The 115,343-nt window shown below is 39.9% G+C and carries 90 protein-coding genes (2 of these 90 only partly in view); 61 read left to right on the forward strand and 29 right to left on the reverse strand.

Annotated features, from left to right (window positions below; all coding sequences use genetic code 11):
• The 3 genes from CRO15_RS17065 to CRO15_RS17075 all read right to left on the reverse strand — a co-directional run.
• Nucleotides 1-1,508 carry the 5' portion of a TonB-dependent receptor gene (locus tag CRO15_RS17065; RefSeq protein WP_097047061.1) on the reverse strand. Its footprint begins 1,060 nt before the window's first position, so only the first 1,508 of its 2,568 coding nucleotides appear in the window; it begins with the start codon at nt 1,506-1,508; its stop codon lies off the left edge, out of view.
• Nucleotides 1,489-2,400 (reverse strand): FecR family protein, encoded by a 912-nt coding sequence (locus tag CRO15_RS17070; protein WP_097047062.1) that lies wholly within the window; start codon nt 2,398-2,400, stop codon nt 1,489-1,491. The genes CRO15_RS17065 and CRO15_RS17070 overlap by 20 nt, the downstream gene beginning before the upstream one ends.
• 145 nt (nt 2,401-2,545) lie before the next feature.
• Nucleotides 2,546-3,043, reverse strand: a complete 498-nt coding sequence (locus CRO15_RS17075; RefSeq protein WP_097047063.1) for an RNA polymerase sigma factor — start codon at nt 3,041-3,043, stop codon at nt 2,546-2,548.
• A 115-nt stretch (nt 3,044-3,158) separates the two neighbouring features.
• On the opposite strand from CRO15_RS17075, the gene CRO15_RS17080 reads away from it, so the two are divergent.
• The 3 genes from CRO15_RS17080 (at nt 3,159) to CRO15_RS17090 (ending at nt 7,271) form a co-directional block, all read left to right on the forward strand.
• Entirely contained in the window at nt 3,159-4,913 is a 1,755-nt protein-coding gene (locus tag CRO15_RS17080) for a hypothetical protein (protein WP_097047064.1), read from the forward strand.
• A gap of 99 nt (nt 4,914-5,012) precedes the next feature.
• Nucleotides 5,013-6,341 (forward strand): signal recognition particle protein, encoded by a 1,329-nt coding sequence (ffh, locus tag CRO15_RS17085; protein ID WP_097047065.1) that lies wholly within the window; start codon nt 5,013-5,015, stop codon nt 6,339-6,341.
• Between the two features lie 42 nt (nt 6,342-6,383).
• Nucleotides 6,384-7,271 (forward strand): bifunctional 5,10-methylenetetrahydrofolate dehydrogenase/5,10-methenyltetrahydrofolate cyclohydrolase, encoded by an 888-nt coding sequence (locus tag CRO15_RS17090; protein WP_097047066.1) that lies wholly within the window; start codon nt 6,384-6,386, stop codon nt 7,269-7,271.
• On the opposite strand, the gene CRO15_RS19795 is transcribed toward CRO15_RS17090, so the two are convergent.
• Nucleotides 7,268-7,420, reverse strand: a complete 153-nt coding sequence (locus CRO15_RS19795) for a hypothetical protein (RefSeq protein ID WP_165769987.1) — start codon at nt 7,418-7,420, stop codon at nt 7,268-7,270. The two genes, CRO15_RS17090 and CRO15_RS19795, sit on opposite strands and share 4 nt — an antisense overlap.
• A 121-nt stretch (nt 7,421-7,541) precedes the next feature.
• Here CRO15_RS19795 and CRO15_RS17100 point away from each other — a divergent pair, with 121 nt between their 5' ends.
• Nucleotides 7,542-8,159, forward strand: a complete 618-nt coding sequence (locus CRO15_RS17100; RefSeq protein ID WP_097047068.1) for a DUF2306 domain-containing protein — start codon at nt 7,542-7,544, stop codon at nt 8,157-8,159.
• 147 nt (nt 8,160-8,306) lie between these two features.
• A complete protein-coding gene (locus CRO15_RS17105; protein WP_097047069.1) occupies nt 8,307-10,322 on the forward strand; it encodes a GAF domain-containing hybrid sensor histidine kinase/response regulator in 2,016 nt (671 codons plus the stop codon).
• 37 nt (nt 10,323-10,359) lie between these two features.
• Here the strand turns inward: CRO15_RS17105 and CRO15_RS17110 are convergent, their stop codons facing one another.
• Together CRO15_RS17110 and CRO15_RS19800 are read right to left on the reverse strand one after the other, a co-directional pair.
• On the reverse strand, nt 10,360-11,151 hold the full coding sequence (locus CRO15_RS17110) for a 3-keto-disaccharide hydrolase (protein ID WP_097047070.1): 792 nt from the start codon (nt 11,149-11,151) through the stop codon (nt 10,360-10,362).
• A 27-nt stretch (nt 11,152-11,178) separates the two neighbouring features.
• Nucleotides 11,179-11,601, reverse strand: coding sequence for a VOC family protein (locus CRO15_RS19800; protein ID WP_097047071.1), 423 nt, complete (start codon nt 11,599-11,601; stop codon nt 11,179-11,181).
• A gap of 193 nt (nt 11,602-11,794) precedes the next feature.
• Here CRO15_RS19800 and CRO15_RS17120 point away from each other — a divergent pair, with 193 nt between their 5' ends.
• The 3 genes from CRO15_RS17120 (at nt 11,795) to CRO15_RS17130 (ending at nt 14,731) form a co-directional block, all read left to right on the forward strand.
• Nucleotides 11,795-12,583, forward strand: coding sequence for a 3-keto-disaccharide hydrolase (locus CRO15_RS17120; protein ID WP_097047072.1), 789 nt, complete (start codon nt 11,795-11,797; stop codon nt 12,581-12,583).
• Nucleotides 12,584-12,666: 83 nt separating this feature from the next.
• Complete coding sequence (locus tag CRO15_RS17125) at nt 12,667-13,269, forward strand: 3-keto-disaccharide hydrolase (protein WP_207763937.1); 603 nt, start codon at nt 12,667-12,669, stop codon at nt 13,267-13,269.
• Nucleotides 13,270-13,285: 16 nt separating this feature from the next.
• Complete coding sequence (locus tag CRO15_RS17130) at nt 13,286-14,731, forward strand: Gfo/Idh/MocA family protein (protein ID WP_097047073.1); 1,446 nt, start codon at nt 13,286-13,288, stop codon at nt 14,729-14,731.
• A 77-nt stretch (nt 14,732-14,808) separates the two neighbouring features.
• Here the strand turns inward: CRO15_RS17130 and CRO15_RS17135 are convergent, their stop codons facing one another.
• Nucleotides 14,809-15,648 (reverse strand): alpha/beta hydrolase, encoded by an 840-nt coding sequence (locus CRO15_RS17135; RefSeq protein WP_097047074.1) that lies wholly within the window; start codon nt 15,646-15,648, stop codon nt 14,809-14,811.
• A gap of 97 nt (nt 15,649-15,745) precedes the next feature.
• On the opposite strand from CRO15_RS17135, the gene CRO15_RS17140 reads away from it, so the two are divergent.
• Nucleotides 15,746-16,168 carry a winged helix-turn-helix transcriptional regulator gene (locus tag CRO15_RS17140; RefSeq protein WP_097047075.1) on the forward strand — a complete coding sequence of 141 codons (423 nt, stop codon included), beginning with the start codon at nt 15,746-15,748 and terminating at the stop codon, nt 16,166-16,168.
• Between the two features lie 205 nt (nt 16,169-16,373).
• On the forward strand, nt 16,374-16,784 hold the full coding sequence (locus tag CRO15_RS17145; RefSeq protein ID WP_097047076.1) for a hypothetical protein: 411 nt from the start codon (nt 16,374-16,376) through the stop codon (nt 16,782-16,784).
• Between the two features lie 110 nt (nt 16,785-16,894).
• Here CRO15_RS17145 and CRO15_RS17150 read toward each other — a convergent pair whose 3' ends face one another.
• Nucleotides 16,895-17,425 carry a hypothetical protein gene (locus tag CRO15_RS17150; RefSeq protein WP_097047161.1) on the reverse strand — a complete coding sequence of 177 codons (531 nt, stop codon included), beginning with the start codon at nt 17,423-17,425 and terminating at the stop codon, nt 16,895-16,897.
• A 13-nt stretch (nt 17,426-17,438) separates the two neighbouring features.
• Nucleotides 17,439-18,962, reverse strand: a complete 1,524-nt coding sequence (locus tag CRO15_RS17155; protein ID WP_097047077.1) for a helicase HerA-like domain-containing protein — start codon at nt 18,960-18,962, stop codon at nt 17,439-17,441.
• A 113-nt stretch (nt 18,963-19,075) separates the two neighbouring features.
• On the opposite strand from CRO15_RS17155, the gene CRO15_RS17160 reads away from it, so the two are divergent.
• On the forward strand, nt 19,076-19,708 hold the full coding sequence (locus CRO15_RS17160; RefSeq protein WP_097047078.1) for a 7-carboxy-7-deazaguanine synthase QueE: 633 nt from the start codon (nt 19,076-19,078) through the stop codon (nt 19,706-19,708).
• Nucleotides 19,709-19,715: 7 nt separating this feature from the next.
• Here the strand turns inward: CRO15_RS17160 and CRO15_RS17165 are convergent, their stop codons facing one another.
• Both CRO15_RS17165 and CRO15_RS17170 read right to left on the reverse strand, forming a co-directional pair.
• Nucleotides 19,716-20,612 carry a hypothetical protein gene (locus tag CRO15_RS17165; RefSeq protein WP_097047079.1) on the reverse strand — a complete coding sequence of 299 codons (897 nt, stop codon included), beginning with the start codon at nt 20,610-20,612 and terminating at the stop codon, nt 19,716-19,718.
• Nucleotides 20,613-20,653: 41 nt separating this feature from the next.
• Nucleotides 20,654-21,364 (reverse strand): class I SAM-dependent methyltransferase, encoded by a 711-nt coding sequence (locus CRO15_RS17170; protein ID WP_097047080.1) that lies wholly within the window; start codon nt 21,362-21,364, stop codon nt 20,654-20,656.
• A gap of 83 nt (nt 21,365-21,447) precedes the next feature.
• On the opposite strand from CRO15_RS17170, the gene CRO15_RS17175 reads away from it, so the two are divergent.
• Genes CRO15_RS17175 through CRO15_RS17185 form a run of 3 tightly spaced genes read left to right on the forward strand, consistent with a single transcriptional unit; the run spans nt 21,448 to nt 23,679 of the window.
• Entirely contained in the window at nt 21,448-21,942 is a 495-nt protein-coding gene (locus CRO15_RS17175; RefSeq protein WP_097047081.1) for a YkgJ family cysteine cluster protein, read from the forward strand.
• A 21-nt stretch (nt 21,943-21,963) separates the two neighbouring features.
• Entirely contained in the window at nt 21,964-22,803 is an 840-nt protein-coding gene (locus CRO15_RS17180; RefSeq protein WP_097047082.1) for a sterol desaturase family protein, read from the forward strand.
• Between the two features lie 18 nt (nt 22,804-22,821).
• A complete protein-coding gene (locus CRO15_RS17185; protein WP_097047083.1) occupies nt 22,822-23,679 on the forward strand; it encodes an alpha/beta hydrolase family protein in 858 nt (285 codons plus the stop codon).
• Nucleotides 23,680-23,687: 8 nt separating this feature from the next.
• On the opposite strand, the gene CRO15_RS17190 is transcribed toward CRO15_RS17185, so the two are convergent.
• The gene (locus tag CRO15_RS17190; protein ID WP_097047084.1) at nt 23,688-24,914 is read right to left on the reverse strand and encodes an exo-beta-N-acetylmuramidase NamZ family protein; all 1,227 of its coding nucleotides are present in this window, start codon (nt 24,912-24,914) and stop codon (nt 23,688-23,690) included.
• A 3-nt stretch (nt 24,915-24,917) separates the two neighbouring features.
• Between CRO15_RS17190 and CRO15_RS17195 the strand changes: the two genes are divergently transcribed.
• From CRO15_RS17195 to CRO15_RS17210, 4 genes are all read left to right on the forward strand, one after another.
• Entirely contained in the window at nt 24,918-26,159 is a 1,242-nt protein-coding gene (locus CRO15_RS17195) for an ABC transporter permease (protein WP_097047085.1), read from the forward strand.
• Nucleotides 26,160-26,263: 104 nt separating this feature from the next.
• On the forward strand, nt 26,264-27,244 hold the full coding sequence (locus tag CRO15_RS17200) for a PLP-dependent cysteine synthase family protein (protein ID WP_097047086.1): 981 nt from the start codon (nt 26,264-26,266) through the stop codon (nt 27,242-27,244).
• A gap of 34 nt (nt 27,245-27,278) precedes the next feature.
• Nucleotides 27,279-28,580, forward strand: coding sequence for a M20/M25/M40 family metallo-hydrolase (locus CRO15_RS17205; protein ID WP_097047087.1), 1,302 nt, complete (start codon nt 27,279-27,281; stop codon nt 28,578-28,580).
• A complete protein-coding gene (locus tag CRO15_RS17210) occupies nt 28,577-29,353 on the forward strand; it encodes an aldose 1-epimerase (RefSeq protein WP_097047088.1) in 777 nt (258 codons plus the stop codon). The genes CRO15_RS17205 and CRO15_RS17210 overlap by 4 nt, the downstream gene beginning before the upstream one ends.
• 2 nt (nt 29,354-29,355) lie before the next feature.
• Here CRO15_RS17210 and CRO15_RS17215 read toward each other — a convergent pair whose 3' ends face one another.
• The 10 genes from CRO15_RS17215 to CRO15_RS20025 all read right to left on the reverse strand — a co-directional run bounded on the left by CRO15_RS17215 (nt 29,356) and on the right by CRO15_RS20025 (nt 42,920).
• A complete protein-coding gene (locus CRO15_RS17215; RefSeq protein WP_097047089.1) occupies nt 29,356-30,717 on the reverse strand; it encodes an exonuclease domain-containing protein in 1,362 nt (453 codons plus the stop codon).
• An 85-nt stretch (nt 30,718-30,802) separates the two neighbouring features.
• Nucleotides 30,803-32,452, reverse strand: a complete 1,650-nt coding sequence (pafA, locus tag CRO15_RS17220; protein WP_097047090.1) for an alkaline phosphatase PafA — start codon at nt 32,450-32,452, stop codon at nt 30,803-30,805.
• The gene (locus CRO15_RS17225) at nt 32,430-33,686 is read right to left on the reverse strand and encodes a ComEC/Rec2 family competence protein (protein WP_165769988.1); all 1,257 of its coding nucleotides are present in this window, start codon (nt 33,684-33,686) and stop codon (nt 32,430-32,432) included. Before CRO15_RS17225 ends, pafA begins: the two co-directional genes overlap by 23 nt.
• Nucleotides 33,679-34,554 carry a nucleoside phosphorylase gene (locus tag CRO15_RS17230; protein ID WP_097047092.1) on the reverse strand — a complete coding sequence of 292 codons (876 nt, stop codon included), beginning with the start codon at nt 34,552-34,554 and terminating at the stop codon, nt 33,679-33,681. Before CRO15_RS17230 ends, CRO15_RS17225 begins: the two co-directional genes overlap by 8 nt.
• A 7-nt stretch (nt 34,555-34,561) precedes the next feature.
• The gene (locus CRO15_RS17235; RefSeq protein WP_097047162.1) at nt 34,562-35,491 is read right to left on the reverse strand and encodes a glycerophosphodiester phosphodiesterase family protein; all 930 of its coding nucleotides are present in this window, start codon (nt 35,489-35,491) and stop codon (nt 34,562-34,564) included.
• Between the two features lie 127 nt (nt 35,492-35,618).
• Nucleotides 35,619-37,034, reverse strand: a complete 1,416-nt coding sequence (locus tag CRO15_RS17240; protein ID WP_097047093.1) for a RagB/SusD family nutrient uptake outer membrane protein — start codon at nt 37,032-37,034, stop codon at nt 35,619-35,621.
• Between the two features lie 17 nt (nt 37,035-37,051).
• A complete protein-coding gene (locus CRO15_RS17245) occupies nt 37,052-40,573 on the reverse strand; it encodes a TonB-dependent receptor (RefSeq protein WP_097047094.1) in 3,522 nt (1,173 codons plus the stop codon).
• A 192-nt stretch (nt 40,574-40,765) separates the two neighbouring features.
• Nucleotides 40,766-41,890: a FecR family protein gene (locus tag CRO15_RS17250; protein ID WP_097047095.1), complete on the reverse strand. Its 1,125-nt coding sequence runs from the start codon at nt 41,888-41,890 to the stop codon at nt 40,766-40,768.
• Nucleotides 41,891-42,019: 129 nt separating this feature from the next.
• Nucleotides 42,020-42,610 carry an RNA polymerase sigma-70 factor gene (locus CRO15_RS17255; RefSeq protein WP_097047096.1) on the reverse strand — a complete coding sequence of 197 codons (591 nt, stop codon included), beginning with the start codon at nt 42,608-42,610 and terminating at the stop codon, nt 42,020-42,022.
• A 175-nt stretch (nt 42,611-42,785) separates the two neighbouring features.
• Entirely contained in the window at nt 42,786-42,920 is a 135-nt protein-coding gene (locus tag CRO15_RS20025) for a hypothetical protein (RefSeq protein ID WP_280950983.1), read from the reverse strand.
• Nucleotides 42,921-43,383: 463 nt separating this feature from the next.
• On the opposite strand from CRO15_RS20025, the gene CRO15_RS17260 reads away from it, so the two are divergent.
• The 11 genes from CRO15_RS17260 to CRO15_RS17310 all read left to right on the forward strand — a co-directional run bounded on the left by CRO15_RS17260 (nt 43,384) and on the right by CRO15_RS17310 (nt 55,684).
• Entirely contained in the window at nt 43,384-44,952 is a 1,569-nt protein-coding gene (locus tag CRO15_RS17260) for a hypothetical protein (protein WP_097047097.1), read from the forward strand.
• Between the two features lie 106 nt (nt 44,953-45,058).
• On the forward strand, nt 45,059-45,688 hold the full coding sequence (locus CRO15_RS17265; RefSeq protein WP_133067274.1) for a hypothetical protein: 630 nt from the start codon (nt 45,059-45,061) through the stop codon (nt 45,686-45,688).
• Nucleotides 45,689-45,700: 12 nt separating this feature from the next.
• The gene (locus tag CRO15_RS17270; protein WP_097047099.1) at nt 45,701-45,910 is read left to right on the forward strand and encodes a hypothetical protein; all 210 of its coding nucleotides are present in this window, start codon (nt 45,701-45,703) and stop codon (nt 45,908-45,910) included.
• A 610-nt stretch (nt 45,911-46,520) separates the two neighbouring features.
• Nucleotides 46,521-46,916: a hypothetical protein gene (locus CRO15_RS17275; protein WP_097047100.1), complete on the forward strand. Its 396-nt coding sequence runs from the start codon at nt 46,521-46,523 to the stop codon at nt 46,914-46,916.
• A 67-nt stretch (nt 46,917-46,983) separates the two neighbouring features.
• Nucleotides 46,984-48,486: a tyrosinase family protein gene (locus CRO15_RS17280; protein ID WP_097047101.1), complete on the forward strand. Its 1,503-nt coding sequence runs from the start codon at nt 46,984-46,986 to the stop codon at nt 48,484-48,486.
• A 104-nt stretch (nt 48,487-48,590) separates the two neighbouring features.
• A complete protein-coding gene (locus tag CRO15_RS17285; RefSeq protein ID WP_133067275.1) occupies nt 48,591-49,070 on the forward strand; it encodes a DUF7868 domain-containing protein in 480 nt (159 codons plus the stop codon).
• Nucleotides 49,067-49,795, forward strand: coding sequence for a copper chaperone (locus CRO15_RS17290; RefSeq protein WP_097047103.1), 729 nt, complete (start codon nt 49,067-49,069; stop codon nt 49,793-49,795). Before CRO15_RS17285 ends, CRO15_RS17290 begins: the two co-directional genes overlap by 4 nt.
• Nucleotides 49,796-49,832: 37 nt before the next feature.
• The gene (locus tag CRO15_RS17295) at nt 49,833-50,672 is read left to right on the forward strand and encodes a DUF2971 domain-containing protein (RefSeq protein ID WP_133067276.1); all 840 of its coding nucleotides are present in this window, start codon (nt 49,833-49,835) and stop codon (nt 50,670-50,672) included.
• A gap of 204 nt (nt 50,673-50,876) precedes the next feature.
• Nucleotides 50,877-53,567, forward strand: a complete 2,691-nt coding sequence (locus CRO15_RS17300) for a hypothetical protein (RefSeq protein WP_097047105.1) — start codon at nt 50,877-50,879, stop codon at nt 53,565-53,567.
• The gene (locus CRO15_RS17305; protein ID WP_097047106.1) at nt 53,564-55,213 is read left to right on the forward strand and encodes a metallophosphoesterase family protein; all 1,650 of its coding nucleotides are present in this window, start codon (nt 53,564-53,566) and stop codon (nt 55,211-55,213) included. The genes CRO15_RS17300 and CRO15_RS17305 overlap by 4 nt, the downstream gene beginning before the upstream one ends.
• Before the next feature lie 54 nt (nt 55,214-55,267).
• Nucleotides 55,268-55,684, forward strand: coding sequence for a hypothetical protein (locus tag CRO15_RS17310; RefSeq protein WP_097047107.1), 417 nt, complete (start codon nt 55,268-55,270; stop codon nt 55,682-55,684).
• A gap of 405 nt (nt 55,685-56,089) precedes the next feature.
• Here the strand turns inward: CRO15_RS17310 and CRO15_RS17315 are convergent, their stop codons facing one another.
• Nucleotides 56,090-56,746, reverse strand: coding sequence for a response regulator (locus CRO15_RS17315; RefSeq protein ID WP_165769989.1), 657 nt, complete (start codon nt 56,744-56,746; stop codon nt 56,090-56,092).
• Nucleotides 56,747-57,284: 538 nt separating this feature from the next.
• Between CRO15_RS17315 and CRO15_RS17320 the strand changes: the two genes are divergently transcribed.
• The 30 genes from CRO15_RS17320 (at nt 57,285) to CRO15_RS17460 (ending at nt 102,730) form a co-directional block, all read left to right on the forward strand.
• Nucleotides 57,285-58,760 carry a hypothetical protein gene (locus CRO15_RS17320; RefSeq protein WP_133067277.1) on the forward strand — a complete coding sequence of 492 codons (1,476 nt, stop codon included), beginning with the start codon at nt 57,285-57,287 and terminating at the stop codon, nt 58,758-58,760.
• Nucleotides 58,761-58,763: 3 nt separating this feature from the next.
• Complete coding sequence (locus CRO15_RS17325) at nt 58,764-59,309, forward strand: OmpH/Skp family outer membrane protein (RefSeq protein WP_097047110.1); 546 nt, start codon at nt 58,764-58,766, stop codon at nt 59,307-59,309.
• A gap of 13 nt (nt 59,310-59,322) precedes the next feature.
• On the forward strand, nt 59,323-59,919 hold the full coding sequence (locus CRO15_RS17330) for a hypothetical protein (RefSeq protein WP_097047111.1): 597 nt from the start codon (nt 59,323-59,325) through the stop codon (nt 59,917-59,919).
• 6 nt (nt 59,920-59,925) lie between these two features.
• Nucleotides 59,926-65,742, forward strand: coding sequence for a hypothetical protein (locus tag CRO15_RS17335; protein ID WP_133067278.1), 5,817 nt, complete (start codon nt 59,926-59,928; stop codon nt 65,740-65,742).
• Nucleotides 65,720-66,460 (forward strand): hypothetical protein, encoded by a 741-nt coding sequence (locus CRO15_RS17340; RefSeq protein ID WP_133067279.1) that lies wholly within the window; start codon nt 65,720-65,722, stop codon nt 66,458-66,460. The genes CRO15_RS17335 and CRO15_RS17340 overlap by 23 nt, the downstream gene beginning before the upstream one ends.
• A 4-nt stretch (nt 66,461-66,464) precedes the next feature.
• Entirely contained in the window at nt 66,465-71,456 is a 4,992-nt protein-coding gene (locus CRO15_RS17345) for a hypothetical protein (RefSeq protein ID WP_133067280.1), read from the forward strand.
• A gap of 10 nt (nt 71,457-71,466) precedes the next feature.
• Complete coding sequence (locus tag CRO15_RS17350; RefSeq protein ID WP_133067281.1) at nt 71,467-71,865, forward strand: hypothetical protein; 399 nt, start codon at nt 71,467-71,469, stop codon at nt 71,863-71,865.
• 11 nt (nt 71,866-71,876) lie between these two features.
• Nucleotides 71,877-82,520, forward strand: a complete 10,644-nt coding sequence (locus tag CRO15_RS17355) for a hypothetical protein (protein WP_097047116.1) — start codon at nt 71,877-71,879, stop codon at nt 82,518-82,520.
• Nucleotides 82,521-82,596: 76 nt separating this feature from the next.
• Entirely contained in the window at nt 82,597-83,001 is a 405-nt protein-coding gene (locus CRO15_RS17360; protein ID WP_097047117.1) for a hypothetical protein, read from the forward strand.
• Nucleotides 83,002-83,351: 350 nt separating this feature from the next.
• Nucleotides 83,352-83,762: a hypothetical protein gene (locus tag CRO15_RS17365; protein WP_097047118.1), complete on the forward strand. Its 411-nt coding sequence runs from the start codon at nt 83,352-83,354 to the stop codon at nt 83,760-83,762.
• A gap of 257 nt (nt 83,763-84,019) precedes the next feature.
• Entirely contained in the window at nt 84,020-85,480 is a 1,461-nt protein-coding gene (locus CRO15_RS17370; protein WP_097047119.1) for a hypothetical protein, read from the forward strand.
• A gap of 432 nt (nt 85,481-85,912) precedes the next feature.
• Complete coding sequence (locus tag CRO15_RS17375) at nt 85,913-86,761, forward strand: toxin-antitoxin system YwqK family antitoxin (protein ID WP_097047120.1); 849 nt, start codon at nt 85,913-85,915, stop codon at nt 86,759-86,761.
• Entirely contained in the window at nt 86,754-87,971 is a 1,218-nt protein-coding gene (locus CRO15_RS17380; RefSeq protein WP_133067282.1) for a hypothetical protein, read from the forward strand. The genes CRO15_RS17375 and CRO15_RS17380 overlap by 8 nt, the downstream gene beginning before the upstream one ends.
• On the forward strand, nt 87,949-88,293 hold the full coding sequence (locus CRO15_RS17385) for a hypothetical protein (protein ID WP_133067283.1): 345 nt from the start codon (nt 87,949-87,951) through the stop codon (nt 88,291-88,293). Before CRO15_RS17380 ends, CRO15_RS17385 begins: the two co-directional genes overlap by 23 nt.
• Nucleotides 88,256-88,762 (forward strand): PilW family protein, encoded by a 507-nt coding sequence (locus tag CRO15_RS17390; RefSeq protein WP_133067284.1) that lies wholly within the window; start codon nt 88,256-88,258, stop codon nt 88,760-88,762. The genes CRO15_RS17385 and CRO15_RS17390 overlap by 38 nt, the downstream gene beginning before the upstream one ends.
• Nucleotides 88,762-89,892, forward strand: coding sequence for a type II secretion system F family protein (locus CRO15_RS17395; RefSeq protein WP_097047124.1), 1,131 nt, complete (start codon nt 88,762-88,764; stop codon nt 89,890-89,892). The genes CRO15_RS17390 and CRO15_RS17395 overlap by 1 nt, the downstream gene beginning before the upstream one ends.
• Before the next feature lie 4 nt (nt 89,893-89,896).
• Entirely contained in the window at nt 89,897-90,340 is a 444-nt protein-coding gene (locus tag CRO15_RS17400) for a type II secretion system protein (RefSeq protein ID WP_243397010.1), read from the forward strand.
• The gene (locus CRO15_RS17405) at nt 90,292-90,822 is read left to right on the forward strand and encodes a hypothetical protein (RefSeq protein WP_165769990.1); all 531 of its coding nucleotides are present in this window, start codon (nt 90,292-90,294) and stop codon (nt 90,820-90,822) included. The genes CRO15_RS17400 and CRO15_RS17405 overlap by 49 nt, the downstream gene beginning before the upstream one ends.
• A 10-nt stretch (nt 90,823-90,832) precedes the next feature.
• Complete coding sequence (locus tag CRO15_RS17410; RefSeq protein ID WP_313788993.1) at nt 90,833-92,251, forward strand: GspE/PulE family protein; 1,419 nt, start codon at nt 90,833-90,835, stop codon at nt 92,249-92,251.
• A gap of 1 nt (nt 92,252) precedes the next feature.
• Entirely contained in the window at nt 92,253-94,145 is a 1,893-nt protein-coding gene (locus tag CRO15_RS17415; protein ID WP_165769991.1) for a type II secretion system protein GspD, read from the forward strand.
• Nucleotides 94,145-95,332 carry a PilN domain-containing protein gene (locus tag CRO15_RS17420; protein ID WP_097047127.1) on the forward strand — a complete coding sequence of 396 codons (1,188 nt, stop codon included), beginning with the start codon at nt 94,145-94,147 and terminating at the stop codon, nt 95,330-95,332. Before CRO15_RS17415 ends, CRO15_RS17420 begins: the two co-directional genes overlap by 1 nt.
• Nucleotides 95,333-95,857, forward strand: coding sequence for a hypothetical protein (locus CRO15_RS17425; protein ID WP_097047128.1), 525 nt, complete (start codon nt 95,333-95,335; stop codon nt 95,855-95,857). It begins immediately after the preceding gene.
• Nucleotides 95,841-96,806 carry a phage tail protein gene (locus CRO15_RS17430; protein WP_097047129.1) on the forward strand — a complete coding sequence of 322 codons (966 nt, stop codon included), beginning with the start codon at nt 95,841-95,843 and terminating at the stop codon, nt 96,804-96,806. Before CRO15_RS17425 ends, CRO15_RS17430 begins: the two co-directional genes overlap by 17 nt.
• Nucleotides 96,803-97,294: a hypothetical protein gene (locus tag CRO15_RS17435; RefSeq protein ID WP_097047130.1), complete on the forward strand. Its 492-nt coding sequence runs from the start codon at nt 96,803-96,805 to the stop codon at nt 97,292-97,294. The genes CRO15_RS17430 and CRO15_RS17435 overlap by 4 nt, the downstream gene beginning before the upstream one ends.
• 660 nt (nt 97,295-97,954) lie before the next feature.
• Nucleotides 97,955-98,293, forward strand: a complete 339-nt coding sequence (locus tag CRO15_RS17440; RefSeq protein ID WP_097047131.1) for a single-stranded DNA-binding protein — start codon at nt 97,955-97,957, stop codon at nt 98,291-98,293.
• Between the two features lie 68 nt (nt 98,294-98,361).
• On the forward strand, nt 98,362-98,811 hold the full coding sequence (locus tag CRO15_RS17445; RefSeq protein WP_097047165.1) for a JAB domain-containing protein: 450 nt from the start codon (nt 98,362-98,364) through the stop codon (nt 98,809-98,811).
• Between the two features lie 57 nt (nt 98,812-98,868).
• Complete coding sequence (locus tag CRO15_RS19805; RefSeq protein WP_165769992.1) at nt 98,869-99,036, forward strand: hypothetical protein; 168 nt, start codon at nt 98,869-98,871, stop codon at nt 99,034-99,036.
• A 491-nt stretch (nt 99,037-99,527) separates the two neighbouring features.
• The gene (locus CRO15_RS17450; protein ID WP_097047132.1) at nt 99,528-100,115 is read left to right on the forward strand and encodes a BfmA/BtgA family mobilization protein; all 588 of its coding nucleotides are present in this window, start codon (nt 99,528-99,530) and stop codon (nt 100,113-100,115) included.
• 2 nt (nt 100,116-100,117) lie between these two features.
• The gene (mobB, locus tag CRO15_RS17455) at nt 100,118-101,137 is read left to right on the forward strand and encodes a MobB family relaxase (RefSeq protein WP_097047133.1); all 1,020 of its coding nucleotides are present in this window, start codon (nt 100,118-100,120) and stop codon (nt 101,135-101,137) included.
• Between the two features lie 36 nt (nt 101,138-101,173).
• A complete protein-coding gene (locus tag CRO15_RS17460) occupies nt 101,174-102,730 on the forward strand; it encodes a type IV secretory system conjugative DNA transfer family protein (RefSeq protein ID WP_243397011.1) in 1,557 nt (518 codons plus the stop codon).
• Nucleotides 102,731-102,865: 135 nt separating this feature from the next.
• Here CRO15_RS17460 and CRO15_RS17465 read toward each other — a convergent pair whose 3' ends face one another.
• Nucleotides 102,866-104,479 (reverse strand): hypothetical protein, encoded by a 1,614-nt coding sequence (locus tag CRO15_RS17465; RefSeq protein ID WP_097047135.1) that lies wholly within the window; start codon nt 104,477-104,479, stop codon nt 102,866-102,868.
• Nucleotides 104,476-104,757 (reverse strand): helix-turn-helix domain-containing protein, encoded by a 282-nt coding sequence (locus tag CRO15_RS17470; protein WP_097047136.1) that lies wholly within the window; start codon nt 104,755-104,757, stop codon nt 104,476-104,478. Before CRO15_RS17470 ends, CRO15_RS17465 begins: the two co-directional genes overlap by 4 nt.
• A gap of 52 nt (nt 104,758-104,809) precedes the next feature.
• On the opposite strand from CRO15_RS17470, the gene CRO15_RS17475 reads away from it, so the two are divergent.
• Nucleotides 104,810-105,886: a DNA cytosine methyltransferase gene (locus CRO15_RS17475; protein ID WP_207763939.1), complete on the forward strand. Its 1,077-nt coding sequence runs from the start codon at nt 104,810-104,812 to the stop codon at nt 105,884-105,886.
• 127 nt (nt 105,887-106,013) lie between these two features.
• On the opposite strand, the gene CRO15_RS17480 is transcribed toward CRO15_RS17475, so the two are convergent.
• Nucleotides 106,014-106,223, reverse strand: coding sequence for a hypothetical protein (locus tag CRO15_RS17480; protein WP_097047138.1), 210 nt, complete (start codon nt 106,221-106,223; stop codon nt 106,014-106,016).
• 375 nt (nt 106,224-106,598) lie between these two features.
• On the opposite strand from CRO15_RS17480, the gene CRO15_RS17485 reads away from it, so the two are divergent.
• Nucleotides 106,599-111,407 carry a RecQ family ATP-dependent DNA helicase gene (locus CRO15_RS17485; protein ID WP_097047139.1) on the forward strand — a complete coding sequence of 1,603 codons (4,809 nt, stop codon included), beginning with the start codon at nt 106,599-106,601 and terminating at the stop codon, nt 111,405-111,407.
• 319 nt (nt 111,408-111,726) lie between these two features.
• Here CRO15_RS17485 and herA read toward each other — a convergent pair whose 3' ends face one another.
• From herA to CRO15_RS17500, 3 genes are all read right to left on the reverse strand, one after another.
• A complete protein-coding gene (gene herA / locus CRO15_RS17490; RefSeq protein ID WP_097047140.1) occupies nt 111,727-113,469 on the reverse strand; it encodes an anti-phage-associated helicase HerA in 1,743 nt (580 codons plus the stop codon).
• Nucleotides 113,469-114,704, reverse strand: coding sequence for a DUF4297 family anti-phage-associated protein (locus tag CRO15_RS17495; protein WP_097047141.1), 1,236 nt, complete (start codon nt 114,702-114,704; stop codon nt 113,469-113,471). Before CRO15_RS17495 ends, herA begins: the two co-directional genes overlap by 1 nt.
• Nucleotides 114,705-114,924: 220 nt before the next feature.
• Nucleotides 114,925-115,343 carry the 3' portion of a zinc dependent phospholipase C family protein gene (locus tag CRO15_RS17500; RefSeq protein WP_097047142.1) on the reverse strand. It continues 2,179 nt past the right edge of the window, so 419 of the gene's 2,598 nt are visible here — the last part of the coding sequence; the start codon falls outside the window, past its right edge; it ends in the stop codon at nt 114,925-114,927.

The following is a 115,343-nucleotide window of genomic DNA, read 5'->3' on the forward strand; positions in this document are numbered from 1 at the left end:
TTATCGGAAATAGTATAGTCAGTGTTCAATTTGATTGCATTTTCCAGTACTTGATTATTCTGAAAAAGTAATTGTATTTGGTTATTGAACAAACTTTGGGCATCCAAGTTGTATCGGGAATAATACACGTTCAAATTAGAAGAAAGCCTATCGGTCCATTGACTTTGCAGCTGTCCGCCCACTGATAAATTGGTCTGAAAGAGGAGACTGTTAGTGGTTTCCATGTCGGTCAGATTGTTTTCGGTATAATCAAGATTGTTGGTGATATTGATGAAACTCAACCGTAATTGATGTTGGTCATTGATGTCGTACAACAATTTTCCTGTAAAGTCATAAAAAAAGAAGCTCTCATTCCTTAAAATTTCATCATCTACAGCAACGTTATTTTGATTGGTAACCTTGCTGTCCTGGAATGCCCTATCAAAGAATTTACTGTATGTTGGGGTGTTTAAAAAATCGGTAGTGGAACGTCTGGCAGAAAATTGTAGTTCTATCTTATCTGTAACGGGAATCTGCCCATAAACATCACCACTTATAAAGTTAAAACCAGCTCCTCCGGTAAAATGTGTTGAGAGCTCATTATCCGTTTCCATCTGAATTACACTGCTTACTCCATCGCCAAAGACTGCCGGGGTACCATTTTTGATTACTGTTATCTTATCTGTTAAATATGGGTTAAATGCTGAAATCAACCCGAAGAAATGCCCGGATTGGTACATTTTTATGCCGTTCCATAAAATAAGGTTCTGATCATTGGTGCCTCCTCTTACATTGATATCGGATACGGTTTCATCTATGCTTTTGATTCCTGGAAGTGCTTGCACTGTTTGTAAAATATCTGGCTCAATGAGTCCGGGTAAGATGCCAAACTCAGCTGTATTTAAGGTAATACTGGCATCGGTTTCTTTGATAATCCCGTTTGTTAGAAATTTGTAGACAATAACCTCTTCTAGCTGTTCATAATGTTGAGCCATCAAGATTTTTGGACACCCTCCTTTTTCTATTAGATTTTCTACCGCAATGTACTTTGTATTGTATCCCAGATACCTAACTTTTAATGTGGCATTTCTGGGAATATCGTTCAGTGAAAAAGTGCCGTCTGCAGCTGTGGTGACAGCTACTTCTGTGCCAAATACCTCAATGGTTGCCCCGGGAATGTTATTCTCCGCAAAGTTGTCCAGTATCTTTCCGCAGATGGTGACCAAGGTTTTTTTGGTCAAGGTGTAGTAACGATCACTTAGTTTTTGAGTTTTTATCTGAAATTGTACTTCAATGTACGATAGGATGTCGTCAAGAGCTACTAGGTTTTCAGGAACAGTGATATTAATAGCTTCCAAATCCTCATTAATGAATGAAAATTTGATATCAAACTTGTTTTCAAGAGTTTTGATATATGAAATAAGGGAAGCAGGTGTTTTTTGCTCATCCTGACCTTGTGTTTTGCATGGCAAGAGAACTAAAAACCCTAGAAAGAGACCAAAAAGACTGCTACGGAGTTTTTTCAGCATAGAAAAGCACATTATCACCCTCAATTTTGTAATTCATTCTAGATGGGGTGCTTATACTTTTTAACGCCATTTTCAAGTCTGTGTTGCTAAAAGTTCCGGTAAATAATAGATTTTTATCAACATTCTCTGTATTTACCACAATATTATATTGTCTTTCGAGTTCGCCAAGAACATAACCAAGGGGGATACGTTCAAATGAGCTCTCGTTGTCCACCCAGGAAGGCTGAGTAGTATTTGGTGCTGAAGAGGCCATAACTTCCCCATTGATGGCTAAAAAAGAAGCGCCAGCGGGCAATTTAGTCTCATTACCGTTAAAGATTACACTTACCAATCCTTCAAAACAGGTAACTTCAAAAAATCCTTCACGGTTTTCTACGTTAAATTGGGTTCCTAACACAGCAACTGTACCATGGGTTGTGGATACGGTGAACTTTTTACCTTTGGCAACCTTAAAGAAAGCCTCACCTTTTAGGGTGATATTTCGTTTTTTGTCCCAATTTTTTTCACTGTACGAAACTTTTGAACCTGCATTTAATATAATTTCCGAATTATCTGGAAGAATTACTTCTGAACGTTCAGCAAATTGTGTGCTAATGGATTCATCCAAGCTATTTACATAGAAATAAGAACCAGTAATAAGTAGGGCAACAACGGCCGCAACACGCAAGAATTTCTTGAACGGATTCAGGGCGACCACCTTTGGTGCATTGCCTGTGCGCTCTTCTTTTAATCTTGATAAAGCTTGGTCAACGTCAAACTCAGGAGCTTTCAAGGAACTTGAAGCCTCTATTATTTTCTGATAGGAAGCATATTCGGCGGACTTTTTAAATTCCGCTAGCTCTTGCTCAGAAAGCTCTCCGCTAAGCCATTTTGCCAAATAATTTTCTTGCATGATTTCTATGCTTTACAATTTAATAACAACTATGTCTATAAAAACCCTACTTTTTAGGAATCTACAATTTCATAACTGACAATGAGCAATAATCTCGATACAATTAATAATTCATTGTTTATTGGTAATTGTATATTGATTATTGTCAGATACCGTCAATTTGTTCTCTAAGTGTTTTTAGTGCCAAATGCATCCTTTTTTCAATCGCTTTTACACTAACCCCTTCCATTTCTGCAATTTCCGCATATTTCTTACCATCAATTCTATTCAATAAGAAGGTTGTTCTTTGGTTTTCAGGAAGATTGTTCAGCACTTTGTCCAGTTTTTGTTGGTATTCTTTTTCTTCCAATAAGAATTCTGGGGATTCATTTGAAATTTCCAAAGTGGGCTTTGCATACTTCAACCTAACCTTTTCTGCTTTGATCACATTAAGATATAGATTGTTGGCCACCGTATATAAATAGGATTTCGCTTTTTCCGGCATTACGTTGGCGCAGTTTTCCCAAAGCTTAACAAAAGCCTCTTGCACGGCGTCATGGGCCTTTTCTTCGTTTCCAAACTTATAATATATATAGTTGAAAACCGTTTTGGAATTAGTTTTGAATATGGAGCTAAAAACCTGCTCTTCACAAACATTCTTCATTTAAGAGGGTTTGTCAGTTGCCCAAAGATATTTGAAAAAAATTAACAAAAGGGTAGGGTTTTTTCTTTGAGAGTTGTTTTAGGATTGAATTGTAACCCAAAAAATCCAAATCGTTATGAAAAAGTTGATAAATGGCTTAATGTACATGGCGCTTTTTGCTATGGCCCTTAACTTTACTTCCTGTCAAGAAGAATTTGAGGAAGTTAATGGGGGTGATGCCCAAGAGACCATTAAAGCCAATTCCACTACAGCTGCATTGATAGAGAAAACCTCTTCCAATGACGGTTCTTTTGATAATATTGTGGACAGTGCTAGCTGTTTTGCATTAAAATTCCCTTATACCGTTGAGGTTAATGGAGTTCAGATTACTATAGATTCCAAAGAAGACCTAGAAACCATTGAAGATATTTTTGATGAAGTTGACGTGGATGATGATATCCTAGAGATTCTTTTCCCTATAACCATTACCCTTGCTGATTTTACCGAAATCGTGATTGAAAACAAGGAGCAATTAATAGAAAAGGCAGAAGCATGTTTGGAAGGTGGAGATGATGACGATATTGAGTGTATCGATTTTGTTTACCCTATAACACTATTTACGTTTGATATTAACAACCAGAAAACAGGAGAAGTTAAGGTAAATAGCGATAAAGAATTAAGAAAGTTCTTTGATGGATTGGAAGATAATGATTTAGTTAGTATTCAGTTTCCATTGACTTTGAAGAAATTCGATGGCACAGAGATAACTGTCAATAGTAACACGGAATTGGCTAGTGCCCTTGAAACGGCAAAGGATGAATGTGATGAGGATGACGATGATGATTTTAATGATGATGATTTTGACGAAGAAAGATTTGATTTTTGTTTAACCCAGTGCCCATGGCAAGTACGGGAGGTAATAAGGGATGAAACAAATCATACCGAACAATACTTAGAGTACCTAATGAACTTCACCGAGGACGGAAAAGTTACCGTGAAAGACAGAGAAGGTAACATTCTTAATGGTACTTGGAGTTCTAGTTTTACAGATCGTGGCCCGCTATTGACCTTGGAATTTGAGACACTTGTTGACTTTAACCTTCAATGGTTGGTATACGAAATAGGAGATCATACCATTAAGTTATATGCAGAAAACGGAAACAAAATAATCCTTAAACAACTTTGTGAAGATGATATTCCTGAGCCAGATACATTAAGGGAGATTTTGAAAGAATGTGAATGGATCATTAAAAAGGTCAAAAACCAAGGTGAGGAAATTGATAGACTTCTTGGGTTTGAATTCAAGTTTTTGCCAGAAGGTGTAGTTACTTTAAGTAACGGAACTTCAACTTCCGAAGGTACTTGGGAGATTGGATATAATAATGATCAAGTATTGTCAATGTTGATTACCATGGGAGATGAGCCTGGTGTTAGTTTTGAGTGGCCTTTGAGAGATTTGGACGATTCTAGATTAAAGTTCTATGTAGATGAAGCGCGTTATGAACTGATCTTGTTGAGGGTATGTGATGACAGTAGCAACGATGGTGATGTTGTTGAAATCAGGACCGCTTTGATGGATGGTACTTGGAATGTGGCCCAGTACAAAGAAGGCGATGAAGATATGACGGCAGAATTTACTGGATTGGATTTCAATTTTAATGAAATGCACAGCGTAGAGGTAAGTGAAAACAATGATCCAATTATAACTGGTCTATGGAGAGTATTAAGAAACCGTGATAACAAATTGAAATTCTATTTGAACTTTGCCAATGATGCTAAATTTGGTAAGATTACAGATGACTGGTATATAGAATCTATAACTGAAAACCGAATTGAACTGGTTCATGAGGATGAAAATTCCACTGAAACCTTGGTTTTTGAAAAACCATAAACGATTTTCCCTATCTTTTTTGAAAAGGACGGCTCTCCCCAAAGCCGTCCTTTTCTTTTTATTCTTAAATTTGTCCCTCTTTTAAAATGACATAAACAGATGTTTGATAATTTAAGTGAAAAGCTCGATAAAGCACTACACGTCCTTAAGGGACATGGGCAAATAACTGAGATTAATGTTGCAGAAACCCTTAAAGAAATTAGAAGGGCATTATTGGATGCCGATGTCAATTTTAAGATAGCTAAGGAATTTACCAATAAAGTCAAGGAAAAAGCGCTAGGTCAGAATGTATTGACCAGTTTGCAACCTGGCCAATTGATGGTCAAGATTGTAAAGGACGAATTGACCCAATTGATGGGTGGCGATGCGGAAGGAATTGACCTTTCCGGTAACCCTTCAGTTATTCTGATGTCTGGCCTGCAAGGTTCAGGTAAGACTACTTTTTCGGGAAAATTAGCTAATTACCTTCAAAGCAAGAAGGCAAAGAAACCTCTTTTGGTAGCCTGTGATGTCTACCGTCCTGCAGCCATAGATCAATTGCATGTGGTAGGGGAGCAAATCGGTGTTGAAGTTTACTCAGATCGTGAAAATAATGACCCGGTCAAGATTGCAAAAGCTGGTGTAGCCCATGCAAAAGCCAATGGATGCAATGTAGTTATTATAGATACAGCAGGTCGTTTGGCGGTAGATGAGCAAATGATGACCGAAATTGCCAACATCCACAAGGCCATTGCGCCTCAAGAAACCTTATTTGTGGTAGATTCCATGACAGGACAGGATGCGGTAAACACGGCCAAGGCCTTTAACGATGTCTTGAATTTTGATGGGGTTATCCTAACTAAGTTAGATGGTGATACCAGAGGTGGTGCGGCAATATCTATTAAATCGGTAGTAGACAAACCTATAAAGTTTATTGGTACCGGTGAAAAAATGGAGGCCATCGACGTTTTCTATCCTTCAAGGATGGCAGATAGGATTCTGGGAATGGGAGATGTGGTTTCCCTTGTGGAGCGTGCCCAAGAGCAATTTGACGAAGAACAGGCCAGAAAAATCCAAAAGAAGATTGCTAAAAACCGCTTTGGTTTTGATGATTTCTTGAGTCAGATTCAGCAAATTAAGAAAATGGGGAACATGAAAGACCTCATGGGGATGATACCAGGTGCTGGAAAAGCGTTAAAAGGACTTGATATTGACGATGATGCCTTTAAACATATTGAGGCCATTATCCACTCTATGACCCCAGATGAGCGCTCAACTCCATCAAAATTGAACGCCAGTCGTAAAAAACGTATCGCGACGGGAAGTGGTCGTACCATCCAAGAAGTCAATCAACTGTTGAAACAATTTGAGCAGATGAGCAAAATGATGAAGATGATGCAAGGCGGAGGCGGTAAAAAAATGATGCAGATGATGCAAAATATGAGATAACCCGGATTAACCATCAACCCAGTAAATAACAACCAACCAAAAATGGAGATTCTCGACGGAAAAAAAGTATCGAACCAAATTAAAGACGAAATAGCCGTTGAGGTGGCCCAAATGAAAGATAGAGGTGAAAAAGTCCCCCATTTGGCAGCTGTTTTGGTAGGAAATGATGGGGCTAGTCTTACCTATGTAGGCAGTAAGGTGCGTTCCTGTAAAAAAATTGGTTTCGAATCAACACTGATTCATTTACCTGCAGATACCACAGAGGAAGAACTTCTTGGACAAGTAGCTGACCTCAATGCAAATCCAGATATTGACGGCTATATTGTGCAGCTTCCATTGCCCAAACACATAGATGAATTGAAAGTGTTGATGGCAGTTGATTCTGACAAGGATGTAGATGGTTTTCACCCTACAAACTTTGGTAAGATGGCTTTGGATATGGAGTCCTTTATTTCTGCGACACCATTTGGCATTATGGAATTACTTCGTAGGTATAATGTTGAAACGGCAGGAAAACATACGGTGGTCATTGGCCGTAGCAATATTGTTGGAAGACCTATCAGTATTTTGATGAGTCAAAAAGGAGAAGCTGCTAATTCAACCGTGACCTTGGCTCATAGCAGAACTAAGAATATTAAGGAATTGACACTTCAGGCGGATATTATTGTATCAGCATTAGGGGTTCCCAATTTTCTTAAAGCAGATATGGTAAAGGATAATGTAGTGGTCATCGATGTAGGGATTACCCGTGTGGCAGATGAGACCCGTGAAAGAGGGTATTACATTACAGGAGACGTTGATTTTGAGAGCGTTAGTAAAAAGTCATCATATATTACTCCAGTGCCAGGTGGCGTGGGTCCTATGACCATAGCGATGCTGCTTAAAAATACATTGTTGGCTAGAGAAAGGCACAAAGTAAAAATTGACTAATTTTTCTCCTCGTTTAAAACCGCTAAATTGCTTTTTTCTTCCTCATTTGGATTTATAAAATCCAAATCATTTTCACCTTCTTCATTGGTGCAGCCAGATAGTGCTAAAGAAGAAAAACATATCATAATAAATAAAAGAACAGTTTTCATCACAGAATAGATTTGGGGGCTATATTGCCTGTTCAACTGAATATATAACGATTTCAATTTTTGATTCTTGTTTTTTCCACCAATTATTCGATAACTTGTTGCTGGATTTTGAAAGAATAACATGGTTAGGAATAAAATTGCATGGTTTGTATTTGCATTTTTGGCAATAATGGTCGGATTTTATCCTCTGATGTATGTATTTGCTGCAGAACAATCTGGCCTATTACAAGGTAAAGCAGCCGAGTTATTGGCAAGTAAAATCTGGAACATTGGATTTTATGGACATATAAGTTTTGGAGGTCTTGCACTACTTACTGGGTGGTCACAATTCAGTAAAAAACTTAGGAGCAGAAGACTAAATCTGCACAGGAACTTGGGTAAAATCTATATTTTATCTGTTTTGGTAAGTGGGGTAAGTGGGATTTACATAGGATTTTTTGCCACAGGTGGAATTATTCCTGCTGCTGGATTCATAAGCTTAGGTACGATTTGGCTGTATACCACTTTAAGAGCCTATAAGGCCATTCGTTCCAAAGATTTACAGTTACATCAAGGAATGATGATATACAGTTATGCAGCCTGTTTTGCAGCGGTGACCCTGCGTATTTGGCTGCCTTTTTTGACCATCGCTTTTGGAGAATTTTTAGTTGCTTACAAAATAGTGGCTTGGCTATGCTGGGTGCCCAACATCATTTTTGCCTATTTCTGGGTAAAACGCAAGGGTATTGCCTTGGTTTGATTGGGTTTAATACAAGGGCAAAGATTTAACTGGATACTTTCGGAGTATTATCCGCAGTTGGAATAGGAAAAATGACCTTATTAACCAGTGCAATAACAAAACTATTTTTTCGTTGAATGTAAGTAAAAACCTACATAATCTTTTTGTATGGCCAATGTACTTCCAATTCCAACAAATGAAAAAGAACGTTTGGACAAGCTTCAATACTATCAAATTTTGGATACTGAGGCAGAAGAAATGTTTGACGATCTTACTAAACTTACGGCTAAAATACTTGATGTGCCGACATGTTTGATAAGTTTGGTAGATGAAGACAGACAGTGGTTCAAGTCACGGTATGGAATGGATGATGAGCAAACTGCTAGGGATATCTCTTTTTGCCAATATACAATAATGGAAACGGAGATATTGGAAGTGAAAAATGCAATTGAAGATGAACGGTTTATGGACAGTCCTTTGGTAAAGGGAGGACCCAAAATAAGATTTTATGCCGGTGCACCTTTGGTTGACGATGACGGCCTAGCTATAGGAGCTCTATGTGCCAAAGATTATGTGCCAAGGGAACTGGACCAAGAAAAAAGAGATTTTCTAGAGTTGATATCCAAAACCGCCATGAAGCTTATAAAGTTGAGAAGGGAAAAACTTGAGGCCGAAAAACTGTCTCAGGTCAAGGACGAATTTCTTTCCAATATGAGTCATGAGATTAGAACTCCGTTGAATGCAATTATTGGATTCAATGACCTCTTGCAGAAAACCCCTCTCAATAAGCAGCAAAAGGCATTTTTGGATACTCTGCATATTTCGTCTCAAAACCTTAAGGTCATCATCAATGACATATTGGACTTTTCAAAATTGGAAAATGGAAAAATTACACTTGAAGAGCGACCTATTTCCATTGCTCGACTTGTAGATCATGTGATCAAACTTCAAACCCATGTAGCTAGGGAAAAAGGATTGAAATTATTCTCAAATATAGACTATGACCTCCCCCCTTTGGTTATGGGAGATGAGACACGATTGATTCAAATTTTTATAAATCTGGTAGGAAATGCGATTAAGTTTACCGACGAGGGTTTTGTAGAACTGAAAGTGATTTCGCAAGCGGATAAAGATGATAGGGTACTTATAACATTTTCCATAAAGGATACCGGGATAGGAATACCAAAAGAAAAACTCCAAGCCATTTTTGAAAGGTTTTCACAGGCCGAGAACAGTACTACAAGACTTTATGGAGGTACAGGTTTAGGGCTTAACATTGTGGAGATGCTGGTTACACTACAAAATGGTGAAATATCGGTAAACAGCGAATATGGCAAAGGGTCTGAATTTGTGGTGAACATCCCGTTTGTGATCACTGAAGATACTGAGACAAGAACTTTAATAGCTTCGGAGTATCACGAACCAGATGCAGAGCTATTTAGGGAAGCGCGAATTCTTTTGGTCGAAGACAATGTGCATAATCAATTTTTGGCAGAAACTTATTTTAATCGATGGGGTGGGGATATTGAAATAGCCGCTAACGGACAAAAAGCGTTAGATCTTATCGAAAAAAATAAGTATGACGTCATTTTAATGGATTTACAGATGCCGGTGATGAACGGTTTTGATGCAACTTATCAAATTCGTAAGGAGAAGGGATTAAAGATTCCTATAATTGGATGTTCTGCACATTCATTGAATAGTGATAAAGAACAATGTCTTGAAGCGGGAATGGATGATTACATCGCAAAACCATATACCGAAGAAGAGCTTATTCAGACCACACTCAAATACTATGAGAAAGTAAAGCTCAATACTAAAAATAATGGGGTTGAACATACCAATAACACCGTATTTGATGATGTTGAAGGTATTATTGGAAAAATGAAGAATGAATATGGAGAGAATATCATTGACGAGCTTGTAGAGTTATTTTTGAACAACATCCCCGCAAAAAACAAACTATTAAAGCAGGCGATTGTCGAGGAAAATTTAAACGAAATATTTGAAAATGCCCATTATTTATCCGGCTCTTTGGGTTCGTTAGGTTTTACCAAAGGAAATGAATTGTGCAGAAAAGTGGAAACGACAGCCAAGGAAGGCAAATCCAACGAGGCTATTAAAGGAGCGAGACAAATAGTTGAATATCTTGGAAAAACGATTGAAAAACTACAAAAACTATGAACTTTTAGTGTATAAATGACATCAACCTATTAGTCTCTCAATCCTCAAGGAGTTTTAACTCCACTTTTCTAAAGTCTATGGGTTGCCCCTCACTTTGCAGGGCAATAAATCCCTCTTTCAAAGGCTTGCCATCTATTTTTACACTTTCATCGTATCGATTGGCAACACCTCCACCAATTTGTGGTTTACTGTACTCCAAAACCTTTTTTCCATTAATGATATGGGTAATTAAGGAATCTCCACGAACAATAAGCTCTGCCTTCACCCATTCGTCTGGCGGATAAGTATCACTAGTGGAAGAAATACAATGGCGAGGGTCTATTTTTCCTTCAAACACTACATCTGTTCCAGGTGAGCACATATTTCCGGTCGGTCTGGATTCTCCTTCCTTGACTTCGGCCAAAAACTGCATTTCTACAGAAATGGGCCAATCTTGTTCCTTGGGCATGGTCCTGGGGTCTTGCGAATGGAACATGACCCCGCTGTTCATTACGGTGTAGCCCGGAGCCGTATCATACCACGGATTTGCAAAACGGTATTCAATCACCAAATGATAATTTTTGTACGGAGTATCGTAGTACAAATGGCCATATCGCTCATTGAAATCACCTTTGTAATTGTCATATCTTATTTTTATAATTCCATCTTCGACCCTAAAGGTATCGCCAAAATTGTCACCAACCTCATAATGATGGATTTTAACTGTCCAATGTTCAAGATTCTCTCCATTGAACAACTGAATCCACTCGCTTTTGGGTTTACAGTTAAAAAAGAGTGTGCACAAGATTAGGAAAACAAGAGCTAAGAATTGTTTGTGATGGTTTTTCATATAGGTGGTTTATCAAAGTCGGTCTTTTTATTTGGCAAATAGTTGTGTCATATCCTTAAATGCTTTGAATTCCAATGCATTTCCAGCGGGATCCAAAAAAAACATGGTGGCCTGTTCACCTACTTCTCCTTCAAACCGAATATAAGGTTCAATAATGAAATCAACTCCCTGTGCCTTTAGCCCTTTGGAAAACGATTGAAAGGTTTCCCAAGGCAAAACCACTCCATAATGCGGGACGGGTACACTTTTCCCGTCCACAGGATTGGTGTGGAGTTTTTCTTCTGACCTAGGTTTATAGTGAATGACCAATTGGTGTCCAAAAAGATTAAAGTCAACCCAATGATTGCTGCTTCGACCTTCTTCACAACCTAAAATATTCTTATAAAAAATTCGACACTCCTCTAAATTATGGACTGGAATGGCAACATGGAAGGGAGTAATTTTCTGCATAATAAATAAAAGTAAACCCTCAGTGTCAATATTACAAGGGGTGATAGGGTAATTTATGTGTTATATGTTGGTTGTTTCCAATAAAATAACATTCATGGTTTATGTTGTGTTGATGGTATAAAAAAATTTCCTTTACTAAAGAATGTAATTATCTTTAGTAGCTGTCATTTTAACTTATTGAATAACAGGCATTATGAAAAAAATCGCGATTCTTATATCGTTTGTAATTATGGCTTCATGTAAAAAAGTACAAAAAGCCGATACTGAAAAAACAAGTGTTGAAGACCCAAAACCGCAATCCAACGAGTGGATATATCTTTTTGATGGAACCAGCACCGAAGGTTGGAGAGCTTATGGTGGAGAAACTTTACCTCCTGGATGGACCATAAAGGATGGCACATTGACCTTTGACACCGAATTGGGGTTGGAACAAGATTACAAAGGAGGAACGGACATTATTTATGGAGCTGAGGAGTTTGATAATTTTGAGCTGTACTTAGAGTGGAAAATACCTGAAGGTGGCAACAGTGGTATCTTTTACCATGTGAAGGAAGGATATAGTGGACCTCCGATTGTATCACCTGAATATCAGCTCATAGATGATGAGAATTATGAGAAAATACATGATTTGACCGAGTACAACTCTCAGTTTGGAGCCGAACACCCAGAGTTGTTGCAGGATTGGCAAAAAACCGGGGCTGATTATGCCATGCATGTTGCCGATGAATCCCAAAAAGTACTAAATCCCGTTGGAGAATGGAATTCTTCAAAGATTGTCTTTACCCCCGAAAAAGTGGAACATTGGCTCAATGGTAAAAAGTTGTTGGAGTTTCAACCATGGTCCGAGGAATGGAACGAAAAGAAAAATTCTGGAAAGTGGGACAATGCCCCGGATTACGGAAAATACAAAAAGGGCTTTATAGCGCTGCAAGATCACTCAAGTCCAATATGGTTCAAAAACATAAAAATCAAAAAACTGTAAAAGCTTTGTCGGGAAATATTAAGCTGTTTTTCTTTCTTACCTGTTTTGCGGTATTTGCGATGCCTTGTGTTGGCCAAAATCAAATGTCTGGAGAGGATGGATTTATAAAGCTTTTTAATGATGAAAATCTGGATGGTTGGATTGGGAACAAAGAATCGTATCGCGCAGAAAATGGATGTATAGTTGTAGATCCAAATGGAGGAGGTAGTGGAGGTAATCTGTTTACTGAAGACCAGTATAGCGACTTTATTCTTAAGTTTGAGTTTCAGTTGACCCCTGGAGCAAACAACGGATTGGGTATACATGCTCCCTTAGATGGCGATGTGGCATATGTGGGTAAGGAGCTTCAGATATTGGACAATTCTGCGGAAAAATACTCAAAGCTAAAACCCTATCAATATCATGGATCGGTTTATGGTGTTATTCCTGCCAAGCGGGGTTTTTTGAGGCCGGTTGGTCAGTGGAACATGCAAATGGTTACCGTTCAAGGTTCAAAAATCAAAGTTGTCCTTAATGGAAACATCATTGTTGATGGAGATTTTTTGGAAGCATCAAAAAATGGTGCTATGGACAAGAATGAGCATCCAGGGTTACAACGAACAGTAGGTCATATTGGCTTTTTAGGACACGGGGATGTTGTTCGTTTTAAAAATATTAAGATCAAAGAGTTACCGTCAAAAAAATAATTTATAAGATAGTAGTATGAGTAAAAAGATTTCAAATCAAGATAGGAGGGATTTTTTGAAGAAAAGTGGTGTGGGCGCCCTCGGTTTGTTGGCTGCACCTTCAGTTCTTAGTGCCAATGAAAAGTTGAGAGCAATTAAGCCAGATGGCAGGATAAGGACAGCGCATATTGGAGTAGCCAATATGGGAGCCGCTGATCTTAATGATATTTCATCGCACCCGCAGGTTGATGTAGTGGCACTTTGTGATGTTGATGCAATTAACTTATCGACTGCACGCAAGAAACATCCCAAGGCCCGAGTGTTTTTTGATTACCGCGTGATGTTGGATAAAATGGCCGATGAGATTGATGCGGTCGTTGTTTCCACACCTGACCATACCCATGCCCCTGCTTCGTTAATGGCGATGGAAAAGAATAAGCATGTGTATTGCCAAAAACCATTGACCCACTATGTCTCTGAATCCAGGGCTATGAAGAAAATGGCACAGGATAAAGGCTTGGTTACCCAAATGGGCATACAAGTACACTCATTCTATGATTATAAATTGGCCACCTTGTTGATACAAGATGGTATTATTGGAAAAGTACACACCGTGCATGCATGGAGTCCTAAATCGTGGGGCTACAATGGCGCCGAGCCAGAAGGGGAAGACCCAGTACCTGCACAGTTGGACTGGAACCTTTGGTTGGGCACCTCTGCAGAGCGCCCCTACAAGGAAGGATACTACCATCCAGGGAATTGGAGAAAACTAATGGATTATGGATGCGGTACTTTGGGCGACATGGGTGTTCATATTTTTGATACACCATACAATGCACTCAACCTAGATGTCCCTAGGACCATTAAAAATGAATGCCGTGAACCAAATGGTTATGGGTATCCAGAAAACAATACGGTTACATACGAATTTCCTGGTACCGAATACACAGGTAAATCATTAAAGTGGATTTGGTATGATGGCCCTGGAATGCCCCCTGCCCATGAAGATTTAGTGCTTCCTGGGGCCAAAAGCGCCGCCAAGAACAAAAAATCCGCAGCCAAAACCGATATTTCCTTGGATGCTGGCGTAGCTGCAGAGGGCCAATTACCAGAACAGGGAGCAATGTTCATTGGGACAAAGGGACGCCTGCTCTTGCCACATTTTATGCAGTTGCCAAGAAAAATTGTACGTGGCAAATATGTGGACATTTCCAAAGATATTGCCAAGCACAATCTGGGAGAACCTGTTAGAAATTATAATAGCGAGGGACCCAAGCACTATCACCAATTTATTGATGCCTGTTTGGGCAAGGACAAATGTACAGCTCCTTTTGAATATGCCGCACGTTTGACCGAAACCATTCTATTGGGCGTTATAGCGGGTCGTTTTCCCAATCAAACCCTACATTGGGATAGTGAAAAGGCAAGATTTGCCGAAGAAGAAGCTAATCAATATTTGGAGGGGGAATATAGAAAGTTCTAGTTCATCCTTCTTAATGGATAATTTGAAAATCCCAACTACTTTTGGTAGTTGGGATTTTTTATAAGTGTGTATAAAGCTTAAGCTCGCAAAAATGAAATGATTTGGTCGTTGACCTCTTCTTGATGCATGGAATGTCCTAATCCTTCAGTGGTGAACAGTTGACTTCCCTTCCAATTAGCATGAACTTGTTCAGATGCATGGTATGGGGCAACTATATCCAATTTATCATGAAACAACAGTCCTTTTTTAGTATTTGATTTTACAAATTTTGAAGTTGAAAATTCATGAATTTTGAACCCAAATCTATTAAGGATATAATCGTCTAGAATATCCATAAACCGATTATTGAACTTTAAAAGGTCTTGGTAATGGTTCATAAGCTCATAAAATTCCGAAGGAGCACCAATAACTACCATTTTATCCACCCCTGGATTCGGATTTTTATATTCGTTATAAAGCAATGTCATTCCACCTACCGAATGACCTACCAGATATTTTGGGTTGTATTTTTTAATCATATGGTGCAGGGCTTCTTCATATAGCGGCACATACAAAAGTTTTCCAGTGGAATGGCCATGTGATGGGGCATCAAAGGCAACAATATTGAAATCTGCCTCTTGGAGTTTCTTAATCAAGTTTCGCCAACGGAAAGTATTACTCTCCCAGCCATGGACCAAAAGCACGGTTTCCTTTTTGCCCGGCCAATGGTAAGATTGCAGTTCATGCCCGGCAACATGTTCTACATCGTTCTTGCCTTGCTCTAGAAAATTGACCTGTTGTGGTTTTACTTTACCTCTCCTAACTGTACAAAACAAATTAAAGGCCTTATGGGCAGCTTTCTTTGGTGCAAAAAGAGAATAGAGGTTAAAGTGTTGACCGTAAGCAAGCGGGAGGATTTTGGTGAGCAGTTTTTTCATATGGTTACTTTTTGTAACTTACTCTTTATTTGAAACCAAAATTACACATTCATTTTAGAAGAAAAAAGAGGTCACTTTATCAAAACCAAGTATAAATATGGAAACTATTACTGATAATCAGCAAGTTAGAACGGCAAAAAAGTTGCAAAAAATGTTTGGGCATATTGATTATAAGAACCCTCCAGAGTTATGTCCTGTTCGGGATGTGATGTCCGTTGCTTCTGATCAATGGAGCACATTGATTATCCTCTGGCTGGGCTTTTTTCCTGTACTACGTTTCAATAAATTGAAAAAATTTGTTTACGGTATTTCAAATAAGGTGTTGAGCCAGCGCTTAAAGGTTTTGGAAGCAGATGGGTATATCACTAGAACAGCCTATCCTGAGGTACCAATTAGAGTGGAGTACAGTCTTACCGATTTTGGGCAATCATACGTTGAACGACTTTTAGAATTGACGGAATGGATGCAGACAAATAGCCCAAAAGTTTTAGCAAATCGAGAAAAGTATGGATTGCTTTAAATTCTAGGCTTAGTTAGGGACGTTTAACATTTTTTTTTGATGTAAACGATATACCGTTCTTGATTTTTGTTCAATTAACCCAATGGAACAATGAAATCAGGTTTAATTGTTAAGCTTTCTTTAAAAACATATAGACTCATTTTTTTGATTGTCAGTTTCTATAATTTTAAGGAAAATTCTTACAAATTTATTAAATCAAAAACTTATGAAAACAATTAAAAAAGTAATGACAGTAGCGATAGTGCTATCTTTATCGCTGGTTATCTATGCTCAAGACATGGCAAAGAGCAAGTTGGATTTGAAGAGTGATATTGAGTATTCAGAAAACACCAAGAATGCTGAGATAGAGTCTAATGTTGCTATGGGGCCATTTCGTATGACGTGGTGTGGGACCGGGCCTTCTGGTCAGATTGAAGCCGGAGCTCAGTTTGGCTCTCCTCCTTATACTTGGACTATACCAAGTAATTGGAGTATGCAATCAACCTTCGGTGGATTTGTTAACATTACAACTGATTGTAGTTCTGGAACCATAACTGTTACCGATTCAAATGGAGCTTCGCTTTCTGCTTTAGTGCCAGCTGGTTGTAGTGATCATGGTTGTGGTGATGGTTCTTAGTACAATATTCTGAATTGAACTTTTTAAGATTGAAAAACACTACCAGGATGCACTGTTGTATCCTGGTCTTTTTTAATCAGGAAGGCTCAATTATATGATTAAAACAAAGATTACTCCCACCCTAACATTAAATACTTGATTTTGGCCGTTGGAGGTATTTGAACGGCCTCAATTTTAGAGGAAGTATACCGCAAATTGGATGGCAATTCTTCTTTGTCAATAGTAAAATAAAGATTGCTCTGTTTTGGAAATATCACAACACTGTTAAGCGTAGTCACTATTTTCTTGATTGAATAGTTTTCTTGTACATCCCTAAAAGTACTGTACAAACTAATTCCTGTGCTGGTTTTGTAACGAGGATCAAACACTCGAATGTTTCCAATAGTTGGAATACTATCAGAACCAGGAGTGAATGTCAACAAGTGTTTTCCGCCTTTTTCGTAAACCTGTATTTTTCCTGTTTTAAAATTGACCGAATCCATTACAATGGAATCTTGGGTAAAAATTGTTTCTAAATCTGCTACAGTGGTGGTTTCCAAAAGAGGGCCAACAGAATTTTCGGTAATTAAAAATGTGGTGTCTTTTTTTGCGCAACCTATAATAAGTATACAAACACTAAGGGCAAAACCTATCTTCTTCATAAACATATAACTATTATCTAATAACCTTTTTTAATACGCCAAGTACCCCGCGAATGAATGTGGCACTTGTCAATACCTTTACTACGGGATTCATACGAGTGCTTCGTCTGGAAGAAGAGCTTCTTCTTGATGATGTTTTACGTTTCTGTTCTCGCTCTTTTTCTTTTTCTGCTTCTTTTTCTGCTTTTTCAATTTTTTCGTTCAAGATTTCATAGGCACTTTCACGGTCTATTTCATCGTTGTATTTTTTTATGAGTTTTGATTTACCCAATGCTTCGTTAAGCTCAGTATCTGTCAAAACATCCATACGACTCATAGGTGCCCGAAGTAAGGTGGCGGCCAAAGGGGTAGGCCTTCCTTTTTCATCCAAAGCAGAGATCAAAGCCTCACCAATACCTAATGATGTGAGTACTTCCTTGGTATCATAAAATTCAGAATCCGGATAGTTTTCTGCTGTCAATTTTATGGCTTTTCTGTCTTTTGCGGTAAATGCCCTTAGGGCATGTTGTACTTTTAAACCCAATTGTGCCAATACATCATCTGGAACATCTGTTGGGTTCTGGGTCACAAAATAGAGTCCAATACCCTTGGAACGAATCAATTTTACAATACTTTCTATCTGATCTAGTAAAGCTTTGGATGCTTCTTTGAAAATCAAATGGGCCTCATCAATAAACAGAATCAATTCTGGTCTGTCACTATCACCCTGTTCAGGAAATGTAGCATATATTTCTGCCAAAAGGCTCAACATAAAAGTAGAAAACAACTTTGGACGGTCCTGAATATCGGTCAATCTAATAATATTGATATAACCCCTTCCGTTTTCATCAATTCTGACCAAATCATCAACTTCAAAAGACTTTTCACCAAAAAAAAGATCTGCGCCCTGTTGTTCCAATTCAATAATTTTCCTCAATATAGTTCCCGTAGAACTAGTAGAAATTCGACCATATTCCTCCTGAAACTCTTTTTTGCCCTCTCCGGTCGCATATTGCAATACTTTTTTGAAGTCTTTTAAATCCAGCAAAGGAAGTTTGTTATCATCACAATATTTGAACACTACGGCAACAATGCCCTCTTGGGTAACTGAAAGGTCTAATATTCTTGACAGCAAAACAGGTCCAAATTCTGAAACAGTTGCTCTCAATCGCACCCCATCTTGTTCCGAAAGCGATAAGATCTCCACAGGAAAACCTTTTGCTTCAAAGGGCAACCCAATTTTTTCGTGGCGCTCATCAATTTTGGCATGCCCAGGACTGGGTTGTGCAATGCCACTAAGGTCACCTTTGAGGTCCATAAGCAAAACAGGAATACCTTTATCCGAAAGATTCTCAGCTATAACCTGGAGTGTCTTGGTTTTTCCTGTACCTGTGGCACCTGCAATAAGCCCATGTCTGTTAAGTGTTTTTAAAGGAACCTTAACAAACGCATTGGTCACAGCCTCTCCATTAAACATTCCGGCGCCCATGGTAATGTAATCACCTTTGGTGGTATAGCCTTTTTCAATATTTTCAAAGAATTTTTCGGTAGTGCTCATGAAATTCAATTTCGGATAAAAATAGGGTAATTTTAAGCAATTCTGAAAACTGTATCAAGAAACAAGAGGTGAACCTTGTGAGGTAATCCAACCATCCAACGTATCTTTGCGTCATGGTTTTAGAACAGGTCAAAGATTTGGTAGAAAAAGGACAGATGCTTCCTTTAATGGAGGAGTTTTATACCATTCAAGGAGAAGGTTACCATAAAGGAACTGCTGCCTATTTTGTTCGTATTGGTGGGTGCGATGTGGGATGTCATTGGTGTGATGTGAAAGAAAGTTGGGATGCAGAAACACATCCACCTACAGATATTAAAAAGATTGTTGCCAATGCCGCCAAGTATTCCAACACCATTGTAATTACAGGTGGTGAGCCGCTAATGTGGGACATGGCCCCCCTTACTTCGGGTTTAAAGACTAAAAATCTGCATACCCATATTGAAACTTCAGGAGCGTACCCTTTAACTGGAACCTGGGATTGGATTTGTTTGTCGCCAAAGAAAAATAAACTTCCAACGGAAGAAATCTATGATGTAGCAAGTGAATTAAAGGTAATCGTATATAACAAACATGATTTTGTCTTTGCAGAGGAACAAGCGGCCAAAGTCAATGAAAATTGTATTCTATATCTACAACCTGAATGGAGTGTTCGGGAAAAAATGATTCCTTTAATTGTGGATTATGTGATGCAGAATCCCAAATGGATCGTGTCTTTACAAACTCATAAATATTTGAATATTCCCTAATAAGAGGTTAACGCCCACCATTGCTCTGTAAGTCTAAAACGCATTCTGCATCCAAAGCAGGCATTGCGGAAAGCCCTTTTGAGGTTTTTTGTTCCAGTAATTTCATAATGCCCATTCCAGGTAAGTTACATGCGGATTGTAGTACACTTTTTGAGGCCACCCTTGAATTCTTGTTTGTTCCCCCAAATTGTAACTCGGCCCTCATTAGACAGCCTTGAACATTACAATGGTTATTGCCAACTTCTTCATCATTTTCATTTGTTGTAGTGCCTTCATGATCATTAACAGATTGGGTACCTAAGTTGACCAATCCAAACAAATGCCCAAATTCATGGTGCAGTGTAGCTGATTCTACATCTGTAATAGATATGGAAGTACTTCTGTTTGCCAATAACCTAACTGTAGATTCATAGATAACCATAGAGGTGTTTCTATATACTGCCCCCAATGTTACCAAACCTTCTTCTATGTTTTCTATATCGTCACCATCAGATGGAGCATCAGCGAAATAGATATAGATGGCCAAGGTCTTTCCGTCATTGTAGGCAGTTCTATTTTCTTTTTCCAGTTCGTCAATCTCATCCAAGATTAAGGTTTCTTCATTTGGAGAAGACAGTTCTTTATAGGTAAATTCTATACTTTCCTTAAAAGTTCGCGCCTTAAGATAGTTCTCAAGGTTTGATATGGAAGTAGGAGTAGGTCTAAAGCCCGAAACATACGCTATTTCAATCAATAATTTATCAAAACTGGTATTTGAGAGTATGTCATTTGCTGAGGCACCTGTTGCAAGTAAGTTTGCAGATTTGTCTACATTTTGTGTGAGTGGTGCATCGTCAGAATCTTTAGAGCAGGCTAAAATCAGACCAAGACCAAGTAGTGAATAAAATATGATTTTCTTTTTCATGATAAAATCTATTTAATGAGAACGATCAATACAATGTTCTATTATTCTTTTACCGAAAGTTTGGCCAAATAGTCGTAATGTTCCCCTGACATTACAAGGTCACACTGTAAATTATTAGCTAAACAAGCATTTTGTAAGGTATTAAAATCTAAATAAAGCCAGTTGAAAGATTGACTTTTTTGTTGCTTGTATTCCATGATGAAACTTACTTCTCCATAATAATTTCCATCGTTTGGAATCCAATACCCACCATCATCATCTTGATCAAACATGTAAATAATATCACTTGAATCCAATAAAATTTGACCATTTGGGTTCAATAATGACTTTAAATGGTTTAGAAAAGCGTCCAAATTGATAAGTTTTCCAGCTAAGCCAATTCCATTCATTAATAAGAGAATAGTATCAAATTTTGAGGTGTCATAATCAAGAATAGGGCTATGCACTGTAGATTTAACGCCTCTTTCTTTACAAACTTCTATCGCCCCTTTAGAACTATCCAATGCGGTTACCTTAAATTCTTTTTGTTGAAGATATAAGGAGTGGTTTCCGGTTCCACAACCTATATCCAAAACTTTTCCTTTGGTCAACTCCAAGGCTTTTTGCTCTAAAAGAGGCATATCATCAAAATTTCGGAACAAATAGGGAAGTGGGATGGTATCTTCTTCATCCAATGAAGAATAGGTTTTAATGTCCTCGGTATAATTTCCCGAGTTATAATCTAATAAGGCGTTTCCAAAAATATCCGACATATGTTTAACTAGATAGTGCAAAAATGGGACTTTAATTACGTATTAAGGTTTAAATGGAAACAGTTTTTTATGTTTGTTCATGTATGGAAGAGGAATTAAAGGGGTTGCCCAAAAAAGCAAAGGAAAAGCATACAGAGAACAAGAAGTTTTTTGCGAAGCTCAAAAAAAGGCCACCAAAGAAATTGGATTATGTAATGCAGGAATTACACAAGGTGGAGTTTGAACAAACAGATTGTTTAACTTGTGCAAACTGTTGCAAAACTACGGGGCCACTTTTTACCAATGCGGATGTTGAGCGTATTGCCAAACACTTTAGGTTGAAGCCCTCACAATTCATCGATGAATATTTAAGGGTTGATGAAGAGAATGATTATGTTTTGCAACAAGTGCCATGTACTTTTTTAGGAAGTGATAATTACTGCTCTATTTATGAGGTCAGGCCAAAAGCTTGTCGTGAATTTCCTCATACGGACCGAAAAAAGTTCCATCAAATTAGTAACCTTACCCTTAAAAATGTGGCTGTTTGCCCTGCCGCCTATAATATTGTAGAAGAGATGAAAAAGAAAATAAAGCTATGATGATTTCTTATATTTGAGAGTATGGAGCAGCTCGTTACATATTTTGAGAACATTCCTACCTTGCATAGAAGCCTTATTCTTGTAGGAGGAATTACCTTTTTTTGGATTTTGGAAGGTATTGTACCATTGTTTAATGTTCCCTATAGAAAGTGGCACCACTCTGTTCCTAATTTTTTCTTCACACTTACCACTATTATTGTCAATTTTCCATTGGCGTTTTTATTATTGAAAACCTCGGATTGGGCTATGAGTAATGATTTTGGCATCATTAATTGGTTACCTGAAATGCCTTTATGGTTATATGTGTTCTTGGGCGTAATGCTTTTAGACCTAATAGGTGCATATACTGCCCATTGGGTAGAACACAAAGTAAAACCACTTTGGATGGTACACCTTGTGCATCATTCAGACCATAATGTGGATACCACTACTGCCAATAGGCACCATCCTTTGGAAAGTTTGATTAGATATACATTTACCTTAATAGGAGTTTTTGTTGTGGGAGCTCCCATTGGGATTATTATGTTGTACCAAAGCCTCTCCGTGGTACTTTCCCAATTCAACCATGCCAATATTAGATTACCTAAAACTGTTGATAATGCCATTAGTTGGATTATAGTCAGTCCAGATATGCATAAAGTGCACCATCACTATAAATTACCCTATACTGATTCAAACTATGGAAATATATTTTCTATTTGGGATAGACTGTTTGGTACGTATATGACAATGGATATGACTAAAATAGTTTATGGCGTGGACACATTTCCCGACGAAAAAGAAAACAGCAGTATTGTTGGATTGTTAAAACAACCTTTTCATAAATACCGTAAACCCACTACTGAAAAAAACGAAACTTAACCTATTAATTTATCTATTTTGACTGGAAAGGAAATAGGTGTCAAATGTTTGGACAACTTCATTTTAAGTGCAATAATCTATACCCCAAATGAAGTCAATGCAAAAAAGAAATTCTTAATTATTAACTCGGCAACGGCTGTAGCCCAGAGGCTGTATAGGAACTATGCCCTTTTTATGGCGGAAAAAGGGTTTCATGTCCTAACGTATGATTACCGGGGAATTGCTGCTTCCCGCCCCTCAAAACTCAGGGGGTTTCAAGCTTCTTTTACGGAATGGGGAGAAAAGGACGTAAGCTCGGTACTTCACTATGTGAAATTAAATTATCCCGATTTCTCCATTGGGGTGTTGGGACATAGCATAGGAGGGACGCTCATTGGAATGACACCCTATGCAGATCATATTGCCACGGTGATAAACATAGGAGCACAAACAGCATATTATAAGGATTGGAAAAAAGACAAGCTAAAATTATATTTTATGTGGCATTTGTTTTTTCCTGCTATAACAAGATTAGTTGGATATTTTCCGGGAAAAAAACTCAGGCTTTTAGAAGATATCCCTAAAGGGGTAGTTGAACAATGGCATGCGCGTAGAAAGAAGCCAGATATGGTTAAACAATATACTGGCAGTGGGATAGATTTATATTATAGCCAGTTTATGGGGAAACTACTAACCTTGGCTATTGCTGATGATCCAATTGGAACAAAACCCGCATTGTTGCGAATACACAATTTGTTCCAAAATGCCGATAGAACTTTTGAAACTGTGCATCCAAAAGATATTGGAGCGAACAAGATAGGGCATTTTGGTTTTTTTAGCAGAAAGTTTAGGGATACGCTCTGGGAGCAAACCTTTCAATGGTTTGATGAGGTCTAAACGCCTGCTTAATCATAAATCAAATACTTCTTCCTGATTTTTTTAAAGGCACTCAACTCATCTTGCCATGAATCCTTGATTTCTTGTTCTGTTAATCCTGCTTCAATCTGCTTTTGCAACTCTGAAGTACCTGCATGTTTGGTAAAGGAGTCTGTCTTGAAAAATTTAGATTTTTCCAAAGTATTCGTATACGCATCAATCAACCATTGGAGTGAAACAGAATCCATTCGTTTTGTTTTTGATAAATCTTTTCCAAAACACTTTTTGTCTTCTTCTTTTGGATGTTTAGACCCAAAATTAGGTTTGGGCACATAGCTAAAATTATAATTTGTACTGTCCAAAAAAGAAGCACCGTACCTTTGAAATTGGAACTCCGTTCCTCTACCGGCATTCACATTTGTCCCTTCAAAAAGCCCTAAACTGGGATAAAGATTAATAGAAACATCATTAGGTATATTTGGAGAGGGTCTAATGGGCAAATGATACGAAATGTTATGCGTATAGTTTTGAAGCTTTATCACGGTCAAATCGGCTTTCTTTCCACTTTCAAGCCATCCCTCGCCATTGATCATTTGGGCATATTCACCAATGGTCATTCCATAAACCAGTGGAATTTCGGTCATACCCAAAAAACCGGCATGTTCCTTTTTCATGGTAGGGCCATCTACATAATGCCCGTTAGGGTTTGGCCGATCCAAAACTAGAATGGGAATATTGTTCTCAGCACAAGCTTGCATTACCAATTGTAAGGTGGCAATATAGGTGTAGAACCTAACACCAACATCTTGAATGTCAAAAACGATGATATCCAACCCTTTTAATTGTTTATTTGAAGGTTTTCTGTTTTTTCCATAAAGAGAAACAATGGGAAGGCCCGTTTTAGTGTCTATTCCATCTTTAAAATGTTCACCAGCATCCGCCTTACCTCGAAAACCATGCTCTGGAGCAAAAACTTTTTCCACTTTTACTTTTAGGGAGAGTAAGGAATCCACCAAATGGGTATATCCATCCTCTTTGAAAACCACACTGGTTTGATTGGCAACAATCCCAATGCTTTTTCCCTTAAACAAGGGCAGATACTGAGAAGTTCTATTGGCTGCGACTTCAATAGGAAGTACCGCGTTGGTTCTTATATTTTCCGCTATAGGATTGTTGGACTTTTCTTGTCCTCTACAAGATGAAAACAGTAAAACCAACAATAAAACTGTACTTTTGAAAATAGATAAAATGGACATTCGTTGAATTTAGAATTGTTTATTGCCAAGCGCCTGATTACAGGAAAGGAGCATAAAATTAGCATTTCCGCACCTATAATAAAAATTGCCATTGCTGCAATTGCTATCAGCATGGTTGTAATGTTGATCGCTTTGATTACCGGTTTAGGGTTTAAAAAAAGCATACGGGAAAAAGTGGCCATTTTTAATGGGCATATTCAAATATCCAATTATGATAACAATACTTCCCAAGTATCAGTTGTCCCAATTTCTAAAGAGCAAGATTTTTATCCTGAATTCAAAAAAGTAAATGGGGTAGCCCATGTTCAGGCTGTTGCCACCAAAGGAGGTATAATTAGAACTGAGGATACCTTTGAAGGTATGTTGGCCAAAGGAGTGGGAGTTGATTACAACTGGGAAATGTTTAAAGAGTTTCTTGTGGATGGTAGATTACCAGATTATTCTGGAAAACTCAATGATGAGGTGTTGATTTCACGAATTAAAGCCAACCTTTTGAGCTTAAAGGTTGATGATACTTTCTTTTCCATTTTCCTAAAGGAAAATGACCCATCAAGAGCTCCTAATAATCGAAAATTTAAGGTGGTCGGTATCTATGATAGCGGGTTTGAGGATTTTGATCGGGATATTATTTTTGTGGACATTCGTCATATCCAGCGTATGAACAGATGGAAAGACAATGAAATTGGCAATTTTGAGGTGTTTCTGGAAGATTTTGACCAAATGGAAAACAAGAGCAAGGAGATTTATGATAAAACTCCATCTGAGTTGGATACCATGGATATCAGGTATAAATACAATAACATATTCCAATGGATAGACCTTCTTGATTTTAATATAATCCTGTTAATTGGAATCATGATTTTGGTTGGGGGTATCAATATGATTACCGCTTTATTGGTGTTGATTCTGGAACGAACCCAAATGATCGGTATACTCAAAGCATTAGGTTCTGAAAATTGGAGCGTACGAAAAGTATTTTTGTACAATGCCTCCTATTTGATTGGCATTGGCTTATTATGGGGTAATGGGATAGGTTTGGGGCTATTGTACCTTCAAAAGAAATTCAGGGTTTTTAAATTTCCCAACCCAGAAGAATATTATATTAAGTATATTCCAGTACATATTGACCTTCCCTTAATTTTATTATTAAATCTAGGAGTGATGATTTTATGCCTACTAATGCTTTTACTTCCATCATACATCATCACTAAAATTACCCCAGTGAAGGCTATTAAATTTGAGTAGTACTTACCGCGATACAACTAGGGCCACTATTATTTGCACTTCCTTTATTGGTTAGTTAATTGAATTTAATCCGACCTTTCAAAAAAGTTACCTTTGCAGCGACTATGAAATACGCTAACAATATTCTTGAAACCATTGGCAATACCCCTTTGGTAAAACTCAACACACTTACGGCTGAATTACCTTGTTTGGTATTGTCCAAGTATGAAACATTTAACCCCGGAAACTCTGTAAAGGATCGGATGGCTCTTCAAATGATTGAAGATGCCGAAGCATCTGGTATACTAAAACCAGGAGGAACAATTATTGAAGGAACTTCGGGCAATACCGGTATGGGACTTGCATTGGCGGCAGTGGTAAAAGGTTACCGAATGATTTGTGTAATCAGCGACAAACAGTCCAAAGAAAAAGTGGACATTCTAAAAGCGGTTGGGAGTGAGGTGCATGTTTGCCCTACTGATGTGGCACCAAATGACCCTCGAAGCTATTATTCAACCGCAAGACGTTTGGCAACTGAAATTCCAAATTCATGGTATGTGAACCAATATGACAATCCTAGCAACACTAAAGCCCATTATTTAAGTACTGGACCGGAAATTTGGAAACAAACCGATGGAAAAGTTACCCATTTTGTAGTGGGGGTGGGGACCGGGGGTACAATTTCAGGTGTTGGGACATATTTGAAAGAGCAAAACCCCAATATCAAAGTATGGGGAATCGACACCTATGGTTCAGTGTTCAAAAAGTACCATGAAACTGGTATTTTTGATGAAAATGAAATCTATCCCTACGTAACGGAGGGAATAGGAGAAGATATTCTTCCAAAGAATGTCAATTTTGACATTATTGATGGCTTTACCAAGGTGACCGATAAAGATGCCGCTGTGTATACGCAACGTTTGGCCAAAGAAGAAGGTATGTTTTTGGGGAATTCGGCAGGAGCGGCTATAAAAGGTTTGTTGCAGTTGAAAGAACATTTTACCAAAGACGATGTGGTCGTGGTATTGTTCCATGATCATGGCAGTCGTTATGTGGGCAAAATGTTCAATGATGACTGGATGCGGGGGAAAGGCTATATAGATTAAATATGCTTAAATTAGAATTGTAAAATCCATCCGTATGAAACACAGAGCCATTTTTATTATCGCCTGCCTTTTAATCTCAATTTCCTTGTCCGGCCAAAAGCTTTCTCGAGTAGAAAAAAAGATTGTGGCATCCATTGAAAGTAATAATTCAGAAGCCATTGATTTTTTGGAAAAAGTGGTTAACATCAATAGTGGTACTTTAAATGCTAAAGGAGTCCAGGAGGTAGGGATGGTCTTTAAAGATGCATTTGAAAGCATCAACTTCGACATAAAATGGATTGAAATGCCCCAAGAAATGAACAGGGCCGGTCACTTGTTTGCCGAAACCACAGGAAATAAAGGAAAAAAATTGCTGCTAATAGGCCATTTGGATACAGTTTTTGAGGAAGATAGTCCCTTTCAAAAATTTACAATGGTCAATGACAGCATTGCCCATGCACCGGGAGGGAACGATATGAAAGGCGGTGATGTAATTGTCCTTTATGCGTTAAAGGCGCTGCACGAGCATGGTCTTTTAAAAAACGCACAAATTGTGGTAGCATTTACGGGGGATGAGGAAAGTACGGGAAAACCATTGGATATTAGCAGAAAAGATTTGATTGAGGTTGCCAAAAGAAGTGACATTGCATTGGGTTTTGAAAACTCAACCGGATTTAATTATGCAACTGTTGCCCGAAGGGGAGCATCGGGATGGGCGTTGGAAGTTGAAGGAAAGCGAGCCCATTCCTCAGGAATTTTTAGCGAGCGTACCGGAGCAGGTGCAATTTTTGAAATTTCAAGGATTCTACATCAATTTTATACCGAGGTAAAAGGAGAGGAGTTATTGACCTTTAATCCAGGCACTTTGTTGGGAGGCACTTTTGTGAATTTTGACACTACAACCAGTAAGGGAGATGTATTTGGAAAAGGAAATGTAGTTGCCCAAAAAGCTGTTGCTAGAGGAGGTCTTCGGTTTATTTCAGAAGAACAAAAACAACGGGCCAGAACTAAAATGAAAGAAGTGGTGCACAATAATCTTCCCAAAACTTCTGCCAGCATTACTTTTACAGATAGTTATCCGGCAATGCAACCCACTGAGGGAAATACAGCATTGTTGAATGTGTTGAACGAAGTAAGCTTGGATTTGAACCAAGGTGATGTATTGGCCTATGACCCTGGAAAAAGAGGGGCGGCAGATGTTTCTTTTGTTGCGCAATATGTAGATTGTTTGGATGGGCTTGGTACCATGGGCACAGGTGCCCATACTCCTCAGGAAACCGTAAATCTTAATACCATTGAAGCATTGACCAAACGAACGGCAATCTTAATTTATAGGCTGATTAATTCTAAAAAATGACGCAATTAGAGTGTGGAAACAGCAATGTGAGAATTGACGAGGGAGAATTGGTGAGTTTCAAAAATGAAGGGCATGAATTTATCCATCAAAAAGGAAACCCGGGTTGGAGGAATGCAGATACCGAAATGTTTCCCATAATTGGTCCAACAAACGAAGCTGGATTTAACGTTCAGACGCCCAAGGGAAATGCCATTCAAGATCAACATGGATTGCTTCGAGAACTAGACTATCAATTGGCTTCAAAAACGGATACCTCGGCAAGCTTCAAAAAGATGTACAAAGCAGGGGCTCCAGTTAAAAATTCAAAATTCCCTGAAAAATCAACACAGCAATGGTTGCTGTGGCCCTATAGTTTTGAGTTTGAAAAATGCTTTGAATTAAAGGAAGATCAACTGGAGATAACTTTTAAGATTTCTGGAGAACAGGATATGCCCTTTATGTTGGGCTATCACCCAGCATTCAAACTCCATATCGGTAATCCAATTATCACTGCCAATGCAAAGGATATTACTTTGGATGAGGTCCTGGAGGTGGGTAACAGAGCTTTTGAGATTGAAAATTGTGAATCCATTACTTTGAATGACAAACGAAAGATAACCATAGATACCCAAGGTTTTGGTCATTTTATGTGCTGGACAGAAGTAACAAATATGGTTTGTATTGAACCTATTTCATTCTACCCCTATTCCGTAAAACAGACCGAACTATATAAAGGCTTTCAGTTTTTGGGCGATACCGATGCTATTTTCAAAGTAAACCTGAAGGTAGATTAATTTTAGAGCACAAACGATTCCAGTTTCGGCAATAATGCTTCCACAATACGTTGGGTTTCCAAAGTGTTTTTTTGAGGAATAATGTGCGCTTCAATGTCTTCAAGATTGGTGATATCTTGTTCGTTATTAATAAATCCGTAACCTCTGTACATGCCCTCATCAATAAGCACAAAGGCATTTTCATTGGTTTCCCTACCTTTTTCCTTAATGATTCTAACACCTTCTTGTTCAGATTTCAGTTGTAATATGGCATCCTGAACCTTTTGATTGTAGTCTTCTACTGATTCAGTTGAAGTGCAAATGCCCTCACAAGAACTAATTTCATGATGCGAACACGAAGTGTTGACCTGCTGCAGATGACAGTATTTGGGGCAAAGCGAAAAGTTTTTGCACATTTCCTCCAAAAAAGCCCTGCAATCCGTTTGGTTGTAGAACACCTTTAACGGATTGGGAACAGCTTTCATAACATTATAGGCTAGGTGAACAATACCTTTTCTATCCTCATATTGAAAGAGGGCATACCTTTTTACAATTCTTTTTTGAGCACTATTGTAAGATGGAAAGAGTCGTTTTATTTCTGCAGATTCCATGAGTAAAGCTACCAGTTCGCTACCTGAAAGTTTGAAATCGATGGATGCGGTTTCACTGCACATTCTAATTTCCTTGGTGCTTTTATCATAAAAATGTCCAAGTACCCTTTTTTTGAGGTTGATGGCCTTCCCTACATAAATTATCTGTCCTTTTTGGTTTTTGAAGTAGTAGATGCCAGGTTTTTGCGGAATATTATCAAAAATGGATTTGGGTAAATGTGGTGGTAAGGTAGCCTCTTGGCTCCGTGCGTTCAAAAACTTTTGGATAATAGTTTCTGAGTTGGGAGTATTCAATAACTTTTGAAACAACAATACGGTGGCATGTGCATCACCACGTGCCCTATGCCGATCTGTAAGCGGAATACTCACAGCAGAACACAACTTCCCCAAACTGTAGGATTGTAGGCCGGGAATCAATTTACGTGAAAGGCGTACCGTGCATAACTTTTTTCGGATAAAGTCCATGCCAATTTGCCGAAATTCCTCTTTAATGACCCCATAATCAAAATTGACGGCATGTGCTATGAAAATGCAGTCTTTGGTAATTTCTAGTATGGTATCTGAAATTTCGGAGAAGGTTGGAGCGTTTTGCACCATTTGATTGTCAATGCCGGTCAGACCAGTGATAAAATAGGGAATAGGGCATTTGGGATTTACCAAAGAGGTGAATTCGTCCACAATTTGATGCCCGTCATACTTAAAAATGGAGATTTCGGTAATCTTGTTGCCCTTGATTCCGTTGCCAGTGGTTTCTATGTCTATAATGGTGTACAAATCCAGTAAAACAAATTTAGATTGAATTTATGGATAATGTAAAAAGCCACCAAACGGTGGCCGTTGAATGAATGATAAATGTAGACTATTCTCCGATAAAGATTTCGGTAATAGGTTCTTTGCTGGAAAGGCTGGGCAATGGAATATTCAACAAAAATGAAAGGGTAGGAGCTATCTGGTCAATTGTTTTTTTCTTTACTGTCGCTCCTTGTTTTATTTGCCATCCAAACCACAGCATGGGAACATGAGTATCATTGTTGTAAAGGGCGCCATGGGTTGTTCCTTCCATTCTTTTGGGCATCCAACCCGGTTTAAAATGCAATAAAATATCTCCAGAATTATCTAGGTTATGGCTTTTTCTGAAAAAATCATCAATAGCAAGATTCCTGTTTGAATGAAGACTGGACACATATATTTCTTGTATTCCATCTACGGTTTTTAAAATTGCCGCGGCAGCTTTGAGCACTTCTTCTCTTGAAGTTTTTACTGGATTGAGATAAACCTGTGTTTTGTCAATGTACGCAATATAGTCTTCGTTTCCATAAAGTTTGGAAAGCTTTGAATTCAACAGCTGTTTTATGGAGTCTTCCTCAAAATATTTCCCCGGCAACTTGGAAGTTCTAAGAAAATCAGGATGATCGCTTGCAGCGTGATCTGCGGTCATGAACAGCAGATAATTATCCTTGCCAATCTCTGAATCAAGAAAGGATAAGAGCTCAGCAATTTCCTGGTCCATACGGACGTAGGTATCTTCCAGCTCTTTTGACCTTATACCAAAACCATGACCAACATAATCCGTGCTGGAATAGCTAATGGTCAAAAAATCGGTTTCGTCTTTTTGTCCCAAACCTTCCCCTTGAATTGTCGCTTTGGCCAATTGGGTCAAAATGGTATTCCCGAACGGAACATTTGGAATCATGGCAAAATTTCCATTCGCTTTTCTGAGTTTTTTCAAATTGTATGGAAATTTGGCATCCGTCCGGCCATTGAATATTTTTTCCATCGGGGCGTGATCCGGCCCACTGTTTTTGTATGTTTCAATCGGTTTTAAGGTACCCCAAGTGAGATTGAGCAAAGAATCGGCAAGTTTTCTGTTGTTGAATTTCAATAACCAATCCGGGAGATTTTCATGGTAATATGAACTGGTAATAAAATTTCCGGTCTGGTCATGGTACCAAAAAGCATAATCGGCCAAACGTCCGGCCGGGAAAATAGCACCTCTGTCTTTTAGCGATATCCCAACAACCTTGGAACGGTCATTGGTGAAGAGTTTTAGCTCATCCGTAATTGTGGAGCCCAGCAGGTTTTTAGGCGAACGGGAGTATTTGTCAATTTTTTTCGGTGATGCTTTACGGCCATCTGTCAAAAACACAGTTTCATCCGCCGCGCAGTACATTTTCGCTTTTTTGGCTTTGCTGTACCAGTCATTGGCCACTATTCCATGGTTAGCGGGGGTGGTACCCGTATAGATGGAAGCATGGCCCGGACCTGTCGCAGTTGGCATATAGTTGTAATGCATATTCTTTACATTAAATCCTTCATGCATTAACCTTTTAAAACCATTTTGGGTATAGTTGTCCTGAAAGCGGTACAAATACTCCGCCCGCATCTGATCTATCACTATACCCACAATCAATTTTGGTTTATCGTTGATCTGTCCAAAAGCCAATTGGACAAAAAAAATAGTTGCAATCAATACTCTAAGCTTCATCTTATCTGCTTTTATAGGAACCATGTTCTTCTTTTATATTCATAGTGGCTTCATCCAAGATGTAGATGGTATAATTGTTCCCTTTGGGAGCGACCCGTACCACAATATGACCTTGTAGGCTTTTATAGTTATCCTTGAACCAGGGTCCATAGGTAACCAAGGTTTCAGGATGCATGTTGGTAGAGAAGATATCCCGCTCTATGGTTTCTTCATCTTGATGGATAAGGCGTTGATATACTTCTTGCCCAGGATGGTCAGAACACCATAGTTGCTGAATAACCACATTAGGGTTTAGGGCTTGGACAAAGAATTCGTTGGTAGCATCACGGTTTCCATGGTGGTTTAAGATTGTAACTTCTACTTGTCCAACAACTTTGGCCATGGGAGTTTCCACATCAAACCATTTAGGCAGGCCAAAACCTTGCAATCCGGTATTGTCACCTCCGGTGAAGTAGTCAAAATTCCCGTAGGATATTTTCAAGGCCAAACTCAGTGGGTTTTCATTATAACCTCCTTTGTAAAAGGCAGTCATGTCTTCTGCGGAAAAATGCTCTTTCGTGTTGTTATCGATACCTGTCCACAGGGTTGCGTTGGATTTAATATTCCGAATGGAAAAATTGGGATAGTCGTTTTGATTGTTTACCAGCTGTATTTGTGTGATACTGCCTACTTCCAGCGCTTCGGCTGGGACTTTCTCCTCTGAGATAAATGAGAGGTATTCCTGAAAAATCTTATCATCCTTTAAATATGTTTTAAGATCGAACGGAAAATCCAGTTTTGGGGAATTCCGATCAATGATCTTGCCCAATGGAATTTCTTTTCCCAAATCCATCAAACTCCCGTAATGATCTGAGTGAAAATGGGAGATCAAAGCATAGTCTATTGTATCTTGATGTTTTTTAGGGGTAACATTTTTGATGTAGGCCGCTATCCATTCCCCAGTTGATTTGCTATCATCCGGAACAGGAGATGTGGCTTTTAAAGGGGCATATTTTTCTTCAAAACCTTCTTTGTCCATGCTCCCAGCATCAAAAAGCATAGTGGTGCCATCGGGTAAAACAAAAAAAGTCGCATCACCGCTACCGGTGTTGATATGGTGAATGTCCAAATAGCCTTTCTGCCAATCCTTCAGTTTGTTTTGAGATTGGGTCAATTCTGTCTTTTGTTGTTCGGTATTGGTGTTTTCAGGTTTGGAATTACAACCTACCTGAAATAAAAGGATTGTAATTGCAAGAATTTGGTTGATTTTACTAGTCATGGTTGGTAATTTTATGTAAGACATATGCGATAAGTTCTTTCACATTGTCTCGATAATTTTCGTTGGCTTGGTTATTGAGTCTGTTTGCTATAACCAAACAGATGGCAATAGCTTCATGCCCTAACATTTTTGCCAGACCATAAAGGGCAGAACTTTCCATTTCATAGTTGGTGATTTTATAACCGTGATACTCAAAGTCGGAGAGTTTTTGGTTGATATCTTTTAGTTTTTTTGAAAGACGCAGTTCCCTGCCTTGGGGAACATAAAAACCAGGGGAGGTAATGGTAATTCCTGAAAAGGCTTCTTTGCTTTTTAACTGGTCCAATAGTTTTTCGGAAGCATCAACCACATAGGGGTTTAAGAATATGGAATGTCCTCCTATCAAAATCCGAAGCAACCTGCGGAACTCTTCATTGACCACCTTTCCTTCATCTTCATAGAAATACAAAAGATTATCAAACCCAGCAGATTTCTCAGAAATGACATAGGAGTTAACGGGAATATCCTTTTGAAGACTTCCTGAGGTGCCAATTCTTATAAACTCCAATTTTTTCTTTTCCTTTTTTATTTCTCTTGATTCAAAGTCGATGTTGACCAAGGCGTCCAATTCATTCATTACAATATCGATGTTGCCAATACCCACACCCGTAGAAACTACGGTGATTCTTGTATCATTGAATTTTCCAGTAGTACTCACGTATTCCCTATTAGCAATTTGGTATTCAATATCTGTAAACATTGATTTAATGACATCTACCCTGTTGGGGTCTCCCACTAGAATGATGGTATTGGCAATTTGACCCGGTTTAAGATGAAGATGGAAAACACTTCCGTCTGGATTTAAAATTAGTTCGGAATCTGAAATCATGGTGTTTTCAATTGTGTAGGTTTTTGCTTCGTAAAAATTCCAGTAACAGTTCAGGGCGATCAGTTTGGATGATATCTACATTATTGTCCACATACCATTGATAGGTATTGATATCAATTGCCGCTTTTTCATCATCATGACCACCACTGAGGCGGGGCCAAAGTGAGTTTACCCATACGCCGGCTCCTTTGGTTCTGATTTCATGGAAATATGTATTTAATCCAGCGGTATCATTGGGTACAATGAATTCGAATGCAACAGGCTTACGATTGTTAATGTAATCATCGACAATAAGATTACTGCTAGGACCAAGTCGAACGATGGGCATAAAGTGAACTTTGTCCAAATACGTCCCGAATTCTCGCTCTACTTGTTCTCTTGTTTTAGTTCCTTTGATGATGACCTGATCCAAAGTTCCTGTCAACCTTACAATTTGAAAACACTTGTCAAAAATGTTATAACTTTTGTCCAGATTTACCAAAATCTTGTCCTTGGTGGTCAAAAGGGCTTCTTCTAGGGTTGGAATTTTATGGGGAGTTGGAACCCCCAGTCCATCTTTTAATTGTAATGTTCTTAAAGAATCCAAGGTCCAGTCTTTTACAAACCCTTTTCCATTGGTGGTTCGATCAATGGTTTCATCGTGCATAAGCACCAAATGACTGTCTTTGGTTTCTCGGATATCTATTTCTACCATATCAACCCCCATATCAATGCAGTTTTGAATGGCTTGCAATGAATTTTCAGGTGCATTCCGCCAGTCTCCCCTATGTGCGACTACAATAACATCGTTATTTTCCGAATCCTTGAGATTGGCGATTTTGTCCTGTATGGAAGATATATGGGGCTTTGCCTCACGTTGTTGAGTTTCATTGATTGTTTTATGGTCTTTGCAACTTCCCCATATCAGTAGGATTGCAAGAAAGAAAAAGCGTTTCATATAATAATTTTTAGAAGAAATAAGGGGGGACATAATCCCCCCGAATTAAAATAACTAAACTAACTCAAACTAACTATTGCCATTTTTGAAATAAGAGTATGATTCTTATCCCATATTTGGTTTTTGTTTAATATCCTGGATTTTGTGTTATGGATGAATCGGTATCCAATTGACTTTGCGGTATTGGAAGTACCAGCTTGTTCTCATCAATGGTGACGTTAGAACCAGCACTATTAAAGAAAGCATTCATAACAGAAACGGCAGTGCCATATCTTTTTAGGTCAAACCAACGGTGGCCTTCACCCATAAGTTCAAAACGTCTCTCTAGACGGATTGCAGCTCTTACCTCTGTCTGTGATGAAGCAGTAGTAGCACCCAAGCCAGCCCTAGCCCGCACGGTATTTAGTTGTGTAATGGCATCTGCTGTTTGGTTATTTTCATTTAGCGACTCTGCATATTTAAGCACAACATCTGCATATCTGATGATAAGATGGTCGCTACCGCCGTCATCTGCTCCAGTAGGTGAAATCTCATACTTTGTGGAAAAGTAGAATGGATTTGCAACAGGGTCCACATCAACATAATCATCAAGTCTGGTATCGCCAGCTTCAAAAGAATCTATAAATGCCTGTGTGGGTAAATTATGTCCTTTTGCGCTTGCTGTTGTGCCTGAAGGACGGAACTGAGACCCTGCCAGGCTACCTTCTTTTTTTCCATCAACCAAGAAACCACTGGCATATTGTATCTCAAATAAAGTTTCGGAATTTCCTTCGTTGGCCACACCAAAAATTTCGGAAGTGGAAGGCATTAATGAGTAAGTGTTTGAACTAACCACAGCTTCAAAGCTTGTCAATGCCCCACTGAAATTTCCTTGGGTAAGCAATACATCGCCCAAGAGTGCCTGCGCAGCGCCTTTTGCTGGCCTTCCTGCAGTTTTATCACTGGGTAAATCTTGGATAGCATCATTTAAATCAGTTTCAATTTGTGTATAAACTTCGGCTGATGATGTGCGTCCTTGACCAAAGAAGTCAAATGGACTCTCTGTTTCTGAAGTAACCAAGGGTACATCACCGTATAATCTTACCAAATTGAAGTACAACAATGCACGAATGAACTTCATTTCGCCAATTCTGGTAGTTTTAAGTACACTGGTCTCATATTCAATATCTGTTATTCGGTTTAAAACCGTGTTGGCCCGTTGAATACCTTTATAGGATTCTTCCCAAATTTTACCTACCAAATCATTTCCGGCATTTGTTGAAAAATCATCCAACTGACCAAACCGACCACCATCATTTGCTGCAATTTCTTCAAAGGAATCTTCTCCAGAGATTTCGCCAACACCAATTAAATCCAAACCATAAAGACCTCTATCTTGCAATTGGGCATAAACCCCTGCTATGGCACTTTCCAATTCTTGTTCGTTGGAGTAAAAGCTATTGGATGCCTTTTCCGTAATTGGTACAATATCCAACTCGTCCTCACAGGAAAACAATCCAAGAAAGGCAACAACTATTAAAAATGTATATTTATTAAGGTTCATTTTCTTCAATTTTTGGTTTAAAATTTAACGTTTAATCCAAGCGCAACGAAGCGAGTCAAAGGGCTTGCTGACTGAATCCAACCCCTGGTCAAGGTCTGTTGGTTGTTGTTGGTTCTAGTGTCCAGGGCATCAGGATTGTATCCTCTGAATTTGGTGCTATTGAAAATATTATTTCCAGTGAGGTAAATTCTAAGGAAATCAACGCCTAAATACTCCGTGACACTTTCATGGAAGTTGTATCCTAATTGTAAACTTCTTAAACGAAAGTAATCTGCATCATATACTGAAAGACTTGATGATCTGGTGAGCCTTCCCGCAGACGAAAAACTAGAAAAATCTGGTCTTCTGAAAAAGCCTTCAGCATTCCGGTCTGAGAAATAATTATCGAAATAATGCTGTGATGGAACAAAGAATCCTTCACCACTTTCTGCATAGTAAACCATACGGTCAGAAACCTTTCTGCCTTCAATTCCCGTAAATTGAGCGCTTAGATCAAAACCGTTATAATTTAGGTTAAAGCCAAAACCATAGGTGAAATCTGGGTTATAATCACCCAAGGTAACTCTGTCATCTGGTGTTATTTGACCATCACCATTGGCATCTCGCACAACATAATCACCAATTTCTGTGCCTGCTAAAGGGGTAACTGCCGCTGCGTCTATTTCTGCCTGGGTTCTAAAAACTCCTTCAATATCGTAGGCATAGAACTCCGCGATACTTCCGCCCACTTTAGTAAGGAAGCCCATGCCTCCATTACTCTGAATAATCTGTTCTTGACCTTCTCCTAGAGCCAATACTTCATTTTGGCTGGCAGAAATGTTGGCATTGAAGCCTAATCTTAAATCCCCAACCTCAAAACCATTTCCGCGAATTTCAAATTCAAATCCTTTGTTTTCTAATTCACCAATATTCTGCAGTGATTCAGAAAAACCTGATTGTTGTGGTACAGGCACTTTTAACAAAAGATCTGTGGTATTGGATTTATAGTATTCAGCAGTTAACAATAACTTATTATCTAAAAGACCTAAATCTAAACCAACATTAAGGGCAGTATTGGTTTCCCAAGATAGGTCTGGGTTAGGAGAGGTGTCTGTGTAAGAACCAGGAATGAGTTGTCCATCTATAACGTAATTATCGGATTCAATTAGGGCAATGGAACCAAAGTCACCAATCTGATTGTTACCTGTTTGACCCCAACTTGCTCTTATTTTGGAAAAACTAACTAAACCATCTTCTGGAAAAAACTCTTCGTTACTCAACGTCCATCCTGCAGAAACTGACGCGAAGTTTCCGTATTTGGTATTGGCTCCGAAACGTGAGGAACCATCTCTCCTGAATGAACCTGAAAGTGCATATCGGCCATCATAATCGTACTGCAAACGCGTAAAATAAGATTCAAGTGCCCATTTGCTTCGCCCTACTATTGCTGATGGATTTGTCGCTCCAGCAATATTTCGTAGATTATCATCTGCAAAATTGTTGCTCTCCAGTCTTGTGTTGAAACGACTTTCTTCTTGATAGCTAAAACCTAACAATGCGTCAAAAGTGTGCTTGTCCAAAGTTTTGGAGTAGGTCAAAAGGTTTTCTGTGATAAAGTTTTCCCTTCTTGCGTTGTTTTCAAAAGCCTGTGTTCGGTTGTTCGCAACCGGAGTTCTATAATTTCCAATGTTGGACGGAGCAAAGAATTCCGTAAAAGTGGAATTGAAATCGCCTCCAAGAGAAGTTTTAAATTTTAAACCATTCCAAGGTTCAACTTCTACATATGCATTTCCAAAAACACGGAGGCGACGTTCAAAAAAGTCGGTCAATTCTGTTTGGGCCACTGTATTCTCTGAGATGGGTCCATCCCAATTATCGTTATTGTCATCTATTTGATTGGCAATGGCAAAAGTTCCATCTGAATTGTGAATAGGGTAGTAGGGTTGCATCAATATAATTGAAAAACTAGGGTCTGGCTGTGCACCTGGACTTAATCTATAGTTAGACCAGCCAGCTTCTCCGGTAGGGTTGGAATTTACCAAAGAAACATTTGAGGTAATCCCGAAACGGATATGGTCATTGATCTCTGAATTCAGTTGTACATTAGCGGTGTAACGCTTGTAGTCAGAATCCATGATGATATTTTCTTGGTTCAAATACCCAAAGGAAACGGAATAATCTGTTTTTTCAGTTCCTCCACTAAGGTTCAGGTAGTGGTTTTGTTGCGAAGCTGTCCTAAACACAGCATCTGTCCAATTGGTATTGGTCAAACCGGCCTGTCCATCCAAGTATCCTTGCAAATATCCTGGAACTCTACTTCTTTTGCCTCCGCCATTGGCATCACGAGTGGCATTGTCATCAGAGATACTTCTTCCTGGACCTCCTGAAACGTATCCAAAATTTCTGGAATCCGAATCAAATAGGGCAGCGTCATAGGCATCAACCAATTCAAAATTGTCTATTCGGTCTTGAAAACCGTAGTAGGTATCATAGGTAACCTTTAAGCTTCCTTGTCTTCCTTTTTTTGTGGTAATCAAAATTACCCCATTGGAAGCTCTTGACCCATAAATTGCTGCCGATGCTGCATCTTTTAGAATGTTGATGGATTCAATATCCTGGGTGTTGATGGAACTGAAGGAAGAACCTTCTGACAATGGATTTCCATCGATAACAATCAAAGGATTTGTTCCCGCGGTTAAAGTATTGAGTCCACGAATTTGAATAACGGAATTCTCACCTGGGTTTTTTCCATTTCCAAGAATTTGGATTCCTGAAACATTACCAGAAAGGGCCTGTTCAAAATTGGCAGAGGAATAATTGTTCAGTTCTTCACTGTCAACTTTAGAAACGGCTCCGTTGAATTTTTCTTTGGTAGTAGAACCGTAACCGATGATTACTACTTCTTCCAACTTCCCGGTATCTGGTTGCAACTGCACATTGATGGTACTTTGCCCGCTAACTGCTATTTCTTGGGATGAATATCCCAAATAGGAAACCTGCAATATGGCATCGGAATTTGAAACTTCTATGGAATAGTTACCATCAAAGTCCGAACTGATTCCGTTTGAGGTTCCCTTTTCAATGATGCTGGCACCGGGTAGTGGTTGTCCATTTTCATCTGTAACCGCACCACTAACGGAAAACTGCATATCATTTTCCTTTATGTATTTTTCCGGTTGTGGGGAAACATCTGGTTTATAGCGCTTTACTAAATAGATTCTACGATTATTAAGATTGAATGTGGTTCTTGTGTTTTGAAAAACTTGGTTTAACACATTGGCTATCCGTTCTCTGTTTACTTTTACAGAAACGGTTCTGTTTAAATCTACGTCCTTGATCTTGTATACAAACTCGAATTCGGTTTTGCTTTCAATTTCATCTATCAATTGCCCAATGGAGACGTTGTTCAAGTCTAGTGTAACCTTTGTGCGTTGTCCGTAGGCATCATTGGCCTGCATAGAAAATAGAGCGGCTAAGATGAACAACGTACTGAGTTTCATTTTTAAATCATATTTAAATACTGGAAATGGGCTTCTTTTAAGCTTAAGAAGTTTTTTCATACTTTTATAGTGTTAATTGTGGTTAATCTTTTTAGTTTAATCACTTCGACTAATCGGAGAATGTTCGCAGCATTTTCCGATTTTTTTATGATCTTTTTTGACCCTAATAAGAAGTAATCATTTTGGTAATTGGTTACATCCTTGTTTAGTTTATATCATACGCAGTATTGTTTAGTTTTTGCTGTTTGGTTATTATTCAATGATTATCTTATCACCTAGAATTTTGTATTCAATTCCATAATTGGATTTTAGTTCCCTGAGGACATTTTCTATAGGTTCGTTTCCAAAATTGGCATTGAATTCCTCATGGGTCAAGTCTGAGTTGTTATTGGTTATGGTTACATTATAGTGTCGTTCAAGTTTCTTCAATATATTGTTGAAAGTCATGTTCCTGAATACCAGTTTGCCATTGATCCAAGAAGTATATAGACCAGTAATTACTTTAGAGGTGTCGATGTTGTTTTTCGTTTTATCAAAACTTCCTTTGAACCCAGGTTCCAGATATACTCTTTTATTGGCGTCATACCCTTCAGTTTCTGTATATAAACTTACAGAACCTTCTACCAGTACAACTTCTGTAGTTTCATCTTCTGGATAAGCTGAAACGTTGAATTGGGTACCTAAAACTTGAACATTGAGTCCGTTTGTATTAACGATAAACGGATGCTCAGGATCTTTGGCCACATCCAAATAGGTTTCTCCGGTCACGAATATTTGCCTGTTGGTGCCTTTGATGAACTGTACTGGATATTTGATTGAAGATCCAGCATTAAGGTGTGCAATTGTACCATCTGAAAGCCGAAGTTGAAAGGTTTTTCCATTGGGAACGTTCAAGGTATTGTACACAAGTTCCTTTTTAGCAATTGTGTTTGCATACTTCAAACTTTTTCCTTCCTGCTGCCCAATTATGTTACCTCTGTCATCAAAAATTTCTACTTGACCATCTTCATCAATAATTTTCATTTCCCCATTTTCCAATTGAAGGGTAATGACATTTTCTGGTATCATGAAATCAGTATTAGATTTGGTATTTTGCAGATAGAAATACCCTGTAGCCAGTAATCCAATGAATACTGCAGCGGCAGCGGATACTTTCCAAACAAGGGACTTCTTCTTTTTGGAAGTTCGGGTTTGGGTATTTATTGAAGTCCACAAAGACTCCTTTATGGCATTTTTATGATCTTCATTGGTAAAATGAGATTCTTTGTTGGCCAATCGTAGTTCCTCCTTGAACTTTACTAAAATTTCTAGTTCATGATCAGAAATGGACCCGTTCAGGTATTTGTCCAACAGTTTTTTGAATTCTTGCTCTTGCATATATTTGGTACACTATATATTTATGAACCACAAAGCGATGGAAACTCACATAGGTTTTTGTAAATTAACATTTTATTAACATTTATGGAAACAAATACGGTACCAGCTAACTGTTAATGAGGGAAAAAATTAAAGGAGTGTTATAAAAATAAAAAGGGAGGTTAGGGAGCTTTGGGCAAGTCTTAAATTTTGTTTAATAGACTTTAGTGCAATTGACATTTGATTCTCTACCGATCGTTTTGAAATCCCTAAACGCTGGGCTATTTCTTCGTTACTTGCCGCTTCCATACGACTAAGTCTAAAAATCTGTTGACATCTTGGTGGTAATTCGGTCAAAGATTTTTCTATGATAAACTGGGCCTGGTCTAAATTATGCTGGTCTTCAACGGAGGATTCAGTTGTTAATTCTAGGGATTCTATAATTTGAAGATGACCCGACTTTAGCTTATTGTCCCGTAAATACTTAAAACAGCCATAGTTTATCGATTTGAAAATATAGGCCTCAAAATTTTTGATGTTATTGTTCTCTCTTTTTTGCCAAAGACTCAACCAAATATCTTGGACAATATCCTTAGCGATATCTTCATCAAGAACTATGTATTTGGCCTTAACGAACATGGGTTCCCAAAAAAGTTCAAATAGCTTCTTAAAAGCCTTTTTATTGCCCTTTTGGAATTCTGTTAAGAGTAGCTTGTTTGTTTTCGGTTTTGTGACTGACATTTCAATCTAATGCTTCATTAAATGAAAATTGCATATGATAAATGTATAAAAAATGTCATTATCATCGAAAAATGACAAATATCCTAACTGATTAATAAGGATAATTTAATATTCTTCCAAGAAGACGGATGGGTTGAAAAACTTAGTGATTATTACTTAAATAGTTCGTTGATAATTATAAAAGAACTTCTCTATTAATAACGCCCATAATGAAGAAAATAGCTATGGAAAGTATTAAACAGCAAACAGCTGCTGTTACGTTTTCTGGAATTGAAAACTCTTTTCTAATGTTATATACAATTGTTTTCATGGGGAATTTGTTTGGTACAAAGTTTTGAAAACTTGGAGCTTTCACATAAATCAATCGATAAATGCAAAAAAGGCCAGATAAATGGTAAGTGAAGTTGTTTTTGTCGAAAAATGGAGTTTTTTATCTATTTTTTAATTAACCAATTGGGTGGTTTAAACGGCGGGGCCGGAGGGACTAGAACTTACCTGTCAAAACACTAACAAATAAGGGCTTTTCAGCTTGTGAAGAATTTATGCTCACCGAATAGGTGACTTTACAAAAACTTAACCTGTTTTTGCAGAAAAACCCCAGTTTTTCTAAGGCTTTTGTGTAATGGATTGATAACATAAATTATTAATTTTCGAGAGCCTTTCAAAGTCTTCACAATAACTTCTCCCACGTTTATGGTTCATGCAACAAAATCCCTAGAATAAGTTCGGGAGATTATTGCGTTAATTATTGTTTTATAAAAATCAGCTGGACCATGAAGGGTTATATCATCGCAATACTATTAGTTGTCTGTCCAAATTCTGTTTTTTCTCAGAAGATTCCAACAAGAATTTACGATAATAAAACGAAAAGTTTTGACACGGTAATCCCAGTTTATCGAGAAGTAAATTTGAGATTTGAGGACCCTGGAAATGTTCAATTGATTCTTCTTGTTGAACACTGCAGAAAAAAAGATCTTGACAGTACATTGATGGGTGAGAAAACTTGTAGGTCCACACGAGAACTAAAAGAGATTTCTAGTTTTTGGACTGATACAATTGATGAGAAAAAATATCTTTTCGTAAGACTTCATCAAAGTGAAGATGGTGAAGAGGATACTTTTCTAAGGCCTATGAAAAACTATAGTTTGCTTTTTTTCAAATCCAGCTCTAGACTTACTACACTAAGAAGAGCATATGCAAAGGCGTTTGTTGAAGTGAACTTAGTTGAAATGAAAGATTTAAGAAAGCAATACGAAGAATACGAAAATGGTCTAAGCACTATAGAAACTCTTTTCTCGCAATTTCCAGATGTTTTTTTTGATAATATCCATTTGTTTTTATCGGATGCTAATAATCGAAAAAAAATAAAATCAAAGCTTTATGAAAAGGAATGTTTGTTAAAAAAAGTAGTGTCCCAAGGCGTTATGAATTTGAATGAGGTTCATAACGAATATAATTATAAGTACTTAAAGCAATTTCTCTTTTCCATTGATTCTATTCAGGCTAAAAATTTGGATATAGACGTAAAGGTTGCTAATCAGATAATACAATGGCTTCCAGAACTAAATTTGAAAAAAATTAATCAACTATTAGTTGGTGAGTTAAGTCTTGCGAATAAAACGGATAAAATGGAAAATCTAGAGGATAATGTTGAGAATATAAATCTTCTAAGAAAACTAGTTTTTAACGAGCAAACCCTTAAAGACGATTTGACGTCCAAAGCACTAAAGTTAGCACTTAATGATTTGCATGCTAAGATGGAAGGAAATCTGGAAATACTAAAGAAGGTAAGAAATATTGACCAAGATATTGATCAGCTCATTCCTAAACCCAATGGTGAAATTAGCAATATCGAATTTGGATTAAACCCTATAGTTACAAAAACTAGTATAAATTCTTTTGACGAAAGAATCAAGTTGAAATTTACTCCAGATATAGGTCTTATAAATTATGGTTTCCAATCGGACTTTAACGAAATCTCTCCTTATCTAGGGTTTCATTTCAATTTGAGTTATTTAGATAAGGATATACCATTTAAAAAGCTAAGAAACAAAACAGTGTGGGACCGACTTTCGATTAATCTAGGGTGGGCTCTCAATTCAATAGAAAAAAGTGATAGAAGAGAAGGGTTAATTGACGATGGCAGTTTGTTAGTGGGATTAGGTTTTAGGATAGATCATACCTTCAGGCTTACGTTTGGTGGTAATGTATTTTATAAGCTTGACGAAAGCCCAATTTCTAATCAAAGAGAGTTGGCTGTGACACCCTATGTAGGACTTTCAGTTGATTTTGAGGTAAAAGAATTATTAAACGGATTTTCAAGCATTTTTAAAAATGATTAAAACGAAAAATATCTTGTTAGGTCTAATACTGGTTTTGATTTCCTCTTGCTATGAGGAGTCAGATTTCAATCGGGTCAACTTCACGTTCGATTCGTTAATAAAATCAATGGACATTGAAAAAACCATGTTACTAGCGGATGGCAAAGATGAATCTGAGATAATCATATTGTTTGATTCCAATTCTGAAAACGACACCATAGATTTTAAAGCGACATTGACTTCAGGCCTTTTTAAAGAGAACCAAAACGATTCTATAAGTCTAGAACCAATTCTGGAAACTAGTATTACGGGTACTCGAAGAAAATTAGTAAGATTTTCGATAGTCTCTCCAACAAAAGTGGAAGAAGCTGAATTAAATATGGATTTAAATGGCTTTACTAAAATGGTCGATTTACAGTTTGATCGAAGTTTTCCAGAGAGTATTGAAGTTATTGCCAGTCCACGGGTGTTTAGTAGAAAACGAGTAGAAAATGTAGAGTTAAAAACAACTATTGCACGGAATGAAGGTGAGCCCTCTTTAGGTACTGAATTAAGTATGACAGCTTTAGATTTAGATGGTAATAGTATAGGAGAGATGGTAGCGGCTTGCAACTTTAATAGTGATAATAAAACCTGCACAACTCTTTTTAATATTTGGCCAGACACTGCTTATTTAGGGCCGATTAGAATTAGGACGGAGGTTCTCGGAGCTCCATCAGACATTACTAACGAAATCACAATATTCACAACTGATTAAAACTTAAAAATTATGGAAAACACGTTAAAGTCATTTGATGATAACAAGGACATTGTAATAGCTAAAATTCAAAAACTCGTTGCTGATAATTTGGATCTTGAGGCATTTGATATTGATCAAATCAGATTTTCAGTAAAGGCAACTCGCAACTGCAAATGGGTAAGAAAAAAATATACCAGAAATGGTAAGGTGTATATTAAATATGAGTGTGTGCGCGATTAATCGATTTTATTCATAGTGGAAGTTGTTGAATAGATTTATAACAGAAAAAACTGGACTTTCCACTAAAAATCAGATATACACGCAAGACTTAGAGCTTTTATAGGATAAAGAATTTGAGAAAGGATTGTATCATTTAACAAAGAATCAACCCAAGGGGTTTCCGTCCTGAGGTCGGGTTCCAACTAATCTAGTTCCGAATTGACATTATCCTTATGTATACTTATTTGGTTTTACCTTGATAAATTGTCCACATTGTTGTGACAAATCTACATATTGATCTTGTCTGTTACATTTTTGAGACAGCAATTATCATAAAAATGCGTTTAGATGGATTAAAAAAAAACAATTTTCATGGAGGTCAAGGGAATCCTAAGGGGAACTGGTTTTAGAAAATACTGACATATCCTTCATTTAATGATGAAAATTGGACAAAAACCCTATTTTTTTTAAGGATTGCCTGCAACCCAAAACAAATGGAATTGTTTAATTTTCAAGTCTCCCCCAAAATCTTGTTTCAAATTGATTTGGATTCTATAAATCCCGGTTCGGATTTATGGAAACCATGTCATTTTTTGATATGGTCATTTACAATTAGCATCTCAGTTTCAGAATGAAAGCCAATATTTTTATAGTCGCCTCATTGCTGTTCAGCTTGGATATGAGCGCCCAAGTTTTTAACGGGAATTCATGTTCTTCAAACCTTCAGGTTACCTTTTTGGATACCGCTAGGGCTGAAACCGCTTTTAAAAATCACAGAAACTGGAAGGAAGGTGTCAACCTCGTTCTTACCGAAAACGGGGTAAAGTACAAAGGGGAGTACGTAAGGGAAATAGATGCTGTCGGGGATGCCATTTTTCAAACAGAGAATTTGCCCATGATATTTGAGGTGGTGATAGGGATGCGATTGGATTCCCCCGCTGAAAATCTTGCTGAGTTATTATTTGCGATTAATGAAATAGGGACAAGCAGGTTAGATTCGGTATACATATATTTCTACACCCTGTAAGGTTTAGTGAATGAAAATGTCAATGGACAAACATCAAATAGTACTGAATAACCATTAAAACAATAGTATGGACTACACAAGAAAAAATGCTTGGAACAATGGGGGCACATTTGACAACCCTGATCTTTTATGGTATGCCAAGGGCGTAGGCTCCTTGCAGTCCCGAGGATTGAACGAGAAAAATAGTTGGTGGTTTTTTGCGGCAATTCATGGGGAATACATACGCTTTGGTCAATACCCGGGCTGGAATCATATACCGGCTCCCCCTTCAGTTCCCACCACCCCATTACCGTCTAGAGCGACAATCCAGAGATTTTGGAACCAATGTCAACATCAAAGCTGGTATTTTCCGCCTTGGCACCGTGGGTACCTGATTGCTTTCGAAGCCCATATAAGGAAGGCGGTTGTCTCTTTGGGTGGCCCACAGGATTGGGCTCTCCCGTATTGGAATTATCTGGGCCCGGATGATCAATACAAGATGCCACCCGCTTTTGCCGAAAGCACGTTGCCCGATGGAACTTCAAATCCGCTATTTGTAGATGCTAGATATGGGCCCAACCTTGACCGAAACATATTTATTCCTCAGGGTGAGATATCCGATGAGTGCCAAAATGAAGATAAGTATACAGGTAATACAAGTAGAACAAATGCTGGCTACGGTGGTTATCAAACTGGATTTAACCATGGTGGTGGCAGTAACGGTAAACTCGAAGCGAATCCACACAACAACGTACATTCCTTAGTAGGTGGGAGAGGTTTAATGTCATATCCGGGAACAGCTGCGCTAGATCCTATATTTTACCTCCACCACTGTAACATCGACCGTATGTGGGCTGAATGGAATGAAGTAGATGGTCATGCCAACCCTGTGGATCTAAACTGGCTGAAAGGACCCGTTTCCATCGGAGAAAGGGAATTTGTAATGCCAATGCCTGATAATGTAGAGTGGGTATTCACTCCTGAACACGTCACCGATATGGATGTATTGAATTACCAATACGATCCTGGTGATCGTCCCCCAGTCATTCCGTCAATGAATACAATGGTGGCACGAATGAATAAATTGGGGATACCCATGGAAGAAGTCAAGTTTTCAAATTTGGAATCCTTTGGTAAGACCGCCTCAGAGTTGGTCGGTGCTTCCGAAGGCAATCATCAATTGGTCGGTGCGGACCTGGCAACGACCGTTAAACTGGACGATAGATCATGGCAAAAGGTACCCATGAGTTTTTTGAAGGAAAGTTCTGCAAATGTCCCCGACCAGGTTTTTGTTGAACTGGAGAATGTAAAGGGGACCATGGACGGCAACATTCTCAATATTTCAGTTAACGGAAGAAAAGCCGGATCGGTTTCACTCTTTGGTTTGCTTGATGCCTCTGCAAAAGATGGTCATAAAGGAGGAAGTGGTTTGTCCTTTACATTGGAAATTACCGATATTGTTGACGATTTGCACTTGAGTAACAATCTTGATATTGGGTCACTTGATATAGAAGTCACCCCAAGACATTCAATTGATGAAAAAGATAAAATCGATATTGGCAGAATAAGTATTCACCGAGAACAAATATAGGAGGACTTAGGAGCATGTCAATTCTTACAAGTGTTTTGATTGTTTGTACAAGTGTGTTGATTTTAAATAAATGCAACCATTCTGCAAGAGTAAAGGACTATCAAATGGCGGAACAGGAAGAACATATGAATTCTGACGCTATTGTCGACAAAATTGGCAATAGTGAAGGGGGGTATTCTATGGAAACTTTTGGGTTAAAAGTCCATATTCCCATAAAATCGGGAGAAATAAAGGCCGCGATAAAGAATTTGGACCCAATTCCAAATACTGGTCTTAATGACCAAGTGCTGTTGGTAATTGAAAATGTAAGGGGAAATGAAGATGCCCTGATGTTAAAAGTCTCGGTAGATCAGAAAAATGCAGGGAATTTTTCTTTGTACGGTATTGGTAATGCTTCGGGTCCGGCAGGAGAGGGCCTTTCCTTCACATTGGATATTACGGATATAATTCTGGACATTGATTCAGAAGAGACGAAGGATTGGGGGACTTTGGATGTCGATATATCTCCACATAGAAACCCAAAGGGTATTAAGGATATCACGATTGGAAACATAAGTGTTTATTTGGTAAGACAACAGAGATGAAAAATATTATTACAAATACTTCTTCAGTAACCATTGTTTTGATTGTACTGAGCTTCTTTTTTTGGATAATACTTTTATACGACCCAATGCACACGTTAGCGGAACATAGTTCCCACATGATGGGTCATGACATGGTGCATCACGACTTCTCAGGGCTAATGGTCGGATGGACATTGATGGTCCTTGCTATGATGCTGCCCAAATTGATTTCGCCCATAAGCCACGTTTGCGAAAAAAGTCTAAGACGAAAAAGGATTCCAATGTCAGTATGTTTTGTTCTGGGATATGCCTTAATATGGGTGCTGATCGGATTTCTGATGAATTCCATCATGGTTCTCTTGAGCAAGCAGAACATTGGATCATATACGCCAGCTGTGGTACTTGGCATAATTGCGGTTGTTTGGCAATTTTCACCCATCAAGCAGTATTTCCTGAACCTGGGTCATAATCACCGTGCGATAAAGGCCTTCGGTTGGAAGGCCAATATGGATGCCTTTGTTTTTGGCTGTGAACACGGTCTATGGTGCTTGGGTTCTGGTTGGGCGTTGATGTGGTTGCCCATGCTCTTGCCAAAAGGGCATAACCTGGCCATGTTGTTGGTAATGTTCATCATGATAAGTGAGCACATGGAGCATCCACAAATTCCTCGATGGGGCATTGATCTTAGACTTAAGTTACTGCGCATCCTAAAAGTACAAACCATACTAGTGTTCAACCCGAACTAAGTAAGTTCTCAAATTCCATGACCTAATAGATTAAATATTGAAGAACAATGACAGTTTGGGCGGGGACAGGAAAAGAAATTACGACCTTACGGATTTCGACACCAGGAACCTTGACCCTCAAGATGTGGTTTCCCTGCTTCCCAAAAGGATTTTCAAGTATTTTTCTATCAATGATAATACCTTGGACGTTATAAGACACGGTAGGCTTTGGTATTCATCCCCAAAGGCATTTAACGATCCCTTTGATTGCAAGGTGAGAATTGATTTTGGCACAAACAAAAGTGAGATACTAAAGAATTTGAATGATTTCTTACCCGATGATTTGGGCCATTTATGGAGTGGGGAGGAAATGATAGGAATCTTTGATGATCCAAAAAAGGCAAACACACTGCTAAACCAAATCTTTTCCACTGGGTTTAATGACCATTTGGGAGTATGTTGTTTTTCTGAAATACCCAATATTCCGTTAATGTGGTCGCATTATGCCTCATCACATTCTGGAATTTGCCTTGAGTTCGGTATGGAAACGCCAAATTTTATCAGGGAGAATCTTATTCCGGTAAACTACTACTCGGAATACCCAGAGTTTGTATTGTCGGAGAATTCGGGAGACCTTTACATGTTCCTAATGCAGCTAATCGCTTCCAAAAGCCACGACTGGGACTATGAATTTGAATGGCGATCGATTACAGAAGAAGGCGGTAATAGATTGTACGGATTTGACAAGGCCAGTTTAAAGGGAATAATCTTTGGCGTGAACACCTCTGAGGAACATATGGATGGCATAAAAGAGCTGATTTCAAAATCTGGTTATCGGGATGTGCAATTTAAAAAAGCCGTTTTGGATGATAAGAGATTTGGATTAAAAATAATGTAACAAACATGAATATGTTTTCTTTAGCGATAAGGGACCTCATTCCATTTTTGGATAGGAGCGTACTGTGCCGTATTTATTTCAACAGGAGTAAATGCACCTAAAAGAGAAAATTTGAATTATTATTTAATTTAACGTAATTTTTCCGTCAATTCTTTAGCTAATAATATCTTCTTGTAAGGCAAACCAAAAACCCTAGCCATATAAATGAACCATCAACCTTACGGAGTGCATATCGCACTGACCAAATACCCTCTTGGACAAGAAACAGAATATATTGAAAACATCAGAAGCTTGTATACTTCTTACGGGAAGAAAATCGAGGAATATCTTAATAGTAAAGAACATGGGTTGGACAATGCCTCCTATTTAAAACATTTGTACAGTCCAAAGGTATTTCACTTGTTTTCACATTTTGATGCTGCTTTTGTTTCCGTTATAGACAATTACAAGTTTACCCAGCGTGTGTTTGAACCGCGTTGCCGTACCAAGGACGGGGAACCAGAGCCAATCAAAAATGTAAGCTACCAAATCATCAGTGGGTCCTTACTGGGAAAGAAAAAGGTTCCGACCATTGATAAATTCCTGGACAAACCCAATAGATTTGTCAAGATCGTCCAATTGAAAATAACCAATGGCCTGGTAATAGGCAATGGTAACAAGATTTTTGAATCTTCCGTTGTTACCGTGGAGACGGTATTGGAAACGTATGGAATCTCTGATTATATCTTGATCGACTCATTCAATTGGTCAGAGCTGGTACTTATTGCCTCCCATGAAGATCCCAATGTCTTGACCAACTCCTTGTTGTGTATAAGAAAGCTCAAACTGAAGGAATTGGAAGGGTTTTCGGAAATCGTTGAAAACTCCCTATATGGTAAATGGAGCTTGGAGAATATCCAAGAGGCCCATGTGTTCAATGATACGCATTCCTATCTTGGGGTGGACTTTACTACCTTTAGCGAAAACAGTTTCAAAAAAGACATCAAGTTTGAATCCACGGTGGAGTGGCAAGTAAAACCCGGACACTTTCCGCAATTCTGCAACGAGACCTCAAAGCAGCTACACTCTGGGGAAATCCATAGCAGGTATGGCAAGGCAAGGTTCAAATATGGGAAAACCGATTTTGTCGTGGAGGAGATCAAACCGAATAATCTTTCATCCAACCAGGAGATCTTTACCATGATCCGAAATAATTCGAATCTTAGGAACCATATACGAAAAATAAAAACGAAACCCGTCTTTAAATTCCAGAGTGATCTGATCAAACAGTACAACAAGGAAAGAAAGCAGGAATTCCTTGGTCCCTGTCAGACGGAAGATTATTTGGAAAAATATAAGGTCGACGTTGAAAAGAAAGCTGCAATCTATTTACGGAAACTCAACGTTTCGAGAAATGTAAGGAAGAAGGTCAGAAAGGTCATCTATAATTATAATCAAGGGATCCAAGACCCAATCCTGTATATCTATTACATAGACCTTTACCACCTTTTGGAAAGTTTTGTTGAAATGCTCAAAAGTAAAAGTGCTGTAATCACACAGGGCATTGAGGAAGGTTCGATAAAAAAAACAGCATTTATTGAAGAGAATTCAGCGCAGGAATGGCATGAGGTGCTAAAGACAAAATTTATCGAGGATATCATTAATGACCATGTGGAGGTTTTTGAGGAAGCGCTACAGTCCAGATTGCTTAACAACTATAATTTTGAAGACCTGAATGAGTTCAGCTTGGATATAAATAGCGCCAACACCTCCATTTTGAGCTCGATGGATGCCATAATCAAACATTGCGCCCGATGTTTCAGGGACTCCTATGCTTCCGGACTGGTCACAAGAATAAATGATACCGAAACGGTCTCAAACAGCATATCGGTAAACTACAACATTGACCATCTTATTTGTCCACCCCTGGTTTTCGCTACCTTGATTAAGGAGATACTTAACAATGAAATGAGCCAGTTCTTCAAACAGAACGAGTCCCTTTTCGACACCTTGAACAAGAAATGGCTGAAAATATCCGAAAATGATTTTGGTGCGCTGGAAAGGATGATCATTGAGAAACAGCACTTCGGTTACTTTGAGGTGGATGTCAAGAAATACTTGGTTACCTATTTTGAAAACCAAGACCTTTATGTTTTTTGGCATTGGACGTACCTCCTGCAAAATACCAGTATGCAAAGTGCCTTGGGTTGTCTCGATGAATATAACTTTCTAAGGGAGCATTTTAGGCTGCTATTGATTGCATATGGCATGAAATTCGATGGGGACAACCACCCAAGCAAAATGACATGTCCCATCCCGGAACTTAAAACTTTTTGGGACCGGCACCATAAAAGGCTCTGCAGTATTGTTGAAAGATTTGTCAAGGAAGATGAATTTGAGACATGGTTGTCCAACCTAAAGGATCAGGTTATGACCAATCTTTATTTTATCGATTCCAAGAAAGATGAGACTTCAATGATACCACACCTTAAGGAAGTAAAGTATCAAAGTCTAAAAACCTGGGTGTTCGAGTTCATTTGGAACGGCAAGAATGAGGTTATGCCCAATTTGACGGTAAAGGAGTTTCATAAAAGGTTTATGGACATCCTTTATGAGGATAAACACCCGGAAAGGGACACGAATTTCAATAAAATAAAGAGTATATCGGTAATTTCATATTATTGCCTGCATTATGTCTACTATAAGTTCTCCGGTAAACCACGGATGCTGAGACGGGACTATACCACCGGTGAGCCCATCAAACACTTTCTTCACTCAGATACATGGTTTATAGATTCTTTTGGGGGGTTCTTTGTCAATTGCCCTGAAGAAAGGAAAGATTTTAATCATTTCTGCAACGTGGTCCTGAACATGATTTGGAGCTACGGGGTCTATCTCAAATCCGATCAATTATGAGATCCTTCAATATTTGCCTGTTGAGCGACATCCATTTAAAGGAAAATTATCTGGACAAAGAACACCCAGTAGTGGAGGTTTTTAAATCCTTTGGTGCCAAATTCAAAAGCATTTCAAAGAATACCCCCATTGATTGCGTAGTGGTAGCTGGAGATTTGGCATTCAAGGGCGATTTGGACGAGTACTCCAAATTATATCGGGTTCTGAACAAATGGATACCACAACATATTCCAGTGATTTCCGTGGTGGGAAACCATGATGTGAAATGGTCCGAGATGACCTATGCACTGAAACCTGGGGAGGACCTTGGAGGAATCTTTAAATTGAAAAACAATATCTTTTTTGAACAACCCCGCTTTAAGGATGTCTTTGTCAATTTTAGGGATAAGATTATTGACTCACTTCTGAAAGAGCGATGCAAGGAACTGGTCAAAAAGGGGCATGTTGCCTATAAATATGATAAGGAAGCCTATGTTGGGTATCTACATTTCAAGCAAAATGGAATTCTATTTCTGATGTTGAACAGCTCTTGGAAATCATTTGGTCCAGGAGTAATATCCGAGTTCTATGATAGGGTCAAGGCTAAGTTGGGTGCAGATCAGTTGAAAAAACTGGTCATCGGTGACAGCTTGAGCCAGAGAGGAAAACAATCCTATTTTCTTAAAAGGAACCAATTTCCGTACTGGGATGATATCAATGGCATCCTGAATGAGAAACCCGATACCAAGATTATTACCGTGGCCCACCATCCACCCTCATGGCTCGAGTGGAAAGAACAGTTCATGTCTTCCAAAAAAAGGGAAATCCGATTGGATTCCCTCTTGAAAAGATCACATATCTTGATTACGGGCCATGAACATGTGCCGATGATCAGTGAACCCATCCTCCTTCCAAATGGATGCCATAATGTGCAAATGGGAAGTTTCTTGGACTATCATTTTATCGACAATGAAGATAACAATACCATTGCTTCCAAATTCCCCAGCAATTGGTTCGGGATACTAAAGATCGAACCACAGCGATTCGAACTGGAATCATACAAACTGGAAATTTCCGATGGTGAAGGTGGGATAGATGACGATCCTAAGTACAACTGGGTCAAAAAAGCAGGTCCTTTTAAAAAACGGATAAGTAAAAAGCCCACCAAGGAAGAAACAGAACCGGGATTGGCGGATCAGGAGTTATCTTTGATTGCCGAGTATATCCTACCTTTGGATTCGACACAACTGCAATCACTGGTCTTTGCGCAGAGAAAAAACGTTTTAAAGACTAAGAAACACTTTGAAATAACCGATGGTGGACTGTTTCAAGTTCAGTTGAACGGTGAAGACTATATTATAGCTTTGAATACACTGGGAGCCGTTTATGACAAGATAAGGGAATCGGAATCTTTTGAAGCGCTGATCGATAGACATTCCTTTTTTAAGGAACTGTACGACTTTCTGACTTCGAAGGGCGCAAATATTACCGACTTGGCATTTTATGATTTTATCGACCCAACGAATAAATTGGCCTATGAGAACTTCTATAATGAACAACATCTTAGATTTCAATCCTTTAAGCACGATTTCTTTGGAAAATTCAAAAAATTCTATATTTTTAGAGAACTTAACATCAATTATGATTGTTTTATCATCGAGTCATAGAAAAATTCTATTATTTTACCATAATAACCTACCTTTGCAAACCGTTTCATTTTAATGGCCGATAACATGACCTCTTCTACAGACAGTACTCAACTGAATGCGTTGATTCTAGAGTTTACTGACAGCCTTTCTGTCACTAAACTTACGAATCTTAAGCTTTTTGTACTAAATTTCTTAATAAAGAAGTCAGATGTTATATCTGAAATTGACATAGATGACTTGGTCGCACAGGAATTTAAGTTCAGGATTGTTGGAAAACCTGCAGCCTCCAAAAAGAAGCTTAAGGTAGCGGCTGACATTTTCAAGCAGAAACTTCTCGAAATCAAGGGTGAGTCCGAGCCTGTTGTAGTTCGTCCTGTCGTGGAAAAAGAGCCTTCCTTGGAATCCATAAGAGAGGGATTGATCTATAAGGGCAACAACGATAGCTCTTATAATGACCTTCCCAGCACATATACCATTAGCAATTATTAACAGGCCCTTCCGGGTCTGGAAGTTGAAGGGCGATTTTTGGAAATACCTTTTTCCAAACCCTTGACACGTATAATATGGTAGTGTTTTAAGATATAAACTCGGTTTATTCTGTCACCCAACTTAATAAGGAATTCCTTGTTTCAACCAATCTGAATAATTTGGACGTTGTGTAAGTGGTAATTTTAAATGTATAAAGACCAGAACCTAAATTTTAGATGGCCATAATTATTGGGGTTTCGAGGTCTTTATTCTTTGTGCTCACCGAATAGGACACCTAATTATTTTAGATATTGCGGAATTCTGTCAATTAGTATAAATATTATAGCTTACTTAAGCTGTGCAATAAAAATAGTTTTTTATTCCTGTTGTTTAATACTATTGTGAGTTGGAATTAAAGGAACTGATCTAAATAAAACCTTTTTTTCGAGCAACATCCAATAATTCCTTTGTGCTTCCATCCGGAACCCCAAGCAAAGATTTTATCCGTTTCTTTCTACGTTCAATGGTTGGCATTGACAAAGGAATGTGCGAAGGCAAATCTTTCATTTTATGTCCTTGGGAAAGGTGGTACAGTATTTTTCTGTTCCATGAGTCAACATAAATTTTTTCAAAATCGTCAGGGCTTAACAGGGTCCTAATTTTCTCGCTATAAAAATTCTTGTTCTGTAGTACTCTGCTCACAGCATGGTTCAATGTTTTAGGGTCAATATCTGATTTTATCAAAAAGCCTTCGGGTTTCAAGGTTCTAAAAATATTGGAAATACGTTGGATTTCATTCAATCCAGTGTGTACAATGATTTTTGTCTTGGGAAATCTTTTCTTAATCAATAATCCAAGGTCTTCACCACTTGTGACCGTTTTATCCTTGGAGGCGGGAAGGCTTATATCCAAAAGGACAATGTCAAAAAAGTTACCTTCCAACTCATCCATTTTTAAGAGTACCTCATCACAACTATGAGCGCCATCAAACTCCAGAGAAGTCGGAATTTCAAGATTTTCCAATAAGATTTTGTAACCCTTTACGGTAATAGGGTGATCGTCAATGATTAAAATTTGGGACATTTTCTTCATTTTTTAAATAACACATTTCCAAACGAATAATTCTGACTAATGTTTTGTTAAAAACATGTTTTGTATATGAACGTTTAATTCTTGTATACTAAATATGGCAATCTCGAACGCTGTAAGAATTTCGGAACTGTATGTCCATTGTTTGGATTGACTATTTCAAACTGTAGATTATTCTTACGGAATGATGGAATACCCATCACTCCCCACTCGATAAACAATTAGACGTAACCAACCAAGGGCTGGTTGTATGTCGACAAAAACTGCAATTCATCGAGCAAAAAGTATTTCGTGGGATTTTTTCAACACTTCATCGAAATCGGTTTTGTTGAAGAAAATTGGATTGGACAGATTTGTTGGGAACATTTTTAATGATCAAAACCAAACCAAAAACAATGAATCATATTAAACAAATGCATGGAATAAAATTCTTTGAACAATAACTGTTCTTTGTTTTTATTTCCATTAGAGCTGGCGTGTATCCCCCCATCGCAAACTTATTCTTTTACATAATTACCAAACAAGACTATTGATGAATAGAGTAGTATTTCTATGCCTATTGCTAATATGTGCATTCTCAACCCAAATGCAAGCACAAAGGAACGGCCGTTTGGATACCGACGGCGACGGTGTAATTGACAAAAGAGATGTTGATGACGATAATGACGGAATCTTTGATCGTTACGAGAACCGGGTCAGAAAAATCCCCATGAAGAATTGGGTAAACCGTGTAAACGTTAGTGCTTGGCGCAATGATATTTTCTTTCGACGCGGAGATTTGGGGTGGAACAATTCAGTAAACTCCCAACCCTTTACTTCGTTTGGGTTTATAAAGAACTATGCGGTTTCATTCAATGCGAAGGTTTCTACAAAGGCCATAGTGGGATTTGGAATCGAAGAAAATGGGATAGGCAGGGATGACGTTGATTACGGATTTTTATTTGATGGAGGCCGATTTAGCATCTATGCCAACGGTTCATCTATTTCCAATGAAAAATACTATAGGTTCAACGACAAGTTCAAAATTGTATATGAACGGAATGAGTTGAAGTTCTTTAAAAATGACAGACTCATCAAAACCATCGAAGTTGGGGAAAATATAGGTTTTTATCTGGATACTTCTTTTAAAGGAGCTTATGGATATTACCGAAAGGCCATCTTTTCAAAATTCCAGATTTTTTCCTCTTTTGGCAACCGTGACCTGGATGGTGATGGCATTATCAATAGTAAGGATTTGGACAGCGATGGAGATGGATGCAACGATGTGTTGGAGGCTGGTTTCGAAGATCCTGATAATGATGGTATCCTAGGGGAAGGTGTTCCAGTAGTCAATCGATGGGGTAAAGTGATATCCTGTGATGGGTATTGGGATGTGAACGATGATTATTTGGACCCCACGACCCAACCCTGCGATACAAATATTGAGGGAATCACTATTAATACGAAGAATCTTCCCAGTTCAGAATTCGAGATAATTTTTGGGGACATAACGATAGATAATTTGATCAGTGGTACTGAGGAAAGCGAAGTGTTTGTTGAGACCGGTCCTGCCAATGGAGAGGACATCATACTCTTGATAAATGTTTTGGGAACTACAACAAAGGCGCCCCTGAACCTTAGAATAACTAAAAATCAAGAGCAATTTCAAATCGAGGTATTCCAAAATGGCGTTTGGCTTTTGTTGAGTGAAGAGTTTTATACTATTAGCGGGGATACCATATCCTTTACGACTGAGGGTTCTGATACTATTTCCCCATTTATACTGAATCTGGTGAACGGCGTGGAATACGACCGATTGAACCCCTTGGAATTCAAACTTGTGGAAGTATTGAGTGCGGAAGGGGGCAATCTCGAGATTTCCGGACCGGATAATTTTTCGATAAGCATTGCACCGGATATTCCCAATAACAATTTTGTATGGGACGGAACACAAGCACAGCCCGGACTGTACAAGTTCAAGATACGGATACAAGAGAAAATATTCAACGGACAATTCCTGATACTTTAAAACATGAAAGAAAAGATACTATTTAGCGTGGCCGGAGCTCTGGCCATAGTAACAATTTGGCTCCTATTTAGCTTCTCAAAAACAGGAGGTAATGTCGTTGTGGTGGACTCACAAAGGGTTCTGGAGGAATATCAAGGCTTTTTGGAAGCTAAGGACTCTTATGAGGCAAAGGTCAATGATCTGAGCAAAAGTTTTAATGAAAAACGGGGAGTGTTCGAATCCAAGACCAAGGAGTATGAAATTTTGGAAAGTACGTTATCCAATGCGGAGAGGTCAAAAAAACGAGCCGATCTGGCCGTTATGCAGCAAGAATTGATGAAGCTCGGCACTGCCATAGAAGGTCAAACAACCGAGGAGGAGTCCAAGTTGTTGGAAGGCGTGTACAACAAGATCAATGATTTTGTCCAACGTTATGGCAAGAAAAAAGGCTATGCTGCCATACTGGGAGCCAATGGGCAAGGAAATGTAATGTATGTGGATGGACAAATTGACATAACCCAAGAAGTGATAAACGCATTAAACAAGGAATATGTCGAGGGGGTTCAATAAAATTCTTATGGTCATGACTATTGCAGCTTTAGCGCTCAGTAGTTGCACCAGGTCAATCGGCTCGGAAACAGCCTTTTTGAAATGGCTTGACAATCCAAAAAATGGATTGGTAAAAAAGGCATCTGCCAATGGTTTTTCATTCTCCTTAAAATTCCTTCCCTCTGAATATTTGGCCTATACCGAATTGAAAAAGGGAAATGACGAAAAGGGCTGGAACGAGTTGTTGCACGATTTTGAAAGTTCGATGTCCGTATTGTTTTCCATAGAGCATGATATGCACGGAATCGATGCCACTAACTACGATATCCAGAACATGGCCGCTTATAAGGAGCGCATCAACGAACTGAACTTTGGCCTAAAGCAGCACCTTTTTATCAAGGGTTCGGAAGGGAAAAAAATAAGGCCGGTACTCACAACTTTTGAGAATAACTATGAGATAGGAGGTAAAAAAACTTTCTATGTGGTATTTCCGAAAACCGATGAGGAGCAATGGAAAACAGAATCCCTAGATATTGTTTTTGACGACCCTTTTTTGGATACGGGCATTAGCCATTTTGCGTTCAAAAAACAACATATAGACCAAATACCCACACTTGAATTTATAAACTGATACGATATGATCTCTATCTGCAGAAAACACATTAAGGCAGCGGCATATGTACTATTGTTCGATATGGCTTTGACCATAGTGGTACCCTCCACAAATGCGATATATGCTTTGACCTCAGGTCCGACCACACCGGAATTCACAAGCTTTGAGCCAGTGGCGACGACCAACTTGGTGGATCCATTATCTGGGAATTTCACCTATAATCTTCCAGTGATTCAAGTTCCCGGTCCGGATGGCGGAGGCTATGCCATGTCCCTTTCCTATCACAGTGGTACCTCGCCGGAAGAAGAGGCCTCTTGGGTAGGCCATGGTTGGACGTTGAACCCAGGTGCTATTAACAGAAATGTAAGGGGATTGCCCGATGAGTACAACGATACTCCCATCGATGTGTATAACAAGACTCGGCCTAATTGGACTTTAAGTGGATCTGAAAAATTGAATCTTGAGGTTTTTAGTAAATCGCAAAAAGCAGAAGCTGGTTTGAAAGGTCAAGATCCAGTATCCGGAACAGGTTTAGGGGCAGTCAACCTTAGCAAGTTTGTCCGGTTTAATAATTATCAAGGGGTAGCAAAAACTTCATCAATAGGGCTTTCCAATGGCTATGGCAGTCTTTCAATGAACCGTTCCGTTACAGGAATTACTTTTAGTGCAACGGTAAATCCATTGGCGATATTTAGAGAACCAGCAGAAATAAAAGAAAAAGGGTTAAAAACAAATAAGGATAAAGGCTTTTTTAGATTTAATAAAAACGCTTTAAAGTTTGATAAAAATGCTCAAGCATCAACGCTAAACACAGGGCAGAATACCATATTGGGGACATTAAGTCCTTTTAGAACCTTTACCGATCAGGGTGTTACGACCTCACTATCCAAATTACGTGGATACAATTTCAATGTAAGTTTCGGGGCGCAGGTCAATCCCGCAGTGGCCCCCATTGGTATTGAAGGTGGACTAACAGGAACCTTTGGATTGACCGTGACCAAAGAAAAAGAATCCGTGCCAACTTATGGATATTTAAATACACCTTCCAGTATTGGCAACTATCGGTCCGATTATTTTACGGAAAAAGCACAGTCCTTTGATCGTCGTGATTATTTTATCGGTATCCCATTTTCGACCCCAGACAACTATATGTTGACCGGAGAAGGGCTTTCCGGTGGTTTCCGACCCTATCGAAAAAGTGTGGGGCACTATTTCCCTGAAATGATAGACGGTGACGAGAACAAACGTCGGACCTATGGGATAGGTATTGAAGGGATGTTCGGGACCAATATCGGTGTAGGGGTAAATTTGGCCTTTGGCAATACCAAGTCAAAAATCAAGGATTGGGCCAGAGATGGCAATACCAACGCAGGTGGCTTTTCATTCAACGATCCAGCCAATGATAATTTATATCGTTTCTACGGCGATATGGGAGGTAAGATGGCGTATGGCAATAATGACTTGGCCAAAGCGGATTTGACCGCTTCACCAAATTTTCCCGGCATCACAACGGTATTTCCAACCTTAACATCGGAACAGATTACAGATTTGGATGAAACCCAAGCAAAACATGCTTCCTATATCGAAAAGGAGAGTTCTGGTTTCAGTATCCATAACGAGGCGGGCTTGAAATATACCTATGATGTGGATATGAAAGTCAAAAATACGGCCAACCTCTCCATAGATGTAAATGACAATGACAATATTGAAGAGAACTATCTCACATTCAAGCAATTGTTTTTGGATAACAATTTTGATGTGGACCAGTGCCTTCACAATGTGGTCGTGGGCGATGTTAAAAAAGAAGGCTATGCCGCTACCTCGCTTCTGACCAGTATAACCACTTCAGATTATATTGATTTGGGAGCCTCTGGGCCTGATGAAGGGGATTTTGGGGGATGGACCAAGTTCGAATATCACAAAAAGTATGGAGATGCAAATGACGAGGGTAATTCAAACTGGTACCGTTGGAGAATTCCCTACAATGGATTGTTCTATTCAAAAAATTCAATTTCGGATATTAAGGATGATACGGGTTTTGTGACCACTGGTGAAAAGGAAATCTATTTCTTGAAAAAGGTGGAGACCAAGACCCATGTGGCTTATTTTGTTACGAACAAATCTACCCCAGACCGTTTTGGTGTGGACGGATCAAATGATCAGGCCCGTTTTTTACAGGGTACCGGTGCGGATCGGTTTGATGGGTTGGCTGCTTCCGTTCTTACCACTGAAGATCCATCGGCCAATAGTGCAAGTGCCAAGAACACGGTGGATCAATTGGAATATCTTGAAAAAGTGGTGCTGTTTGCCAAGGATAGACCAGAAATCCCTTTGCAGACGACAAACTTCAAGTATGATTATTCTTTGGTGGGAAACCTTCCGAATAATACCAATGGCAATTTTCCCAACAGCTCGACAGCCGGGAATAGTGGCAAGCTGACCTTAAGAAAAGTATGGTCTGAGTTCGAAGGCGTCGTGGGAGCCCGTATCAGTTCGTATAAATTTGATTACCGTTACAAGGACAGAGCGGATTATCCCGATTATCTGGTTTCGGAACGACCAGAACTGGCCAGTTTATTTTCATTGAGTGATCGTTATTCGGTCAATGCGCAAAACCCGGATTATGGCCCACATTTACTCGATGCCTGGGGTGCCAACCAATACAATGGTAGGGAAAGGCATTTGAACTTGATCAAATGGCCCTATCAAGGTGAAATCCCGGATAATGCTTTTGATCCGGCTGCATGGCAGTTGAAACAGGTGACCCTGCCATCGGGAGGACAAATTTTGGTGGAATACGAGAGCAAGGATTATTCCTATGTACAGGACCGCAATGTGATGGCCTTGGTGAAACTTTCGGATACCAATGACAATTATGATGCTCCGACCTATACCCTTGATTTGACGGACATAGGGTATGATCCTGTGGAAGATGCCGATAAGATTCAAGACCTCCATCAATATTTAAGAACATACTTTTTGGAAGAATATGATGATACGGCGATACCGGTAAATGGAGGGTTGGCCAATATATTGGGCAAGGATTTGGGCAATCTCAAAGTGGACAAGCGGATATACTTCAAATTATTGTACGCACTTGAGGGAACTTTTGCTGGTATTGAAAATTGCAAATCAGAATATGTTACCGGTTATGCCAAAGTGTTGGATGTACAGTATGATTCTGGCAATAACCAGATAGCCATCCAATTGGACGGTTCCAATGACGGGAAAAACTTGGTGGGGGTTGGTCTTTTTGACGACCCTGTGGAAGATCAAGGGTATCGTCTGACGCCCAGACAGGCTTGTTATGATTACTATACCACACAGCGATGGGGGAAATTCACTGCTGGCTGTGAATCAAATATAGAGCGAAGATATGAACGGCGTATCAATGAATTGGTGGGTTGTGAAGGCCCATTGGTCAATAATATTGGAGAAGCTGTTGCCATTGCGGAGTTTACCGTTGCAGGTATCGGAGTCGTTTCTGGGCTATCGGTGAATTCTAGATATCCTGAGAAATCGGAGGTATGTATGGCGCTCAACCCGGAACTGTCCTATTTGAAAATACCCATTAACAAAGCCAAACGTGGCGATGGCATCCGTGTCAAAAGGGTTCTGATGTTCGATAAGGGAATTGAGGATGGGGATGCCGCCATCTATGGTCAAGAGTACACCTATGAATTGGAAGATGGCCGTAGCAGTGGTGTTGCCACCAACGAACCCAATGAGATGCGTGAGGAAAATGCCCTTGTTGGCTTTTTGCCCAAGGACGATCAATCCTGGTTGAACCGCTTGATTTCTGGGAAGGACATGGAACAATCGGAAGGGCCCATAGGGGAATCCCTACTTCCTTCCCCTTCTGTAAAGCATGCTCGAGTAGTGGTCGAAAATATCCATAAAGGGAGGACAGGGTCTGGTTATACGGTCTATGAATTCTTTACCTGCAGGGATTATCCCTTTGACAAACTATATGATTATTCCCAAAATGGTAATGGGGCTGCCGATCAATTTGATATAGGGGCCGCACAACCAGCTAGAGGGGTTGACTATTCCGTGCTTCAGGACAATAGTTACGATGATAAACTTCGTATTCCAACACCTAACTTTAGTTATAGTGTTGATAAGGCATGGGCCTCCCAGGGATTTCGATTCATTATGAATTCCATGGATGGAAAGCCCAAATCGGTACGGACCTATGGCGGGGATTATACCATGGGGAATACCAGCTATATTTCCTCAGGACAGGATTTTTACTACTACGAACCTGGAGAGAAGGTTCCCATGATGCAGGGGGATGGCACCTATTATTGGGATACCCCGGGAAAGGAAATGGATATTACCATGGAGAAATTCCAGTTACAGAACCAAAACTTGGATTTCAATTTTGAAATCGATGTCAGTGTTGGTCTGGTATTTCCACCGCCCATATTTGTGTCCGGATGGTTACAGTTCAGTTTTAGTGAACAAAAACTGAGCAAATATGCCATATCCAAGGTCATCAAATATCCCGCAATCCAAAAAAAGGTGGTTTCCTATAGTGACAATATTGCGTCCGAAACAGAACATCTGGCTTTCGATAATGCTACGGGAAGACCTTTGTTGACCAGGACCTTTGATGCGTATCACAACATCCCTCTGGCGGGAACGACGGATGTGCATGATGGATCGATCTACAGTTTGAACCTTCCTGCGCATTGGAACTATGCGCAGATGGGTAGAAAATCCGAAAATTCCAATTATACCAACCAATTGTTGGCAAGTTCAGGACAGGTAGTGACCTATGGTTCGGGGGCCAACCCATTGAACCCCACGAATGGGGATGTAGGTACTTGGGACATCAAGACCGATAGGGTCATCTCGTCCGGAGCCAACACATTCAATACGTTGGCTGGAATCACTACTTGGATGGATGGCAACATCAATGCCATTTATAATTCTGCCGGGGCGACCCCTGAATTGGAAAGGATATGGCGTCTGCACCAGAGTTATGTGTACAAGGGCGAGACCAAAAAATCCTCCAATAGGGATACCCAGTTGGGTAAGATATATGAAGGTGGAGTACTTGAGGACTATACTCTTTTTGACTATACCACAGGGGCCAATCAAGACGAACGCTGGGTAAAACTGAGCGAGGTCACCAAATATTCGCCAAATGGCAATGCTTTGGAAGAACAAGATGTCCTAGGGGTTTACAGTGCATCAAAATTTGGATATGATTTTACACAACCCATAATGATCGGGCAAAATGCACGATATGATGAAATTTATTTTGAGCACTTTGAGGACGAGCAAGGGAGCAGTATTCCCAATATAGCCCAAGGTGTGGCCCATTCAGGCAGGTATTCCCAAGAAATTACATCTGGTGCCTCCATTGTTTCCAATGTGATTGCACAGGATTTGTTGAGCACCACAGGTGGATGGCTCAAGTTTTGGACGAGGTCCCAAGATGTATTGGACAGCCCGATTATTACCGTACTTGGAACAGATTACAGTCCAGAATTGGTAGCCAAGACAGGGGAGTGGACACTTTATAGGGTCTTTATCGATGCAGCATCACTGCCTCTTGGGCAACAAGTGAACATGATATTGAGCTTTGGCAACCCTATTGCCCATATCGATGATATCAAATTCAATCCAAAAGAATCACAAACGACCTGTTTTGTTTATGATGTGAAGTCTTTGCGGTTGATTACCCTTTTCGATGACCAGCATTTTGGTCTGTATTATCAATACAACAATGAAGGCCAGTTGGTAAGAAAACTCATTGAAACGGAAAGAGGATTGAAAACCATTACAGAAACCCAATACAATACACCCCGTGAAAACCGCAATAATCTTTAGGATACAAATCGTCATTTTAGCATTGTTTCCCATAATGGGATGGAGCCATGGCCCCAGCTGTAATGTCATGGACTGCAAGGAAAAACTAATGTCCTATTTGAATAGGATGGAATCCATGAGCGCCCCAAAAAATGGGCAGGTTTACCATGTGAGGTACAGCATGGAAACTAAGTTCAGCTCGAATAGCGGGGTGGAGTCCAAAACAACGGATACCGAGGTGTTCACAACGGCCAACAAAATAGCTGTCTATGATAGCAACATGAGTGTCTTTGGGGACGAAAAAGACATCTTTGTGGTACTTCCGGAACATGGAAAAATCTATTGGAACAATTCAGACCCAAGGATTTTCAATGATATCAATACGTACAGGAAATTTCTTGAAATACAACGCACTTTATTGGATTCGGCCGAAACTGTTGATTGCGTTCATAAAGACAATGGACTGACATTGATAACCGTGATTCCGAACGCAGATTTTGCCAAACGGACAAAGTTGGTGCAACAAAAGATCACATATGATCCAAAAAAGGATAAGATCGTCAGTGTTGAGAACGGCTACAATGGCCAAAGCAAGATCAAAAAGCAGCGGATTACCTATGAAAAAATGGACTTTGACAGTCCAAAAGAAATTATTTCCCCGGTTGCGGCCCTGTTCAAAGGACACCAGCTAAAACCTGCCTATAAAGGATTTGAAATCATCGATAACAGAAAAAATTGACACTATGCGGATACAGAACTTTTTTGCCAAGCTAATAGCAATAGGCTGTTTTATCGCCACACAGCATATACAAGCCCAGGAATTGGGAGTTCGATCGGATCATACGATGATAGCGGTCCCTTCCAGTGGAAATACGACAACAGGAAGCTTGAATTTCACGACCCCGTGCTCTGATTTTTATGTGAAGGGTGGAAAAACATGGGTCAAGATCGATTTGGGACAACAATATGGTTTTGGTAGCGGAACTGCTGGACTGCTCTTCGATACTAACGTCAATCTCGATTTGACCTTGGTCACTTCTGGAGGCACCAATCCTACCATTAATTTTGATGTGAACTTGGATAACCAAAACCCGGAAGGGTTGGTTTATTTGGATTTGGAGCAGTATCTGGATCGTACAAATCCAGCTACGGGACTTTCCTATTTGTCCGAATCGATAAGCAGTGTCACTGCGACCATAAATTCTGCCTCAGATGGTCTAGGAGCCATTGATGTACAGGCCAATATGGGGATTGGACTTTACTATGAATTGAGTTATGGCATCGATGTGGCCAATAATGTAGTGAATTTGGTATCCAATACCGTAACGCCAAACGGCAAGGTGGTTTCCTTTGAATGGACGGATACCTGTGAGGCACCCAATTACGAATTTCAATTGCTCCGTCTGTTCAATAAGGACGAGACCTTAGTTTCCGATGAACGACAAATTGGAACAACAGTGGATTGGAGCAAGGCATTGAACTTTCATACGTTTAGTTCCAGCAACCAAATTTCCCTTACCATTGGTGAGGGGCAAGGGTTCTATGTGTGGCGGGTGCGTCCCATAGGTACTTTCTATGACAATGGATCAGGGAACAACAAGAACTGGGGAGTATGGAACACATCTGCCTATGACGCGGGCAGTTATGAATTCAACGACCCAACAGGGACTGTGGAAGCTTTCTTTTTTGAGGACCCCGATGACAATACCAATTACCAGTATAGTAGGGTGTTTACAGAAGGAAACAAGGTAAGTGAGCAAGCAACCTATGCCACTACCTTGAACCAAGTAAAACAAACCCAGCGCTACTTTCCCTCAAAGGATTATAAAATTGTGTCGCAAACAGTTTTGGACCATTCGGGCAGGCCGACTTTGACAACATTGCCCGTTCCCATAGAAGGGGAACGTATTGATAGGTACAGGAACAATTTTGTTACTACAAACGGTGAGCTTTACCGGGCCAAGCATTTTGATGAGGTATCCAATTATGGACAGCCATCCACCATTGATGCCACAGGTGCCTTTGCGTATTATTCAAGCTTGAACACGGATAAACGGATACCAAATTCAGAAGGATACCCCTATACAAGGGTCATTTTTAGCAATGATGGTACAGACAGGGTCGTTGAACAATCCGGAGTGGGCAAGACCCATATGTTGGGCGATCAAGCCATTGGACAAGGACGTACGGTAAGAACTTTGTATGGCACTCCGACCGAAGAGGAATTGGTGGCGCTTTTTGGAGATGAGGCCCCAGATCCCGAACAAGTGGCCAAGGTCATTACGATTGATCCAAACAACACCAAATCCGTAGCTTATATCACCAAGGAAGGGAATACGATCGCTACAGGACTGACTTTCAGTGAGGATGACACTGTTTTGGATAAGATCACTACAGGCCCCACTGTTTCCGGGATAAATGATAAAATCACAAATAATACGGCAACGGAAAAAGGTTTCAAGGCTTCCAAGCGAATTACCATTCTGCAGGATGCCACGGATTTGAACATCGGTTATACGATTGACAAACCAGTTTTGGAGGGACTCTGCAATAACCTTGAAATTGATGTGGATTATAAACTTCACATACAAATATTCAATGCGGACACTGGTACAATGGTTCAAGAATTTACAGAAGAGAGCATTGGCGATCTATCCACTGACCCTACGAACCAAAAGATCATAGTGGATTTTGGATCCGTCAATTTGGACACAGGAACGTATTATGTGCAAAAGACCTTGGAACCTGTGGATGACTTTACGGCAAAATTGGTGGCCAATCAAGAGAACACCAAGAAACTTATCGAACCTTATTTTGCATGGTTGGTCAGTGCACTGGACGAAATTGATTGTGAAGAGGAGATGCAGTACCTGTACAACGATATTTTCTTCTATGGACAGATACTCGCCAACCAGAATTTGGTGGCCAGTTTGGCTGCCGACAATATTTTGAATTTTGACTGCACAGATTGTTCAACCATAGCCTATCAATTCAAAAGAAAGGACAGTGCTGATCCTGAAGCCACAGATGAATTTTTAGATTTTTACGAACAGAATCCCGGACTGTATGGCGTGGAAATCATTTATTTTGACGGGAACAATCTGGTGCCCATTGATTATGCCCAGACTTCTAGTCTAGGGGATATCAAACCTATCGAAGTACGGTTTACGACACCCTGTTGTGAGTTTAATATTCCAATAGTATTTACGCCTCCATTTAGAAAACCCTCGCCTGAAGCATTGGAGGCCTATACGGCCGATGCAACGGCAGTTGGTCAACTGAATGGTTCGACCAACTATTTTGATACACCATTAAATGCGATCAATCCCAACAACGAATTTTTAACGGATACTGCCTCGAATTTCACCTATCAAGACAACGGAAGTGGAAGCATCACGATTACCAATAGGAATGCTTATCCCATGGATTTTGAAGGCTATGCCATTTCCATGCTGTATGAATGCAAGACATTGACGGATACCAACTATACCAGAAACATGGCAGCCGATGAAATTTACAACGCCATGCGGGGGTGGCACAGGCCCGGATTATTGAACCAAATGGTCTATCATATGGCTACCGACGATTATGGTGCCAATGGATGTGCCAATAGGGCCAATGGATCGGATCCCAACGATCCACCAACATTTGTTGGTGGTACGCCCAATCCCAATATTGGAAAGTATAATATTTGCGATATTCCCGAAGCTCCTGTCCGTCTGAACGGAGCACAATATTCAATCAATAAATTGGCGGAATGTTGGGAACCATTGGTCATTGAATTGGTGAACAAAATTTGCGTTAATCCATACACTGCAGATATCGATCAGGATAGCAACGTGGCCAATAATGTGGATGATCAGAATAAAGATGCGGTCAATGACGCCGTAAAAAGTATAAAGAGCTGGATTATCCGTTGGATTTCAAGGGGCAAGATCAAGCGAAAATTACGTAAAAAAAATGCCAGCACCACGGATGATATCAGGGACGAAGTGGAGAAGTTGGACAATAACTTGGTCAAGACCTTTTTGGATTGTACGGGCTATGTCTTTGCCGATATTTTGGATCCGGATACACCCTCCAACAATTTTGCGGAATTTGATAATGATTTTGACACGGACATCAATGATGGGGAATACAATAAGGAGCGTCTTTTGAATGGAGGCAATGGTGCTGATTGGGCATTTTTCTCCATTGATCAAAACGTTGCGGCTGGAACCTATGTGCAACCACCATCAGACCCGGCGATAGAGACAACAGGAATTTTAAGGGATATCTTTCCCAATATCCAAGATCCCGTTTATGCCTTTAAGTACTATGCATACAAGAACGGAACCTTTCCAAGTCTGGAAGTGGAGACCTGTTATCGGGATCCCAATATTTGTTTTGACGAAAATGAGAACCCTGTCCCTTGTTGTGGAGGAACGTTACAAGACCCCGTACCCTGTAACTTCTGTGGGATAGGGTATATCACTTGTCCTTATGATAAAAGTAGCTGGAGCTGTGACCAGCGGTTCACCTTTTATGACATGATCAAAAACTATGATGAAGTATTGACTCCCGATGGTGTGGTCATCAGTTGTGAAAACTACTATGAGGCTACCGAATATGTTGTCAACCCTGATTTTGAAAAATTATTGGATGAGGATGGAGGAAATACAGGGGATTTTGTACTGCAATATTTGAATCCGGACATACCGTTGGATGCCTTTGTGGATTTGCCATATCTATCTCGGAACCTAATCGATACTTATGTTTCCAATAAGACTTTTGAACAATTGCAATCGGAAGGAGGCCCCGTGGAAATGAATGATATCAACGGAGATGTCCAGACCACAGGAGTAAGTATCATTGAAAATGATGCCTATGCCATGATGGAGGAATGTAGCTCCAATTGTGACCAGCGAAGGGATGAATTCCGTGAGGAACTCATACGGGCATTTTCTGATCGCTGTTATGAGATTGGGGAATGTAAGATTGATCCCAATGATAATATTATTCCCTATGAGGACATTGAATTGATGGTCGATCAGATTGTGGCACAGTGTAAATCACAGTGTACCATAAGTTCCTTTGCGTGTTCTGATGAACCCTGTCGTCTACCTACCAAATCCCCTTTGGAATTTGGTGGAAGTCCTGAGGCCAGTAACGATTTCAATACCTCTTATATCGATTTTGGGGTAAGCGGTCCGATTGTCACAGGCATATCCAATCGTGAGAACCAGACCCTTAGGGTCATCGATACCAACTCGGCGACCATTGTGGATACGGGGGAGGCCGCTTTGGTACAGAACGTATCGGCAACAGGGGCCTTTGAAAAGTATGATTATGGTTCCGACCCTTCCATCTGGGACGTCCGTCGATCATTGACCTATGCCGAATTTACACGTTGGACACAGGCCATGGAATGGGACATTGTTCTGGATATACCTAGCAAATGTGATGAGTTTGGGAACTACAACGCGTCATTGACATACGATTCCAATGGTCTTCCCATTGAACCTGTGTACCTGTTCAATGAAGAAACAGGACTGTATGATATACAACAAAGTTTTTCCATTGCACCCAGTCCATATGTGACCAAGGACAATCCGGCAGGGCCAGGTGACACTTTTGTGGAACGTGATCAGTACATAAAGAACAATACAACACCTGCTTCGCCCAATGATCCTGCATTGAACGAACCGGTAAACTCACCAGCAGTGGGTATAAAAGTAGAAATAGATAACAACTAACCGTATGACCATGAAAAAAACAATAGCCACCATCATTCTTTGGATTGCTTTCATAGGGGTTTCCCATGCCCAAGAAGGCACATTGTTCGATTATCAGATCCAAAAACTGGACTCTGTGAATTATGAAATGCAGTTTCAGTTGTTCAATACGGCCAATGTCCAGTTCATAGAGGTCAAATTCTTGGAACAAGGCAATGAACTTGCAATGAATGTCGCTTCCCTCAACCAGAAAAAGGACGGAAAGTTCTACCTGTCCTGTGATGGGGATGAAAAAATGGTGTCCCCGGGAGAGATGACAATGAACTTTACCCATGATTTTGGGATGCTCCAAGAGCATTCGGTGATGGTAAGGTTGCTGGACAAAGATTTTAACCTGATTGATTCCTACCAAAAGGTCATTGAATACTAAAAACACTCAAGATGCGAAATATTTACCTCCTTATAAGCCTGTTTTTGACATCTTTTTTTGCAGCTGCACAATCGGATGTGAACCTTTTGGTGGAAACCAATGCCTCGGCATCATTGAACCTCTGTGGTGATTCGGAAACCTTGACGGTGACCATCACCAATTCCTCCTCGGCAGCAGCTACGAACATTCGTTTTGAATCGGATTTGCCAGTTGGTATATCCGTGACAGCATCACAATACACCAATTTAGGATCTTCGGATTTTCCAATCTTTCAGATACCTGATATCCCTGCAAATTCTGTGGCAAATTTTACCTACGAAATCTCAGGAAATTGTGAATTGTTGGATGAATTCGAAAGCACCTTCGGTGATGATACCGAATTTGATGTCAGTAATGAAAATACGGTAAGGTACAGTCTGGACAATGGCCCTGAAATCAGTTTTACGGGAAACTCAGAATCCTATAATATCCGTTTTGCCGAATTGGAGGTAAAGGTTGCCGATGATGACGTAAACCAGTTTACGGGCATTCTGGAAAAAGATGCGGATGGTACGGTTTTTACACGGGAAGTTGAGGTGCGTAATTCAGGACTGGGAAGTTTGTCTGAATATACTTTTTATGTGGACGTCGACAATAGAATCGTATTTTCTGAGCTGTCCTTGGGAGGTCAGGTTTTGACTCCAAGCAGTACAGGAGTTTCTCCAACAGACCCCAATGTGAATAGATACACCTATACCTTCTCGGACTTTTCGTCTATAGGAAATGGAAATGCCATTTTTGAGCAGGATGAGGTCATGACCTTTACCGACAAGGTGTCCATGTTGTTTGGAACCTGTGAATCTGCATTGGAGACCAATTACACGGTAAACTGGGGATGTAATGCCACGATATGCAATGATGGAGACCAAGAGGCTACCTCAATTGCCTTTTTGAGCTTTGTGCCAGGAAGACCGAACCTTAATAATCCGTCCTCTCCAGTACAATTGATAAACATAGATAGTGGAGATTTTTGTGGGGATACCATTCAAACACAATATACTTTTACCAATGGAGGGGTAGGTTCCGAAAATGTGGATTCGGACGCTGCTTTTGATTTACGATTTAGGGTAGGGCTATTGGATTATGTTTCTGCCTCTTTCTCCATAAATGGAGTTGTTTTAAATGATGACAACGCATTAGTCAATGTTTTTGAGTCATTTTTAAACGATAATCCAAGTTTTGTGGTTGATGTTGACGGTCCAGGAGGTCTTGAGGATTTGGACAAGGATGGTTATTTCGATGATCTGCCTGTTGGAAATCAAGTGGTCATAGATGTAACGGCAGACATTTCTTGGGATGAGAGCTTGAAAGATCGAAGATTTGCAACCCAACTCTCCCTCTTTCCATATTATGACAGTAACGAATGTGATCCATCCAGATATGGTGGTAGCTCACGTAGTGTTTCGTATTCTTTCCAATTTAGCGGTTCCCCTACCATAAATGGCCTGGATATTATGTCTTCAAACGTTTCCGAGACATATACCTTTAATGTTTTCAGGCAGCCATTTAGGTCAGGTCCTGAAGGAATTTATAATGTGGGTTTGTTTTTCTCGGATTTCACCGTGCCTGAAGGTTATGTGGTCAATGAAATTAGATGGAGCACATTTGGGGGTACGCCACAGGTATTGCCGGTTCAGACTTTAGGGCCAAATCAATATAGAGTTATTGGAGGGAGTGAACGTGGATTTTATGAAATGGATGTCACGGTTGGTTGTGCCGATGGTGCTCCAGAATTCAGTGCTATTGCTTGGCAGATGTATTTGGATGCCTGTCCGGATCCAGATTTTGATGAAGTATTCTCTGTGGTAGATATCAACAAGCCTGTATTTACGGCTTATGAATCTTGTAATTCTGGTGGTGGATCAGGGGATGGATGTGCTTTTTCCACTGAAAGCTTTAACGTGGACAGGAACACTTTCGGCTATGTAATGCCCGCGGTTGAGCGTCAGGGAAAATTATATTATACCCATGGTGAGATAGCAACAGCCACTAAGGTAGATAAAAATACCCCGGGAATTGAATTGGATGCAGCTTATCCTTTGGACGAAGTGTTAATAGAGGCAAATGGTAAGGTGCTGGCTGCCACAACACCAGTTACCTATGATAGGTTGTATTTTGAATTTGGGTTTTATCTGCCAGCAGGTTATAACGGTAGTGAGCCATTGAATCACATTGTTTCTGGTCAGTCCGGTACTATTAATGTTGGTGGGAATTCCATTGCTTTATCCAATCCATTAGTCTCTGTGGATGCTAACAACCGGATAACATATACCTATGAAGTGCCTACGAGTTTTGATTCCACCAGTGAAATGGATATCTCGGTGTCAGATTTGATATTACAAATAAAAGGAAGAAATGAACTTGCACTGAACTTAGGTACCTATGATCTACCACTATTTAGGGCTAATTTTTATGGAAGGCAAACAAGCGGGGATCTTGGGTGTTCAACTGGTAGCGTGGGGAGTGAATTTAACTTCTACATACCAAGGATTAGCCTTAGTGTAAGCAACCCACAAATAGGATGTGATAATTTATCATTGGCATCCATATTGTTTAATAATTCAGCAAGAGGAGGAGGGGATGATTTTCCGAACGAGTATCGACCTTTGTTCGAGCTGAAATCTTATACTAGTTCACCACCCGAAGGGTTTGCTTTTGATTCATCGGGAAGTTACTTTCAAGGCTTTTTTAACCCTACAATACAAATTCCTTTTGGTTCAAATAATGACATTACATCCCCTATTGTTGATTTTACTATTGAGGATATCCCTATTCTTGATGGGGTAAATGTAAGCTCAATAGGATACTATCAAACCCTAGTGCCCGTTTGTGACGATAATTTTCAGATTCCTCCTTTTTCGAGTAGCATTCCACATAATAAAGAATTTACTTATATCGACTTGACCAATAGTAATGATGTTTTGACAAGAAGTAATGCTTCCGGAAGATTTTATGTAGATATTCCATTTTCCGTGGAACCTAATGCTACACAGGAAGGTTTTGAAAGATCGGTCTCATGGCCCGTATTGTTCTGTCATGAAGGTAGCATTAGTTTTCCCCTTACCTCTCCTTGGATAGCATTGGAGTTAAAGGATACGGACAATAGAACGCAATTACAAGGAGCTACTGACGAGGCGGGCAATGAATTGGAAGTTGTTTTTTATGGAGGAACCACTCCTGAGGCCGCAAGGGGAATGTTAGTGAAGTTGGATGACATTACCGGAGGTACATGTGTTACAATCTTTCCAAGAGTTACCTATACCAACTGTGAAAATGATGCTGTTCAAAATATTGATTTGATTGCTAGCAGGGCTTGTGAAACCCATCCGTTGGATGGTCTGGATACGACAGCTTTGGCTGCTATCGGATCTATCAAAGATGATGGAGTGCTCTCCTGCCAATATCGTTTGGACGAACAAGAGGTCACCTTGCGTTACAAAACAGGGGACTTGACATGGGAAGTCAACCGTTTGGAAGACCAAGTGGATCTGTGTGAAGCACTCACCTATGAGGTCAAGGTATTGAGTTCAAAATTTGCCAATGTCTATGACACGGAATTGACCGTGACATTGCCCCAGGGCGTTACACCCGAGGATATTGCCAATATCCAATATCAATATGACGGCGTGATCGGATTGGTGAACGTGGCCAATTTTATTGAGGACAATACCGGAGCATCGGACAATTTTAAAATTAAAGTCTCTGAACTGGTCACCGATTTGTTGGTGGCTGCAGGGACGGCTGGGATAGAAGCTGGGGACAACACCATTCCGGGCTCCCGATTACAGGGAAAGAATGAGATTACCTTCAATATCAATCTGGTAGCAGATTGTACTATGGATCCTGGGATTCCAGTACGCTTTGATCTGGATGGTGTGACCAATTGCAATGACAATATCAATCTATTGTTTAACCGATTGTTCCCCATCAATGGAGTGGTATTGCCTGATTTGGCAGTGGATGTAATGGCCAGTGACTTTTTGGTTTGCAGTACGCAGAACCAAGTGGACATTAACCTATCAAATAATGACCCGAATCCTGATGTGGCACAACAGGAAATTAGATTGACCTTGCCGAACGGGGTAACATATAGTGGAGCGGCAAATGGTTCGCCAGCTCCCGTTCAGAACGGCAATGTTTTGACATGGGATATCAATGACATCAATACCAATAGAACACAGACGTTCAGCATTTTCACCAATCTAACCGATTTAAATGTACTGTCCTTTGATTATGCCGTGGATGTGGTGCAAAACGGACAAGCTACCTGTGTTACGGATGCCTTGGCATGTGATTTACAGGTGACCACAGCACAAGATACCGACAACGCCGCTCAGATTACCTTGCCACAGGTGACCATAAACCCAATTACTAGCACCCCAGTATGTGAAGGAACACCGATTACTGTAGCTGTTGAACTGGTAGGGGTGACCGATTATTCAGAATATGTGTTTAACTGGAATATTGCACCTACCTCACAGAATAACAACCAGTTTACCTTTACATTGTTCAATGCTGCCCAATTGCAGGTCAGTGTATCTCCGGTGGGCAACAATAGCCCAACTTGTGCCGGAACGGCTAATTTGGATGTGGAAATATATCCGGGGGCCACAATTAATATGGGTCTCATTGAGGGTGTGACCTGTACTGGAGAATCTGATGCCAGCATATCTGTGGCTATTTTTGGCGAACAGGGAACAGGGTTTACAGAACAGCAACCTTTTGAAATCATAAGTGCATCCCCATTGGGAACGGTGACGATTGGTCAAATGGTCAATGATGGAGAAACCATTACTGTAGAAAATCTACCACAAGGGCCGTTTACCATCAATTTTAGGGACAATTATGGCTGTACGTTTGAGCGAACCTTGAACGTTCCAACTATTGGAAACCCGATAACAAATTTCTGTACAACATTATTGCCCTGTGGTGTGGCATCTGGTGATGTTACCATGGGCTTTGATATGGCCGATTTGCACAGTGTGCTAAATAGCACGGCATACAATGCCGTGGTGACCGATAACCAAACGGGAACCGCGATTTTGAATTTTACAGGAAATTTCCCCGATACACAGTCCCGTGTATTGACCAATGTGGCGCCAAATGCCACCTATACGCTGGAAGTAAGTGCGGACAATGGTTGCGTGTACGCTAGGCCTTTTGTTATCGACACCTATCAGGTGACGGTAAGTCAGCCTGCTGACCAAGAGCTTTGTTTTGCTAACGAGACCAAGGACATTGTTGTGAACATCAATGATAACATCCCAACGTGTTCCGCTTTTTCAGTGCCTAATTATGAGGCCTTATTTGGAGTTTATGATACGGATGTCGAAGGCAATCCTTTTATTGGTACCCCTCAGACCATTAGTGGTATCTCTAATCAATTGGATTTGAACGGCCTTGGAGAGGGTAATTATAAAATTATTATCAGACCGGAAAATGCTTCTGGTTATCCAGATGATATTTCGGCTTGTTATGTGGAAAGAACCTTTAGCATTACATCAAGTGCCACGTTCTCGGCTTCTTTGAACACCATTGATCCATTGTGTGCCGGTGAGGCATCGGGTAATGCCCAAGTGGTTATCAATGGAGGTACAGGTACCTTTAGTTATGAATGGACGAATCAGAGTGGCCAAGTGGTATCCACGGGGTACCGTGCTACTGGATTGGCAGCAGGGGATTATCAAGTTACAGTGACCAATGCACAGGGATGTGATGTTCCAGTACCATTGACCTTTACATTGACGGATCCAGATCCATTGGAAGCACCATTTATTGAGGATGTACAGACCGCTTGTGAGGCTATAGCTGGTAGTGGTGGTCCCGCGGCATCTGGATATACATCAGGAACGGCACCCTATACCTTTAGGTGGTATGAAATTTTGACAACGACCGATTTTGAAGGCATTGAAGTGACCAGCGAATCTTTTGTGTACCAAGAAATAGTACCCGATGGAGGTACGTCCACCTATGTGGGCATCACCGCTGGTGACTATAAAGTTATGATCACCGACGCCAATGGCTGTACCGCAGAAAGTTTGGTAACTGCTGTGACCCAGCCCGAGGTGGCTAGACAATACAACATCAACCTGTCTTGGAGTTCCAAAGTGATTCAGGAAAACGAAAATCCAAATCCAAGAACCTTTGAAGCAGATCCCATAGGGCCATCAAACTATAGGTTGGCACTTGCAACACAGATAGAACGCTGTATTGCGGAGACCCAAGAGGTATCCAGAGCCAATGTGGCCAAATTCCTTAAGGATATTGAACAAGTAAAGGATACGGTAAGCTTGGACTATGCCAACAACAGTGAGGTATACCATTACACACTCTATTATTACGATCGTGCTGGCAATCTGGTACGTACGGTACCTCCGGCTGGAGTGAATTTGGCTGTTGATGGCGATGGAAACGTGGCAAGGGTAGCTACCGATCACACCTACGTCACAGGCTATGATTACAATAGTATTTCGCAATTGGGTAGCCAGAATACACCTGATGGAGGCACAACGAACTTCCTGTACAACGATATTGGACAGCTGCTCTATTCGCAGAATGAACGCCAAATTGCGGATAATACCTTTTCATACAGTATTTATGATGAATTGGGCCGTATCATCGAGGCCGGGGAGGCCCAATTGGCCGGAAAAGTATTCCCGACCGATTTCTTTGTGAGCGGACAGGCTGATGAAACTGTGGCACAGGCCATTCCATTGGCCGAGAAGGTGGAGTACATACAAACCACCTTTAATGACCAGACCTCTATTACCTACCAAGGTGGGGAACAGCGGTTCTTGCGTAATCGGGTGAGCCAAATCTTTAATCTGGACAAGAACGGTCAGGAGAGTTATACATACTACAGTTATGACCCCCATGGCAATGTGGAATGGATCGTACAAAACTTACCGTCCATTGGACAGACTACGGTTGCTTACGAATATGACCTGATTTCTGGTAATGTGAACCAAGTGGTCTTTAATTTGGGTAAGGTGGATGAGTACCATCACCAATATGCCTATGATGAGGACAACCGTATTGTATCCGTTAAGACTTCGAAGAATGGTCATCTTTGGGATGAAGATGCACGGTATGATTATTACTTGCATGGTCCCCTGGCTCGTACCGAATTGGGAGAGGACAGAATCCAAGGATTGGACTTCACCTACACCATCCATGGATGGTTGAAGGGCATTAACGCACCGGATTTGGCACAAAATGCGTATAACCCTGATGGGATGAACACCCAAGGCGATGCCCCCAATACCCATGCGAAGGATGAATTTGGTATGGCACTGGGGTATTATGGTGGAGACTTTGCCCGAGATGGGGTATTCGATAGCCGTTTGACGGCAGCGAACCCCTTTGTGCTGGAAAACCAGATCAATGGCAATTCACAAGACCTGTACAATGGTAACATCAGCACATGGACCTCACATACGGCAGCAGAGGCCAAGGCCAAAAATGTAAACAGCTATTTGGTGGGCAATGCCTACCAATATGATCAGTTGAATCGCATCAAGGAAGCAACTTCCAAAGCGTTTAACGAGGCAAGTCAGGTGTTTGAACCGATTAACGGACAGGCCGATGCCTTTAAGACCAATTACAGTTATGATGGCAATGGTAACCTATTGACGCTGCAACGCTTTAAGGATGATGGGCAATTGATGGACGATTTAGCGTATAACTACGACCTGACCGATGCAAACCTATCCAACAAACTCACTCATGTAGATGATGCTGTGGGCCAAGTGAGCGCGGAGATTAACGACCTGCCCGACCAGAACAATGGAAACTATATATATGATGCCATTGGACAACTGGTACGAGACAATAGTGAAGGGCTCACTTATATTTGGAATACTTCGGGCAAGGTCTCCGAGATCATCCCGGACAATACTGGGGATGCCAATACCCAAAAGGTACACATGAAATTTACCTATGATGGTATGGGCAACCGTATTGTAAAACAGGTGAACCGTCTACCTTATGAAAGTGGCAATGGCCCACATGTGAACAACCCTGAAGCAGTTGAGGTGACCTATTATAGTTTGGATGCCCAAGGCAATGTAATGGGTATCTACAAACGGGAAGATGTAAAGGTATTGCCTTCTGATGCTACGGATACGAGCTACAAAGCAGTATTTAAGATGACGGAACGCCCCATGTACGGCAGCGACCGTATAGGGCAGGATACCCATGAGGAGGAAATTTATAGTACCGTTTATAACTTTGGCAGTGAAGCGGATTTCGATGCCGTGATGCTCCAATTTGTGGAACAGATCAACAGTGTGGCCTTGGGCAATGTATTGGTGGCCCAAAACATTGTGGCCGGGCTTTTTGATGTTGATGGGAATACGGTTACCATACCCGGAACAAACTTGGCGACCGCTACGGTCGATGGGGAATATGTTGAACTAATGTACGATAGCACTCTGATACAGGATGCCGACAGTACCCCGATTACTACAGATAACAACATCTTTTTGATCGAAGATGTGGAGGAAAACCCTTTGGGTTATGGCGTGGTGGCCAGCAATTATTTCAGTGCCAATACCGAGGATGGGGTCATGCTCATTTATGATACCAACGGAAATCTGATTCCCGGCTTACAATTGATCAATGTGGATACTGCCGATGCAGTGGACTATTTGGCCAAGAGTGTGGTGGTGAAAAACCCGGGCCGTAACGATGAGTTCTTCCTGTTCTATAAAGATATAGCAGGCAATTTGCACACGGCGACCTTGAGCACAGCTTCGGGTAGTTTGGAAGTGACGGCTACGGCGCAAAGAAGTTCCAGCAACTATGGCCGCCATATGGCCGTGGTAGATGATCGCCAGATGCAACGTGCCTTTGTCTATGCCACTACCCATACCGATGCCGTGGTGGATGTGGATGGCAATGTGGTTACACCACCGCAGGCGAACATAGTACGTTTTGCTTTGGATGGTACAGGAGCCATTACCGAAGAAGGTTCCGTATTGGATCCCTTTGAAAGTTATGATATTAAAGGTAGCGGGGAACTCCAAGTGGCCTTAGATGGTAATAGTTTGGCTATGTACAACTTTACCGGCTTGGCCACGCAATGGACAGGATTGGGAGAAGCTGAATTACGTACGTGGCAGTTGGATGACAACTGGTTGCCTCAACAGAGTAGTGAGAATAGCATGGCTATTGGAGGCAATATTGGTAAAGGATCTCTATTAAGTACAGGAACGGAGTTGTATTATACACAGCGAGCGCAGGAAGTAAGCACTGCTACAGAGACTGTACGGATTGTGCGGGCTTCCGATGGGCAAGTGGTGAACAACAATATTGGTGACCTTAGGGCGAACAAGAACAATAAATTCTATAACTTTACCCAAGGAGCGGACAATGGACAGGAATATAACTTGACCGCTACCAATATTGTGACCTTGAACAATTTGCCAACATCACAGAATGGTACAACTGGCTACCAACCTTACCAAGCCTACACCATAAATGGAGTAACGCCCCCGGCTACCAATGGGGTGGTGTACCGTAATGTAGGTGAAAAGTACTATGAGTTAAAAGATCATTTGGGTAATGTCAGGGTGGTTGTAAACGACCGTAAGAACTTGGACACAAGTGACAACACCTTGTCTGCCAATGTGGTGAGTTACAACAACTATTATCCATTCGGTCAACCTATGCCCTCAAGGAACTTTGATAGTGGAGAGTATAGATACGGTTTCCAGGGGCAGGAGAAAGATAGTGAGTTAAAGGGCGAGGGCCTTAGCGTGAACTACAAGTACCGTATGCACGATGCACGTATCGGAAGGTTCTTTGCGGTGGATCCATTAGCTTATGATTATCCATGGAATAGTCCATATGCCTTCAGTGAAAATAGAGTGATTGATGGACTGGAACTAGAAGGCGCTGAATATCTGGATAGTGATGAAGCACGAGTAAATGTAAATTGGGGTTTTATAAGGTTGCATCATAGAAATATATCTGGTTTCACAAGATCCTTTGCAAGGAATAATGATCTTTATGGAAATGGTACAATAGATTTTGGTTATTCAGATGTTAACTACGACTTTTCAAGTTTTAAAAGTAATAAAGTTAGAGTGCATGGACAGTATCAAAAACCTATCGAACATATCAAATATTTGGGAGGACCTCACAAAAATTTTGATTTTGGATTAAGGTACAAAATCGGTGGTGGATTTGGAGGAGCTAAAGCGAATGCTTATTTGGCCGCAATTGAGCTTCTTGGTTACTTTGCAAAGAAATATGAGGTGTCAAATATTAAAGAAGACTTTAGATTGGCAAACGAACACACTCAGATTTTAACAAACTATGTATTCCCAGCTATTGAAACAGCTTTATCGAAAGGGGATGAATATATTCCTTATGGAGATAAATACAGGAATGATTTTTCCTTGTCACTGATTGTAAATGCTGTATTGTATGGAGAAAAGTACGAAGGTTATGAAGAATTGTATGAAATAGGGATAAAAATCTACAATGAATTGGCAGAAAAGCCAAAACTTCCAACAAGGGAACAGATTAATCAAGAAAAACAAGTAGAATTAAAAAGAAATAAAGAAGTAAAAAAAGACAATACTCGGGTAAAAACCAATAAAAGAGAATGATGAAAAAATGAGCCAATCTAGATTGGCTAGAAACCTAATAAATAAGTTTGCCAAATTAATGTAATACCGAAAGTTTATGAACAGAATACTTCTTTTATTGATTGTTATATTTTTTATATCATGTAAATCAAATAAAGAAAGATTAAATGATAGGATTTCAGATAGTTGGAGTATTGAAGAGTTTTACTACCTAGATGAGGATCATATGGACTCTCTCCGTTATAATGTCATCAGTTTTAATTTTCCTAATCAAGGCGATATATACATACCTAAAAGTTATGGTCAAGAAGGGGAGCGTTCAAGATTTGAGTTAATAAACCATAATGGAACGTTTAAAATTGAAATATACTCAAAAAACGAAGTCTTTAACGGCTTGTATAATGTTAATTGGGTTGATAAGGGTAGTGGAATCAAGCAATTAAATCTTGTTTCGGAGAAAGTTAGCATTAAAGCCTACAAGAAGGGGTTTGGAGAATTTTGACCAGTGGCTTCCAAACTCGTGGCCTTTACGAGTATGGGGCAACAATTATAGAATTTAGGGAGACCACTACCGTTTGGTCCTTGTTTTTTAGTGCAGCACATTCTGCAGTTTGGTCTGTTTTATAAAAGTATCGAGCATGGCAAAGACGTGCTCTTTGTCCTTTGGGGTCATTTAGGTAACTTCCTGTATGCGTTGCACCTTTTTTTTGTCAAGTTCAAAATTTTGGAAAGGCTAATGTATTTAAACAGTCTGGCTTTAAAACTAATCCAGACCAACTATTAAAGGCTTTAGAAAATGATAAGGACCAGGATTTTACGCCCATAATATTTACGAAAATCAACAATTAAATTATGTTGAAAAAATTGACGCTATTGCTTTTTTTGCTTATAGTTGCATCTTGTGCTGATAAATCTGAAAAACATCCGATATATGGGGATTGGAATGTTAGATATATGTACGTTAATGGAGAGGATTTTGTCGGTTATTATGACAATGAGGTAGTCTATTTTTCTAAATTGGCGACGTTTACAAAAAATGGGCAACTGATAGTTTTCCTTGATGATGAAAATAAAGAGGTTATCAAGGCAGATTTTGAATTAAACACGAATTTAGATTCAATAAAATTCAAATCAGGCTTAAAGAATTTAAACGGTACATTCAAAGTAAATTTATCTGATGACAAGGGTAGTGTCGTAATGAAATTACAATCGGATAATGGCAAAATGCATTTTAAAAGGATTAATGCTTCCATTAATATGTGACCATCAGTGCTGATGTAGTCGTTGCTGAGTCAAACAACATAAGAGAAAGCCACGACAGTAATGTCGTGGTTTTTTATTTCGCAAGTTTTTGTTGGAAGTCCACCTCACGAGTTTTTGTATCCTTTCTTCTCATGCAGTATTTATATACAAGAACCGCATATACACAACAAGTATTTCGTGGTTCAATACAATCGGCATATGTTTGAAATGTGAACTTTTATTTCATTCCACTGCTACAATAACCTAACCTGCATATAATGAAATTTCAAGGAATTGTATTTTCCGTTGCTTGTTTTTTGATACTCCAAGCGCCTATTTTTTCGCAAGAAAAAGTAATAGAAGTCAATATAGAGCCTGACTATGCCGTAAAGTTGGCCGAATTTACTCCATCGGGTAATTTTTATATTATGGAGTTTGCTAAGGATAAGGATTATAAAACTAGATATCGGGCCTTCGACTCCAACTTTAATTTGTTCCAAACCATTACAGCGGACAAGAAAATAGATGGTTTTGAAATAGGGGCAATATCCAGTATTGGAAATTACTTTACCTATCAAAGAAAAATCAACGAATGGAGTTTGGCATCCGATACGGAATTGGATATGAACAACTTGACCGATAAGGACTTTTTGATAAGCCTAGAAGTATTGTCAAAAGGGTATCATGTGGCAATAGGAAAGGAAATAATAGACAAAAAGATAAAATTGTTCAGTAATGGTGCCTGGATAAATTCCGAAGATGTCTACTCAGAGAGCCACTATATGCTGCGTACAAGTATGGCTGATAAAAAGACGACCGTATTCAAAATTGAAGTTCCGGAAGGTTGTTATTTCAATGGAGGCTCTACGAAAGTGCTATACCATGACAATGAGCATTTTTTGGTTTCCTTTTACTTGGAAGGGAACAAGACCAATAAAACATATCGTGTTGCTACATATGACTATGAAGGCAATCTATTGGGTTATGTAGATGTATCCTTGGATATTTTGGATTCGAACAATGAATCTTTTGCTTATGCAAATTTGGAAAATGGCAGTTTTGCCACTGTAACAGTAACAAAATACTACGGACTAGGTAATACTGTGGGCAATACGGATTTAGATCAATATGGTTTCGCAACGGTCAACGCTCATTGTAATATTAAATACGATCCTTATGAAAAAGCAATCTATGTTTACGCTGGGATAAAACCCAAAAAAGGAGATTCCAGTATTTTAATCTATAAATATGATACCAGTGGCAGTTTATTATGGCAACGACAACACCAGTTGAGTGATACACAATTACGGTATCTTAATAGTTTTAACAGATATCTTTCATTCGATATTTACCCACAATTCATAGGTGTCTCTGTAAATTCCACAAAAGGGAAGAGTTACTGTGATTTTTATATCGTGGATAAAAATACAAGTGAGATGATCGCTCAAGAGAAATATGACAAATACGGGTTTTATTCCAATTCTGGTTTTTATGATGTGAAAAGCAAGTTCAGTGGTCTGGATTCCGAGTACGAGAAGATTACAGGGTATAAAAACCTTAAGTTGGACCGTAGTATCATATATGCAGCCCTATACAGTTCCGCTTTCAAAGAACATCTGAATGGATTAAACAATGATGGGGAATTTTTGATTAAAGGCGTATTCATGGATCAGGGATTGAACACTGTCATGAGTTCTAAAAAAGGAAACAAAATTACCTTCTCACGGTTTAAACTATAGTTTACATGCCTTTTCTGCACGCTGACCATTAGAAACGTGCAACACGCAATTTTCTTACAACATGATGGTTTTTCCATCACTACCAATGCCGTAGTCTAGGTCTTTCATAAAGTCCTTATAGGGTAATACAGCGAAGAAATAGATCCTGTTACCGAATTCCAGAGTGTTTCATGATGCACTTTTTGCACTTCATCGAATGTGACTTGTTATCACAATCCTTTTCGAACAAATTTGAGATGATTCTTATATGAAAACAGGGGAATCATTTACCAATTAATCCAATCAAGCATAAAACAAATGGATAGGGCACCAAACTGTTGATTCTTCCAGACTTCTGAACAACACCAGACTGGAAGTTTGAAGCATGGTCCAAGAGTCCGTTCAATACAGGAAATGTCATTTCCATAAATAAAGTCAAGCTATAGACCAATAATGAAAAGGCAACCAAAAAAAAATAGTCATTTGGTATTCAACAAGGGGTATGTCCCCTTTCTTCTTTTGATGTTGTTTGTGCTATCCGCGAATAATCTTTTAGGGCAGACATTTGAATTGTCTGTACATCGAAAGGTCATTAATGACAAGGGGGGTAGGGAAATTGTTTATGTGACAGATAAGATCCCGGAACCCAAGGGCAAACGCATATACCACTGGTACAAATCCCGAAAGGTGCACACCTCACAGAACAACTATGCCGGAGAACTGTTGGATGGGGAATACCTCAAGTATTATCCGGACAACCAACTAGCCGAAAAGGGTATGTTTAAAAACGGGCTTAAAGTTTCTGTTTGGAACACATGGCACCAAAATGGAAGGTTGTCCACACGCTCCCTATGGAAGAGCGGCAGGATTTGTGGAAGGTATGTGAAAAGGGACAGTTTGGGCAACACCTTGGAGACCGGTACATATAAGAAGGGTTTTAAAAATGGAAAGTGGATCTATCCCATGGAAGGGGACACCCTTTATTTTAAAAAGGGAAATTTGATTCCAACGGACTCCATAGTCAACGATTCTCTCAATAAAAAGCCCCCTTTCCTTAAGCGCTTATTTAAAAAGAAAAAAGATACTGGTGAAGAAAGCATAAGGAGCCCTGAAACATCCAAAAAACAAGGATTTTTTAAAAAGCTTTTTGCTAAAAAGGAGAAAAAACCCAGCACAAAACCCAAAAAGAAAAAGTATAGCGAGTCCAAAAAACCTGATGGGAAGGCCGATGTAGGGAAAGATGGATTCTTTAAACGTCTGTTCGGGAAAAAGGATAAAAAACCAAAAAAGACCAATGCTTAAGGCCAGTTCCCTATATTATGCCATTATGGTCTGCGTGTTGGTGGGCATCTGCTGTTCTGCCCTATTACTGATGAGCCATTTTTCCAATCTCTTCGCCCTGAACATGGAGACCCATACCGAGCTTTTGGAGAACAACCGATCGGCCATCAATTATTATTTGGCCAAGGTGGAAAGCCTTAAAAATGGTTCGGAAAGCACAGATCTTTTTGAAAACGGGATAGTTTCCCATGGGACCGTTTCCCAATGGGGCCTTTACCCTGTACTACATGTACAATCGGTCTTTAAAAAGGATACCGTTTCCAGAAGTGTCCTAGTAGGTCGGAAATTGGAATCGAGGCCAGCACTGTACTTGGTGGACAATGACAAGCCGTTGCAAATGGTGGGCAAGGCCAAGATTGTTGGGGATGCCCATTTGCCAAAAAAGGGAATCAAAAGGGGATATATTACCACGCAATCATTCAGTGCCTTTACTTTTTTGGAAGGCACAAAATACCGTTCAAAGAACAAACTGCCCGAACTTAAAGTAGCATTTTATCTGCCCGAGCAACGCAATGATACGGTACATTTTCTGAACGAATTTGAAAAAGGGAAACCTATATCTAGGGCATTCGAGGAAAAACCGCTGCATATACAAGTGCCGGAAAATCAGGTTATGGATCGGGAATTGATGGGAAAAATTGTATTGCGTGCCCAAGATTCCATCTTCATCAAGAAGGACAACCGCTTTGAGGATATTTTGATCGATGCTCCCATAGTTGCTTTTGAAAAAGGTTTTGAGGGCACGGTACAGGTCATTGCTTCGCAGAAAGTGGTTCTTGGGGAAAACGTCACCTTAAAATACCCATCCACTATTTACTTAAAAGGCAAAGCACTTGAGGAAACCAAAGTGAACCTCGCTGAAAGCTCTAAAATATTGGGAAAAGTGGTCATGACGGGTGTATTGGGGAACAATAAAGGGTTCAACGTCATCCATATTGATAGGAATGCCCAAGTTGTCGGCGAGGTGTACTGTGAGGGAAGTACGGACTTAAAGGGAGAAATTCTGGGGACATTGTACACGGACAACTTTTACCTAAGGACAAAAGCATCGTCCTATGAAAACTATATAGCGGAAGGGGTCATTGACAGCAAGGCCCTGTCCGATATTTTTCTGGGAAGTATTGTAAACGATAACGATAATGGAACCTATGGCATCATCAAAACGCTATAAAGTAAAGGCAAGCTCGCTGACGGAGTCCATTATCGCCATGGTGATTGTGGCGGTATGCCTGTCCATTGCCCTTGTGGTCTATGTAAGCGTTTTGAAGAGGGATAGGGGGCTACCCTATTATAAAGCTGAACAAAAAGTAAAGGAACTGCTCTGGGCAACACAATATGAAATGCAGTTGGAAGATGAGGACTATACATTCCTTGGGTTTACCATCAACAAAAAAGTGGAGCAGCATAAGGGATTGGCCAATATATATAAAGTGACCTTTATTGCAAATCTGCCCAATGGTAAAAAAAACTATGTGTATGTGGTTGCTCCATAACCGAAAGGCACATATCAAGGCATTTACCATCCAAGAGCTTTTGGTGGCCATGGTCATCAGTTCGCTGATCATAGGGATGGTATACGCCATTTATGTTCAGCTCAACAAGCAATTGTATACCTATGGTAGCCATCAGGAGGAATTGGTGTCCTTTAACCAGTTTAAGCAAGTATTGGCCTCCGATCTGTTTTTGGGATTGGCCATTGAAAAGGAAACGGAAAACAGATTGACCATAAGGTTCAGGGAAGGGGAGCATGGTTATCTGTTCCTAGAGAATAAAGTGATCAGAAATAGGGAAGGTACCTTACAAGATACATTTGACCTTGGCATCTCTGGTTTTGAACTGAAAGCCAATGAAAGTTATATGGGCATTGCATTGACCACCAAAATGGACGGGGAGCCCATCACCATTTATGAAGCAAAGGAAATACCGATAGCGGATCGGATCAATTCGATGTATACCAAATAATGGGCATTAATATATCCACATACCAGTCCAACAGACCAAAAACCCTTCAGAAAAAGAAGGCGGGTTCCGATTTTCTTAAAATAGAGCTCAAAAAAGGGTTTTCAAACAAGAACAAGGTTGAGTTCTATAAGGAATTTGCCACTCTGTTGAACTCCGGGGTGGATTTTAGGCAGGCCTTGGATATATTGAAGAACCAACAAAAGAAGAAAGTCCACCAGCAGTTTATTGCCGATATCACCAAACAGGTGGTACGCGGCAAGTCACTGTATGAGGCCTTTAAGGAATCCGGGGAGTTTTCGGCCTATGAATACTATAGCATAAAGATAGGGGAGGAGACCCGGAAATTGGGCAAGGTGCTCCAAGAGCTGAGCCAGTTTTTTGACCGAAAGGTGAAAACCACCCGCCAGATGGTATCGGTATTTACCTACCCTTCCTTTGTCATGCTCTTGACCCTTGGGGTACTGTATTTCATGTTGCAGTATGTGGTGCCCATGTTTTCTTCTGTTTTCAGGCAATTTGGAAAGGAACTGCCGGCATTGACCAAGAAAGTGATATTGCTTTCAGAGAATTTCACTTTGATCACATCAGTGTTTTTTGGCACCATTACATTTTTTGTGGCACTGCACTATGTCTATCGAAAAAATATGACATATCGGTCGATGCGTTCAAAAACGCTGCTCAAGATTCCATTTCTGGGCAATTTGGTCCAAAAACTATATGTCACCCGTTTTTGCCAATCATTGAGTTTGTTGTTGAGTGCCAAGACTCCCTTGATCACCTCATTGGACCTAGTGCAAAAAATGATCAGTTTTTATCCCTTTGAGGCCAGTCTGGAAAAGGTAAAATCCGATGTTTCCAAGGGAACCTTGCTATCCACTGCATTGGCAAAGCATTCCATCTATGATTTTAAGCTGATCTCCATGGTCAGTGTAGCAGAACAGGTAAATACCTTGGATGAAATGTTTGAACGCTTGGCCAAGCAGTACGATGAGGAGACACAGCACCAGACCAAAATGATCGGGGTGATCATTGAACCCTTGATCATAGTGGTCATAGGTTCCATTGTCGGGGTCGTTTTGATAGCCATGTATTCCCCCATGTTCGATTTGAGTAAAATTTTACAAAACTAACAGTATGATAACAAGAAAAATAAATAATGGTTTCAGGAAAAGGCCCTTGGGAAAAATGTGGGCCAAGGCCTATTCCATGTCAGAGTTATTGGTGGTCCTGTGCATCATTGGCATATTGATCCTATTGGTCCTGCCCAACCAGACCTCCGTGATCGCCCAGGCCAAGGCCATTGAGGCCCAGAGTATGCTGAATCACCTTTACGGATTGCAAAAGAGCCATTTTTATAGGTTTTCCAAGTATTCAAGTGATTTTCAGGCTTTGGGGTTCGAGCCTGCCCCAACGATAAGCGAAGGTGGACAGGCTATCTACAAGATCGAGATTGTGGAAGCCTCCATAAATTCCTTTAAGGCCCGGGCCGTGTCCCTCTCCGATTTTGATGGGGATGGAAACTTCAATACATGGGAAGTGGACCAAAACAAATTGTTGATCGAAACTGTAAAGGACTGATGGATTTAATGCTTAAGACCATACTTGTAATTGTGTTGATCCTGATCGTTTATCAGGATATGAAAATGCGTTTGATCCATATACTGCTGCCTGTGGCCCTATTCGGTCTGGGTATGGTCATGAATTGGTTTTTTGTGGATTATGCCTATATGGAATGGCTTTGGTCATTACTTTTTTTGGGGCTCAATTTTTTAGTGGTCACCCTTTATTTTTCGGTCAAAAAAAGGAGCTATACCAATCCCATTGATACGTTGATCGGTTGGGGCGATGTACTGTTCCTTATCGCTTTGATCCCATTTTTTTCCTTTAGGGGGTACCTCCAGTTTTTTGTCATGGGCATGATCTTCTCCCTATTGCTTTTTGTGGTGATGAAGGCCATATACCCTAAATATAGGACCATTCCCTTGGCAGGGTTCCTTGCCCTGTTCTTAATGGGAACAATGCTCGTGGATGGTGTAACGGATATTGATCTTTTATTGTAAACAGTTGATTGTGGAATATTTGGACAACATAGAACTATCAGTGGAACTCAGGCAGGTCATCAATGCCGATCTGGCCCACCATTATCGTGTTGTGCCAAAAAATGATTCAGGGAATATACTGGAGCTGTTTGTGGAAACGGAAAATGCCACCGAAGCCATCTCAGAGGAGTTGGAACTATATTTGGGCAAAAAGATAGTATTCTGCGAGGTGCCCAAAGCAGTATTGATTAAAGCACTCTATGAATATTACAGAAAAGAAGAATTTAGGAAGGGAAACAATGATGGTCCCATAATTTCGGCGGACAAAGGGTTTCTTGAGAACCTGATCATGGAAGCCAAGGCCATTGGCAGTAGTGACATCCATTTTGAGGTGTATGAGGATGAAGCCCGGATACGGTTCCGCATAGATGGTTTGCTCATTGAGAAATACAAAATTCCAAGTGACACCTATTTGGAGCTGATCAATAAAATAAAGATTGAGGCCAATCTGGATATCACTGAAAAACGATTGCCCCAAGATGGCCGTATCAATTTTGAGGATTTTGATATCCGAGTGTCCATATTGCCCACATTGCACGGGGAAAAAACGGTCATGCGGTTGTTGGGCCGGGACACCTCCCACTTGCGTCTTGAAGATGTGGGTTTCGAAGAGGAGCAATATCAGATGTATGGGGAAGCCATCAAACAATCGAATGGGATAGTGCTGATCAGTGGTCCCACAGGTTCGGGAAAGACCACGACCCTGTACGCCACCCTGAAATTGTTGAACGACAACAAACGGAACATCGTAACGGTTGAAGATCCCATTGAATATACCTTAAAGGGAATCAACCAAGTACAATTGAAAGAGGATATTGGCTTGACCTTTACCAGCGCGTTGCGATCGTTTTTAAGACAGGACCCCGATATTATCATGTTGGGTGAGATCCGGGATGCTGAGACGGCCAAAATGGCCATCAGGGCTTCATTGACGGGACATTTGGTACTGTCCACCATCCATACCAATTCGGCCATTGGCACGATCTCCAGATTGGTGGATATGGGTATCCCAGCCTTTTATATAGCCGAAACACTCAATGCGTCCGTTGCCCAAAGACTGTTGCGCAAACTTTGCGGTTCCTGTAAGGAAGAAACCCCTTTTGACCGACAGGATTTTCCGATGGGGTACCGAATGCCTCAGGACTTGGATGGGTATTACAGGCCAAAGGGATGCCCCGATTGTTACTATACGGGCTATAAGGGCAGGATAGCAATCTATGAGCTGATTCCCATGACCCATGAGATCGTATCGGTGATCAAGGAACATCCACAGAACATAAAGGACAATATCAACTATAACTATCAGAGCTTGGCCGACAAGGCATTTGACCTATTGGCCAATGGCACGACCTCCATAGAGGAGATATATTCCCTATTAATCAATGCATAGTATGAAGGACTATATAACGTACATCTTCTTTTTCTTGATTGCCTTGAGCGGGTTTTCACAATCAGATGCTGAAAAAATGCTCACAGATCATGCTGCTGATCATGAAGAACTGAATGAAACCATTACTATAGATATCTCGGGATTGACCATTTATGAGTTTTTGAACTCTGTGGCCATGGAACACAAGATCAATCTGAGCGTAGACTCCGACCTTACCAGTGTTATCGAGAGCAGTTTCTTTGAGATTCCCGTAAAAGATGTCTTTCTGTTCATTGTGAACAAGTTTGATCTGGAGATAAGTATTGTCAACGATATCATTGTTTTTTCAAGAAAGGAAATAGAGCGTCAGGTTAAAGAGATGCCCAAGCCCAAGGAAATAGAGGCAAATTATAACGATAAGAACAATTTCCTGTCCATCAAGCTATCCAACGAACCTTTGGAAGGTGTGGCCAAAAGAATTACGGACATCTCCGGTAAAAATTTGGTGATAGGACCAACCCTTAAGGATAAAAAGGTGTCGGCCTATATCCTGAACCGTCCTTTTGACCAGGTAGTTGAAATGATGGCCAAATCCAACCAAATGATCTTGACGATAGACGAAAATGGGTTCTACTATCTGGAAAAGGATGCTGCCCCAACGGAACAGGACGCTAATCGAACTGGCAAGGGAAAAGGCCTGAAGAGTCTGGCCAGTCTGGAATCCTCAGCTGAAATAAGGGTCGAGGAAAACGGCTTTATCAGCATCAAGGCCTTCGATGCCGATATTACGGCGTTGATTACGGAAGTGGCCGACCAACTCCATGTCAATTACTTTATGTACAACAGACCCGATGGGCTGACAACCACCTTGGTCTCGGAAATGATGACCTTTGATGACCTGTTGGACCATGTGTTCAAGGGAAAAAACTTTACCTATAAAAAGACCGGGGATTTTTATCTAATCGGGGATCAAAATGTGGAAGGTCTTAGGAGTACGGAATTGATCCAATTGGAAAACAGGACCATCGAGACCGTTTTGGAGACCCTGCCGAAAGATCTTTTGGAGAATGTGGAGATCAAGGAATTTTTTGAACTGAACGGATTTGTGATTTCGGGATCAAGGCCCCGTATATTGGAGATCAAGGAATATATCAAGGAAATTGATGTGGTGGTGCCCATGATCTTGATTGAGGTATTGATTGTGCAGTACCAAAAATCAAGTGAGGTGCAGACAGGGCTACAGGCCGGACTGGACAATGAACGTCGAACCACATCGGGTGCGCTCTTCCCAACAACAGATGTGAACATGAACAGTACATCCGTAAATTCACTTATAGATGCGTTCAACGGTTTTGGTATTTTCAACCTTGGGAAGGTGACAGAGAATTTTTATTTGAACCTTAGGGCGTTGGAGAACAATTCGGTCATCAATCTTAAATCCACACCCAAGATATCCACCTTGAACGGTCACGATGCCAAACTCTCCATCGGGGAGACCAGTTATTATTTTGAGCAGAACAATCGATTGATCAACAGTGGTCTGGGCAATGATATCTTACAGTCGGGACAGTGGAAGTCCACGGATGCCAACTTAAGTGTCAATATCAAACCCTTTGTCTCAAAGGATGAACAGATAACTTTGAACATTTTGGTGGAACGCAGTACTTTTTTGGGACGGCAGGGGGAGAATGCACCCCCTGGAAAGGCCACACAACAGTTTGAGTCATTGGTACGCTGCTTGAATGGGGAGATGATTTTGTTGGGAGGCCTAGACCAATTGGACAAAGAGAATTCCGGTACCGGGACACCGGGATTGTCCAAAGTGCCCGTTTTGAAATGGTTCTTCAGTAGCAGGAGGAAAAGCAACAGCAAGTCCAAGCTCCATGTCTTTATTAAACCTACAGTGGTCTATTGATGTTGGAGCGATTAAAAAATATCGATATTTTCAACGATCGGGTATTTGCGGTCGTTGGTATTGTACTTGGAGACCCCATCAGGTACAGGATACTGCTGCTGGAAAAAGAAAAGGATGACCTTTCGATTTTGAGATCTTTCAAAACAGATGATTTTGAGGAAATCAAAAGAGAGGTAAAGACCAGCATCCCCATTATCCTTAATTTCTCTGGAAGAGGGGTCATCAGTAAAAAGGTCAGTGCAAAGGGCAATTATATAAAGGAAGTGCTCTTCAATGGAAACCCGGATGATTTTTATAGTTATAACCTCTTTCAAGAAGTCCATAATTTTGTCTCCATTTGCCGCAGGGAGATTATTGATCAGCATATCAACTTGTTTGAAAATGCCAAATACAGGGCTATTGACCATAGCATAGGGCCTTTTCCGGCCTGGTTGGGAAAAAACATGGTCCAAGAAGACGTTTTGCGCTTGGACAGCGGGGAATTGGTGTTTCAAAATGGAAACCTTGTGGATTATATCCGTGGTAGCCATGAATCGCAGCCTGTTAAATACAACGTGGGAAACGACCAGCTGGATGGCAATGAAATTGTCTTGTTGTCTTCATTGCTGAACCAACTGTACCCTTCCGATAAGATCGCTTATGAGGATGAACTGTTATCGTCCAATCTAAGGGAACAAAAACTAAAAAGAATGTTTGATTACTGCTCGGTAGGGACTCTTGCCCTATTTCTTTTGGCCCTATTGGGAAGTTATCTGTTGTTGCACCACTACAATGGCAAGTATGTGGAATACGAACAAAGGCTCTATCATTTTAACGATAACTACTCCCAGATCAAAAAAATGGAGGAAGATCTTGCCGGCAAACAGTTTATAGTGGAAAACTCTGGGGTATTGAACAAACATTTCCTTTCCTTCTATAGCAATGAGGTGACCAAAACGGTTCCCGATGGGATACTGTTGAGCAGCTTAAGGGTGAATCCATTGCTCAAAAGGGTAAAGGGCAACGAGCCCATTTCCATTGCACCCAACACGATATTGATCGAAGGACGGACCACCAATGGTTTTTATCTCAACCAATGGGTCAAAAAGTTAAAGGCAAGTTCATGGGCCAATAAGATTGAGATTTTGAACCTGAACAAAGTAGATGGGAATACGGATGCATTTTCATTAAAAATTGATATTGAATAAATGTTTGAAAAGTACTCCTATAAACAAAAGTTCCTTGGCCTTGTGGCATTGTTGCTGGTCTTGTTCTTGGCGGCCAACAAAAGGTCGTTCAAAGTGACCAAAAATGCCTATGGGCAGATGAGGGAGATCCGGGAAAAATTGGAGTTTATGCAGAATTCCAATCATGATTCCAGGGAACTGCAACGTCAAATGGACCTGTATGACAACTTGATTGGAAAACAGGATATCCAGCCGGATATGGCCCAACAGTCCATTTTGGATTTTGCGACAAAATACGATGATATTGAAATCGATGAGCTCAGCGAGACCCATTTTTCCAATACAAAAGGATTTGATGTCATTACCAACCGATTGACGCTAGAGGGTAGCTATTCGGCATTGGCAAAAGTGGTATACGATTACGAAAAAAACTTCAAGGTGTCCTCTTTGGTGGGCGTATCCTTTATCAGGGAGAAAAATTACAATAGAAGGAAAAACAAACTTAAGGTTCTTTTAATATTCCAGAATTATGAAAAGAGTATATGATATAGGTTGGTCAATGTTGTTGATAGTGTTGTTTGTGGCATGTGATGATATTTTTGAAGAGAACATCTCCGATGATGTCATCATGGTGGTGTCCCCTAAGGACAATGAGGCCATTACCGGGAACGCGGTCACTTTTGTCTGGAACCCATTGGATGGAGCGGACGATTACAAGGTGCAGGTATCCCGACAGTCCACATCGGAGATAGTTTTGGATTCGTTGGTCTCCAGTAATTCCCTTACCGTTCAAATGCAGTCGGGTAGCTATGACTGGCGGGTTAGGGGCGAAAACTTTGCGTATACCTCCAGCTATAGTTTTCCTGAGGGTTTTTCCATTGAATCGACCAGTGACCTGTCGACCCAAAATGTTTTTTTAAGTGCCCCTTCCAATGATTTTTACACAAAGAACAATACCATTATCCTAAGCTGGTCGAGGTTGGAAGCGGCCGCTTCCTACAGCATACAGGTTGAAAAGACAGTGGGCAACAATACGTCCGTTGCCCTGCAACAGGATGAGATTTCCAGTACAAACTATACACTTGACTCCAATATTTTGGATGAAGATGCCTCCTATAAGTGGTCCATCAAGGCGGTCAATGAGAACAGCGAGACCCAATTTTCCAGCAGGACGTTATTTTTGGATACCGCAGTGCCCAATCCACCGACCCTCACGGCACCCAACGATGATGACACAGTGTCGACTACCGTGGACTTCAGTTGGAGTTTGGGGCAGGATACGGGAACTGTGCAATCCCCATTGAACAGTCTGTTGGAAATCGCCACGGACGAGAATTTTACATCGATAGTACAGTCGTATACCCTTGACGGAGGGGATACGGCACAACAACATACATTTTCAACCACTGGGGAGTTTTATTGGCGGGTCCTTATTTCCGATGGGGCAGGTAACCAGAGTCCATACAGTGGAACACGAAGTATTACCGTGGAATGAAAAAAAAGGGGGTAAATATCATATTATGGGCCGGTATGTTGGTCATTTGGGGCTTTGTCACCAAAAAGACCCTGTTTTTTTTCGGTAAGGACGATGAAAAAGTGGTGGCGATAAGCCCAATTACGTTCAATGACCCATTACCTGAACTCAAGAAAGATACTTTTGAACTTCATGTCCTTGAAAGGGATCCCTTTTTGGACGTTGTGACCAAGAGGAAATCCCCGAGGCCATTACTACAGCCCAAGACGCCTAAAAGGGTTTCTAATCCAATACCAAAGAGGTCATCAAATGCCACATGGCCAAAACTGCAGTATTTTGGGTATTTAAAGGGACACTCCCAAACCGGCAAGCTGGCCGTCCTGAAAATTGACAATAAACTTCACAGGGTCCGTGAAAAAAGAGCCATTGAGGAGATCCAAGTGTTAAAGATTTATAAGGATTCCGTTTTGCTGAAACGAAACGGGGCAACCAAAGTTGTCCTTAAATAAGAGGTTGTTCCATAGGTTTAGGGAAAGCTTGTTATGATGTTTTCCTCTTCAATATTCCTTGAAGGGGATACAGGTTTCCTTGTATGCTGAACCAGAAGGCAAATAAAAATTTTCTAATTCTCTATAGGATAAAAAGGATGCCCAGCTTCCGGACACTGTTCTTCACCATCCCTTTGCAAACCCTTCTTGGGGATTTGCCTTGGGATGTTGCAGTGCCATCATCTGGCCGGGCAATTTTAAGGGGTTTATAATGGATAAAGCCTTTGTTGTTTTTCGGGGTATCGAAAAACAGGTATGTAATAAGCAATTCCAATCAGCACAGACCCCCTGCACTCGCTTAACTTTCCGTATGCTCCCTTGTGTGACGGTGTGAAGGAATTGCTAATCACATTGTGGAACTTGTCAAGACCAAGCAAGTTTTATAAAAAAATAAGGTTTCCACTTCCTTGAAAACCTGCCGGCCAGCAGGCAGGTTTTACTACGTCGCAGACACTCCTGATTTTGTTTTAAAAGTCTTGACAAAACCCACTTTATCCATTGTGCTGTGCACGAAAGAAATCAAACAAACACCCCTTAAAATTTGAGTTCATTGAAACAAAAAAATATAGGGGAAAATAGTAACCTGTCTGTCGGCAGACAGATCTTTTAAATCTTTTTATCATGAGTACATTAAGAAACAAAGTACAGTTGATCGGGAACGTAGGACAAGATCCAGTGATCACCGATCTGGAAGGTGGGAAACGTGTGGCACGATTGACCATGGCCACCAATGAACACTACAAGAACAAAGAGGGGGAACGTATGACCAACACCGAATGGCACACGGTGGTCGGTTGGGGAAAGCTAGCGGATATCATCGAAGGGTTCGTTACCAAGGGCAAGGAGATTGCCGTGGAAGGGAAACTCACCTCCCGTTCCTATGAGGACAAAGAGGGCAACAAACGCTATGTCACCGAAGTGGTGGCCAATGAGATCTTATTGTTGGGCAGTAATGACTGATGTGGGGATGGGTGTCCCAAAACCTTTGGGCGCCCTCCTTTTTTCTTTCATCTTTTAAAACAGATATTATGGAACATAGCGTCAATGAAATACAGATCAGTTACCGGGAGAAGCTCAGCACCTTGCAATCACTTTCCCTTTCCAATTCCCAAGAAGTGGCCCAACTGCTTTTCAAGAACTGGGACGGCAATACCATAGGAGTGCATGAAAGCTTTAAGATTTTGTTGCTCAACCAGTCCAACAAGATCAAAGGGATATATCCACTTTCCATAGGGGGCATATCCGCTACTTTGGTGGATATGCGCATCCTCTTTGCCATTGTGCTGAAAACATTGTCCGTTGGGATCATACTTGCCCATAACCATCCCTCTGGGCAGATGAAGGCCAGCGAGGCAGACCGTCAGCTCACCCGCAAGATCCAACAAGGGGCGCAGCTCTTTGATGTCAAAGTCTTGGATCATATCATTCTGGCACCCGATGGCCGCTATTACAGTTTTGCGGACAATGGGATCTTATAAACTGTCCGTTTTGGATGGAACCATAAATGGAAACTGGAAAACCAGAAATCAGAAATCATGCAGACACGTATAAGAAAAGTGCTGGAAATCCCGGCCAGAAAACGTCAGGGACACCAGACCGAAAAGGAAAGCAATGCAGAGAAGGTCTTTTTGTTGGTCATCAACCTATGGGTCTTTCGATTTGAATACGCCAAGGAGCAAACAATGCCCAAAGACCCCCAATAGGAATCGTCGTAAAAAAGGCCCTCAAAAGAGGGTCTTTTTTTTGGTCATTCGGACAACAGCTGACGTTTTGAATCTCCCAAAATGATATTCCCATAATATTTGATGCAAAACCCGACCAAATGTGCTTAATATGTGTTTTTGTCTTAATGGGTCAATCGCTACATTTATGTAGTAGTATCAGAACATACTGTACGGCACCTAATTTTAATCCGCCATGGCGGACCGATTTGACTTTCCCAAAGTCCGTACAAGCAAAAGTTTTTTAGTACCGGTGCAACTGGTCTTCAGACCAGGTTGTGCGATGCTTTTTGCCCTGCGGGGCGAAAAGGAGAAGCAAGAGGGTAGCGTGCTCGCGCAGCGCTACCGATCATAATGGGCCTACAAGGCCTTTGTTTATAGGGGTTTTGGGAATCATGAAAAACGGGGTCTTGGGCGTTTTTAGCGTAAAAATGCGCTGAGACCAATAAAGTCAAGGAATTTTTAAGCTAAAAATGGATAAGGGATACGAAAGGGAACAGTTTCGGACCGTGAGCATCAAAATATCGGTACTCAAAAAATTCAAGGGCTTTTCCAAACGACAGGGGAAGTCACATTCCATGACCCTGTTGGCCATGGTGGAGTTTTTTGAGGACAACGGGATTTCCCCGGACGGTCGGATGCACGAGACCATTGCCAGTTTAAAATTCTTGATCAAACGCCGTTTCAATGCCATGGTCGCCATTATGCGCAGTATTGAAAAGGAACAGACCCTGCCCACGGTCAGTATGATACAGGCCCTGTTCGAACAGGAACTGGAATCCGACGATGGGGATGAATGGGACGGGGACTTTGATTTTATCGAACAACAGTTGACCGAGACCGAACAACCCACAGAACCCGAACTTTTGGACACGGAAATTACCGTCCCCAAGATCCGGTATGACCGGTTGCAAGAGCAAATGGACGAACTGAAAAAGGATTTTATTTATGTCCTGGACCATGTGTCCGTGGTGGGGAACCGCTTTGGGAAGGACCACCTCAAGTTGGATCTGCCCCTTGGGGCCATTGAAAAATATCGAAGGAAATTAAAAAATCTATAAGGATGTACATCGCCATAACACGACAGCAATTAGGGGACAATTTTAGGGGCAGTGTCAGTGACTTTGTCAACTACCTTGAAAAGGAGAATGAAGGCAAATCCATCGAAGAGCAAGAGTTCTATTTCAACCAAGGGGAAAACAACATCGAAACCGAAAGGGTCATTGCCGAGATCGATACCAATACCTCTAAGCTTGGGAAAAGAGATCCCAAGTTCTATTCCATGGTCATTAGCCCGTCCCAAAGGGAACTCAAACATATCGGCAACAGTCCCGAGAAATTGAAACAATATACCCGTGAACTCATGAAGGCCTATGCCGCTTCCTTTTACCGGGACAGGGAAGTGACCGTAAAGGATATCCTGTATTTCGCGAAGTTGGAACGGGAACGCAGCTTTTCGGAAAGTGACCGTGAAGTGCGGGGGAACCAGCCCTATGCCAGCCAGATCTTGGAACTCAAACACCGGATTTGGAGTGTCGAGCGAGGGGAAAGGCAGGGGAATATCAAAGAACTTGAAGAAAAGATATGGACACTGGAAAGGGGAGCGCCCCACCAGCAAAACGGAAAACGGATCGTGCCCGGCATGGCCAAGGATGGCCACCAGAGCCATATCCATATCATCATCAGCCGCAAGGATGTGACCAATACCCATAGCCTCTCCCCGGGATCCAAGTTCCGAAGTTCGGAGACCACCCTCAATGGAAAAAAGGAAAAACAGGGGTTTGACCGTGACAGCTTCTATCGGGCAGCCGAAAGGGCCTTTGACAGTAAGTTTGGATACCGTAGAAACTTTGTGGAGACCTACCATGCCCGTAACCTTTTGGACAAGGACCCCAAACGTTTCTTTACCCTGTTGTTGGGTCTTCCGACCCATGAAAAACAAGCCGCCCGGCAATTGCTGTTCAAGGCTGGGATAAAGGTGCCCACCATCCCTGTCAATAAGGTACAATTGGCCTATAAGGCCCTGATTCAATTACGAAAAGGTATCGGAAAGGCCATGGAATCGGGATCTATTGGAATTTAATGGCGTATGGAAGGTTTTGGATGGATACAGCTGGTGATGTCTCTTTTGATCGGGGGAGGGATTTCCTATGGGACCGTTCGATATGTGAAGTATGGCTTTGTTTGGGGATTCCTTGGACTTGTGCTATTGGTATTGGGAACACTGATGGTCTTGGAAATGGCATTGTTTCTACAAACTTCATTGAAGTTGTGGCTGCCCCTGCTCTTCCTGCATACGGTCATCTATGGTCTGATGGAGGATACAAATGAATCATCAGGGACATCCAGGGTCTTTAAGGTAAAACTGAAGGTCCGGGGCCGACCCTTGGTGCTGGGGAACATCCGTCGGGGTGTATCCGTGATGGCCTCTGCGGGGAGCGGGAAGACCGAAAGTGTGATCTATGGGTTTTTGGGGCATTTTCAAAAGGAGGGGTTTTCCGGGATCATCCACGATTACAAGGATTTTGAGATCACGGAAATGGCCTGTCCGTTGTGGGAGGATACAAAAGTGCCCTTCCATATCGTATCCTTCGGGCCCATTTATAACCGGGTGAATCCCATAGCTCCCCGGTACCTGCCCGATGAGGAAAGTGTGCACGAGGTGTCCCGTGTCCTTTTGGAAAATTTGTTGGAGCACCGGGATTCCGATGAGAACAGCACCTCTCGCTTTTTTAAGGATGCGGCGGAAGGATTGATCAGCGGATTGGTCTGGCGGTTGAAGTCGGATTACCCCGATTATTGTACCCTGCCCCACATGATGGCCCTTTACCAACAGTTGGGCACCAAGAGCCTGGTCAAGTTCCTTCGGGGCAATATCACCTCACGGGCCATGGCCGATGCCTTTATCAGTGGGTCAGGGTCGGAGCGGCAAACAGCAGGGGTGCTGAGCACCCTGGCCAATGCCATCAAAAAGATTAGTACCCGGAAGATATTCACGGTTTTGTCCGCAGATGAAATCCCCTTGGATATCAATAATCCCGAGAACCCTGCAGTGATTGCCTTGGTGAACAATCCGCAAAAGGATGCCTCATTGTCCCCGGTGATCGCCACCATTATCCATACCATTTCCAAACAAATGTCCCGACGACACCGGAAACCCTCTTTTATGTTGCTGGAAGAGGCCTCGACGCTTAGGCTGCTGAACATGCACCGGATACCGGCCACTTTGCGTAGCTATGACATTGTTAGTGTCTATGTGCTACAGGACAAGATCCAAAACGATATGATGTACGGGGAGAAGGCCAGTAAGGCGATTTTATCCAATCTGTCCTATCAATTCTTTGGCAAAGTGAACGATCCCGATACGGCCAAATACTATGAACGGTTTTTTGAGCTGGTAAAAATGCCCACCCGGTCTGTGAGCAAGAGCTCGGGATTGAGCTTGGAACGACGGATAACCGAAGGTGAAAAGGAAGTCTCCAAACGAAGGGCTGACGTATTCTTTCGGTTACGACAGGGAGAGTTCGTGGTGTTTGCGGATGGCAAGGATCGGAAGGTTCGGTTTCCAAAACCAGGGATTTCAAGGAAACTGCCCAAACCAATTGAAGTTTCGGAAAAGGATATGGAGCAACATTATTTGAAGGTGCATCGGGAGATCAAATCAATCTTTCAGTGAGATGGATGGTAGGTCTTTTTGCAGCAAACAGGCAGCATTGGAAAGCGTTTTCAGTAATTTGCTTAAAAAAGAGTAATGGACAGATTTTAATACATGGTTCGAGATGGGAAGGAGCATAATGCCTATGGAATAGGGTCATCCCAAAAATGACTTGATTTTTTCTCGAACAAAATTAGGTGTTCTTCTACTGTTGACTACATCAATCAGCAAATTGTTAAACGGATATTTCAGCAAATCAATGTCAGTACTAATGTCTGATAGGATTTCTTTGAATGTTTTGAATTCTAAACTTATTGTAAGTCCATCTATTTCAAATTCCGCTGTTAAATCAGAGGCAAATACAAAAGCCACAAAAACAACGGTAATATCCCAATTCTCTATATCTGCAATTGCTTCCAATTCTTCTTTTCGTCTTCTAAAAGATGTAGCAAAGGTTTTAATGTGCCCTTCTAGATATATTTTGTTCAATTTCCCGCCATGCGCTTCGTATGCTATGATCTTATGGGCTGAACTATCTTGAAAGTCAATATCGCCCAGTTTTTTTCTGGAAGTATTATTGGTGTTTACTGAATCCTTGAGACCTCTCGGTCTCCAATTCGAACCTGAATGTTTAATTGAGGCGAGCACATCAAGTAGTCGTTGTTCTAGGATTCCATAGGTAGAAGTAGGGTTCGAAGCAATTTTCGATATAATTTTAATAATTGTATCTATGTCATAATCATTCGGAAGAGGTTGTATTTCGACACTATTTAGCTTCATATATCGAATAAGCCATTGCCGAAGCCAGGAAGCCAATTCCTGAGAAGCAGAGTATCCCATCCCATCCATGCCATGAAGTAATTCAACAAGAACACTTGCGTTTTCAAATTCATTGGTCTTTCTGCTTCTTGCCCAATTTTTATCAAGTACATCAACCGCTTTAGCATTGTTTAAGACAGGGTTTCCAGCAGACACCAATTTGTCCCATTTGCCAAACAACCAATTAGCCACATTGCCTCTCGGACTGAACTCGTATGGAACGGATAATACATGGTCATAAAACTCTGAGATTAAGCATTGATAATGTAAAATCTGTAAATATGGTAGATGAGCTATTTCTTCATCAGCAAATTTGTTCAATAAAATTTCGGCATCATAGGGGAACTTCAAATTTTTTGCCACTTGGGAAACCAAAAAAGAGGAAACCCCAATATCTGCGTCCGCAAAATTTTCGATTTCAAGCTCTTCATCGATTTGATATTGCTTTTTGCTATGATTCAAATCCATTTCCGGGCGTAACCCAAGCTTGCTTAAAATTTGTTGTATTTCCTTCCATGATATAAAACTCAAACGAGTATCAATTGAAGTTAAAACATTTGAAATTTTAGCAGAAGACATTTTTTCATTTTCGGCCAAAATCGCAATTAATCTTAAATGACTAAGCAAGATTGAACTTAGCTCAAATGAGATAAATGGATTTTCCTGAAGTTTGGAGTGAATCAAAAAATAATTGTCCGAGAACAATTGTCCATATTTGGGATTGGCCGTCTCGAGAATCGTAGATATTATATGTTGAAACGCTGCATCTGGCTTTCCAGTCTCTTTCCAGTCACTGTGTTTATTCTTCAGCAAAGTAGGATAGGATTCTTTCTCGATTGAAGCTTCAGAAAGGACTTTTTCCAATGCTTGAATACAATCAGCTTCTTTTTCAAAAGAGATTGGAAGCAAAAAAAATCGTAATGTTTCTCTTAGTTGTAAAGTGATATTCATTTTTTATCCCAGAGGCTTTTTTTACTATTTAATTTTGTAAAAAGAGGTAAGATAATTTCTTCGAGTCGTTTGTAAGAAATATCCAAAGCTGTCATCCAAAGAAGTAAATCCAAAACTGTAACCCTTTTACTGCCATTCTCCAATTTGGCAATATCAGATTGCCCCTTACCTATTTGCACACCCAATGCCTCTTGAGAGATACCCTTTTCTTCTCTCAATTTTTGAAGGCAATGAGCAAGTTCCTGTTCCAGTTCAGTTTTTGAATAATCTTTTGGCACATTTGAAAATAGTTAAGATTTAATTTATGGTTCACAAAAAAATAATATATTTTTGGAGCTCATTCTATTTTGGAATAATTTTATGGCTATTGTTGGTAAGGAACTCCCGGAATTAGGAAATGTGGTCTCACTTTATACCGGAGCGGGAGGGATGGATATCGGTTTTCATAAGGCTGGTTTTAATATCATTTGGGCAAATGATATCGATAAAAATGCCACTGCAACTTATAAAAACATATTCCCAAACCATGAAATTAGAACTGGCAGTCTTCTGGATCAGGAACTGCCAAAAAGCAACCATACGGATTTGGTTATAGGTGGACCGCCTTGCCAAGGGTTTTCGGTCGCAGGAAAAATGGACCCTAATGACCCTAGGAGCCAACATGTTTGGAATTTTCTCGGTGTTGTGAATAAAACTGACCCAAGAGTTTTTGTAATGGAAAACGTCAAAGCCTTGGCCGTTAATAATAGATGGAAAGATTTATTGGAGCGGTTAAGAAAAGAGGCCAAAAAAATGGGGTATCAAACAAAGGTTTTATTATTGAATTCAGCTGATTATAATGTGCCCCAAGCAAGAGAAAGAATGTTTCTGATTGGAACCAAAGAGGGAATGATAAAAACTCCTAAAGCTATTAGTTCTGATAATCGAATATCTGTCAATTATGCATTATCAAAGATTCCAAAGTTTGGGACCTCTGGTAATGATAGTTTGTGCACCGCCAAAATCACTCCTGCAAAAAATCCTATTTTACGTAAATCCCCATATGCTGGAATGTTGTTCAATGGACAGGGTAGACCTCTAAATCTAAAGTTGCCTGCGCTAACCTTACCTGCTTCAATGGGGGGGAACAGAACACCGATTGTTGACCAGAATGCGATAGAAGATGAAACGATAACCCCATGGGTTGAAACCTATCATGAGCGTTTATTAAATGGTGGTAAATCCTTAAAAAACGCGCCAAAGTTTTTAAGGAGAATTACGGTTGAGGAAGCGTCAGTTTTGCAGACATTCCCAGTAGAAATGAAATTTGAGGGAACCCAAAGTAGCAGGTTTAGACAGATTGGAAATGCAGTTCCCCCTGAATTGGCTTTTCATGTTGCAAAATCGATTAAACCTCTATTGGCCTAATTGATTAAAAAAAAACGGGTCATATAGGAATTTTCATAAAGGAAAAGCCTTTATGGAAAAGGCTTTTGGTACTGTTAATAATCATATTTGGAATTTGTGTGCATGTTTTGAACATGCAAGATTGAAATCACTGGTTTTTTATCCCCATCAAATAAGCGGCAATACTGCAAACCCCTGATTTGTCAAGCACAGGTTCAAAATAATCGATATATCCATTGAGTTCACTAAGGGTTTTGATGGCAACATAGTTGAACTGTTCCTTGGGCCTATGGTTGACCATGGCCACAATATTTCTGATGGGCAGTTTTTTGTTGCCCCAATGGTGCTGCTTCAACATGCTGTTCGCTTGTTTGCTGCCATTTAAAATCACATACGACAGATAATTATGACCATAGCATGTTTTGAATAAGCTTATTGCTTTTCAATTGTTTATTGGTGTTTTTGCGAGCTCAATTTTCCCCATCGATAACGGTATACCATGACCTACGTTTCCAGTATATTATGGGCATGATAAAAAGATACTGGAAAACCGTAAATTGTTAAAGAAAAAATATGCTTAAAAGAAGGAAAAACCACCAAATTCAAAAGCTGAAACTATGACGTAGCCTTGAAGTGGGCCAGTTCAAACCCGTTTGAAGACATATTTATCAAAATAGTCATGTTTATATAGATCAAGTGCTTTGGAGCGGACTAAGTGAAATGAAACTATAATATGCAAAACATCCTGTTTTTAGACATTGAGGTCAATCCTAAAACCAATACAATAGATTATGGAGCTACTTTTAAGGGACAGGAATTGCATGAAAGAAACACCAATAGACTGGAGCTGTGGATAAAGGAGGCCAAATTCATTTGTGGCCATAACATTATCAAACATGATGTTCCAAAGCTAAAAAGTAAGTTAGGGGAAGAAGTATTCATAGGGAAGAAGTTTATCGATACACTGTTATGGTCACCCATCTTATTTGTAAAGAGGCCAAACCATAAGCTTACCAAAGGCTATCGCATTGTAAATGCATCAGAAGTCAACAACCCACTTTCAGACTGTAAATTAACGAAAGACTACTTGATCAAAGAGCTAAATAGGTTCAATGATTTAAGTATAGGGGAGCGAAGTGTATACTATGACTTGCTCAAGGACAATCCCACCTTTAATGCTTTTTTCGCTATGGCTGGTTTTGATGAATCCAAATTAGTTGAAAGACATATCGGGGAGTTGATAGGAGAGTTCATTTGTTCAACAGTTGATTTGGATTATTATGCAAATCAATTCCCAGTAGGACTCGCATACGTTTTTACTTTATTAAAATTAGGCGATGCCGATGCGGTATTACCACCTTGGGTTAGGCATGAATATCCAGAAGCTGAAAAAATACTTAATGACATCCGATTTAAATCTTGCGATGATTCAGGGTGCCCCTATTGTTCGAATAAGTTGAACCCCAAAAAAGCGCTCTTTGAATTCTTTAATTATAGCGATTTTAGAAAGTTTGAAGAACACAGAATAACCAGTTTGCAAGAAGAAGCTGTAAAGGCAGGTTTGCAAAGAAAATCTTTTGTGGCCGTGTTTCCCACAGGTGGAGGGAAGTCACTGACCTTCCAATTGCCTGCATTAATGCGAGGCGCTTCCACAAGGCATTTGACCATTGTTATTTCCCCTTTGATATCCCTTATGAAAGATCAGGTCGATAATCTGAGAGACCGCTTTGGGATAACCAAGGCGGTTGCAATCAATGGTCTATTGTCGCCTCTTGAACGTCAGGAAGCATTTGAAATGGTTTCGGATGGAAGGGCGGATTTACTTTATCTGTCCCCAGAATCGTTAAGATCTCCATCAATTTTCAGATTGATATTAACGCGTTCCGTGGGCCGTATAGTAATTGATGAAGCACACTGCTTTTCAAGTTGGGGACAGGACTTTAGGGTTGATTATCTGTTCATTGCAGATTTTATTAAAAAAATTGAAAATGAAAAGAACATCACGCAAATTCCCGTGTCATGTTTTACGGCCACAGCAAAGCTTCAGGTAATCAAGGACATAAAATTTTATTTCCAAGACCGCTTGGGCTTGGAATTGGACGAGTTTATTACGAATAAAGGAAGATCCAACCTATCCTACGAAGTGGTAAATGTTGAAGAACCGGAGCGCAAAATGGGTTATTTGTTACGTGTGCTTGAAGATTGCGAAAAACCGACCATAATTTATGCATCAAGGACCAAGCAAGTGGAAAATGTCTGCGCATTGGTTAATGAGGCCGGTTTTAATGCCACTTTTTTCCATGGGAAATTGGACAAGGATACGAAAAAGGCAAACATGGATGCCTTTATGAAGGAGGAGAATGACATTATTGTGGCCACTTCAGCTTTTGGGATGGGAGTGGACAAGGACAATGTAAAGACTGTTGTTCATTATAATATTTCAGATTCACTGGAAAATTATGTTCAAGAAGCGGGCAGGGCCGGAAGGGATGAAAAAATCAATGCCAAGTGCTACATATTGTACAGCGAGGAGGATTTGAACAAACATTTCAGTTTGTTACAGCAGACTAAACTGAACCATAAGGAGATCAAGGATATATGGAGGGCGATTAAAGGTCAAGCGAAGTTTAGGGATAAAATCAGCCAATCGGCTTTGGAGATTGCTAAGAAATCCGGATGGGATGCAGAAATGCTGGACTTGGAAACGAAAGTGAAAACAGCTATTTCAGCTTTAGAGGACCAAGGGTTTTTAGTAAGGTCTTTAAATTCACCTAGGGTATTTGCCGATAGTTTATTGGTTAAAAGTTTTGGTAGTGGGCAAGAGATCCTTAGAAACAGTGAAAAAATAACAGATCAAGATAAGAAAGACTGTGGCATTGTTTTAAAACGGATAATCACCGATGGCGAAACAAGGATAGATTATCTTGCAGATACTACCCAGTTGAGTTCAAAAAGAATACAGCATGTTATTCGAATGCTCAGAGACCATGCCATATTGGGCGATGCTAAAGATTTAACCGCTTTTTTGAGTTTGGTCCAATCTAAAAATGGTTCAAAAAGAATATTGGAGGATTATTTAAAGGTAGAAAAGGGCATACTTGACATCATTAGCGCAAATAAATTACAAATTCCTTTACGGGAATTAAATCAAAGGTTGTTGGATAGTGGGGTTGTTGAGTCAAATGTTGCGTTTATAAGAGCCTTGCTGACGTGTTGGGATAAAAGGCGATTTGTTAAGAAGAGCAGAAAAGACAAAGAAAAGGATATTTATGAACTGGAATTTATTAGACGGGAAGATCTTATTGAAGATGTAAAATGGCGTCATGATCTATCGTTGTCAACATTCAGGTTTCTTGAAAATCTTGCCATCAATAATAAGGAACATATAGGGGGAAAGGAAGAAGTGCCTGTTTCTTTCTCCTTACTTGAGTTGAAAGAATCCAACCAGTTTATGGGGAGTCTGGTAGAGGAGAATACCAAAAAATACGAAATCTGTTTGTTGTTCTTGAATGATATAAAGGCCATATCCTTGGAGGGAGGTTTTATGGTTTCCTACAACAAACTAAATATATCGGAGGTTGATACGGGCAAAAGAGTGTTTACTACTGATAACTACAGCAAGATCAAAGAATTTTACCTACATAGAACGGAGCAAATCCATATTGTTGGGGAATATGCCAAAAAATGTGTTCAAAATTATGAATCGGCCTTAGCCTATGTCAATGACTATTTTACATTGGATTACGAGGAGTTTTTGGCCCGATATTTTCCTAGAAAGAAAAAGGAAATACAAAGGTCAATAACCCCCAAACGCTTTATGGAGATCATAGAAGATTTGGATACCGATCAAACCAAGGTCATTGAGGATAACAAATCGGACAATATATTGGTTTATGCTGGTCCGGGCAGTGGTAAGACCAAGGTTTTGGTCCATAAAATAGCCAGTTTATTGCTGATCGAGGACATAAAGCCGGAACAATTTATGATGCTTACATTTTCAAAGGCGGCTTCATTGGAATTTAAACAGCGTGTTAGGAACCTTGTCCCTGAATATGCCGGGCTTATCAAAATTACCACTTTCCATGGTTTTTGTTTTCAATTGCTAGGTCAATTGGGAGACCTTGACAAGTCCCAAAATGTAATACAGGATTGTACTAAGGCCATAAGGGCGGGGGAAATCGATATTTCGTCCCTTGAGAACAAGAGTATCTTGATGTTCGATGAGTTTCAAGATATAAACCGAGAAGAGTGGGACTTGATAGAATTGATAATCGAAAAGGCAGATAGACCACGCGTGATCGCAGTTGGGGACGACGACCAGAATATTTATGGTTTCAGAGGGTCTTCAAATGTATTTATGGGTAATTTTAGAAGTAAATACGGGGCAACTTTATATACACTTCCCAAAAATTACCGTAGTTATTCGGAGATAGTGGAGTTTAATAATCACGTACTGACCTATCTTAGAAATAGATTAAAAAAACAACGCCTAATTGCCAGTCGGAATAGAGGAGAAGGACGTGTCAATATCATTACATATAACGGGAAATATATAGAGAAACCTTTGGTTGAATATATTGCAGGAAAGCAGTTGTCCGGAAGTAAAGCCGTTTTGACCAGAACAAATATCGAAGCATTGCAGGTTAGCTCCATGCTCAAGGCGCTTGGCTACAAGGTAAGGTTAATGGCAGGTTTTGAGGGGTTTAGGATTTCAGATCTGTTTGAAATTAGATGCTTTGATCACAAATTAAGTAGTGAGGTTGGGGAATCGGGAATCATATTTGAGGCATCGTGGGAGCTGGCATTGGATTGGTTTAGAAAAACTTTCAAACAAAGTCTGCACTTTGAAACTTGTATGGCCTTGATCAAGAAATTTGACCATTCAAATCCCGACAAAAAACTTTTAGTGGATTGGAGGGAATTCTGTAGGGAAATAAATATGGAAGATGCCACAAACCCTGATTCCGAAAGTGTTGTAGTATCAACTATGCACAAGGCCAAGGGTAAGGAATACGACCATGTAATGATGTTGTTGGTAGATTATGATTGTACCACCGATGAATCTAGAAGGTTGTTATATGTGGCCAGTACAAGGGCCAAGAAGACCCTGCATATCCATACCAATATTGACTTTTATGATAAGATTGAATCAAAGAATATTACCAGAAATGGGTTCACAGGCGAGTTGGGTGAACCATTGGGGTATGAGATGATTTTAGGTCATAAAGATGTAAGTTTAAGTTCTTTTAATTATCCTATTCCGTTATCAATTTTAAAGACAATTAAAACAGGCGATAAACTTGAAAAGGATGTTAAGATTTTTGGTGATAGTGAAGCTCCGGGACTAGCTAAGAAATCGCATGGCAATTTATTGTTGTTCTCAAAGAAGTTTGTTGCAGAACAATATGATCCAATGATAAAAAAGGGCTATGTTATAACAAGTGGCATAGCTGAATATATTGTTTATTGGTACAACAAGAATGATGAAAAGGAGTATAAGATAGTTTTGCCAAGGTTGAAATTTGAGAAAGGGAATTTTTGAAGGAACCTTCGGATATCGCCAACAGAATTGAATTTGGGAATCCCGTTTTTGTCCAGGGTTTGTCGGATTCTTTTTAAGGATTGGATTTGGGCGTGGGTGCCTGTCATTTGCATTGATTACTTTTTTTGGGCGAACGTGTGGGCACGTAGCAACAAAAGTCAGCCGAGGGCTGAATGTGCTACAACGGTAAATTATATGAGTGCTGGCAGATTGCGTGGTAGTTTCCTGTCAAACCACTACGCAGTTTGCGCGGGCTACAAATCTTGAAATTTACCACATCACCTGCCATTACATATACAAAATGTTGGCGTTTCGTTGTTTATTTATACCATTCATTTTTCAATTCTTCAATATCTAAATCTTTCCATTCGTCTTTCCATAATTCCCAATACGGGATATCGTTAGAAGATGGAGGAAGAGGACATTTTTCAATTTGCACAATTGATGGCAACACAACAGATTCTCCAATTAATAAGGCTTCCCCTGCTTTCAATGAAGGCATTTTTTCAATTAAGTTCCCTAATGTATCAGGAAGAAGTTTTTTTACATAATTCTGGTCGTTGGGATTTGTGAGCCTCATAGCAACGAAATTGTTACATTGAGAGAAAATAGTTTCAGATATTTCTGAAGGTCTTTGACTTGTAAGAAGAAGAGTAACGCCATATTTACGTCCTTCTTTAGCTATTCTTTCAATAGAATTTTTAGAAGCACGATATTTTACTAAATCACTTGTTGGAACATATTTATGAGCTTCTTCATAAACTAGTAAAAGTGGAATGTCATTATTGATTTTTTCCTCAGGATCTTTTTCGCTTCTTAACCTTTTATAAAAATACCCATATTCAAATAATATTCTGGAAATTAAAGAAACGGTTATACTTAGTACTTCAAAAGGAACGCCACTTAAATCAATTACAGTAACGTTTGATTTATTGTCATCTTTGTAACCGAGTAATTGTTTAAGAGTATCTTCAAAGCTAATTTCCGCAGATTTTTTTCCGAGCAAGAAATTGTATCTCTTATCATTTATCTTATTTTCAAGTCTATTTAAAAAGTTTATTAGCTTACCATTTAAAGTTCCTGAAGCAGATGTGCCTTTAGGAGTTAATTTTTCTGTGAATAACCTTGGGATTGTTTCTTCTTCAAAATCAAAGACATTGCCATTACTATCTTCCCAAGGAATATTGTTTGCCGTATTTTTCTTTTCATTATTACGGTTCTCGACATATTGAGTAATTTCCTTTAAATCAAAAAATAGTGGTGAATCATAATGAAGTTTACCCTGATCTTCTGCACTACCAGTAAATTTCAGTCTGCGGTTATATACTATTGCTTGTTTAAAGACATTACGTTGATTATGGTCATTAGCTTCTGTATCTAGAAATAATTCTTCCAGTTCATCACTATTTAACATCCAGTATGGGAGTACTAAATTTTTAATGTCAATTAGATTCGCGTTGGGGAATGCTGCTTTATATTCGGAGTGAATATCGAATATTACAGCATGAGAATTATTTAAATCAAAAGTGTCATTTTTTGCTGATACAGCTTTCTGAATTATTGTTGCTAAAGTGTGTGATTTTCCAGAACCAGTAGAACCAACGATAGCAATATGTTTATTGAAAAACTTATTACCATTTACAGGTATCTTTATTTCTTTATTTTGTGATAATGAACAGAAAGTAAATTTCTCTTTCGATTCTAAAGAATCTTCAAAAATAGTGGCAATTTCCTCAATTTTTGCAGGCTCAACTTTCTTTGGCGGAATAGCTATTGAATCACCACCTCTTTCAAAAACGCCATCTCGAATTACCCCTAAAGGATTAGCTTCTAATATGTAATTTCTATCGGGAACTCCGTTTTTTTCTGAAACTTCAATGGAAAAATTCTCGATTATTGCTAGTAAGATTACATCATCGCTATCACAGATTCTCAGATACGAACCTACTTTTAGATGTTCTTCGGCAAGTTTAAACTCGTTTAAATCAGGAACAGATATTTTTACTTTATTCGGGAAAACGGAAATAACTTCTGCGTTAAGATTGGTGTCTTGTCCTGCCATTATACTATATTTTTAATATCTAAGGTTTCTTCAATTTGGATTATTATATGTGTGCAATTCTGATTTAAATAGAAGCTTTCGTTGTGATAAAATTGATAGATTTCTTTTGGTGCTGAGATTTGATTTAGAAGTAAATCTAATTCAGCTATAGAATTAATAAACTTTATTTTGATATTATTTTGAAATGTAGCTTGCTCCATCAAACTTGTTGCTCTGAAACTAGCTCCCAGAAAATCAATACCATCTTTCAATAACATACCTTCATCAAAGAATTCTTGTTTAATTTGCTGGAGTTTAGCGTCTCTAATATTATGTATGTATATGTATGGGCAGAATGAATTTTTTTCCAACCGTGAAAGTTTAGACCATCTTCTTTGGATGGTTCGTACAATCTCCTTTATATTCTGAACACTATCAGTTGGTTTTGATTCAAAAAGAAAAAATCTTTCATAAGGGTTAGTGTTTAAGCCTGTGTTGAAGTAATTTTTCTTAACCTCTCTCAGATACTTTGCTTTACCTTTATAGTGAACAAACCAGCTATTAAATAATAATTGTTTGGTGTTTATCTTACTCAGAAAAGACGGCTTTGTAATACTTCTCTCCCCAACATCTTGTTTTATACTTAAGTCCTTGATTACTTTTAATCCACTATTGTAGTAAAAGTTCTCAGCTTCAAATTTATCACAACTAAAATGCTCGCAAAGTTTATTGAATATCTCGTTTAATTGATTATCGAAGGAAGGAGCATTAATATCAATTGCCAGCAAATTAATAAAGTCGGACAAATTTTCGTCAGATAAGCCCAATTCCTCATACAACTTATGAGTTACCCTTTTTGTTATCTTTTCCCCGTCTACAACTATTGATTCATTTTTTGTGTATGTGAGAAAATTAGTTTTAAGATAATTACAGGACAGAGGAAGTAATTTCTCTTGTCCTGATTTATAATGACCATATAAATGATACTTTATTTTAGGTGAATCTGATTTTAACAAATCTGAATAATGCTTAAACATTAGCATTATTGATTTCTTTATTACTGAATGATTATATTCAGATTTTTCATAGTATTTGCATTGAACAGCAATTGTTTCATCAGGAGAAATCAAATCTATATCTTCAATCCCTTCAACAACAATAGTTTGCTCATCATAACTATTCAGAATATCTAATATCGTTTTGTCAAACTGATAAAAATAACCTACTATCGTATCAACTGCACTTCTATCTGTCATATTTTAAGTTCCTTGGTTCGGTTCTGTATATATTATTATTGTTTACACGTAGGCTTTTTTTTCAATGAACGCCAACGGTGTTAGCGGTTTTAATTTTACTAATTAATCCGTTGATAAATCATTTTACATTTTAAACTAAGTATTTTGGATTTGGTTATCAAAATTAAAATGTCACTTTTGTAAGCCTTTCAAATTGCAAATAATAGAGAATTCATAACTACTAAAAGATTCTTGCGAAAAATGATACAATTCTATCCCAGATCGTGTACTTGCATTTTGGCTTTCCGGGATAATTCGGAAAAGGACAATCCTTTGTTGGGTTATAAGGATATGAATCAGGAATAATATTCGATAATCCAAGGGCGTCAGGAGTTTCTAAAGCAGGATTTATTGGTCCGTGAAAGAGCTTTCTAAAAATGAAGTTTCTTGCCTGCACATTATCCCACATCTTAAACCCCGATGAGTAACCATACGATTCAGGTTTAGGGTATTGTTCGTCCTGACGCAAGAATGGAGGAGGAGTCTTCAACCAATGATGATTACCATCAATAGATTTTGGGAGCCTTACCATTATATTATTACTTGCAAGATCATTTCCTTTATAGAGTTTAAATCCAGCAATAGAGTTTAACCCCTTAG

Source organism: Flagellimonas pacifica, from assembly GCF_900215465.1.
In the GTDB taxonomy this organism is placed as follows: Bacteria; Bacteroidota; Bacteroidia; order Flavobacteriales; family Flavobacteriaceae; genus Flagellimonas; species Flagellimonas pacifica.

Coding starts and splice junctions, on each gene's coding strand:
- CRO15_RS17285 (WP_133067275.1), top strand. CDS start 48,591: ATGGCGGAACAGGAAGAACATATGAATTCTGACGCTATTGTCGACAAA.
- CRO15_RS17150 (WP_097047161.1), bottom strand. CDS start 17,425: ATGAAGAAGATAGGTTTTGCCCTTAGTGTTTGTATACTTATTATAGGT.
- CRO15_RS19805 (WP_165769992.1), top strand. CDS start 98,869: ATGCAGACACGTATAAGAAAAGTGCTGGAAATCCCGGCCAGAAAACGT.
- CRO15_RS17125 (WP_207763937.1), top strand. CDS start 12,667: ATGTCTGGAGAGGATGGATTTATAAAGCTTTTTAATGATGAAAATCTG.
- CRO15_RS17265 (WP_133067274.1), top strand. CDS start 45,059: ATGGACATTGAAAAAACCATGTTACTAGCGGATGGCAAAGATGAATCT.
- pafA (WP_097047090.1), bottom strand. CDS start 32,452: ATGGTTCCTATAAAAGCAGATAAGATGAAGCTTAGAGTATTGATTGCA.
- CRO15_RS17135 (WP_097047074.1), bottom strand. CDS start 15,648: ATGAAAAAACTGCTCACCAAAATCCTCCCGCTTGCTTACGGTCAACAC.
- CRO15_RS17130 (WP_097047073.1), top strand. CDS start 13,286: ATGAGTAAAAAGATTTCAAATCAAGATAGGAGGGATTTTTTGAAGAAA.
- CRO15_RS17445 (WP_097047165.1), top strand. CDS start 98,362: ATGGAACATAGCGTCAATGAAATACAGATCAGTTACCGGGAGAAGCTC.
- CRO15_RS17460 (WP_243397011.1), top strand. CDS start 101,174: ATGTCTCTTTTGATCGGGGGAGGGATTTCCTATGGGACCGTTCGATAT.
- CRO15_RS17105 (WP_097047069.1), top strand. CDS start 8,307: ATGGCCAATGTACTTCCAATTCCAACAAATGAAAAAGAACGTTTGGAC.
- CRO15_RS17395 (WP_097047124.1), top strand. CDS start 88,762: ATGGGCATTAATATATCCACATACCAGTCCAACAGACCAAAAACCCTT.
- CRO15_RS17380 (WP_133067282.1), top strand. CDS start 86,754: ATGCTTAAGGCCAGTTCCCTATATTATGCCATTATGGTCTGCGTGTTG.
- CRO15_RS17070 (WP_097047062.1), bottom strand. CDS start 2,400: ATGCAAGAAAATTATTTGGCAAAATGGCTTAGCGGAGAGCTTTCTGAG.
- ffh (WP_097047065.1), top strand. CDS start 5,013: ATGTTTGATAATTTAAGTGAAAAGCTCGATAAAGCACTACACGTCCTT.
- CRO15_RS17385 (WP_133067283.1), top strand. CDS start 87,949: ATGGCATCATCAAAACGCTATAAAGTAAAGGCAAGCTCGCTGACGGAG.
- CRO15_RS17390 (WP_133067284.1), top strand. CDS start 88,256: ATGGTAAAAAAAACTATGTGTATGTGGTTGCTCCATAACCGAAAGGCA.
- CRO15_RS17080 (WP_097047064.1), top strand. CDS start 3,159: ATGAAAAAGTTGATAAATGGCTTAATGTACATGGCGCTTTTTGCTATG.
- CRO15_RS17485 (WP_097047139.1), top strand. CDS start 106,599: ATGCAAAACATCCTGTTTTTAGACATTGAGGTCAATCCTAAAACCAAT.
- CRO15_RS17165 (WP_097047079.1), bottom strand. CDS start 20,612: ATGAAAAAGAAAATCATATTTTATTCACTACTTGGTCTTGGTCTGATT.
- CRO15_RS17415 (WP_165769991.1), top strand. CDS start 92,253: ATGAAGGACTATATAACGTACATCTTCTTTTTCTTGATTGCCTTGAGC.
- CRO15_RS17145 (WP_097047076.1), top strand. CDS start 16,374: ATGAAAACAATTAAAAAAGTAATGACAGTAGCGATAGTGCTATCTTTA.
- CRO15_RS17345 (WP_133067280.1), top strand. CDS start 66,465: ATGCGGATACAGAACTTTTTTGCCAAGCTAATAGCAATAGGCTGTTTT.
- CRO15_RS17300 (WP_097047105.1), top strand. CDS start 50,877: ATGAACCATCAACCTTACGGAGTGCATATCGCACTGACCAAATACCCT.
- CRO15_RS17100 (WP_097047068.1), top strand. CDS start 7,542: ATGGTTAGGAATAAAATTGCATGGTTTGTATTTGCATTTTTGGCAATA.
- CRO15_RS17495 (WP_097047141.1), bottom strand. CDS start 114,704: ATGACAGATAGAAGTGCAGTTGATACGATAGTAGGTTATTTTTATCAG.
- CRO15_RS17170 (WP_097047080.1), bottom strand. CDS start 21,364: ATGTCGGATATTTTTGGAAACGCCTTATTAGATTATAACTCGGGAAAT.
- CRO15_RS17225 (WP_165769988.1), bottom strand. CDS start 33,686: ATGACTAGTAAAATCAACCAAATTCTTGCAATTACAATCCTTTTATTT.
- CRO15_RS17405 (WP_165769990.1), top strand. CDS start 90,292: ATGGGAAGTGGACCAAAACAAATTGTTGATCGAAACTGTAAAGGACTG.
- CRO15_RS17120 (WP_097047072.1), top strand. CDS start 11,795: ATGAAAAAAATCGCGATTCTTATATCGTTTGTAATTATGGCTTCATGT.
- CRO15_RS17275 (WP_097047100.1), top strand. CDS start 46,521: ATGAAAGCCAATATTTTTATAGTCGCCTCATTGCTGTTCAGCTTGGAT.
- CRO15_RS17090 (WP_097047066.1), top strand. CDS start 6,384: ATGGAGATTCTCGACGGAAAAAAAGTATCGAACCAAATTAAAGACGAA.
- CRO15_RS17075 (WP_097047063.1), bottom strand. CDS start 3,043: ATGAAGAATGTTTGTGAAGAGCAGGTTTTTAGCTCCATATTCAAAACT.
- CRO15_RS17110 (WP_097047070.1), bottom strand. CDS start 11,151: ATGAAAAACCATCACAAACAATTCTTAGCTCTTGTTTTCCTAATCTTG.
- CRO15_RS17230 (WP_097047092.1), bottom strand. CDS start 34,554: ATGATTTCAGATTCCGAACTAATTTTAAATCCAGACGGAAGTGTTTTC.
- CRO15_RS17360 (WP_097047117.1), top strand. CDS start 82,597: ATGAACAGAATACTTCTTTTATTGATTGTTATATTTTTTATATCATGT.
- CRO15_RS17305 (WP_097047106.1), top strand. CDS start 53,564: ATGAGATCCTTCAATATTTGCCTGTTGAGCGACATCCATTTAAAGGAA.
- CRO15_RS17320 (WP_133067277.1), top strand. CDS start 57,285: ATGAATAGAGTAGTATTTCTATGCCTATTGCTAATATGTGCATTCTCA.
- CRO15_RS17290 (WP_097047103.1), top strand. CDS start 49,067: ATGAAAAATATTATTACAAATACTTCTTCAGTAACCATTGTTTTGATT.
- CRO15_RS17240 (WP_097047093.1), bottom strand. CDS start 37,034: ATGAACCTTAATAAATATACATTTTTAATAGTTGTTGCCTTTCTTGGA.
- CRO15_RS17270 (WP_097047099.1), top strand. CDS start 45,701: ATGGAAAACACGTTAAAGTCATTTGATGATAACAAGGACATTGTAATA.
- mobB (WP_097047133.1), top strand. CDS start 100,118: ATGTACATCGCCATAACACGACAGCAATTAGGGGACAATTTTAGGGGC.
- herA (WP_097047140.1), bottom strand. CDS start 113,469: ATGGCAGGACAAGACACCAATCTTAACGCAGAAGTTATTTCCGTTTTC.
- CRO15_RS19800 (WP_097047071.1), bottom strand. CDS start 11,601: ATGCAGAAAATTACTCCCTTCCATGTTGCCATTCCAGTCCATAATTTA.
- CRO15_RS17400 (WP_243397010.1), top strand. CDS start 89,897: ATGATAACAAGAAAAATAAATAATGGTTTCAGGAAAAGGCCCTTGGGA.
- CRO15_RS17245 (WP_097047094.1), bottom strand. CDS start 40,573: ATGAAAAAACTTCTTAAGCTTAAAAGAAGCCCATTTCCAGTATTTAAA.
- CRO15_RS17350 (WP_133067281.1), top strand. CDS start 71,467: ATGAAAAAAACAATAGCCACCATCATTCTTTGGATTGCTTTCATAGGG.
- CRO15_RS17335 (WP_133067278.1), top strand. CDS start 59,926: ATGATCTCTATCTGCAGAAAACACATTAAGGCAGCGGCATATGTACTA.
- CRO15_RS17375 (WP_097047120.1), top strand. CDS start 85,913: ATGAAAAGGCAACCAAAAAAAAATAGTCATTTGGTATTCAACAAGGGG.
- CRO15_RS17315 (WP_165769989.1), bottom strand. CDS start 56,746: ATGTCCCAAATTTTAATCATTGACGATCACCCTATTACCGTAAAGGGT.
- CRO15_RS17465 (WP_097047135.1), bottom strand. CDS start 104,479: ATGAATATCACTTTACAACTAAGAGAAACATTACGATTTTTTTTGCTT.
- CRO15_RS17235 (WP_097047162.1), bottom strand. CDS start 35,491: ATGAAACGCTTTTTCTTTCTTGCAATCCTACTGATATGGGGAAGTTGC.
- CRO15_RS17200 (WP_097047086.1), top strand. CDS start 26,264: ATGAAATACGCTAACAATATTCTTGAAACCATTGGCAATACCCCTTTG.
- CRO15_RS17450 (WP_097047132.1), top strand. CDS start 99,528: ATGGATAAGGGATACGAAAGGGAACAGTTTCGGACCGTGAGCATCAAA.
- CRO15_RS17435 (WP_097047130.1), top strand. CDS start 96,803: ATGAAAAAAAAGGGGGTAAATATCATATTATGGGCCGGTATGTTGGTC.
- CRO15_RS17420 (WP_097047127.1), top strand. CDS start 94,145: ATGTTGGAGCGATTAAAAAATATCGATATTTTCAACGATCGGGTATTT.
- CRO15_RS17140 (WP_097047075.1), top strand. CDS start 15,746: ATGGAAACTATTACTGATAATCAGCAAGTTAGAACGGCAAAAAAGTTG.
- CRO15_RS17160 (WP_097047078.1), top strand. CDS start 19,076: ATGGTTTTAGAACAGGTCAAAGATTTGGTAGAAAAAGGACAGATGCTT.
- CRO15_RS17255 (WP_097047096.1), bottom strand. CDS start 42,610: ATGTCAGTCACAAAACCGAAAACAAACAAGCTACTCTTAACAGAATTC.
- CRO15_RS17250 (WP_097047095.1), bottom strand. CDS start 41,890: ATGCAAGAGCAAGAATTCAAAAAACTGTTGGACAAATACCTGAACGGG.
- CRO15_RS17480 (WP_097047138.1), bottom strand. CDS start 106,223: ATGTTGAAGCAGCACCATTGGGGCAACAAAAAACTGCCCATCAGAAAT.
- CRO15_RS17175 (WP_097047081.1), top strand. CDS start 21,448: ATGGAAGAGGAATTAAAGGGGTTGCCCAAAAAAGCAAAGGAAAAGCAT.
- CRO15_RS17205 (WP_097047087.1), top strand. CDS start 27,279: ATGAAACACAGAGCCATTTTTATTATCGCCTGCCTTTTAATCTCAATT.
- CRO15_RS20025 (WP_280950983.1), bottom strand. CDS start 42,920: ATGAAAACAATTGTATATAACATTAGAAAAGAGTTTTCAATTCCAGAA.
- CRO15_RS17180 (WP_097047082.1), top strand. CDS start 21,964: ATGGAGCAGCTCGTTACATATTTTGAGAACATTCCTACCTTGCATAGA.
- CRO15_RS17280 (WP_097047101.1), top strand. CDS start 46,984: ATGGACTACACAAGAAAAAATGCTTGGAACAATGGGGGCACATTTGAC.
- CRO15_RS19795 (WP_165769987.1), bottom strand. CDS start 7,420: ATGAAAACTGTTCTTTTATTTATTATGATATGTTTTTCTTCTTTAGCA.
- CRO15_RS17355 (WP_097047116.1), top strand. CDS start 71,877: ATGCGAAATATTTACCTCCTTATAAGCCTGTTTTTGACATCTTTTTTT.
- CRO15_RS17325 (WP_097047110.1), top strand. CDS start 58,764: ATGAAAGAAAAGATACTATTTAGCGTGGCCGGAGCTCTGGCCATAGTA.
- CRO15_RS17370 (WP_097047119.1), top strand. CDS start 84,020: ATGAAATTTCAAGGAATTGTATTTTCCGTTGCTTGTTTTTTGATACTC.
- CRO15_RS17330 (WP_097047111.1), top strand. CDS start 59,323: ATGACTATTGCAGCTTTAGCGCTCAGTAGTTGCACCAGGTCAATCGGC.
- CRO15_RS17365 (WP_097047118.1), top strand. CDS start 83,352: ATGTTGAAAAAATTGACGCTATTGCTTTTTTTGCTTATAGTTGCATCT.
- CRO15_RS17310 (WP_097047107.1), top strand. CDS start 55,268: ATGGCCGATAACATGACCTCTTCTACAGACAGTACTCAACTGAATGCG.
- CRO15_RS17440 (WP_097047131.1), top strand. CDS start 97,955: ATGAGTACATTAAGAAACAAAGTACAGTTGATCGGGAACGTAGGACAA.
- CRO15_RS17260 (WP_097047097.1), top strand. CDS start 43,384: ATGAAGGGTTATATCATCGCAATACTATTAGTTGTCTGTCCAAATTCT.
- CRO15_RS17430 (WP_097047129.1), top strand. CDS start 95,841: ATGAAAAGAGTATATGATATAGGTTGGTCAATGTTGTTGATAGTGTTG.
- CRO15_RS17425 (WP_097047128.1), top strand. CDS start 95,333: ATGTTTGAAAAGTACTCCTATAAACAAAAGTTCCTTGGCCTTGTGGCA.
- CRO15_RS17190 (WP_097047084.1), bottom strand. CDS start 24,914: ATGTCCATTTTATCTATTTTCAAAAGTACAGTTTTATTGTTGGTTTTA.
- CRO15_RS17210 (WP_097047088.1), top strand. CDS start 28,577: ATGACGCAATTAGAGTGTGGAAACAGCAATGTGAGAATTGACGAGGGA.
- CRO15_RS17155 (WP_097047077.1), bottom strand. CDS start 18,962: ATGAGCACTACCGAAAAATTCTTTGAAAATATTGAAAAAGGCTATACC.